Source organism: Nonomuraea sp. NPDC050663 (assembly GCF_044456985.1).
Lineage (GTDB): Bacteria > Actinomycetota > Actinomycetes > Streptosporangiales > Streptosporangiaceae > Nonomuraea.
On record NZ_JBITGL010000004.1, the window covers coordinates 1 to 109951 of the forward strand.

Below are 109951 nucleotides of genomic sequence, written 5' to 3' on the forward strand. Positions count from 1 at the left end.
CAACAAATGCCTAGAAACTTCTAGACGAGGTGTTGCAAGAAATAACTCTTGCACTGGCTTTTAAACACACTGTTGAGTTCTCAAGAAACGGACGCTTACTCTCTCAGAACTTCAGAGAGGCGCACACTTCGCGTTCCGATCCTACCAGACTCGGGCGCTTCTTGTCAAACCGCCCGCCTGGCTGGATTTCAGGCAACCCCGCTAACTTACTCCGAAACCCGGCCGTTGTCCAATCGTGCGGACACGCCCGAGACTCGGGGTTCGATCAGAGGGATGTGCAGAGCTTATCAGCCCCACCGAGGCCCTTCGGCCTCGCGCGGTCGGCCCGTGCCGCCCTGCGAGGAAAACACTAGCAGCCCGCGGACCGTGCCTGTGACCAACTTAGGTAACAACACAGCCTTCCCCGCGAAGATTCCCTCCAAACCAAAGCCGGCCCCCACCCGTGGGTGAGGGCCGGCCGGCAGCAGGAGATTAGCCCGACGGAAGGGCGGCGATCTGCGCCTCCAGGCGCGTGATGTCGGCGGCGGCCTGCTCGGCGCGCGCCCTGATCTTCGCCACGACGTCGTCGGGCGCCTTCGACAGGAACTGCTCGTTGCCCAGCTTGCCCGCGGCCTGGGCGGCCTCCTTCTGCGCGCCGGCCAGGTCCTTCTCCAGGCGCTTGCGCTCGGCAGCCACGTCGATCGCGCCCGCGGTGTCGATCTCGACGCTGACCCCGGCGGCGGTGAAGCTCGCCGTCGCCTTGAAGCTCTCCCCCGGCGCTTCGAGCCGCAGCAGCGACCGGATCGCCGCCTCGTGCCCCGCGACCACCGTGCCGGCGAGGCCCAGCCGGGCCGCCACCTTCTGGCCCGGCTTCAGCCCCTGGTCGGAGCGGAAGCGCCGCACCTCGGTGACGAGCTCCTGCAGGGCAAGGATCTCCTTCTCGGCATCGGGATCGGCCAGGTGTGGGTCAACGACCGGCCACGGCGCGACCACCACGGACTCGCCGCCCGTGACCGCCCGCCACAACTCCTCGGTGACGAACGGCACCAGCGGGTGCAGCAACCGCAACAGCGCGTCGAGCACGTGCCCGAGCACCAGCCGCGTGTGCTCCTGCCCCTCCTGGATCTGGACCTTGGCCAGCTCCAGATACCAGTCGCAGACCTCGTCCCACGCGAAGTGGTAGAGCAGGTCGGAGACCTTGGCGAACTCGAAGTCGTCGAAGGCCGCGTCGACCTGAGCGGTGATGGTCTGCAGCCTGGACAGGATCCACCGGTCGGCCGCGGTCAGCTGCGCCCCTTCGAGCGAGCCGACCGACGCGCCGTTCATGAGCGCGAAGCGGGTGGCGTTCCAGAGCTTGTTGCAGAAGTTGCGGGAACCGGCCGCCCACTCCTCGCTGACCGCCACGTCGGAGCCGGGGTTGGCGCCGCGCAGCAGGGTGTAGCGCGTCGCGTCGGCGCCGAACCTGTCGATCCAGTCGAGCGGGTCGACGACGTTGCCGAACGACTTCGACATCTTCTTGCCGTACTGGTCGCGCACCATGCCGTGCAGCGCCACCACCCGGAAGGGCGGCCGGCCGTCCATGGCGTACAGGCCGAACATCATCATCCGGGCGACCCAGAAGAACAGGATGTCGTAGCCGGTCACCAGGACCGAGGTCGGGTAGAACCGCTCCAGCTCAGGGGTCTTCTCGGGCCAGCCGAGCGTCGAGAACGGCCACAGCCCGGAGGAGAACCAGGTGTCGAGGACGTCGGGGTCCTGGACGTAACCCTCGGGAGCCTCCTCGTCGGGCCCGACGCAGAGGACCTCCCCCTCGGGCCCGTACCAGACCGGGATGCGGTGGCCCCACCACAACTGCCGCGAGATGCACCAGTCGTGCATGTCGTCGACCCAGTCGAAGTAGCGCTTGGCCAGCTCCGGCGGGTGGATCCGGGTGCGCCCGTCGCGCACCGCGTCGCCTGCGGCCGTGGCCAGCGGCTGGACGTTGACGAACCACTGCAGCGACAACCTCGGCTCGACGACCGTCTTGCATCGCGAGCAGTGGCCGACCGCGTGGAGGTAGGGCCGCTTCTCGGCGACGATCCGCCCCTCGGCGCGCAGGGCCGCGACGACCGCGGGACGCGCCTCGAACCGGTCGAGCCCCTCGAAGGGTCCGTGCTCGGTGATCAGGCCGGTCTCGTCCATGATCGTGAGCGACGGCAGGGAGTGCCGCCGGCCGATCTCGAAGTCGTTGGGGTCGTGCGCCGGGGTCACCTTGACCGCGCCGGTGCCGAAGGACGGGTCGACGTGCTCGTCGGCCACGATCGGGATGTGCCGTCCGGTCAGCGGCAGCTCCACCGTCTTGCCGATCAGGTGGGAGTAGCGCTCGTCGGACGGGTGCACGGCCACCGCGGTGTCGCCGAGCATCGTCTCGGCCCGGGTGGTGGCCACCACGATCGACTCGTCGCCGCTGCCGTACCTGATCGAGACGAGCTCGCCCTCGTCCTCGCTGTGCTCCACCTCGATGTCGGACAGGGCCGTGTGGCAGCGCACGCACCAGTTGATGATGCGTTCGGCGCGGTAGATGAGCCCGTCGTCGAAGAGCTTCTTGAAGATGGTCTGGACGGCGCGCGAGAGGCCTTCGTCCATGGTGAAGCGATCGCGTGACCAGTCGACGCCGTCGCCCAGGCGCTTCATCTGCCCCTGGATCTGCCCGCCCGACTCGGCCTTCCACTGCCAGACCCGCTCGACGAACGCCTCGCGCCCGAGGTCGTGGCGGGAGAGCCCCTCGGCGGCGAGCTTGCGCTCGACGACGTTCTGCGTGGCGATGCCGGCGTGGTCCATGCCCGGCAGCCACAGGGTCTCCTTGCCCTGCATCCGCGCTCGACGTGTGAGCGCGTCCATGATCGAGTGGTCGAGGGCGTGGCCCATGTGCAGGACGCCGGTCACGTTCGGCGGCGGCAGGACGATGCTGTACGGCTCGCGAGAGCTGCCCGGGTCGGCGCCGAAGTACCCCTCGGATACCCATCGCTCGTAGCTCGGGGTCTCCACGTCGGCCGGGGTGTACTGGGTAGGCAGCTCTGGCTTCGTCACGGTATTCAAGTTTAGAGCCGCCCGGCGGCCACCAGAGCCCAACCCGGCACCGACCGCTCTCCCAGGTACGGCGAAGCGCCCCGACCTAGGGGTCGAGGCGCTCAGCGGTGGTGCGGTCGGTTCAGGCCGACTTCTCCCGGGGCGTGCGCTGCTGCTTGGCCGCGAGCTGGTCGCGCGGGACCAGCGTCGGGATGGCGTGCTCGAGCACGGCGCCCCGGTTGATGATCACCCGGGCGACGTCCTGGCGCGACGGCACTTCGTACATCACGCTCAGCAGCACCTCTTCGAGGATCGCCCGCAGGCCGCGGGCGCCGGTGCCGCGCAGGATCGCCTGGTCGGCGATGGCCTCGAGCGCGTCGTCGGTGAACTCCAGCTCCACCCCGTCGAGCTCGAAGAGCTTGCGGTACTGCTTCACCAGGGCGTTGCGCGGCTCGGTGAGGATCTGGATGAGCGCCTCACGGTCGAGGTTGTGCACCGAGGTGATGACCGGCAGACGGCCGACGAACTCGGGGATCATGCCGAACTTCAGCAGGTCTTCGGGCATGACGTCGGCGAAGATGTCGGAGGAGTCGATCTCCTCCTTGGAGCGGATGATGGCGTTGAAGCCGATGCCCTTCTTGCCGATGCGCGACTCGATGATCTTCTCGAGTCCGGCGAAGGCCCCTCCGCAGATGAACAGCACGTTGGTGGTGTCGATCTGGATGAACTCCTGGTGAGGGTGCTTGCGCCCGCCCTGCGGGGGCACGCTCGCCGTGGTGCCTTCCAGTATCTTCAGCAGCGCCTGCTGGACGCCCTCGCCCGATACGTCGCGCGTGATCGACGGGTTCTCGCTCTTGCGGGCGATCTTGTCGACCTCGTCGATGTAGATGATGCCCGTCTCGGCCTTCTTGACGTCGTAGTCGGCGGCCTGGATGAGCTTGAGGAGGATGTTCTCGACGTCCTCACCGACATAGCCCGCCTCGGTGAGGGCGGTGGCGTCGGCGATGGCGAAGGGCACGTTGAGCATCTTCGCCAGCGTCTGCGCGAGCAGCGTCTTGCCCGAGCCCGTCGGGCCGAGCAGCAGGATGTTGGACTTGGCCAGCTCAAGGCCGTCGTCACGACCCCGGTCGCCGGACTGCACCCGCTTGTAGTGGTTGTATACCGCCACCGAGAGCGCCTTCTTGGCCTTGTCCTGGCCGATCACGTAGGCGTCGAGGAATTCGTAGATCTCCCTCGGCTTGGGCAGGTTGTCCCACTTGAGCTCGGAGGACTCGGAGAGCTCCTCCTCGATGATCTCGTTGCAGAGATCGATGCACTCATCGCAGATGTATACGCCGGGACCGGCGATGAGCTTCTTGACTTGCTTCTGGCTCTTTCCGCAGAACGAGCACTTCAGCAGGTCTCCCCCGTCGCCGATGCGTGCCACCCCAGATACTCCTTTGCGTGGGACCGCCCTGCTCCCGCGATCCGATTAGCCGGACCCGGTCCGAACCGCTCAGGTATCGACGTTACCGTCTTCTGGGCCCTCAGTGAGCCCCCTGGCGGCGAGTCGCACCGGAACATGCCTTGATGGGCATGTTCCGGTGCGGTCCGCATCCCGTCAGGAAACCGCGGCCTGAGCTCGCTTCTTCCGCGACGGAATGATGTCGTCGATCAGACCATACGCCTTGGCATCGTCAGCGGTGAGAATTTTGTCGCGTTCGATGTCCTTGCGAATCTCGGACTGATCCTTGCCGGTGTGCTTGGCAACGATCTCCTCGAGCAGTCCGCGCATCCGGAGGATCTCGCGGGCCTGGATCTCGATGTCGCTTCCCTGGCCGCCGCCCTCGGTGGAGGGCTGGTGGATGAGGATGCGCGCGTTGGGCAGCGCGTAGCGCTTGCCCGGCGTGCCGCCGGCCAGGAGGACCGCGGCCGCGGAGGCGGCCTGGCCCAGGCAGACGGTCTGGATCTCCGGCCGGACGAACTGCATCGTGTCGTAGATCGCCGTCATGGCGGTGAAGGAGCCGCCGGGCGAGTTGATGTAGATGCTGATGTCACGGTCGGGGTCGAGCGACTCCAGCGTCAGCAGCTGCGACATGACGTCGTTGGCCGAGGCGTCGTCGATCTGCACGCCGAGGAAGATGATGCGGTCCTCGAAGAGCTTGGTGTACGGATCCATGGTCTTGGTTCCGTACGACGTGCGCTCGGTGAACTGCGGGAGCACGTAGCGGCTTTGGATGTTCACGTCAGCTCCCCCTAGGAAACGGCGCCCTGGGAGGGCACCTGCCGTGCGTTGCGCACGACATGATCGATGAAGCCGTAGTCCTTGGCCTCGTCGGCCGTGAACCAGCGGTCGCGGTCGGAGTCCTTCTCGATCTGGTCAAGCTGCTGACCGGTGTGGAAGGCGATCCGCTCGGCGAGCGTCTTCTTCACGTAGAGCATCTGCTCCGCCTGGATGGCGATGTCGGCCGCGGTGCCGCCGATGCCCCCAGAGGGCTGGTGCATCATGACGCGGGCGTGGGGCAGGGCGTAGCGCTTGCCCTTGGCCCCGGCGCACAGCAGGAACTGGCCCATGGAGGCGGCCAGGCCCATGCCGACGGTGGCCACGTCGTTCGGCACGTATTCCATCATGTCGTAGATGGCCATGCCCGCCGTGACGGAACCGCCCGGCGAGTTGATGTACAGGTAGATGTCCCGATCGGGATCATCCGCCGCCAGGAGCAGGAGCTCCGCGGCGATGCGGTTGGCGATGCCGTCGTTCACCTCCGACCCGAGCACGATGATGCGCTCGCGCAGCAGGCGTTGGTACAGCTGGTCCTCAAGCCGGAAGGAGGCGTCTTCCTTACCTCGCGACTCTGGGCTGAAGAAGGTCACAGCGTCACCTTCCGATGCGTGGTTCTCGATTGGCTTTGCTTGTGACCTTAACGCGGGTGGGCCCCAGGTCATGCCCCGTCCCCGCGCTGTTCGCTGTCGGCGCATGTCATCCCCCTTGAGTTCCGGACACGCGGCGCCGCTCCTCGAGATCGAGCTCGTGCGCTAGCTTGCGCCGCGCGTCCGCGCTGATCTTGCGGCGCTCGTACAGGTCGTCCAGTTTCTTGCGCTGCGCGCGGATGAGCTCGCGGCGGATCTTGCCCTTGCCGTGCTCGGGTTCGCGCTCGTCGTCGAGCACCTCGCGGACCTTGTCGAGCCGCAGCTCGAACAGCTGGCGGTAGACCTGGGCCGTGCGCTCGTCGACCTTGTCGTCGGCGGCGAGCTCGTCGATGCGCGCCAGGGCGCTCTCCAGCAGCGCCTCCCTGGCCACGGTCTCCTCCTTCATCTCCGCCTCGCTCTCGCCCATGCCCAGCTTGCGCAGCAGCGGCGCGAGCGTGGGCGCCTGGCCGAGCAGGGTCGCCAGCACGACGCAGGCGGCGATGAAGACGAGCAGGTTGCGTCCCTGGGCCTCGGCGGGGATGGACAGCGCGATCGCCAGGGTGATCGCGCCCCTGATGCCCGCCCAGCCCATCACGAAGCGTTCTTTGAACTCGATGCTGGCGAAGCGGCGGAAGCGCAGCAGCGGCACGACCACGACCGTCCACACCATCCGGACGAGCACGACCACGCCGATCACCAGCAGCACGGTCAGGGGTACGTGGGGCCAGATCCTGTCGCCCTCGATGCCGTGGAAGACGTCGAGGATCTGCAGGCCCAGCAGGACGAAGAGGGTGGATTCCAGAAGGAAGACCAGAACCTCCCAGAACATCTCGCCGGTCAGCCTCGATGCGGGCTGGAGCAGGCCGTCGCGGCGCAGTCCCAGGTAGAACCCGACGACGATAGTGGCCAGCACGCCCGACAGGCCCAGGTGCTCGGCGGGGATGTAGGCCAGGAAGGGCGTGGCCAGCGACAGCACGATCTGGGCGCCGGGGTCGCGGATCAGCGGCCGGAGGCGGCCGATCACCCAGGCCAGCGCCAGGCCGTACGCCAGCCCGCCCACCACGACCTGCAGGAGCTCCAGGGCGGCGAAGCCGGGGGTGACCTCCTGCTGCAGCATGGTCAGCGCCAGGCCGAACATGGTCAGCGCGACGCCGTCGTTGACGAGGCTCTCGCCCTCCAGGATGGTGACCAGCCTGCGCGGCGCGCCGAGGCGCTTGATCACGGAGGTGGCGGCCACCGGATCCGTGGGAGCCACCGCGGCGCCGAGCGCGAGCGCCGCGCCGACCGCCAGCCCGGGCACGGTGGCGCCGACCGCCAGCGCGACGCACAGCGCCGTCACGCAGGTGAGGCTGAAGGCCATGATGACGATGGGCACCGCGTCCTCGCGGGTCTCGCGCGGCGCGCTGAAGAAGGCTGCGTGGTAGACCAGCGGCGGCAGGAAGACCGTGAGGACCAGCTCGGGGGGCACCTCGATGCTGCCGACCCCCGGGATGGCGCTGACCAGCAGCCCCAGGATGACCAGCAGGATCGCCTCTGGGAGGTTGAACCGCCGCGACAGTGTGCGCGCCACGACCAGCGCCACCGCGATCGCCACGCCCAGGATGAACAGCTCGTCGGTCATCTCCACCCGCCCGCTCGGAAGTCCATCGCCCTACCCGGCCAGGGGCAGGTCAAGTCCGCCGAAAAACGAAAAAACCCCCGACCAGGCGGTCGGGGGTCCTTTCTGAGAGCTTACTGCTCGGAGGCCTCGTCGTCGGCGATCTCCTTGGGCTCCTCACCGTTGATCTCAGTGTAGATGGCCTTCAGGTCGACCTCGTTGCCGTCGGTGTCGACGACCTTGGCGGCGTCACCCACGACGGACTTGGCCTTGTCGCGGACGATCTCGACCATCGCCAGCGTGAGCTGGTCGTTGTCGGCCAGGTGCTGGGCCAGCTGGTTCGGCTGCACGCCCATCTGCATGGCGCGGCGCACGACGAAGTTGGTCAGCTCCTGCTCGGAGACGCCGAGCTCCTCGGACTTGACGATCTTGTCGAGGACGAAGCCGGCCTTGATGGCCTTGGCGGAGTTGGTGTCGAACTCGGCGAAACGCTCGTCCTCGGTCGTCTGGTACAGACGGAAGAACGCGTCGCGCGACAGGCCGCTCTCGGCGATCTGGTGGTCGAGGTTGTGCTTGCGGGCGTCGACCTCGGACTTGAGCGCGCTGTCGGGGATCGGGATCTCCATCTTGTCGAGGAGGTTCTCGAGCGCCTTCTCGCGGGCCTGGACGACCTGGTCGACGAGCTTGTTGCGGCGAGCGGTCTCGCGGATGCTGTTCTTCAGCTCCTCGAGCGTGTCGAACTCGCTGGCCAGCTGCGCGAACTCGTCGTCGAGCTCGGGCAGGACCTTCTCCTTGACCTGCTTCAGGCTGATGATGACGTCGGCCTCCTGGCCGGCCTGCTCACCGCCGACGAGCTCGGTCTTGAAGCTCTTGTCGTCGCCCGCGGACATGCCCTCGAGGGCGTCGTCGAGGCCCTGGAGGACCGAGCCGGCGCCGACCTCGTAGGAGACCTCGCTGGCCTGCTGCTCCTCGATGTTCTCGCCGTCGATCTCGGCGCGCAGGTCCATGACGACGTAGTCGCCCTTGGCCGCGGCGCGCTCGACGCCGGCGAGCGTGGCGAAGCGCTGGCGCAGGCCGTCGAGCTGCTGGTCGATGTCTTCGTCGGTGACGGCGGCGGAGTCGACCGTGACCTCGATGCCGGAGAAGTCGGGCACCTCGAAGTTGGGGCGGATGTCGACCTCGGCGGTGAACTCGATCTGCTCGCCGTCCTCGATCTTGGTGACCTCGATGTCGGGCTGGCTCACCGGGAAGACGTCGGCCTCGTCGACGGCCTGGCTGTAGAGCTTCGGCACCGCGTCGTTGAGGGTCTCCTCCAGCACCACGGCGCGGCCGAAGCGCTGCTCGATGATGCGGGCAGGAACCTTACCGGGGCGGAAGCCGGGGACGCGGACCTGCTCCGCGACCCGCTTGTACGCCGCATCCAGACTCGGGCGCAGTTCCTCGAACGGCACCTCGACGGTGAGCTTCACCCGGGTCGGGCTGAGCTCCTCGACAGCGGTCTTCACGGGGTGGTCTCCTTGGATAAAGCTTCGAGATGAACGGCGGCGCGCCTTTGGTCGGCTCACGCGCCGCTCATGTGGGCATGCTGCGCCACGCCGTCTGCCAGTCTAGGGCAGACAATTGTGCACTCAGAACTCTTCGGCGATAGACCTGAGCAGCTCGACGGTCTCGTCCGGAGTGGTGCTCACCGCGCACAGCCGTTCCATGACCTGGCTGTATCGGTCCACCTCGTCCCGCTTGTCCAGGTAGAGCGCGCTGGCCAGCTGCTCCACGTAGACGACGTCGGGAAGGTCGGGATCGGGGAAGCGCAGGATGCTGAACGCACCGCCCTCGGCGCTGTGACCGCCGAAGCTGAACGGCATGACCTGGATCGTGATCCGCGGCTGCCGCATCAGGTCGATCAGGTGCTCCAGCTGGGCCTTCATGACCTCGCCGCCGCCGATGGGCCGCCGCAGGGCGGCCTCGTCGATCACGGCCCAGAAGATCGGGCCGTCAGGCCTGTCGAGCACACGCTGGCGCTCCAGGCGCAGGTCGACGCGACGGGCGATCTCGTCCTGGCTGATGCCGGCCACGCCGGCGGTCACCACCGCCCGTGCGTACTCCTTCGTCTGCAGCAGGCCGGGCACGAACTGGACCTCGTAGGTCCTGATCCGGCTGGCCGCCTCCTCCAGGCCGACGTACGACTGGAACCACGTGGGGAGCAGGTCGTTGAAGCGCTGCCACCAGCCGGGCTCGTTCGCCTGCACGACCAGGTCGAGGACGGCCTGTCGGGCCTTGGTGTCCTCGACGCCGTACAGCGACAGCAGGTCGGAGACGTCACGCTCCTTGAAGGAGACCCTGCCGAGCTCCATGCGGCTGATCTTCGACTCCGAGCCGCGGATGAGGTGGCCTGCCTCCTCCCGCGTCACACCCTTGGCCTCCCGCAGCTTCCGCAGTTGGGAGCCCAGGAGGATGCGCAGGGCCGTGGGCCCCGCGTACGGGTGGTTCCGCTGGTTCGGCGTCACGCCTGCCTCCTTCCCGCACACACAGTGACACCCGATGCGCCGCTATGACAAGGTCTCAACCCCGTGTCCGTTTCGGCTTCTTCGGCCATCCGCGGGTTTTGCAGCTGCACGTGCATCTGGGTCTTGCAGATGCTCGCCTGGTAACCCATGATGGCCTAGTGCATATTGGGGCAAACAGGTAGCAGCAGGATGGATCCCGTGGTCACTGCCGAGTGCCTCCAGATCACTCGCGAGGTCGATTTCTCCCGCGTGTGCTCCTGGCCCCTCCCCTTTCAGGCCGACTCGGTCAAGACCGCACGCGACGTCACCCGCTCGACCCTGTCGGGTTGGGGACTGTCCGAATTGGGGGACGACGCCGCCCTGGTCGTGTCGGAACTGGTCACCAACGCCGTCCGATACACCCGTGGCACGCCCCAGATCACGCTTCTCCTCATGTTGTCGGACCCCCACGTGCTACTCGCCGTGACCGACCCCAGCGACGAGGCGCCGCTTCCCAAGGAGCCCGACTTCTGCTCCGAGAACGGCCGCGGGCTCTACATCGTGGAGACCTACAGCCAGCGGTGGGGCTGGGACTCCCTCACCGGCGGCGGCAAGGCCGTCTGGGCCCTCTTCCGCACCGACGACTGATCCAGGTGCGTCGCTGAGGCTGCGCACGCCCTCCTGTGGCGCGAGCGCTGTCGCCTCCGTGTGGCTACCCGTTAGCCAGGCCCGCCCCCACTACCCTGGCTGATCACGATGGACATGTGGAATGACCTGCTCGTCACCGGCGTCCCCCTCCTCGACAAGGCGATCAGAACCGTCTGCGTCTACCTCGCCCTCGCCGTCCTGCTCCGCCTCGCGGGCAAGCGCGAACTCGCCCAGCTCACCGGATTCGACCTCGTCGTCATGCTGCTGCTGTCGAACGTCGTCCAGAACGCCGTCATCGGGCCCGACAACTCGCTGTGGGGAGGGCTGTTCGGCGCGGTGGTGCTGCTCGCCGCCAACGCGGTGACCGTACGGCTCGCCGAGGCCGTACCGCTGGTGGGTTGGTGGTTCAAGGGCAAGCCCACGGTGCTCGCCGCCGACGGCGCCTACATCGCGTCGGCGCTGCGGCGCCTGGGGCTGCGGCGCAGCGACGTGGACCAGGCGATCCTGCAGCAGGGCGGGTCGTCGGTCGCGGACACGCAGTCGGTGACGCTGGAGCCGGGCGGGGCTCTGCTCGTACGGCTGCGGCCGGAGGAGGAGAACGTGTCCGTCGGCGACCTGGCGGAGATGCGGGAGCGGCTGGACCGCATCGAACGGCTGCTTCTCGAACAGGCATCCCGGCGGGAAAACACGAAAGGCCAGGCACCCTAGCGGGTTGACCTGGCCTTTCGCGACGAGAGCGGACGACGGGAATCGAACCCGCGTAGCCAGTTTGGAAGACTGGGGCTCTACCATTGAGCTACGTCCGCGCGAGCCGGTCGAAGTCTGGTCTAGACTTCATCCGGTCGTCAGGGCGTAAGCGTACCGGAGTCTCCGACAGCTTGCGCACGCGACGACACCGGGGCGTGGCGCAGCTTGGTAGCGCGCTTGCTTTGGGAGCAAGAAGTCGCAGGTTCAAATCCTGTCGCCCCGACTCCCCCCTTTCCGCGATCGCGAAGGGCGCGTGGTGCGCCCTAGCGTGGACGCATGCATGACCAACCTCGACAGAGCCAGCTCGTCGTCGACTGCGGCGAGCCCGCCGTCCTGGCCGCCTTCTGGGGGGCGCTCCTGGGCGGGCTCCCCGTCGACAGGGACCCCGCGTGGTCGTACGTCGATCCCCCTCAGGGGCTCCGGATGGCCTTCCAGAAGGTTCCGGAGCCCAAGAGCCTCAAGAACCGCCTCCACCTCGACCTGGCCGTGCCGGACGTCGACGCGGCCGCGGCGGGCGCCGAGCGGCTCGGCGGGACGCGCGCGGGGGCGCTCCAGAAGGACGACCAGGGCGCGTTCCAGGTGATGCGTGACCCTGGGGGGAACGAGTTCTGTTTCGTGGAGGCTCCCGCGTCAGGGGCGTAGGCCCGCGAATAGGTCGTCCTCCTGCCCCTGGACCTCCACCCGGCTCCGCTGCCGGATGAAGTGCTCCGTGGCGAACACCCGCCGCTGCGCCTCCTCCGGCAGCTGCAGCAGGAAGATGTTCTCCGTCTGCGACGCGTGCGCCTTCAGCGCCGTCACCTTCTGCTCGATGTACGCCGACACGTCCACCGCGCTCGTCACCAGCTCGTCAGGGGTGCCGAACTCCTCCGGCAACTCACCGAAGTCCAGCCCGAGCGAGCGCACGAACTCGAACATCTCCCGGATCCCCGAGCGCGGGATCGCGGTGTAGTACAGCTTGTCGGGGATGCCGGTGGCGGCGAACGCCTCCACGGCGATGCGGTGCGCCTGGATGTGGTCGGGGTGACCGTAGCCGCCGTTCTCGTCGTAGGTGACGATCACCTGCGGCCGGTACTTCTCGATCAACGCCCCGAGCGCGGCCGACGACTCCGTCAGGGGGACGTTCGCGAAGGCCGAGGGATGGGCGTTGCCCTCCCACCCGTCCATCCCCGAGTCGCGGTAGCCGAGCAGCTCCACGTGCTGGATCCCGAGGTGCCCGGCCGACTCCTGGAGCTCGGCGAGGCGCTGGGCGACGACGGCGGCCTCGTCGTGGCCGTCGTCGCCGGGCTTGACGCCTCCGGGGCCGTCGCCCTGCTCTCCGTTGGTGCATGTGACCAGGACGGTGCGGATGCCCTCGGCCGCGTAGCGGGCCAGGATCCCACCGGTGCTGATCACCTCGTCGTCGGGGTGGGCGTGGACAGCCATGAGCGTCAGTTCCGTCATGAGTCGAGGCTAGCCACCATTAGCGTGGAGTCGTGCGTGCGCGGGCGATTTCTCCAGAACACCTGATCGAGGAGCTGGCCGAGCGGATCGTGTCCGGAGGGGCCGCCAGGGTGGCGGTCGACGGCGCGCCGGGGGCGGAGCCGGGGAGGCTCGCGGACGCGCTGGTGGAGCCGCTGAAGGCGGCGGGCAGGGCGCCCGTCCGGGTGTCGGCGGCCGATTTCCTGCGTCCCGCCTCGCTGCGGCTGGAGTACGGCAGGACGGATCCTGACGAGTTCTACGACTCCTGGCTGGACGCCAAGGCGCTCGGCAGGGAGGTGCTCGACCGCCGGGGAAGCGTCCTGACCAAGTTGTGGAACGCCGAGACCGACCGCGCCTACCGCGTGCCGTACACGCCCGTGCCGGAGAGCGGCGTGGTGCTCATGGACGGCACGCTGCTCCTGGGCCGGGGGCTGGCGTTCGACCTGACCGTGCACCTGTGGCTGTCGCGGGCGGCGGTGCGCAGGAAGACCGGGGAGGCGCTCCAGTGGCAGCTCCCGGCGTACGAACGCTACGAAAGGGAGATAAGTCCACTGAAAGCCGCGGATATCGCCGTCAAGGTCGACGACCCCCGCCACCCGGCGATAATCGAGGGATGAGAACTCCCCTCACGCCCGATGAGGAAGCCCGCTTCCACGTCCACATGACCCAACTCGTGGAGCAGAAGCTGCGCGAGCACGGCACCTTCCGCATCACCGCCGACACCGAGGAGGACCGGGCCCGGTGGCAGGAGGTCGCCAGGCGCGTGGGTGAGCGCTCGGGACACTCGATCGTGAGCTACTCCAACGGCAGGACCATCATGATCGCCTCCGCCGACCACGCGCTCGACGCCCCGCGCGTCATCCCCGGGTAACGCACCCCCGGCGGGAAGAGCCGCGCCCGCGAAACGGTTACGCGGGACATGAGCGATTACGGACGTGACCTGCGCTTCGGCTACTTCCTCGTGCCGAACGCCGACGACCCGCTGATCGAGCGCGCCCGGCTCGCCGAGCGCCTGGGCCTGGACCTGATCGGCATCCAGGACCACCCCTACCAGCGGCGCTACGTCGACACCTGGACCCTCCTGACGACGATCGCCGCCAGGACCGAGCGGATCACCCTCTTCCCCGACGTGGCGAACCTGCCGCTCCGGCCGCCCGCCGTGCTCGCCAAGGCCGCGGCCACCCTCGACCTGCTCAGCGGCGGGCGCTTCGAGCTGGGCCTGGGCGCGGGAGGCTTCTGGGACGCGATCGAGGCCTACGGCGGGCCCCGCCGTACCGGCAAGCAGGCTCTCGGGGCGCTCGCCGAGGCGATCGAGGTGATCAGGCGCATCTGGAGCGGCGAGCGCAACCAGCGGTTCGAGGGCGAGCACTACCACCTGCGCGGCGCCCAGTCCGGCCCGGCGCCCACGCACCCGATCGGCATCTGGATCGGCGCGAAGGGTCCCAGGGCCATGGCCCTGACAGGCGCCCTGGCCGACGGTTGGGTGTCGTCGTCACCGTGGGCCACCACCGACAGGCTCCCGGAGCTCCAGGACCGAATCGACGAGGCGGCCCGCCAAGCCGGCCGGGACCCGCGCGACATTCGGCGCGTCCACAACATCAACGGCCTCGTCACCGACCGGAGCACGGGCTTCCTGTACGGCCCGGCGGACCAGTGGGTCGAGGAGCTGACCGACCTGGCGATCTCGCACGGCCAGGACAGCTTCGTCCTGTGGCCGGAGCGCGACGACGAGCGCCAGCTGACGGTCTTCGCCGAGGAGATCGTCCCGGAAGTTCGCAGACAGGTAGCACTCGAGCGCAAGGAGTAGCAAACTCGGGAAATGACTCCCAGTCACTGGTACAACATCGTTCCCGACCTGACCGCCGCCCCGCCCCCGCCGCTGCACCCGGCGACGATGCAGCCCGTGGGCCCCGACGACCTGGCCCCGCTGTTCCCGATGGAGCTGATCGGCCAGGAGGTGAGCACCGAGCGGTTCGTCGAGATCCCGCAGGAGGTGCTCGACGTCTACCGGCTGTGGCGGCCCACGCCCCTCATCAGGGCGCACCGCCTGGAGAAGGCGCTGCAGACCCCGGCGCGCATCTACTACAAGTACGAGGGCGTCTCCCCCGCCGGGTCGCACAAGCCGAACACCGCCGTGCCGCAGGCCTACTACAACGCCCGCGAGGGCGTGCGCCGGCTGACCACCGAGACCGGCGCCGGGCAGTGGGGCTCCTCCCTGGCCTTCGCCTGCGCGCAGTTCGGCCTCGAGTGCCAGATCTGGATGGTGCGCGCCTCCTACGACCAGAAGCCGTATCGCCGGAGCCTCATGCAGGTCTACGGCGCGACCGTGCACGCCAGCCCGTCACCGGTGACGGGCGCGGGCAGCAAGATCCTCGCCGAGCACCCCGACTCCACCGGCAGCCTGGGCATCGCCATCAGCGAGGCGGTGGAGGTGGCCGGCCAGGATCCCGACACCCGATACGCGCTGGGCAGCGTGCTCAACCACGTGCTCATGCATCAGACGGTGATCGGTGAGGAGGCGCTCAAGCAGCTGCCCGAGCGTCCCGACCTGGTGATCGGGTGCACCGGCGGCGGCTCCAACTTCGCCGGGCTGGCCTTCCCGTTCATGCGCGAGCATCCCGACATCACCTTCAGGGCCGTGGAGCCCGAGGCGTGCCCGTCGTTCACCCGGGGCCGATACGCCTACGACTTCGGCGACACGGCGGGCTTCACACCGCTGCTGAAGATGCACACGCTGGGCCACTCGTTCGTGCCCGACCCGATCCACGCCGGCGGGCTCAGGTACCACGGCATGTCGCCGCTGCTGTCGCACATGTACGAGCTGGGCATGTTCGAGGCGGTCACCCGGTCGCAGACCGAGTGTTTCGAGGCGGGCGTGCGCTTCGCCAGGACCGAGGGCATCGTGCCTGCGCCCGAGCCCACCCACGCGCTCGCCGAGACCATCGCCGAGGCGCTGCGCTGCAAGGAGACCGGCGAGCCCAAGGTCATCCTCACCGCCTTGTGCGGTCATGGGCACTTCGACATGGCCGCCTACGACCGTTACCTGTCGGGCGAGATGCGCGACTTCGCGCTGCCCCAGGAGCGGATCGACGAGGCGCTCAGCACCCTGCCGGTAACCCGTTAGCGGGCTCAGGCGAACGCCTTCTCCTTGAGTCCGGGCAGGCGTGCCGCGGTCCGCAGGAAGGCCTTGAAGCCCATCCTGGCCAGGCGGTTCTCCGAGACGAACGACTGGGCGGCCTTCAGCGAGTCGCGTACGGCCGCGAAGCCGTACTGGCGCATCTCCTGCTCGTAGCGGCCGATCGCCTCGACCGTGCCGTCGCCGAGCGCGGCGCACAGCAGCGCGGCGTCGCGCAGCGCGACGTTGGCGCCGATGCCGCGCATCGGCGTCATGCTGTGGATCGCGTCGCCGAGCAGGGTGATCGTGCTGGGCTCCCAGGCCTCGACCGGGACGGAGGTGCGGATCGGCAGCAGGCTCACGGTGTCGGGGTCGCTCAGCTCGACCAGGCGGCGCAGGTCGGGGTGCCAGGTCGCGACGAGCGCCGAGACCGTGGCGCGCAGCTCCTGGCCCGACATCCGGGCGAGCCCGCCGGGGAAGCGTTCCACCGAGGCCCCGACCGCCCACAGGATGTAGCTGGCGTTGTTGTCCATGAGCGCGCCCGCCTGCTCGGTGCGCCCGATCTCGCCCACCGCCCGCGCGACGTCGTGGGGGGCGCAGAACATGCCGAAGCCGGGCGGCGGCAGGATCATGTTGGGCCCGTCGGCCAGGCGCGGGGCGATGAGCGCGCGGGTGCGCGGGGTCAGCGGGAACTTGCCCGCCACGGTCGTGATCCCGGTGTCGATGCGCTCGGCGTGCGGGAGGTACTGCCGCCGGACCCGCGAGGTGCCGCCGTCGGCGCCGACCACGATGTCGGCCACGCAGGTGCTGCCGTCGGCGAAGTGCAGCGTCGTGGTGCCGTCGGGGTTGCGCTCGTAGCGCTCGTACATCTTGCCGAAGTGCACGATCTCCTCCAGGCCCGACAGGAGGACCTGCCGGAGCGTGATGCGACTGACGGAGTAGTGCTCGGCGTCGGGGGGCGTCTCGACGACCAGCAACTCGCCGAGTCGCTCGGTGAGGAATCCGAAGTCCTGCCCGCCCTGGCCGGTCGTGGCCAGGAACGTCCGCCACAGCGGCTCGGGCAGGCACTCGCGCAGCGCCCGCGCGCCCTGCGGGTCGATGTGCACCCGGTAGCCCTGGAGCCGGTCGGACGGTGTGCGGTCCCGCTCGAAGACCGCGACGTCGACGCCCTTGCCGTGCAGCCCCTGCGCCAGGCAGAGCCCGCCGATTCCGCCGCCGATCACGGCGATGTGAGTTCTCATGCCACCGACTATCATCCATTCGGATAATTCTGTCAACCATCCGGATGGTTGATAAGCTGCGGCGCATGAGAAGAGCGCCCCAGGACAAGCAGCGCGACGCCGAGCGCACCAAGGCCCGCATCCTCGAAGCCGCCGTCGAGGAGTTCGGAGCCAAGGGCTACGCCGGGGCACGGGTCAGCGAGATCGCCGCCCGCGCGGGCATCAACAAGCAGCTGATCTCCTACTACTTCGGCGGCAAGGAGGGCCTCTACCAGCACGTCGTGGCCCAGTGGCGTGGGCACGAGAGCGCCTTCGCCGAGCCGGACCAGGACCTCGGCACGCTCATCGCCTCCTACGTGCGGGCCAACGCGGCCAACCCCGACTTCGGCCGCCTGATGGTCTGGGAGGGCCTGGGAGAGGCGCCGCCCGACCCGGCGTTCGTCGAGGAGATGCGGCGCAACGTGGCCGAGCTGCGGCAGCGGCAGGAGGCGGGCGAGCTGCCGGGCGACGTGGATCCGGGTGCGGCGATGATCGCGATGTTCGCCATGTCGGCGGCGGGGGTCGTCTTCCCCCAGCTCGCGCAGGCGGTCACCGGAATGGGGCGCGAGGAGTTCGGCGAGTTCTACGCCGAGCAGATGGCGCGGCTCGTGGGTGCCTGGCGCACCCCCTGACACCCGCGAGCCGTACGGCTAGCGCGAGGCTGGGCGCTTGCCGTGGTTCGCCTTCTTCTTCTTGCGTGCCCTGCTCTTGCGTGCTCGCTTGGCCATGGCACCTCCAGGAGGATGTGGTGTAGGTCACAACGTCTCGCGGGATCCCGGCCCGGTCAACCGCTCACACTTCAACACAGGCGTGTCATAATTTGGTGGAATGTGTTGGAAGGAGGCCCGATGCTCGCACAGCAGCGCCAGCAGACGATCCTGGAGCGGGTCCGGCGGCACGGCGCGGTCAGGGTCTCCGAGCTGGTTCGCGACCTGGGCGTCTCCGACATGACCATCCGCCGCGACCTGGAGGTGCTCGCCGAACGCGGGCTCCTGGAGAAGGTCCACGGCGGAGCCACGATCAGCGGCCCGGGCTCCACCGAGGAGCCGGGCTTCGCCGCCAAGACCAGCCGCCAGCAGGCCGAGAAGGAGGCGATCGCCCGCCGCGCGGCCCAGCTCGTCCGCCCCGGCACCGCGATCGCCCTGTCGGCGGGCACCACCATCTGGGCGCTGGCCCACCACCTGGTCGACGTGCCGGAGCTCACCGTGATCACGAACTCGATCCCCGTGGCCGAGGTCTTCCACCGCAACCAGCGCGACGACCGCACGGTGGTGCTGACCGGCGGCGTGCGCACGCCCTCCGACGCGCTCGTCGGCCCCGTGGCCGTGGCCGCGATCAGCAGCCTGCACGTCGACACGGTCTTCCTGGGCGTGCACGGCATGAGCCTGCGCGCCGGATTCACCACCCCCAACCTGCTGGAGGCCGAGACCGACCGGGCACTGGTGGCGTGCGCCGCCCGCCTGGTGGTGCCCGCCGACCACACCAAGTGGCAGACGGTCGGCATCAGCACGATCGCCGAGCTGTCTCGCGCCGACGTCGTCATCACCGACGCCGGCCTGGACGAACAGGCGCGCATGGAACTGGCGGAGCGCGCCGGGGAACTACTGATCGCGGAGGACACGAAGTGAAGCGCACCATCACGCACCTGGCCGACGGCAGGGAGCTGATCTACTTCGACCGTCGCGACGACGCCGACAGAAGCGCCGTGGACCACCGTCCGCTCGACCCGCGGCCTCTCGCCTCGGAGCTGCGCTTCGACCCGCTGACCGAGGAATGGGTGGCCATCGCGAGCCACCGGCAGACCCGCACGTTCCTGCCTCCCGCCGACGAGTGCCCCCTGTGCCCGTCGACCGAGGGCCGCGCGTCGGAGATCCCCGCCTCCGACTACGACGTCGTCGTGTTCGAGAACCGCTTCCCGTCGTTCTCCACCAATCTGGGCACTTATCCCGAGGGCTCCAGGGCCGGCGTGGGCCGCTGCGAGGTCGTCTGCTTCACCTCCGACCACGACTCCAGCTTCTCCCAGCTCTCCGACGAGCAGGTGGGGCTGGTCATGGAGGCCTGGGCCGACCGTACGGCGGAGCTGTCCGGCATCGAGGGCGTGGAGCAGGTCTTCTGCTTCGAGAACCGGGGCGAGGAGATCGGCATCACGCTCCCCCACCCCCACGGGCAGATCTACGGCTACCCGTACGTGACCCCGCGCACCCGGCGCCACCTGGCGGCGGCCGCCAAGACCCCCACGCTCTTCGCCGACGTCCTGCGCGCCGAGCGTGCAGGACCGCGGGTCGTGGCGGCCAACGAGCTGTGGACGGCGTTCGTGCCGCACGCCGCGCGCTGGCCGTTCGAGGTGCACATCTACCCGCACCGCCAGGTGCCCGACCTGCCCGCGCTCACGCAGGAGGAGCGTGCCGCCTTCGCGCCGCTCTACACCAGCGTGCTGCGCGCCTTCGACGGGCTCTTCGACGTGCGCATGCCGTACATCTCCGCCTGGCACCAGGCGCCGGTCCGTCAGGGCCGTGACCTGGCCTATCTTCATCTGGAGCTGTTCAGCATCCGGCGCGCGCCCGGCAAGCTGAAGTACCTGGCCGGATCGGAGTCGGCGATGGGCGCCTTCGTCAACGACGTGCCCCCGGAGATGGCCGCCGATCTTCTGAGGTCTCAGGTAGATCTCTAAGCGGTCTCGGCTTGGAGTCGCGTTACCTCCGTTTTACCGTTAGTATCCCTCTCGCACCGGCTGTCACAGCCGTCGCACGCCTAATCCCGGGCGCGTCGCCCGGGAACCGGGGACCCATCGCACCTGGGGTGAATCCACTTCGGTGGTAGGGCAGCTCTCCGCGCCCGAACCCGTCAGCTAACCCGGTCGGCAGGAGGAGAGGAAGGCTCTTGGCGGCCAAGTCCGCAATGCTGACCGCGGTGGTTTGCACCGCGGTGGCGCTCACCGTCGGCGGCTCCCCCGCCGCGGCCGATCCCAAGCCGAGCGAGTCCAAGCTCCGGGCCGAGCTGACGAGCCTCGACAAGAAGATCGACAAGCTCCTCGAGGCCTACAACGCCAAGCGGGTCTCCCTGGCCAAGGCGCAGAAGGACGAGAAGGCCGCCAGAGACCGGCTCGTCCAGGCCGAGGCCCAGCTCGCCGACGCGCACAAGCTCATCAGCCAGATCGCCCAGCTCCACTACCAGGGCAACCCCGGCGTGACCCCCTTCCTCACCCCCGACTCCAGCGCCGGCGCCGCCGTGCTCAACGAGATCACCGAGGAGCAGAAGGCCGCCATCGCCGGCGTCAAGGCCGGCCGCGACGCCAAGCAGCAGGCCGCCGAGCAGGCGACCGCCCTTGCCGCGCAGATCAAGACCGAGACCTCCGAGCTGGCGAGCCAGCGCAAGGAGGCCGAGAAGCTGATCGGCGAGATCAAGGACAAGCTCGAAGACCTCGTGCCGTACGGCACCGGCCGCCGCTCCGACGGCAGCTTCGCCCCCGAACTGCCGAGCGGCTCCGACAACATCACCCCGCGCACCCGCCTGATGCGCGCGGAGGTCCAGAAGAACTTCGCCCTGCAGTTCTCCGTCGGCTGCTACCGCGTCGACAACAGCGGCGAACACCCGCTCGGCAGGGCGTGCGACTTCATGATGAGCTCCGGCGGCGCCATGCCGAGCGCGGCGGGCAACACGCTCGGCGACCAGGTGGCCGCCTGGGCCGTGAAGAACATGGACAAGCTCGGCGTGAAATACGTGATCTGGAAGCAGCGGATCAACCAGGGCAGCGGGTGGCGTGCCATGTCCGACCGGGGCGGCATCACCGCCAACCACTACGACCACGTGCACATCTCGATGCTCTGAACAGCCGTGCCCCACCCAGGTATCTGGCGCGGACGCCTGGGTGGGGTGCTCCTTGTCCCGTTCCGTGGGTGAAGCTGGTCCCATGAAGGCTCGTTATGACGGCTTGGCCGACTGGTACGACACCTGGAACTCCTCCTTCTACCGCATGAACTACGCGCCGCTCGCCGAGATCCTGGGCCCGGGAGAAGGGCTCTGCCTCGACCTGGGATGCGGCACGGGGCAGTACTTCGAGGTCATCCGCGACACCGAACGCATCCCGCTCGGCCTCGACCGGTCGGCCGACCAGTTGCGCCTGGCCAGGACCAGGACCGGGGGCCCGCTGCTCCAGGCCGACGCGGGGCGCCTGCCGCTGCGCGATTCGAGCCTGCCCGCCGTGGTGTCGTTGTGGACCTCCACCGACCTGCCCGACTTCCCCGCCATGCTGCGCGAGGCCGCCAGGGTGCTCAGCCCCGGTGGGGTCTTCGTCTTCTACGGCGTGCATCCCTGCTTCAACGGGCCGCACGTGCAGGTGATGGAGGACGGGGTGGTCGTCCACCACACCTACCGGCAGCGGGGCTGGCACGAGCGAGCTCCGTGGTGGAACGCCCAGGGTGTGCGCGACCGCGTCGGGATGAACCACCTGCCGCTGTCGGACTTCCTCAACGCCTTCATCGCCTCGGGACTGACGATCGAGAGCGTCCACGAGCCGCGCGAGCACGCCGTGCCCAACATCCTGGCCGTGCGCGCCCGCGCCTGACTCACGCCTCCGGGCGGTCGGCGTTCATCCTCGCCACGAGCGTCTTGGGCGCCACGCAGCGGTAGGCGTCGGCGACGATCTCGCCGACCTCCTTCCAGTCGACCTCCACATCGAGGTAGACGCCCAGCCAGCCGCGGTGCCCGACGTACGGCGGGCGGAAGTAGTGCTCGGGATCCTCGGCGATCAGTTCCTCCTGCACTCCCGGCGGTGCCGCGCACCAGAAGGCCAGCCGGTCGTCGTGGTGGTGGTCGGCGTACATGACGAACGTCTTCTTGCCGCGCACGAACCAGGTCGGCTCGCCGTGGCTGACGCGTTCCGTGGCCTCCGGCATCGCCATGCACCGGCGGCGGAGCTCCTCCAGCGGGTCCATAATCAAACGCTATGACACGCGCTGAGACCCCACACATCGCTCCCGAGTACGAGACGCTGAAGGCCTTCCTCGACCACCAGCGCGACACGCTGGCCTGGAAGTGCGAAGGGCTCGGCGACGAGGAACTGCGGCAGCAGAACATCGAGCCGTCGCCGCTGTCGCTCATGGGGCTCCTGCGCCACATGGCCGACGTGGAGCGCGGCTGGTTCCGCCGCGTGATCGCCGGCGAGAACGCGCCGCCCCACTTCTGGCACGCCGACGGGAGCGAGACCGACTTCACGAAGGCCGCCGACGACACTCGCGAGTCGGCCTTCGCCCTGTGGCGGGAGGAGGTCGCCGCCTCCCGCGCCATCGGCGAGAAGGTCACGCTCGACGACGTGGTCGTCCACCCGCGTTCGGGAGGGGAGTACTCCGTGCGGTGGATCTACGTGCACATGATCGAGGAGTACGCCCGCCACAACGGCCACGCCGACCTGCTGCGCGAGCGGATCGACGGGGCCACGGGCGAGTAGGTCAGCCGGTCAGCTTCACCGGGTTGACCAGGTCGGCGTAGACGAGCAGGCCGGCCATGAACATGAAGACGAAGGCCAGGGCGTAGGTCAGCGGGAGCACCTTGGCCACGTCGACGGGAGCGGGCTCGGGGCGCCGGGCGATCCGGGCGAAGCCGCGCTTGAGCCCCTCCCACAGGCCGCCCGCGATGTGGCCGCCGTCGAGCGGCAGCAGCGGGATCAGGTTGAACAGGCCCACGGCCAGGTTGAAGCCTGCCAGCAGGTTGACGAACACCATCAGCTTGTTCTCGACGGCGATGTCCATCGTGGCGATCTCGCCGCCGATGCGGCCGATGCCGACGACGCCGATCGGGCCGTTCGCGTCGCGCTCGTCGCCCGAGAAGGCGGCGTTCCACACGCCCACCATGCGCTGCGGCAGGTTGATCAGCGACTCGCCGACGTGCCCCACGGTCTCGCCGAACTCGGTGACCAGGTAGGGGAAGTCCTTCTGCTCGATCACGACCTGCGGGACGACGCCGAGGTAGCCCACGCCCTTGTCGATCTTCTTCGGGTCTTCGACGTTGGGCATGTCCTGCGCGATCAGCGCGACCTTCAGGTCCTGGAGCTTTCCGTCGCGCTCGATGCCGAGGGTGACCTGGGAGGCGCCCGCGGCGCGGATGCCGTCCCTGACCTGCTCCCAGCGGGCGATCGGAGTGCCGTTGAAGGAGACGACCTTGTCGCCCGGCTTCAGCCCCGCCTGCGCCGACGGCGTCTTGGGGTCGGCCGCCGTGCACGCCCTGTTGGGGTCCTTCTGCTGGACCTCCGCCGAGACCACGCACTGCTGCACCTGGGCGAGGACCGGCTTGAGCGTCTGCACGCCCATGACCATGTAGACGACGCCGAACAGCACGAACGCCAGCAGGATGTTCATGAACGGGCCGCCGGACATGATGATGACCTTCTGCCACCACTTCTTCCGGTAGAAGACCCGGTTCTCGTCGCCCGGCCGCACCTCCTCCTGGGCCAGGTCACGAGCCTGCTCGATCAGGCCTTGGAAGGGTCCGGTGGAGGTCTGGCGCACCATGTTCGGGTCGTCGCCCGGACGCGGAGGGAGCATGCCGATCATGCGGATGTAGCCGCCGAACGGCAGCCACTTGACGCCGTACTCGGTCTCGCCCTTCCGCTTGGACCACATCGTCGGCCCGAACCCCACCATGTACTGCGTCACCTTGACGCCGAAGAGCTTGGCGGGGACCAGGTGCCCGATCTCGTGCAACCCGATCGACACCATGAGCCCGACGAGAATGATGAGAATCCCCGCCAGGAAGATCAACCAGTCCATCCACACCCTCCCGTTGGCCACAGACTAGTCGAAGTCTCCACGCCTGAACCGCTTGCGCACGCTTTGCCAAGTCGAGAGACTTCGTTGACAGTGCGCAGTCACTCGATCACCCTGGGATATGTGGGGAGTGCTTTGATCCGGATCCTCGTCGCCGAGCACGTGCCGCTGGTGCGGCGTGGCCTGGTCGCCTCGCTCGAGGCCGAACTCGACCTCGTGGTCGTCGCCGACGTAGGCAGCGGGGAGGACGTGGTGCCCGCCGCCCTGACACTGCGCCCCGACGCAGCGGTCATCGACCTGGAATTGCCCGGAGACGGCCTGGCCGTCACCGAACGGCTGCACGAGAAGGCGCCGGCATGCCGGGCGTTGATCCTCGCCGCCCAGCCCAACCCCGGAATCGTACGGCGGGCGTTCGCCGCCCACGCGCTCGGCTTCCTCAGCCTGGACGTGGCGCCCGAGCAACTGGCGGAAGGGCTGCGGCAGGTCGCCGCAGGCCGCCGGGCCGTCGAACCCGACCTGGCGATCGCCGCGCTGGAGTCGGCGTCCAACCCCCTCACCCGGCGCGAACTCGAGGTGCTGCGCATCGCGGCGCGGGGTGCGCGCTCGGCCGAGATCGCGGCCGCGCTGTTCCTGTCGGTGGGGACGGTGCGCAACCACTTCTCGCGCATCATGTGCAAGACGGGCGCGCGCAACCGCCTCGACGCGGTGCGGATCGCCAGCAACTCGGGCTGGCTCTAACCTGCGCCATCGCACGATGGTGACCGAGCCCCGGGGGAACCGCGCCGCTCCCCCGGGACCCGGAGTCGATGGGGCCGAGTCAGCAGAGCAACAGGCTCAGCCAGCTCGCGCCTCCGCCACAACACCGGCTGTGGCAGCTGTCGAAGCCGCCGCCGGGGGTCTCGGGCTCGAGCCCTTGAAGATCGAGGAGCGTCATTCCCTATCCCTCCGTCTCGGGGCCGGAAACCGTCATCAGGGGCAGCGTCACGGGCGCATCGTGCAACGCCGCGCCGACCGCTAGCAGCACGCCCGCCGTGCCCGTGGCCAGATCCATCGACAGGCGCAACAGGCGCTCGCCGGGGAAGGCCAGGTGGGCCTGGTATCGGAGCGCGTGCCACCCGAGCGCCTGCAACTGCGCCTCGACATCGGGATCGTCATCGCGCCCTCCGGCGAGGCCACGAGCGAGGCGGCCAGGCACGCCGGCGGACAGGCCGCCGGTGACGCCGCCAGCGACACCGCCGGGAACGCCGCCGGGAACGCCGCCGGGAACGCCGCCGGTGATGCCGCCGGTGATGCCGCCGGTGATGCCGCCGGGGACGCCGCCGGTGACCCCGTCTCCAGGGTCGCCGCCGGGGTCGCCACCATAAGCTGCGCCGGGATCGCCATCAGGAGCCGCATCGGAGACCGCACCGAAAGCCCCGCCAAGCCCCCCACCGGGAGTCCGGTCGAGACCTCCGCCAGCAGCCCCGCCGGCAGCCTCGCCGGTGGGCCCGCCCAGAGCTCGTCCAGGACCCCCGCCGACATCGCCACCAGGCGCCCCGGCGAGGCGGTGGCGGGCGAGGTAGGCCAGCACGCCGGCCCGGCCGCTGAACAGCCCCGACTGGACGTAGAAGGGCGAGCGCGCGGCCAGGTCGAGCGCCTGGTAGGCCGACGACAGCTCCGGCGACGGGTGGCGGGCCAGGTGTTCACCCAGCACCCAGGCCAGCCCGACGCTGCCCTTGTCGAGGTAGGGCATGGTGCGCCAGCCCTCGTCGACCTGGAGGGAGCCGTCGTTCCGGGTGCGGCAGCGGGCCAGGTCGAGCCGGAGCGCGCGCTCGGCCAGCGCCGGCTCCCCCGCGCGCAGGAACAGCAGCGCCGGGCCAACGGCGCCGTGCATGAGCCCCGCGTAGGGGAAGCGCTCGGTCTCGAGCCGCGAGGCGACCAGGTCGACGACCTTCAGCGCCTGGGTGTGCAGGTCGGGCAGCCCCAGCAGGCCCGACAGCTCCAGGAGGCCGAGCCCGATCCCCGACAGTCCGCCGTACAGCCCGAGGCCGAGCGACTGCCAGGGTTCGCGCGCGACGATCTCGACGAGCTCCAGCGCGCGCTCGTGGTGGCCGAACCTGGCCAGCACGTGGGCGATGCCGTGCAGCCCGTCGTAGAAGCCGAGCCTGCTGCCCGGCCTGACGGCACGATCGGATAGCCATGATTCATACTCCGGAAAGCGTCCTGCTCCGACGATGTCGAGAGCGTAGAGAACGCCTGCCGCGCCGTGGGCGAGGTTGAGCCCGCCTGTGGAAAACTGCTCGATGTCGCCGGGGAAGAGCCGGTCGTCGCGCTCGGGAGTGGCCGAGTCGAGGATCGCCCTGGCCATCGAGCGCCGCAGCACCGGCCAGCGGGCGGGGTCGGGCAGCGTGGCGGAGTGCCAGGCGGGGATGTGCCTGATGGCCCGGTCGCCGGTGATCGTGCGCACGGCGTCGTCGAGGAACTCGTCGCTCACCGGGAAGCCGTTCCTGATCACCTCGGCGAGTTCCACGGCCTTGACGCGGTCGATCAGGAACAGCTCGGTGACGGGCAGGAACAGCGCCAGCCGCAGGCACGCCAGGGCGTAGCGGTCGATGTCGGCGCCGGTGACCCCGGCGGGGGCGGCGAAGCCGGGGCTGGCCAGCGCTGCCCTGTCGGTGTCGTCCAGCGGCATCGCCAGCTCGTAGTCGACGAGGGCGATGCGTCCGTCCTGCCGTACGAGCACGTTGCTCAGGTGCAGGTCGCCGAAGACCAGCCCGCGCGCGTGGATCCCGGCGACGGCTTCCTCGACCTGGGCGCAGATCCCCATCGCCCACGCCGCGTAGGCGGCGCGGTCGCCGCCGGCCTGCCCGGCGAGCGGGTATCGGTCGCCGAAGACCTGGTTGAGCGGCCGGCCGTCGATGTGCTCCATGACCATGAAGCGGTGGTCGCCGACGGTGAACTCGTCGATCAGCTCGGGCACGGCGTCGAGGCCCGCCAGGCAGGACAGCGCGTCGCGCTCGCGACTCAGCCGGGCCATCGCGTCGTGCCCGGCGAAGTCCAGCCCGGCATGCGGCCGGGCCTCCTTCAGCACCACGTCGCGCCCCGTGCGCCGGTCCTTGCCCTGGTAGACGCCGCCGCCGTTGGAGAAGTGCAGGACCTTGTCGATGCTGTACGGCACGCCGTCGAAGGTGGTGGCGCGCCGCGCGATCAGGTGGGGTTCGAGGAAGTGCGGCAGGTGCACCCAGGGCGGCGGCGCGAAGACGGGGCCGCGCCGGTCGGGCACCAGGGTCCCGTCGGGGGCGGCGATGGCGGGCTCGATCCTGCCCTCGGGGGTGACGCAGTGGCGTTCGGCGATGCCGCCGTAGCGCACGTAGAGCGGCCCTTCGCCGATGCGAAGGTCGCTGAGGATGTAGGGCCCGCGCCGCCCGGCCAGCAGCGTGCCCAGTTCCTCGGTGGCGCGCTCCAGCTGCGCCTCGTCACGCGGGTAGATCGCGGCCAGTTTCCCGCTGGCGCCGCGGTCGGCGTACTTGGCGTTGCGCAGGTGCAGCAGGTGGCGGGCGCGCAGGAACTTGAAGGGCAGCTCGTGCTCGAAGCAGTACAGCCACACCTGTTCGAGGACTTCTTCCGCCTCGTCGAGGGTGGACGACACGTGGATCTTCCAGCCCTGGTCGGGCAGGGCGGCGGCGATCGGCCGGTAGATCACCCAGTCGTCGCGCTCGGTGCGCTCCCACGCCGCGGGGGCGGTGCGGGAGGTCTGGGAGAAGGCGGAGGGGCCGGTGGGGGCGTCGTAGAAGACCGGGTCGGACAGGCAGTAGAGCTCGTATCGCTTATCCACGGATATTCCACCCCCTTCCGGCTGTTGTCATCATGAGGATTTCAGGCAGCCCTCACCCCAGCCAGTGACCATGCGCACAATCTGCGCATGGTCCATTACATGGAGTGACCCGTGTGATTTGTCACGGACGCCAGATGAGCACCAGCGCGCAGTCGTCGTTGTGCCCGGACGACATGGCGTTGACCAGCGCTCGCGCGCCGTCGCGGAAACCGGAGGGCAGCAGCCGCTCCGCCTCGCCCAGCAGCTTGTCGAGGCCCGCGTCGATGTCGCGGCCCGGCTGCTCGATCAGCCCGTCGGTGTAGAGCAGCAGCGCGTCGCCCTTGCGCAGCACGCCGCTGTCGGGCTCGCAGTGCAGGTCGGGCACGACGCCCAGGACCACGCCCTTGGCCGAGGCGATCTGCCAGCTGCCGGTGCCCGCGTCGAACTTGACGACCGGAGGGTGGCCGGCGGAGGTGATCGTGTATTCGCCCGTGGACAGGTTCACCCGCACGTGCACGGCGGTGACGAACCCCTCGTCGCCCTTCTGCCGGTGAAGGTAGGCGTTGCACGCCTGCAGGAAGTCGCCGACGGAGCCGAGCAGCCCGCCGAACGTGCCCGACAGCAGCAACGCCCTGGTGCCGGCGTCGACGCCCTTGCCCGAGACGTCGACCAGCGCGATCTCGACCTGGTCGCCGTCTCGCATCGAGACGACGAAGTCGCCGCCGAACGACGACCCGCCCGCCTGCTTGAGCACGACCTTGCCGCCCCAGCTCTTGGGCAGGGCGGGCAGCTCGCTCTGCCGCTTCAGCCGGTCGCGCAGCTCCAGCAGCATCGCGTCGCCGCGCAGGCCCTGCACGCCGAGCTTGCCGCGGGTGCGCGCCATCAGCGCCGCCAGCACGGCCGTGAAGCCGATCGCGGCCACGAGTCCCACGCCGATCAGGCTCGCGCCCTTGGCGAAGGCGATGTAGCCGAGCGCCACCAGCACGACCACCAGCAGCTTGGCCAGGCTGCGCAGGCGCAGCTGCAGGCCGCCGATGAGGATCACGGGGATGAGCAGGGCCGGCGAGAACAGCTCAAGGCTGACCCGCGCTCCGAGCCCGCCGACCAGCAGGGTGACCACGCACAGGGTGATCAGGAGGTTCCGGTCGCGCGCGAGCGGTCCCCGCCGCAGGAAGCGCACGACGGGCACCAGACCTGGCACCCGCACGAGGAACGCGCGGAGCCGTGGCGGGATCAGCGGCGCCGGACGGGAACTCATGATGCGCTCGACTGTATCGGTCTGGCCCCTCCTTGGGCAGCCCACTTGACCAACGCCTTGATCATTAAGCACGGATATTGGGTGGCCGTCCGTCTTTGTCCAGTCCTACGGTGGTTGGATGACGTACCCGATTCGCCCGATCACCGAGGCGGAGTACCCGGCCTACAGCTCGGTGCTGACGGAGGCCTTCGGCTGGACACCCCATCCCGACCAGCGGGCGCGCTGGCAGTCCGGCACCGAGTTCGACCGCACGCTGGCCGCCTTCGACGGTGACCTCATCGTCGGCGTCACCGGCATCTACACCTTCTCCATGTCCGTGCCCGGCGGCACGGACCTGCCCGTGGCCGGTGTCACCGCGGTCAGCGTGCTGCCCTCGCACCGCCGCCGCGGCATCCTGTCGTCGCTGATGCGCAGGCAGCTGGCCGACGTGCACGAGCGCGGCGAGCCCCTGGCGGCGCTGTACGCCTCGGAATCGGTGATCTACGGCAGATACGGGTACGGCAGGGCGGCCGACGAGCTGTACCTCTCGATCCCCACGCACAGGGCCGACTTCGTCCGGCACGCGCCCGTCGACCCGGCGCTCCGGATCAAGGTGATCGCTCCGGCCGACCACCGGGCCGACTTCGAGGCGCTCTACGACCGTGTTCGCGCCCAGCGCCCGGGACAGTACGCCAGGAACGACCACTTCTGGAGCGCGGTCCTGTCCGACGAGGAGTACAGCCGCCACGGCTCCAGCGACCTGCGCGGCGTCCTGGCCGTCGACGACTCGGGAGTCAGGGGCTACGCCCTGTTCCGCGTCAAGAGCAACTGGACCGACGGCGTCGCCGCCAACGAGGTCCAGGTCAACGAGGTCTACGCCGCCGACCCCGCCGCGTACGCCCTGCTGTGGCGCAACCTGCTCGACCGCGACCTCACCGTCACCGTCAGCGCCTGGGGCCGCCCCGTCGACGACCCGCTCACGCAGTTGCTCGCCGACACCCGCCAGCTGCGCGCCCGCTGGGGCGACGAGCTGTACGTCCGCGTCGTCGACGTCGAGAAGGCCCTCGCCGCCCGCGCCTACGCCGCGCCGGTGGACGTGGTCATCGAGGTCACCGACGACCTGTGCCCCTGGAACGCCCGCCGCTGGCGCCTGACCGCCGACGCCTCGGGCGCCGAGTGCAAGCCCACGGAGGAGGAGGCCGACCTCACCCTTCCGGTCGTCTCGCTGGGCGCCGCCTACATGGGCAAGGACGCGCTCCAGGCGCAGCTCGGGGCGGGGTTGCTCGCCGAGCACACCGCGGGAGCCGTACGGCAGCTGGCCACGGCCATGACGTGGAGCCCGAAGCCCTGGGCGGGGTTCGTGTTCTAATCGGGGTATGGCTTTGCAGAGTTTGCAGATCACGCCGGTGATCGCCATGCGCGCCCGCGACGTGTCACGGCCCACCTCGGAGCAGCAGGAGGGCGCCGACAGGCGTCCTTTGCGTGATGAGATGCCGAAGGCGGCTCATCGTAAGAAGTGAACGGCCGGTCTCTGAGGGAGCCGGGCTCCCTCAGAGACCGCCGGCGATGAAGTTGATGACCTCGGCCATCTCCCATTCCTCCAGCCCGGTCCCGGCCTGGGAGGGGAAGAAGCCGACGTTGTTCCATTCGTCCGCGATCCTGTTCCACGGCTCCTGGTCGGGCGCGAAGATCAGCATGCGTTTGGCCGCGTACTCCATGACCGCGTCCTGGCCGGTGGTGGCGCCCCAGTCTGCGGCCAGTTCCTCCAGGCTGGAGGCGATCCCGGCGGGGTAGGTGGAGGCCGTGCGCCCGGTGCCCAGGGGGTGGGCGGGGGCGTCGGTGAACATCACGACGACGTGGCGCCGCTCCTCCAGGCCGCGTTCCCACGGCGACCTGATGGCCATGGCCAGGGCCTCCAGGCCTGACTCTGGCGCGTCGCCGCCGTCCTCGGCGCGAAGCCCGCGCACGAACGTCTCGAACGTCTCCGACTGCTCCGGGATCGTCAGGAAGCCGGTCTGCTCGATCGCGTTGTCGGCCTTGTCGGCGAAGTCGCGGAAGGCGATCACCCGGACGCGGAGGCGGCCGATGGCCTTGTTCTTGCGGGCCATGGCGTCGCCGAGCTGGTCGTGGAAGGACAGCGCTCCCTCACGCACGGTGTCGATGACCGGCGCCATGCTGCCGGTGACGTCGACGCATAAGACGATGTCGACGGCGTACTGCGGGTTGCTCGACACGGCGTGCTCCTGTCTCCGGGTGCCCGGGAGGACCCGGGCTGGTCAAGGATGCGACGAACGGGGGGAGCCGGCTGTCAGCTCTCCGGCAGCGGCGGCAGCTGGCCGATCGTCTCGTACGCGGCCAGCTGGGCGATGCGCCTGCTGTGACGCTCGGCCCCGGAGTACTGCGTCGACAGGAACACCTCGACGAACCGCGTGGAGTCCTCCAGTGAGTGCATCCGCGCGCCGACGCTCACCACGTTGGCGTCGTTGTGTTCGCGCGCCAGGCGGGCCGTCTCCTCGCTCCAGGCGAGGGCGGCGCGGATGCCGCGCACCTTGTTCGCGGCGATCTGCTCGCCGTTGCCCGAGCCGCCGATGACGACGCCGAGGCTGCCCGGGTCGTCGGAGACGCCCTCGGCGGCGCGCAGCACGAACGCCGGGTAGTCGTCCTCGGCGTCGTAGACGAACGGACCGCAGTCGGTCACCTCGTGGCCGTGCTCCTTCAACCAGGAGACGAGGTGGTTCTTCAGCTCATAGCCGGCATGGTCGGCACCGATGTACACACGCACGCGGCAAGTCTTTCACAGTCGCTAGAGTAAGAGGCAGCAACCCTGGACGACCCTTACGGGAGCGACACATGCGTGAGATCCGCGTCATCGGCGACCCTGTCCTGCGGACCCCGGCCGAGCCCGTGACGGTCTTCGACAAGGAGCTGCGCCGCCTGATCGACGAGATGTTCGAGGCGATGTACGCCGCCGACGGCGTCGGGCTGGCCGGTCCGCAGATCGGCGTGTCGCGGAGATTGTTCGTCTACGACTGCAGCGGGCGCAAGGGGCACCTGATCAACCCGGAGCTGACGATCGACGACACCGACGAGGTGCTCGACCACGAGGGCTGCCTGTCGGTGCCGGGACGTGACACGGGCAAGCCGCTGTACGCCTCCACGCCGCGTGCGGCCGGGGTGCGCATCAGCGGGGTCGACCGGCTCGGCAAGACCGTGCAGCTGCGCGCTCGCGGCCTGCTGGCGCGATGCTTCCAGCACGAGACCGACCACCTCGACGGCAAGCTGTACATCGACCACCTGCCGAAGGACGAAGCACGGAAGATCATGCTCAAGGCGTAGGTTCTTCCGCATGGGCACTCTCTCGGGCAAGCACGCAGTGGTCACCGGCGGTTCCAGGGGCATCGGCAGGGCGATCGTCGAGCGCCTGTGCGCCGAGGGAGCCGAGGTGGTCTTCACCTACCTGCGCAACGAGGAGGCCGCCGCCGAGGTGGCCGGGCGCACCGGCGCGCGAGCCGTCCGGATCGACCTGGGGCGCAGGGCCGACGTCGACCTGATGTTCGCCGAGGCGCGCAAGCGGCTGGGCCACCTCGACATCCTGGTCAACAACGCGGCCATGAACGACACCGGCGTGGTGAGCGAGTACGCCGAGGAGCTGTACGACCAGATGATGGCGACCAACACCAAGGCGGTGTTCCTGGCGATGCAGTGGGCGGCCAGGAACATGCGCGAGGGCGGCAGGATCGTCAACATCTCGACGCTGAACACCGATCTGCCCGCGCCGGGCACGGCCGTCTACGCCGCAGGCAAGGCGGCCATCGAGCAGTTCGCCCGCGTGCTGGCCCGCGAGGTCGGGCCGCGCGGCATCACGGTGAACTCGGTGTCGCCCGGTGCGGTCGACACCGAGTTGCTGCACTCGACGAACACTCCCGAGGCGCTGGCGCAGGTGGAGGCCTTCACCGCGCTGCGACGGATCGGGCAGCCCGACGACATCGCGGGCGTGGTGGCCTTCCTGGCGGGCCCGGACGGCCGGTGGATCACCGGGCAGACCATCCGGGCCACAGGAGGAATGCTGATCTAGAGCTGCAGCGCCTTGGTCTCGAAGTACTCCTCCAGGCCTTCCTCGCCCAGTTCCCTGCCGATGCCCGACTGCTTGTAGCCGCCGAAGGGCGCCTGCGGGTTGAACGCCCCGCCGTTGATCGACACCTGGCCGGTGCGCAGGCGGCGGGCGACGGCGATGGCGGCCTGCTCCGTCTCGCCCCACACCGCCCCCGCCAGGCCGTACGGCGTGCCGTCGGCGATGGTGACGGCCTGGTCGACGCTCATGAAGGGGATGATCGACAGCACCGGGCCGAAGATCTCCTCCTGCTCGATGACCATGCCGGGCTCGACCCCGGCGAACACGGTGGGCTCGATGTAGAAGCCGCGCTCGTGGTCGGTCTCGGTGCCGCCGGCGACCAGGCGGGCGCCCTCCTCCTGGCCGCGGTTGATGTAGCGCACGACGCGGTCGCGCTGGCGGGCCGAGACGAGCGGGCCGAGGCGGGTGCCCTCGTCGAAGGGGTCGCCCACGGTGTACTTGCGCGCGGCCTCGACGGCGAGCCGTACGGCCTGGTCGTAGTCGTCGCGGTGGACGATCATGCGCGACAGGGCCGAGCAGGTCTGGCCGGAGTTGACGAACGCGTTGGCCACGCCCACCTTGACCGCGGCGGCCAGGTCGGCGCCGGGCAGGATGAGGTTGGCCGACTTGCCGCCGAGCTCCAGGGCGACCTTCTTGACCGACTCGGAGGCCAGCGCGGCGACGCGGCGTCCCGCGAGGGTGGAGCCGGTGAAGGAGACCATGTCGACGGCCGGGTGGGAGGCGATCGCCTCGCCCACGACCGGGCCCGCGCCGCTGACCAGGTTGAACACGCCGGGCGGCAGGCCGATCTCGTGGAAGATCTCGGCCAGCGCGTAGGCGGCCAGCGGGGCCACCTCGCTGGGCTTGAGCACCACCGTGCACCCGGCGGCCAGGGCCGGGGCGACCTTGCAGACGATCTGGTGGAGCGGGTAGTTCCAGGGCGTGATCGCGCCGACCACGCCGACGGGCTCCTTGAGGATGAGCGAGTTGCCCACGCGCCGCTCCCGCGGGTGGGACTCGGCCAGGTGCGCGTATCCGGCCAAAACGGTGGCGGGCAGCAGGGTCTGGACCTTCAGCGCGAAGCCGTACGGCGCGCCCATGTCGGTGGCGATCACCCGGGCGATGTCGTCGGCCCGCTGCCGCAGCAGGTCGGACGCGGTGGCCAGCAGCTTCCCGCGTTCCTCTGCGGCCGTTCCCGACCAGGAGCGGAAGGCGGCGCGGGCTGCTGATGCGGCCGCGTCCACGTCTCCTGGGGCGCCTGCCGGCACCCGGTCGATGATCTCCTCGGTCGCGGGATTGACGACGTCTATCCCCTCACCCGAGACCGAGGCGGTCCATGTCCCGTTGATGTAGAGCTGCCGCATAGCCCCCATCCTGGCGTGCTGCCGGCGAAAAGACGAGCGTCAGTCGAAGGCCGGGTCGGTGGTCCTGCTGCGCTTCAGCTCGTAGAAGAACTCGTAGCCGGTGACGGCCAGCACGCCGTCCCAGAGCTTGCCCGCGTCCTCGCCGCGCGGGATGCGGCTGAGCACCGGGCCGAAGAAGGCGTTGCCCTCGACGGCGACGACGGGGGTGCCCACCTCCTGGCCGACCAGCTCGATGCCGGAGTGGTGGGACTTGCGCAGCAGCTCGTCGTAGTCGGTGACGTGCGCGGCCTCGGCGAGCGAGGCGTCGAGCCCGGCGGCCTCCAGCGCCTCCACCAGCACGTCGCCCAGCTTCGAGCGGTCCTTGTTGCGTCCCTCGTTGTGCCAGCGGGTGCCGAAGGCGGTGTAGAAATCGGCCATGGCCTGCTGGCCGTGGCGCTGGTCGACGGCGGTGGCCACGCGCACCGGCTCGATGGCGCGCCTGATCATGCCGCGGTAGCTCTCTGGCACGTCCTTGTCCTCGTTGAGAACGTTGAGGCTCATGATGTGCCACTGGATCTCGATGGGGCGCACCTTCTCAACTTCGAGAAGCCATCGTGACGTGATCCATGCGAAGGGACAGAAAGGATCGAACCACAGGTCCACCGGAGTCTTGACAGTCATGTCAGGCCATAACCTTTGATGTGAACAGCGATATTCCATGAACGACACCAGGAGCGGAACTTGGCAGGCAACCTGACCCGGGCGGAGGCGCGAGAGCGCGCCCGGCAGCTGACGGTCGAGTCTTATGCGGTCGAGCTGGACCTCAGGGTCGGGGAGGAGCGTTTCGACAGCGTCACGACGGTCCGCTTCACCGGGCTGCAGCCCGGCGCGCCGACCTTCATCGACCTCCACGGGGCCACCGTCCACAAGGCCACCCTCAACGGCGAGGAGCTCGACGTCGCGTCCTACGACGCCGAGAAGGGCCGCCTCCCCCTGCCGGCGATCGCCGAGCAGAACGAGCTGCGCATCGAGGCCGACTGCGCCTACATGCGCACCGGGGAGGGCCTGCACCGCTTCGTCGACCCGGTCGACAAGAAGGTCTACCTCCACAGCCAGTTCGAGACGGCCGACGCCCACCGCATGTACGCCTGCTTCGACCAGCCCGACCTCAAGGCGACGTTCGAGCTGACCGTGCACGCGCCCGACGAGTGGAAGTGCATCTCCAACGCCCCCGCCGTCCAGAACGGCAACACGTGGAGCTTCGAGAAGACCCCGCGCATCTCGACGTACATCACCGCACTGTGCGCCGGGCCCTACCACGAGGTGCGCAGCGAGCACGACGGCATCCCGCTGGGCCTCTACTGCCGCGAGTCGCTGGCGCAGTTCCTCGACGCCGACAACATCCTCGAGGTCACCCGCCAGGGCTTCGACTTCTTCCACCAGGTCTTCGGCGTGCGCTACCCGTTCGCCAAGTACGACCAGCTCTTCGTGCCGGAGTTCAACGCGGGCGCGATGGAGAACGCCGGCTGCGTGACCTTCCTGGAGGACTACGTCTTCCGCTCCCGCGTGACCGACGCCGTCGTCGAGCGCCGCGCCGAGACGATCCTGCACGAGATGGCGCACATGTGGTTCGGCGACCTGGTCACCATGCGCTGGTGGGACGACCTGTGGCTGAACGAGTCGTTCGCCACCTACGCCTCCGTCCTGTGCCAGGCCGAGGCCACCCGCTGGGGCCAGGGCGCGTGGACCACCTTCGCCAACGTGGAGAAGACCTGGGCCTACCGCCAGGACCAGATGCCCAGCACCCACCCGATCGCCGCCGACATCGTCGACATGCAGGCGGTCGAGGTCAACTTCGACGGCATCACCTACGCCAAGGGCGCCAGCGTCCTCAAGCAGCTGGTGGCCTACGTCGGGCTCGACAACTTCCTGGCCGGCGTGCGCGACTACTTCACCGAGCACGCGTGGGGCAACACCGAGCTCAAGGACCTGCTGGCGGCGCTGGAGCGCACCTCGGGCCGCGACCTGTCGAGCTGGTCGAAGGAGTGGCTGGAGACCTCGTGGGTCAACACCCTGCGGCCCTCCTTCGAGGTGGCCGACGGGAAGTTCACCAGCTTCGAGGTGATCCAGGAGGCCCCGGCCGACTACCCGACGCTGCGCTCGCACCGCGTCGCCATCGGCCTCTACAACGGCGGCAAGCGGGTCAAACGGGTCGAGCTCGACGTCGTGGGCGCCCGCACCCAGGTCGCCGAGCTGATCGGCGTCGAGCAGCCCGACCTGGTGCTGCTCAACGACGACGACCTGACCTACGCCAAGATCCGTCTCGACGAGCGTTCGCTGAACACCCTGGTCGAGGGCGGCATCAGCAGCTTCGAGTCGTCGCTGCCCGCCGCGCTGTGCTGGTCGGCCGCCTGGGACATGACCCGCGACGGCGAGATGCGCGCCCGCGACTACGTCCAGCTGGTCTGCAAGGGCATCGGCGCGGTCAAGGACATCACCGTCCTTCAGGCCCTGCTCAACCAGGCCCGCATGGCCACCCAGCAGTACGCCGACCCCGCCTGGGTGGGCGAGGGCCTGGCGCTGCAGGCCGCGACGCTGCGCTCGCTGCTGGAGGATGCCGAGCCCGGCTCCGACCACCAGCTGGCCTACGTCAACGCGCTGTCGCAGGTGGCCGTATCCGACGGGGAGCTCGACCTCCTGGCCGCCATCCTCGACGGCTCGGCCGTGCCGCAGGGCCTGTCGGTCGACGCGGACCTGCGCTGGACCCTGATCCGCGCACTGGTCGTGGGCGGGCGCCTGGGCGAGCCCGACATCGCCGCCGAGCTCAAGCGCGACGCCACCGCCTCGGGCGAGCGTTCCGCCACCACGTGCCGGGCGAGCATCCCGACGGCCGAGGCGAAGGCGGCCGCCTGGGAGACCATCCTGGAGTCCGACGCCGCCAGCACCACCTTGCGCGCCACGGTCGCCGGGTTCCAGGAGCCTCACCACATCGAGCTGCTGGTGCCCTACCGGGAGCGCTACTTCGCCGAGGTGGGGCGCGTCTACAAGGAGTGGACCTTCGACTCCGCCTCGCGCTTCGCCAACGGCTGCTTCCCGGTCTTCCTGATCGAGCAGGCGACCGTCGACGCGGCCGAGGCGTTCCTGGCCGGCGACGAGGTGCCCGCGGCGCTGCGACGCATGATCGTCGAGGGCGTCGACGGCGTACGGCGGGCGATCCGCAACCGCGCCACCGACCAGGCGTGATCGAGGGGCCCGTCCGCGAGGGCGGGCCCCGCTACAGCCAGGCCTGCTGCCAGGCGTAGCCGCAGCGGGCCAGGCGGGGCGCGACGCCGTTGCCCCACTCTCCGGGCGTGACCTCCAGGCACCGGCCCGCCGCGAGATTGCGCAGCGACAACCAGCCGTCCTCCCGCGGCGCCAGCACCCAGCGCTGCGTGGAGGCCGCGGAGCAGGCGTTGATCACCACGGCGCCGTCGGCCGCGTCGAGGCACTTGCCCGCGGCCAGGACGTTCTCCAGGGAGACCGTGGAGCCCTCCGCCTGCCGTACCTTCCAGCGCTGGTTCTCCACGCCGCTGGGATGGTCCATCCCGCCGGGCACGCGGAACGACCACAGGTGCACGCGCGAGCCGTCGTCGGTGCCCCACTCGGCCACGTCGAGCACCCGGTCACGGGCGTCGAGGCCGCCGGGGCCCTTGCTGAAGACGCCGCCCGCCGCGAACTCGCCCTGGAGGTAGCCGCTGAGCACGGCGCCCGCGCGGCGCACCGGCTCGCCCTCGCGCAGGTCGAGCTGCCAGTAGGCGAGCGCGGCCAGCAGCACGACGACGCCGGCGACCCTTGGGAGCATGGGGCCCATCATCGGGCAAAGCACCAGTCCCGCGAAAGTCACGCGGAGTTCTCACATGACAGCGGAGCGCAGTGCTAGCCTCTTCGGGTGCTCGGGGACGGGACCTTGCTCAACAACCGGTATCTGCTGACAGGCCGCATCGGCGGTGGCGGCATGGGCGAAGTCTGGCGGGCCGACGACACCTTGCTCGGCCGCACCGTGGCGGTGAAGGTCCTCACCCACAATCCCGCCTCCACCCAACGCTTCCTCAACGAGGCGCGGGCGATGGCCACGCTCAACCATCCGGGCGTCGTCGACGTCTACGACTACGGCACCGACCGGGTCAGCTTCCTGGTGATGGAACTGGTCGACGGCGAGTCGCTGGACCGGCTGCTGGAGCGCACGACGCTGACCACCGAGGCGACGATGCGCCTGGTCGTCGAGGTGGCCGAGGCGCTGGCCGCCGCGCACGAACGCGGCATCGTGCACCGCGACGTCAAGCCCGGCAACCTGATGATCCGCACCGACGGCGGCGTGGTGCTCACCGACTTCGGCATCGCCCACTCGGCGTCGGCGGGGCAGCTCACGGCCACCGGCCAGATGCTCTGCTCGGCCGGATACTGCGCGCCCGAGCAGGCCACCGCCAACCGGATCACCCCGGCGGTCGACCTCTACGCGCTGGGCGTCGTCGCCTACGAGTGCCTCACCGGGAACCTGCCCTACGACGGCGAGACGCCGGTCCAGATCATCTTCAAGCACCTCAACGCGCCCGTGCCCGAGCTGCCCGCCGAGATCCCGCCAGGGCCGCGCCGCGTGGTGGCCAGGGCGCTGGCCAAGCGGCCGGAGGAACGCTGGGGCTCGGCCACCGAGATGGCCGCCGCCGCCCGCGCAGCGCTCGACGATCCCCGCTGGGTGCCGCCGCGCCCGCCGCGGCGCCGCGCCGTGACGGCGATCGCGACCATCGGAGCGGCGCTGCTGGCCTCGGGGGCCATCGCCGCCTCGCTGCACCTGTGGCCGCCGCTGTCGGCGATCCAGCTGCCGATCATGCCGGGCGGCGCCACGGAACCGGCGGGCGAGGCCGGCAACCCGCCCGCGACCGGCGAGCAGATCCAGCCGGCCAAGCAGCGGCTGACCCCCGGCCCCCGTCGGCCCTCGCCCACGCCCGGCACCACCGCCGAGCCGAGCGGCACGCCCACGGCGCAGCCCACCACGCCGAACCAGCCGACGCAGCAGCCCACGCCCCCCGCCGAGCCGACGCCCACCCCCACCCAGGAGCCGCCGACCGAGGAGCCGACGGCCGAGCCGCCCACGCAGGAGCCGACCGTCGAGCCGAGCCACCAGAGCCTGCCGGTCGAGACCCCCGAGCCGTCGCAGACCGCTGGATGAACCACGCGCGATGAGATCATCGGCGCGCGCTTCTTTTAGAGTGTTCGCGTGAAGACCACGCGCGATCTGCTGATCGCTCTCGCCCGGCGTTACGCCTTCTCCGATCTCGGTGCGCTCGCGCCCACCCAGGAGATCGCCGACGTGTGCGAGTTCGGGCAGCGCCTGCTGACGCTCGACGCGGAGGACTTCAACGCCGAGGCGCGTGCCGTACCCTCCGACCTTCGCCGTCGCGCGCGGGCGCGCAGCATGCCGCAGACGCCGCGCGAGCAGCCGCGCGGCGCCCTGGAGTCGCTGCGGCCCGCCTACTCCCTGCTGCTGGAGGTCATCGCGATCAGGTGGCACCGGCGCGAGCTGAGCCCGATGATCGCCACGGTGCACATCGCCAGCGAATACCTCCCGCTGCTGGCCTTCGAGCCCGACCTGGGCCACGCGGGCGACCCCGCGCGCTGGCCCGAGGGGCTGAGCGCGCCCGGCAGCAGGTTCGGGGTGATCGGCGACCGCGAGTGCGACCACACCAAGGCCGAGCAGTCGGCCACCAACCGCACGCTGCGCGTGGCGGGCGAGCCCGCCGAGGGCTGGCGTGCCTACTTCGACCGCCAGCACAGCCAGGTCGCCGGGGCCATCGGCGTCTGCGTGGCCACCTGCCGCAATCCGTGCGCGGCGATGGACTGGATCCCCAAGGAGGCCCGCGCGCTGCTCGCCGTGCGCTCACGCACCGCGCTGGCCTTCGCCGAGACCCCTCTCGTACGGCTGCGCCACGCCGCCCCCGTCGGTCACGGGTTCGGCGTGCCCTCGCCCGAGGAGGTGCTCGACGCCTGGGAGCGCAGCCGTTCCGCGCTCGACAAGAACGAGGTCGGCTCGGCGGCCAGGAAGGACGACGGCTTCCCGCTGGCCGGGCTGCCGTCGGTCTTCTCCGCGATCGCCGACGCGCCCATCGTGCCCTCGACGCTCCTGGCCGACCTCAGCGAATACGTGGTGACGCTGCTCCAGCGCGACGCCTAACGCCTGGCGACCGCGTGGTCGGCCAGGGCGGTCACGCCGTACAGCAGGCCGCCGATGAGGTCGCCCGCGCTGAAGGCGGTCGCCATCGACATGCCCACCAGGCGGCACGATCCGTCGGGAAGCCTGCGCCGCGCCGTCTCGCCGGTCACGATCTCCAGGGCGCGGCCGTGCACGTCGACGAAGACGACGACCGAGTCGGCTGCCTCCTCGCCGAGCGCGGCGTGCAGCTTCTCGGCGAAGTGGCGCCTGCTGCCCACCGGAGGACCCAGGTAGACGCCGAACCGCAGCCTGCTGCGGCGCTCGGCCGTCGCGATCGCCTGCCGCAGGTCGTCGGCCTGGGCCGTGGTCAGAGTCGTTGGCATCGTAGTCACCATCCCGCCGACGCGCCGCCGATGTGCCTGCCCGGCTCGGCGACCTGCGCCACCTCCGGCCAGTCGGACCGTGGAGGCGGCGCCCAGTGCGCGGGACGGTCGGCCAGCACCAGGCCCGAGGTGCTGACGCCGTACTCGCTGCGCTCGGGACCGCCCAGCCAGACGACGCCCGACGCCGCCTTCTTGTCGGTGCTGCGCCCGGGGATCAGCACGATCAGGCTGATGAGCAGGAACAACCCCACGGACGTGCCGATGAGGAAACCGAGGATCTCCAGCGCGCTGTCCACCTTTTGACGTTAATCCCGGGCGGCGCGCCGTACCAGACCCAGGATCTACGCCTCCCAAACCTCCGGGCGCCGGTCGCCCCAGAAGCCGCCGCGTGCCGCCTCGACCTGGGCCGACAGGGAGATGAGGGTGTTCTCGCCGCCGATGCGGCCGGCGAGCATGACGCCGATCGGCAGGCCCCGCTCGTCCCAGTACAGCGGCAGGTTGACGGCCGGCTGGCCGGTGACGTTGTAGATCGCGGGGAAGGCGGCGAAGCGCTTCATGCGCTCGAAGCCCTCCTCCGGCGTGATGCCCTCCTCGAACCAGCCGACCGGCCTGGGCGGCTGGGTGACGGTGGGGGTCAGGACGGCGTCGTAGGCGTCGGTGACGATCAGCGCGGTCCGCGTCGCGAGCTGGAGCGCCGCCTGGGCCTGCAGGAAGGACGGGGCGGGTACGGCGAAGCCGCGCTCGCGCAGCCAGGCGGTCATGGGACGCAGCAGGTCCTGCCTGTCCAGGGCGACCGGGTGCATGCACGCGAAGGTGAACCACAACGTGGTGAACGGCTCGACCACCGCCGCGGCGAAGGGCGGGTCGATGTCGACGATCTCGTGGCCGAGCGAGGCGAGGGTCTTGGCCGCCTCCTCGTAGGCGGCCAGCACGGCCGGGTCGAGCTCGGTGCCAGGGACGACGGGCTGGGCGTAGCGGGCGATGCGCAGGCGGCCGGGCTCGCGGCGGGCGGCCTCGAGGAAGGCGCCCTCGCGCGGCGGCGCCAGGAACAGGTCGCCGGGCGAGTTGTGCGTCATGACGTCGAGCAGCGCGGCGGCGTCGGCGACGGTCCTGGCGATGGGGCCGTTGGTGGACATGCCGGCCAGGTCGGGGATGATCGGCGCCCAGCTGATGCGCCCGCGGGTGGGCTTGATGCCGAACAGCCCGCAGACGGACGAGGGGATGCGGATCGATCCGGCGCCGTCGCTGCCCTGGGCGGCGGGTGCGAGCCCCGCCGCGACGGCCGCGGCGGCGCCGCCGCTGGAGCCGCCCGCCGAGCGGGTCAGGTCCCACGGGGTGCGGGTGGGTGGCGAGACGGCGGTCTCGGTGTAGCAGGGCAGGCCGAACTCGGGGGTGGCGGTCTTGCCGAGCATCACGGTGCCGGCGCCGCGCAGGCGCTCCACGACGGTGTCGTCGACGGGGGCGACGAAATCGGCATAGGTCGCCGAGCCGAAGTGGATCGGCACGTCCTTGACGAGGTTGAGGTCCTTGATCGGGATGGGCACGCCGTACAGCTCGCCCTCGGGGGTGCCCTGCTCCAGCGCGCGGGCCTGCTCGATGGCACGGTCCCGTGCGACCGTGACGTAGGCGCCCACCTGCGGGTCGAGGCGTTCGATGCGGTCCAGGTAGTGCTCGGCGATCTCGACTGGTGAGATTTCCCTGCGCCTGACGGCTTCCGCCTGCTCGATGGCGGTGAGATCGTGTATGTACGCCACGTACCGGACAGTAGTTGTCTAGAGAGGAAAAGGGTAGATACCCGGAAATCCGGCAACCTATCCGTTGACCTGGGCCATAAAACTATGGACGGGTCATGACTAGGCACTCGTCGAGCTTCCGAGCTACCGTGAGTTACGTGGATTCCGCCAAGCAGCGAGACGACGGTCACACTGCGTCACCGATCTGGGTGAGCGAACGGCCCGAGGCCGCCCGCCCCGAGCCCGAGGCCCTTGAGCCTGCCTTCGCTCCCATCGAGCGGGCAAACGTCCGCGGACTCCTCCAGCAACCCCGCTTCAAGCGCCTGCGCAACCGCCTTCTGGTGGCGCTGGCCGTGGGGCTGGCGGTCGGTTTCCTGACCGGCAACTGGCAGGTCGGAGTGACGGCGGCAGTGGTGGCCGCGATCGTCGACACCGTGTACCGCGCACGCAAGTCCTCGTCCGTGCCCGCCTGGCGCCGATCATCGGTGGCCGAGCGCAGGACCGAGGCACAGCTGCGCAAACTGGAGCGCAACGGCTATCGCACCCTGCACGCCAGGGCGATCCCGGGCAGCGAGGCGCAGATCGACCACCTGGTCATCGGACCGACCGGCGTCTACGCCGTCGACTCCGAGAAGTGGGACAAGCGCCTGTCGGTGCGTGTGCAGATGGGCAAGAAGCTCTTCCACGGACCCTTCGACATGAAGGCCCGCCTCGCCGAGGCCCACTTCGAGGCGGCGGAGGCGAGCAAGTACATCTCCGAGGTCTACGGGCGACAGGTCTCCGTGGTGCCCTCGCTGGCGATCTACGGCCCGGCGGTGCCCTGGAAGATCATGACGATCAAGGGCGTCGACGTCTACGAGGGCGGCCGGGCGCGCAAGTGGATCACCAAGCGGGAGAAGGCGCTCACCGAGACGGAGATCGACCGCCTCTACGAGATCGCCGCCGAGGTGCTCCCGCCGCGCTACGGCAACGGCTAGCAGCTATTCGTCAAGGGCGCCCGGCGCGACTTCCCGTCGCGCCGGGCGCCCTTCGTCGTCGGGGCGATCTTCACGCCCCTGTCCATCGCGTGGACGGGCGTCTCATCTGGCGGTCGCGGGCCGTACGATGTGAGGACTCGTAAGTGATGGGAGATAGCTCATGCCCGCCCTCAGGTCTCGCACAGTCACCCACGGCAGGAACATGGCCGGCGCCCGGGCCCTCCTCCGGGCGACTGGTGTAGCCGGGAGCGACTTGGGCAAACCGATCATCGCCGTGGCCAACAGCTTCACGCAGTTCGTGCCCGGCCACGTGCATCTCGCCGAGGTGGGCAAGGTGGTGGCCGACGCGGTGCGCGAGGCCGGCGCCATTCCGCGCGAGTTCAACACGATCGCCGTCGACGACGGCATCGCCATGGGCCACGGAGGCATGCTCTACTCCCTGCCCTCGCGCGAACTCATCGCCGACGCGGTCGAGTACATGGTCAACGCCCACTGCGCCGACGCGATGATCTGCGTCTCCAACTGCGACAAGATCACCCCGGGCATGCTGCTGGCCGCGATGCGGCTCAACATCCCGACCATCTTCGTCTCGGGCGGCCCGATGGAGGCCGGCAAGACGCCGGGCAAGAAGCTCGACCTGATCGACCCGATGATCGCCGCCGCCGACGAGAACGTCTCCGACGAAGAGCTCCTGCAGTTGGAGGAGAACGCCTGCCCCACCTGCGGCTCCTGCTCGGGCATGTTCACCGCCAACTCGATGAACTGCCTGGCCGAGGCCATCGGCCTGGCGCTGCCCGGCAACGGCACGATCCTGGCCACCCACAGCGCGCGCAAGGAGCTCTTCCAGCGCGCCGGGCGCCGCATCGTGGAGCTGACCCGGAGCTACTACGACGACGATGACGCCTCGGTCCTGCCGCTCAACATCGCCACCAAGGACGCCTTCGAGAACGCCATGGCGCTCGACGTGGCCATGGGCGGCTCGACCAACACGATCCTGCACATCCTGGCCGCGGCCCGCGAGGCCGGCGTCGACTTCGGGCTCAAGGAGATCAACGAGATCTCCCTGCGGGTGCCGTGCCTGTGCAAGGTGGCCCCGGCGACCGACAAATACCACGTCGAGGACGTCCACCGGGCCGGCGGCATCCCCGCCATCCTGGGCGAGCTCGACCGCGCCGGATTGCTCCACTCCTCCAGCCCCACCGTCAGCGGCGGCACCCTCGGCGAGGTCATCGCCGCCTGGGACCCGGTCTCCGCGACCGTGCTGCCCGAGGCCGTGGAGCTGTGGCACGCCGCGCCCGGCAACGTGCGCACGGTCAAGCCCTACTCCCAGTCGAACCGCTGGGACTCCCTCGACGTCGACCGCGCCGCCGGATGCATCCGCGAGCTCGAGCACGCCTACACCAAGGACGGCGGCCTGGCGGTGCTCTACGGCAACCTCGCCCGCGACGGCGCGGTGGTCAAGACGGCCGGCGTCGACGAGTCGATCTGGCGCTTCTCCGGGCCCGCCGTGGTCTTCGAGTCGCAGGAGGACGCCGTCGAGGGCATCCTCAACGGGCGCGTCAAGGCCGGCGACGTCGTCGTGGTGCGCTACGAGGGGCCCAAGGGCGGCCCCGGCATGCAGGAGATGCTCTACCCGACCTCCTTCCTCAAGGGGAAGGGGCTCGGCAAGGCGTGCGCGCTCATCACCGACGGGCGCTTCTCCGGCGGCACCTCGGGACTGTCGATCGGCCACGCCTCCCCCGAGGCGGGCGAGGGCGGCATCATCGCCCTCGTCGAGGACGGCGACACGATCGAGATCGACATCCCGGCGCGCTCGATGGAGCTGCGGGTCTCCGACGACGAACTGGCGGCGCGGCGCGAGCGGCTGCTGTCGGAGCTGGGCCGCTACCGGCCGCGCGACCGTCACCGCCCGGTGACCGCCGCGCTGCAGGCGTACGCGGCGATGACCACGTCGGCGTCGACGGGAGCCTCGCGCGACCTGTCGCAGCTGGCGCACTGATCCGCCCCGGGTCAGCCGCCGTTCCCGGCGGCTGACCCTCTTCTCGGGCGATCCCTCGTTTCTCTTGGCTCACCTGGGCTTCATCCCGTACAGGCTTTCGAAAAATGTCGGTGGCGACGTCTATTCTTTGGGTATGACGACAGTCGTGAAGCCCTCCACCCGCTCACTGACGACCGCCGAGATCGCCGCCCTCGCCCTGTCCCTGGCCCACCTCGGAGCCGGGCCCCAGGCCGTCACCGCACGGCGCGGCCTGCGCCTGGCCTTCGAGCACCTGGAAGTCGACGACGACGCCATCGCCACCACCCTGGCGACCCTCACCGAGCCCCTGCCCGCCGACGTGGCCTCACGCGCGCGGGTCATCGCCGACGCCATCACCAGCCGCCTGATGATCCGCCTGCACTACCGCGACGCGTCGGGCACCATCACCACCCGCGACGTCGAACCGGTCACGTGCCTGGTCCACAAGGACTTCTGGTACCTGGTCGGGGTCTGCCGGATGCGGCGCGGCATCCGCGCCTTCCGGTTCGACCGGATCATCGCCGTCGAACCGACGCTCACCCCCGCCCGCCCGCACATGGCGGAGCGGTTCCTGCCGTTCCAGCGGCGGCGGGTGGCGTGATGTGATCATGGTCGGGGCTTGACCGTCCGCGACCCCGGTTGTTGGGGTCGCGGGTGACAAGCTCCGGTTCATGCGCATTCGTGCCTTCTGCCTGCTCGCCTCGCTCACCCTGGCGACCGGCTGCGAGCAGGCCCCCGCCACCCGCGCGTCCATCCCGCCCCTGCCCCCTGCGGCGGGGCGTGGGGTGGACGCCTCGCCGGGGTCGCCTGGCGCGGGGGGCGTGGAAGGATCGACCGGCGGTGACGGTGCCCGAGTGGTGCGAGGTCGGGTGCCTGCCGCCCATGCGCCCTCGTCCGTGGCCGGGAGCCGGGTGGCGACCGAAGGCGGCATCAAGCCGGGCGACGCCTGGCGGCAGCTCGACCGCTCGCTCTCCCGCTACCTGCGCCAGCGCCCCGGCCGGGCGGCCGCCGCCGTTTACGACCGCACCTCCGGCGCCCGATACGACTACGGCGAGGACGAGCACTTCCTGCTGGCGAGCGTGGCCAAGGTCGACATCCTCCTGGCCCTGCTGCTGAAGGCCCAGCGTGAGCACCGGCAGGTGGCGGGCTGGGAGCGGTCGCTGGCCACCAGCATGATCCGCCGCAGCGACAACTCCAGCGCCCACCGCCTCTACGAACGCGTCGGCGGGCAGGGCGGGCTGAAGCGCACCCTGCGCGGGCTCGGCATCCGCGACACCTGGCCGGGTTCCGGCTACTACTGGGGCTCGACCCGCAGCTTCCCATCCGAGCAGGTGGAGGTGCTCGACCGGCTCACCGATGCGGGTGGGCCGCTCACCGCCGTCAACAGGAAGCTGGCCATACGGCTGATGTCGACGGTGGTGAGGGAACAGCGCTGGGGTGTGGGGGCGCTCGACCGGCACGCGCAGGTGAAGAACGGCTGGCTGCCCGCGCGTGTGCACGGCGGGTTGTGGACGGTCAACAGCGTGGGGCGGCTGACCGTCGGGGGGCACGAGCTGCTCGTGGCCGTGTTGTCGGATCACAGCCCTTCGATGGGGGCCGGGATCTCCACGGTGGAGCAGGTCGCGCGCATGGTCGTGCGAGGGGCGCGCGCCGCGGCCCGCTGACCAGCGGCGACCAGCGGCGACCAGCGGCGGCCAACGGCGGCCAACGGCGGCCAACGGCGGCCAACGGCGGCCAGCGGCGGCCAGCGGTCCCGACCGGTGCGGGCTCAGCCGCAGCATCCTCCGCCGCAGCAGCCGCCCCCACCGCCGCCACCGCCGCCCGCCGGGGTGCCGGCGTTGCCTGTCATGGCGACCGTCGACAGCAGCTTGACCGTGTCGTCGTGCCCGTCGGGGCAGGTCGCGGGGTCGCCGGAGGCGGACATGGGGCGGGAGACCTCGAAGGTGGAACCGCAGGCGCGGCAGCGGAAGTCGTATCGCGGCATGCCGCCAGTTTAGAAGGTGATGTGGGCGTAGTCGGAGACGGGAAGGTATCCGATCTCCTGGTAGATCTTGTTGCTCGTCGCGTTGCCCAGGTCGGTGAAGAGCACGACGTGCTCGGAGCGCGTGTCGAGGGCGTGGCGGCTGCCGAAGGCGGTGACGGCGCTGCCGTACCCCTTGCCTCTGGCCTCGGGGGGTGTGTAGACGGGTCCGATGCGGGAGACCCCGCCGGCGGGGGTGGAGACGCCCGCGAAGGCGACGGGGGCTCCGCCGTCCTCCCAGATCACGAGGTCGCCGCGGGCGGTGCGGCGTTCGACGATCTGCCGTACGTCGTGGACGGGGTCGGAGGTGGCTTCGGCGAGGAAGGCCGCGGACCAGGCGGCGAGCAGTCCGGTGTCGGCGGCGGTGGCGATGCGGCCGGTGCCGGGCACGCCGGCGGGGGCGGTCAGTTCGCCCAGGCGGTAGAGGCGTTCGGCGCGGTGGTGGGTGATCCGGCGTCCGGCGGCGAGGGCGTCGGCGAGCGGGAGCGGCCCCTGGACGGCGGGGATCTGGCGCGTGTCGAGCGCCTTGACCAGCGCGGGGACGGCCTCGACCGGCATCGCGGCCAGGCCCAGCGGGAACGGCGGGGTGCGGAAGATCGCGCCACGCACCTCGCCGTCGCCGGTGTACCAGCCGAAGAAGGCGCCGTCGTGCGGCATCCCCGCCCGCAGGTTGGCCAACACGGTCAGCGGGACCGTGTTGGCCACCGGGTCGGTCAGAAGGTACGGCTCGGCATGCTTGGCGTATTCACCGAGGTCTTCGCTGATCGTCCACATGCCGAAATGGTGTCATCCCCGGTCAGGCGGCCGCCTCCAAATATTGTGCCCACTGCGGGTCGCCCAGCAGTTGCGCGCCGATGAGCCGCCAGTGCGCCCCTCGGGGGACGGCGGGCGCGACCCGCAGGGACCAGCCGAGCTCCTCCAGGAACTTGTCGGCCTTGCGGTGGTTGCACGTCATGCACGAAGCGACGCAGTTCTCCCACGTGTGGGGCCCGCCCTTGGAGCGCGGGATCACGTGGTCGATGGTCTCCGCCCGCTGGCCGCAGTAGGCGCAGCGGTAGTCGTCGCGGCGCATGAGCGCGGCTCTGGTGAGAGGGATCCGCGACCGGTAGGGGATGCGGACGTATCTTCGCAGCCGGATGACCGAGGGAACGTCGAGCGTGCAGGTCGCGGAGCGGAGGACCGCTCCTCTTCCGTCGCGGTGCACGACGTCGGCCTTCTCGCGCAGAACCAGAATGACCGCCCGGTGCAGTGACAGGGTGGTCAGTGGCTCGTAGGTGGCGTTGAGCAGCAGGACTTGGCGCATCAGAGGTCACCCCTCTGATGCCCGCGTATCAGAAACACGGGGGACATGCCGCGGCATGTCCCGAATTGCGGCCCCTCCTGGGACCCGGACGACTCCATCACGTGGACCTCCGCCGGACGGCCCGACGGATGGGTACCACGGCACCGTCCTTCCCCAAGTCTGTCGTTACACAAGGGGTGCCCGCCACCATTTATGCCACTGGAGACAGGTGCCCTGGGGTTTTATGCCCTGCCGACCGCACATTTACGCGCGCCCGACCGAGGAGGTTCTGGTAGCGTCTTGAGCCCTTTACAACCAGTTTACGGGGGTTTACGATCATGCGTCGTTCATTGGCGGTCGCCGCACTAGGCCTGGCCGTTCTGACGGGATGCGGGTCACAGACGGGTGGGGGCCCGCAGATCAGCGCCACATCGGCGCCCACCTCCCAGGCTCCGGCGGCCGCCGCCGAGCTGAAGAGCGCCGCCGAGGTCTCCGGCGTCATGGCCAAGAAGCTCGAGGAGCTCAAGAGCTTCCGCGCGACCATGAGCGGCACCAACGCGGGCCAGCCGACCAGCGCCACCATGGCCCTGGAGCTCGTGAGCCCCGGCACGTTCAACATCGAGACGACCACCGAGGTCCAGCCCGGCAAGAAGATGCGCATCCTGATCCTGCAGGAGGCCATCTTCATCGAGACCCCGGCCGGCGAGCCGGAGCCCGAGCCCGGCAAGCCGTGGGTCAAGCTGCCCGGCGACAACCCGATGAGCAAGCTGTTCGCGCAGATCGGCAAGATGGCCGACCCGAGCCAGAGCGCCAGGATGGCGGGCATGGGCGAGCTCACCGCCGCGGCGCCCGACGGCGACAACACGCGCTACACCATCAAGATCGACATGTCGAAGGCGATGGCGACGCCCGAGATGGAGAAGATCCTCGAGGAGATGGTCAGCGGCATCGCGGGCGGCACCTCCGGCGCCGACCCCAAGGCGGCGCTGGAGGCGATGAAGAAGTCGCTCGCCGGCGTCGTCATGACCTACGACGTGTGGATCGACGGCCAGGGGCTGCCGACCAAGGTCGCCACCAAGATGCCGGCGGCCGGGGCGGAGCAGAACATCGAGATGACCTTCTCCGACTGGGGCAAGGTCCCGCCGATCACGGCTCCCCCGGCGGACAAGGTCTCCTCGGTCAATCCGTTCCAGCAGTAGTGTCGCAACCGGGCAGTAGGGTGCTGGCATGTACCCAACTGCCCGCCGCGACGAGATCGTCGACACCCTGCACGGCACCCCTGTCCCCGACCCCTACCGCTGGCTGGAGGACCCCGACGACCCCGAGGTCAAGGGGTGGCTCATGGCGCAGGAGGCGCTCTACCGGCAGGAGTTGGGTCCGCAGCGCTTCAAGGAGCGCATCGCGGAGTTGCTGAAGTCGGGTTCCGTGGGCGTGCCGGCCTGGCGGGGGGAGCGCCACTTCTTCTCCCGGCGCACCCCTGAGCAGGAGCACGCGGTCTACTACGTCGTGGAGGCCGACGGCACCGAGCGGGCGCTCATCGACCCGATGGCGCTCGACTCCTCCGGGCTGACCACGCTCGACGCGGTGCAGCCCGACAAGGAGGGGCGCCTGCTGGCCTACCAGATCTCGGTGGGCGGCAACGAGGAGTCGGTGCTCTACATCATCGACGTCGCCACCGGCGCCCAGATCGAGGGCCCGATCGACCGCTGCCGCTACTCCCCCGTGGCGTGGCTGCCGGGCGGCGAGGCGTTCTACTACGTGCGCCGCCTGCCCGCGACCGAGGTGCCCGAGGGCGAGTCGCAGTTCCACCGTCGCGTCTACCTCCACCGGGTGGGCACCTCGACGGAGGACGACGTGATGATCTTCGGCGAGGGCCTGAAGATGACGAACTACTACGGCGTCTCGGTGTCGATGGACGGCCGCTGGCTGCTCATCCAGTCCCACGAGGGCACCGCGCCGCGCAACGACGTGTGGGTGGCCGACCTGACGGCCTCCTCGCTCGACCGGCCCGAGCTCGTCGTGGTGCAGGAGGGCGTCGACGCCCAGACCGGCATTCACTTCGGGCGCGACGGCAGGTTCTACGTCTACACCGACCGCGACGCGCCGCGCGGCCGGGTCTGCGTCGCCGATCCGGCCTCGCCCACCGAGTGGACCGACCTCATCGCCGAAGACTCCGAGGCGGTGCTGACCGACTTCGCGATCCTCGACGACCTCGACCGGCCGGTCATGCTCGTCGGGTGGACCCGTCATGCCCTCTCCGAGATCTCGGTCCACGACCTGGCGACCGGCGAGCGCGTCGGCGAGGTGGCGACCCCCGGCCTCGGCACGATCGGCGGCGTCTCCGAGCGTCCCGAGGGCGGCCACGAGGCGTGGTTCGGCTACACCGACAACACCACCCCGCCCACCATCCAGCGCTACGACGCCCGCACCGGCGAGACGAGCCTCTGGGCCGCCTCCCCCGGAGCGGTCGAGGTGCCCGAGGTCCGCACCGAGCAGGTGACCTTCCGCTCGAAGGACGGCACCGAGGTGCGCATGCTGGTGATCTCGCCGGTCGACGGCCAGGGGCCGCGCCCGACGATCCTCGACGGCTACGGCGGCTTCGGCATCTCGATGACGCCCGGATACTCCGCCGGCATCCTGACCTGGGTCGAGGCCGGCGGCGTCTACGTCATCTCCCAGCTGCGCGGAGGCGGCGAGGAGGGCGAGGAGTGGCACCGCGCGGGCATGCTCGGCAACAAGCAGAACGTCTTCGACGACTTCCACGCCGCCGCCGAGCACCTGATCGCCACCGGCGTCACCACGAGCGACCAGCTCGCCATCAACGGCGGCTCCAACGGCGGCCTGCTCGTCGGCGCCGCCCTCACCCAGCGTCCCGACCTGTACAAGGCGGTGGCCTGCTCGGCGCCGCTGCTCGACATGGTGCGCTACGAGCTGTTCGGCCTGGGTGCCACGTGGAACGTGGAGTACGGCTCGGCGGAGGACCCCCTGGGGTTCGGGTGGCTGCACGCCTACTCGCCCTACCACCACGTGCGCGAGGGCGTGGCCTACCCCGCGGTGCTCTTCACGGTCTTCCAGTCCGACACCCGGGTGCACCCGCTGCACGCGTGGAAGATGTGCGCGGCGCTGCAGCACGCCACCTCGGGCCAGGGGCCGATCCTGCTGCGTAACGAGACCGAGGTGGGTCACGGCGCCCGCTCGGTCAGCCGTACGGTCGACCTGTCCGCCGACCGGCTCACCTTCCTCGCCCGGCACACGGGCCTGTGACCGGGCGCAAGCGCAGGATGGCGGCCTACGCCGTCGTCCTGCGCGGCCAGGAGATCCTGCTGACCCGTTACGTCGGCATCGACGAGAAGCACTGGACCATGCCGGGCGGCGGGGTGGAGTTCGGCGAGCACCCACACGACACGGTGGTGCGCGAGCTCGCCGAGGAGACCGGCTACCTGATCGAGGTCGACGGGCTTTTGGGCGTCGACTCGATCGAGTGGGAGATGCCCAGCGGCGACGGCAGGCTCCACAGCCTGCGCCTCTACTACGCCGCCCACATCGTGGGCGGCGAGTTGCGCAACGAGGTGGGCGGCAGCAGCGACCTGGCCGCCTGGTTCCCGCTCGACCAGATCACCGGCCTCGACCGGTCGTCGGCGGTGGAGAGCGCCCTGCGTTTCCACGCCGAGCGTCCTCCGACCGGGCATCTGGCTTTCGACAGGCCGCAGGAAAGAGTCATCCTGGGAGCATGAGCGAGTTGCGTATGGTCGCACGCACGCCGGGTCCGGCGCTGCGGCCGTACGTGACGGACCTCGTGGCCTATCGCGAGGAGTATCTCGAGCCGCGGGCGCGCACCGAATACCCCTTCCCGGGGGCGGTGCTGATCATCGGGCTGGCGGCGCCGATGCACGTCGGCGGCGTGCCGTACACCTCGTTCACCGGGGGGCTGAGCGACCGCGCGTCCGGCACGCTGATCAGCGGCGCGGCCGAGGGCGTGGAGGTGCGGCTCAGCCCGCTGGGCGCGCGCCGGCTGTTCGGCGTGCCGATGGGTGAGCTGACCAACGTGATCCTTCCCGCCGAGGACCTGCTCGGGCCCTGGTTCCGTACGGCTGCCGCGAGGCTGGCCGAGACCGGCTCGTGGGAGCTGCGGCTGGAGCTGGCCGAGCGCATGCTCACCGCGCACCTGCACGAGCGGCCGGAGCTGGGGCCGCAGGTTCCGTGGGCGTGGGCGCAGCTGCTCGGGTCGGCGGGCGGGGTCTCCATCGCCTCGCTCGCCGAGTCGCTGGGGTGGAGCCACCGGCATCTGGTGGCGCGCTTCCACGACGAGATCGGGCTGACGCCGAAGACCGCGGCCCGGATGATCAGGTTCAGCAGTGCTCTGCGGTTGCTGCGTGCCGGGCTGCCGCCCGCGCTGGTGGCGGCAGAGGCGGGCTTCTACGACCAGGCGCACCTCAACCGCGATTTCCGCGCCTTCGCGGGTGCGCCGCCCGGCGTGGTCGCGGCGAGCTTCACCGCGGTGCCTCAGCCGGTCTGAGGGCACGCGGGCTCCAGGCGAAGGCGAAGGTCGTCTCCGGCGGGATCAGCCCGTGGAGCCGGATCTCGTTGCTGTACAACCCGACCGCCTCGTCCCCGCGGCCGAGCTCCCGCTGGTGCAGCCGGGCGACCTGCTGGCGGTGCTCGACACCGGGGCCCACGGGATGGTCATGGCCTCCGACTACAACACCCAGCCCCGGCCTCCGGAGATCGTGGTGGAGGGCGGGCAGGCACGCGTGGCCCGGCGCAGGGAGACCTGGCAGGACCAGCCGGTCTTCGAGGAATAGGGCCGGGCTCAGCCGAGGAGTTCGCAGCCGTGGCGCCGGAACAGCTCGCCGAGCTCGTCCGGCGAGCCCGCCTCGTGCAGCCGCTCGATGAGCCTGACCGTGTCGGGCGACATCACCAGCAGATACCTGGCGGGCTCGTCGGAGGGGTTCCAGTAGGTGTGAGGCACACCGGCGGGCCCGAGGACGGCGGCCCCCGGGCCGGCCTCCACGGTCTCCTCCCCGATGCTGAACGCCAGCCGCCCAGACAGGACGTACCAGATCTCGTCGTCCTTGAGATGCCGGTGCAGCGGGGCGATGGGCGTGCCGGGCATGGAGCCGTCGTCGATCCAGTCGGCCAGGAAGAAGGAGTCCTGGCCGATCACCCGTCCGGCGAGGGATTCGGCTCTGATCAAGCTCATATCTTGGCGTCCTAATGGCTAATGTCCTGCTATGACCGACATCGTGGCGTTCAATCGCCGCTCCGTTCAGGCCACCGTGGCCGTCGTCGAGCAGATCACCACGGCCGACCTGGACCTGCCCACCCCCTGCTCCGAGTGGACCGTGCGCGACCTGCTCGAACACCACATCGTCCAGAACCACGGCTTCGCCTTCGCCGCCACGGGCGAGCAGTCGGAGCTGTCACTGTGGCACCCGAAGCCCCTCGGCGGCGACCACGTCGCCGAGTACGCCGCTTCCGCCGAGGCCGTGAACCAGGCGTTCGCCGTCCCCGGCGTGACCGAGGTCGGGTTCTGGCTGCCCGAATTCAGCACGCGGGTGAGCTTCAAGGGGCAGCAGGCGATCGGCTTCCACTTCATCGACTGCGTCGTGCACGCCTGGGACCTGGCCAGGGCCGTGGGCGCCGATCCCCGCATCGACGAGGACCTGGCCGAGGCCTGCCTGCCGATCGCGCGGGCCGTACCCGACGCTCCCGAGACGCGAGGGCCCGGCAAGGCCTTCCACGCGGGCCTCGCGGCGGACGACGACGCGCCGGCGCTCGACCGGGTGCTGGCCATGCTCGGGCGTTCGCCCTCGTGGAGCCCCGGCCGATAGAGGAGACCGTCAGGGCCGGTAGGTGCCGAACCACCACTGGTTGCCCTCGGGATCGGTGCAGCCGTAATCACGGGAGCCGTACGGCTGGTCCACCGGTTCCATCGTGATGTGCGCGCCGGCGGCCTTGGCGTGGTCGTGGTGGGCGTCGACGTCCTCCACCGCGACGTAGACGCCGGGGCCGCCCGGTTTGCCGATGCCGAGCATGAGCTTGTCGTCGCCCGCGACGAGCTCGACGTGGTTGACCACGCCCTCGTCGTTCTTGGACACCTCGTGCACCGCGAACCCGAAGGCCGAGGTCAGGAAGTCGACGGCGGCTGCGCAGTCCTGGTAGCGGACCAGCGCGTATACGGTCTGTGTCATACCGTGATCCTCCCCGGTGCGGCCCAGGTCGTCTTGGAAGAATCTGACTTGTCGGTGGCGCATGACATCGTCAGAGGTATGCGCTACGGAATCAATGTCGCCGTCCTCGGTGGTCTGGCGGAGCCCGGACGCGTGATCGAGTTCGCGCGGGAGGCCGAGGCCGCCGGCTGGGAGGCCCTGATGGTCTGGGACCATCTCGCCTTCGCCTGGGGCGTGCCGTCCGCCGACCCGTTCGTGGTGCTGGCCGGCGCCGCCCAGGCCACCTCCACCATCAGGCTGGGCACCTCCGTCACCCCGCTGGTCCACCACCGGCCCGAGCTGCTCGCCAGGAGCATCGCCGCGCTCGACCGGCTCAGCGGCGGCCGGTTCGTCCTGGGCGCCGGGCTGGGCGGCATGAAGGACGAATACACCAGGTTCGGCCTGCCGTACCCCTCGGGAGCCCAGTTCGACGAGGCCCTCGACGTGCTGTCCGCGCTGCTGGCCGGTGAGGAGGTGCACCACCGGGGCGACCACTACACCGTCGACGGCGTACGGCTCGCGCCCGCGCCCGAGCGGCGCGTGCCCTTCTGGATCGGCGGCACCAGCCCGGCCGCCGCCCGGCGGGCCTCGCGCTGGGACGCCTGGATCATCCCCGGCGACGAGGAAGACGGCTCCATGTCCATGACACCCGGCCAGGTGCCCGGCCACGACGGGCCGCTGGCCCTCATCGGCACGTCGGCGGCCGGGGATTCGGTGGCCGCCTACGGCGAGGCCGGGGTCGACTGGTGGCTGGAGCATCTCCACGAGCGGCGCGCCGACCACGACACGCTGCTGGCGCGCATCCGTTCCGGCCCGCCGCGCTGAGCCGTCACAGGTCGAGACCCGCCAGCTCCCCGCGCGACGACACGCCCAGCTTGGGATAGGCCTTGTAGAGGTGGAAGCCGACGGTCCTGGGGCTGAGGAAGAGCTGGGCGCCGATCTGGCGGTTGGTGGCTCCCGACGCCGCCAGCCGTACCACCTGGAGCTCCTGCGGGGTGAGCGCCGCTGCCGTACGAGTCTCGCCCTCGGCGGCGCCGCCGCCGGCCGCCGCCAGTTCCGCGCGCGCCCGCTCGGCCCACGGGGCGGCGCCCAGGGCCGCGAACCCCTCGGCCGCCGCGCGCAACTGCGCCCCCGCGTCGGCGCGGCGGCGCGCACGCCGCAACCACTCGCCGTACACCAGCTGGGTCCTGGCCCGCTCGAACGGCCGTCCGCCGCGCTCGTGCAGCGCCAGGGCGCTCGCGTAGAGCTCCTCGGCGGCGTCGCGCGGGGCCATGAGAGCGCGGCAACGAAACACGACCGCCCGCGCCCACGCCTGACCGCTGGCCCCCGACCAGGCCTCGAACCTGGCGAATGTGGCCGCCGCCCGGCCGGGATCGTCGAGCCGCGCGCAGGCCTCGACGTGGTCGGCGATGGCGTACAAGGCGATCACGGTGTGCCCGAGCGGGCCGTCGAGCATGCGCGCCACACGATCGGCCGCCGTGGCGTAGCGGGCCCTGACCAGGTCGAGCAGGACCAGCGCCGAGCCTCCCCAGCCCGAGCCGAACCGTTCCTGCGCGGCGCCCTCGGCCAGGCGGGCTAGCTCGGCGCACCGCTCGTCCTCGCCGCGGATCGCCGCGAGCCTGGCCAGGACGCCGTGCAGGTGGCGCAGCCGTACGGCCTGGCCGGTGTCGTGGGCGATGCTCCACGCCTCCGCGCCCGACTCGGCGGCCTTGTCGTGCTCGCCGCTGAGGATCTGGGCCTGGGCGAGGAGCTGGAGGGCGTGAGGCAGGACGGTGACGAGGCCCTGGGAACGGCAATCCGCGACCTGGGCGGCGGCCGTCGCGCAGGCGGCCTCGTCGTCGCCGGTCATGAGGGCGCTGAAGACGGCGTAGGTGCTGACGACCTGGTCACCCGCCAGGCCACCGGGGCTCGCCGGGCTCCGGGAGCCGATTTCAGGGAGGTGGCCGGGCCTGGGTGGGATCGCCGCCTTGAGCAGGGGCAGGCCCGTGGCCGGGTCGTGGGCGGCGACGCGTTCCATGCCGCGGACGGCCGATGCCACGGGCCGCAGGTCCGGTGCGATGGCGGCGTCGCCGAGGGCGGTCACGAGCTCGGCGGCACGGCCGAGCACCGCGTGGTCACCGGCGAACCAGGCCTCCCCCGCGGCCATCGCCACCAGCGACACGGCGTCGTCGGGCGAGAGCGCGGCGATGGCCGCGGCGGCGTCGGCGAACCTGCGCGCAGCCTGCTCCGGATCGCCCTCGTCGGCGTCCACCGCGGCGCGGACCGCCGCCAGCCTGGCCGACATCAGCGGGTCGGAGGTCAGCCGCTCCCCCCGTCCGGCCGCCGCGGCGGCCCTGGAGAGCTGCCCTGCCGCGAGCGCCGCCTCCGCCGCGGCGGCCAGCCATCGGGCCCGCTGCTCCCGGTCGACGGTCAGCTGCGCCGCACGCTCGTAGGCCGTCGCCGCCGCGGTGGTGCTGCCACGGGCCCTGGCCCGTTCGCCGGTCGCCGCGAGGACGACGGAGATCTCCTCATCAGGTTCGAGGGTGGCCGCCGACAGGTGCCAGGCCCGGCGGTCGGCCTGGCCTTCGCTGCCCAGGACCCCGGCCAGGGCGCGGTGCGCGGCGGCGCGCTGGGCGACCGGCGCCTCCTGATAGGCCGCCGCCTTGATCAGGGGGTGGCGGAAGCGGAGCCGTCCGTCGGCGACCTCCACCAGGGCGGCGTGCTCGCCGGGCGTCAGGTCGTCGGGAGCGGCGCCGAGGGTGCGGGCCGCGCGGAGGACCAGGGGCAGACTGCCCGAGCCGTCGGCCGCGGCGACCAGGAGCAGCAGGCGGGTGCGGTCGGGCAGGCGCCGGATCGCGGCGCGCAGCGACCGCTCCAGCCGTCCGGCCAGGGGCGAGCCGGGCTCGGTCAGGGGCAGGGGCGCGAGATGGCCGGCGCGCTGATCGTCGGTCAGGCCCGAGGCGAAGTGGAGGAGCGCCAGCGGGTTGCCCTCGGCCTCGGCGATCACCCGGGCCCGCGCCTCCGGGGACAGCGACGCCGCCTCGGTGGCGAGCAGCCGGTCGCACTCGTCTCGGCCCAGGGCGCGCAGCCGGAGCTCGGGCAGGCCCTGCACGACCTGTTCCGTGCCGTCGCGGTCGGCGAAGATCATCGTGATGCGTTCGGCGGCGAGCCTGCGGGCGGCGAACAGCAGGGCGTCGGTGGAGGCGCGGTCGAGCCACTGCACGTCGTCGATCAGGCAGAGCAGGGGGCGCTCCTCGGCCAGGTCGGCGAGGAGGGTGAGAACGGCCAGGCCGACGAGGAAACGGTCGGGCGCTCCCGGGCCGGGGAGGACGTGGTCGGGCGCAGCGGTTTGCGCTGCGCCGTCGGGGAGGACGCGGTCGCCGGTTCGCGCTGCTCCACTGGGGAGGGCCTCGCCGAAGGCGGCTCGCAGGGCGTGGCGCTGGGCGGGCGGGAGGCGGGTGACGAGGTGGGCCGCCGGGCGCAGCAGCAGGTGCAGGGCGGCGAACGGCAGCTCGGCCTCCGCCTCCACCCCGGTCGCCCTCAGCACCGCCAGGTCCTCAGGCGCTCCGGCCGCGATGTGCGCGAGCAGGGCGGTCTTCCCGATCCCCGCCTCGCCGTACACGATGATCGCGTTGCCCTGGCCGGAGCGTGAGCCGGACAGCAGTGAGTTCAGGAGGGCCGCTTCCTCATCCCTGCCGATCATGATGGCCCGACCCTACCTAACCGGCGTGACGGAGACTCGCGAGGGTCCGGTAGGGGTGACTGATGTGCGGGCACGGCCGCGCCCGTACGGTCGTGACGAGAGCTGTTCCTGGGCTTGGGAGGAAAATCATGATAAGCATCACCTTGGATCCCGTCGGCACGGTCGTCGGCGGGAGGACCGAGGCGTTCGACGACGACTGGAACACCGAGCAGGCGGTGATCCGGATCGACGGCTCCCGCTTCGGCCCGGACGCCGTCGCCGGACTTGACGCGTTCTCCCACCTGGAAGTGCTGTTCCAGTTCCACCTGGTGGATCCCTCGACGATCCACGTCGCCGCCCGCAGGCCCCGGGGCAACCCGGAGTGGCCGGAGGTCGGCATCTTCGCCCAACGTGGCAAGAACCGCCCGAACCGCCTTGGTGTATCCCGCTGCCGCCTCATCGCGGTGGACGGGCTCGACTTGCACGTGCGCGGCCTGGACGCCATCGACGGCAGCCCGGTGCTGGACGTCAAGCCCTACATGGCCGAGTTCGGCCCGCAGGGCGAGACCGTGCAGCCGGAGTGGGCGACCGAGCTGATGCGTGCCTACTACTGAGGAGTGAGAGTATGTCCGACGTCATCGTCGTGGGAGCCGGTCCGACCGGGTTGCTGCTCGCGGGGGATCTGGCGGAGGCGGGTGTCCAGGTCACGATCCTGGAGCGCCGCGAGGCGGGGATCTCCAACCTGTCGCGCGCGTTCGGCGTGCACGCCAGGACTCTGGAGCAGCTCGACGCGCGCGGCCTGGCCGACGACCTCGTCCCGACCGGGGCGGCGTTGTCGAGACTGCGGTTGTTCGGGAACGTCGAGGTCGACCTGGGACTGTTGCCGAGCCGCTTCCCCTATCTGCTGGTCACGCCGCAGTTCAACGTCGAGAAGCTGCTCCTGGAGCGGGCGCTCGCGGCGGGCGTGAAGATCGTCCACGGGACCGAGGTGACGGGGCTCGACCAGGACGCCACCGGGGTCACGCTGACCACCGGTGACGGCGGCACCCATCGCGCCGCGTACGTCGTGGGCGCGGACGGCTTCCACAGCGCGGTGCGCAAGGCCATCGGCCAGCCGTTCCCGGGCAAGTCCGTGCTGAAGTCGATCATGCTCGCGGACGTGCTGCTGACCCGGCCGCCCGCCGACCTGCTGACCGTCAACGGAGTGGGCGACTCCTTCGCCTTCATCGCGCCCTTCGGCGACGGGTACTACCGGGTCTTCGCCTGGGACCGGCGCCGCGCCGTCTCCGACGACGAGCCGCTCACGCTCGAGGAGATCAGCTCCGTGGCCACCCGCGCGCTCGGCACCGACTTCGGGATGCACGACGTGCGCTGGATGTCGCGCTTCCACAGCGACGAGCGGCAGGCGCCCGACTATCGCGTGGGGCGGGTGTTCCTGGCCGGGGACGCGGCGCACGTGCACTCTCCTGCGGGTGGTCAGGGCATGAACACCGGGCTGCAGGATGCCGCCAACCTGGGCTGGAAGCTCGCCGCGGTGCTGCGGGGGGCTCCCGAGGAGCTGCTCGACAGCTACCAGGCCGAGCGTCATCCGGTCGGCAAGGCGGTGCTCCGGAGCAGCGGGGCCATCATCAGGGCGGCGATGATCAAGTCGCGGGTGGGGCGGGTGATGCGCGGGCTGGTCGTGCGGACGGTGCTGGCCATCCCACCGGCTCGCAAGAGGATCACCGGGCAGATCAGCGGGGTGGGGTACGCCTACGACGCGCCGCCGGGGTCGCACTCGCTCGTCGGCAAGCGGGCCGCCGACGTGCCGCTCGACGGGACGCGGCTGTACGAGGCGTTGCGGGGGCAGCGGTTCGTGCTCGCCGGGGCGGCCGACGTGAGCGGGTGGGAGGACCGGGTGCGCGTGGTCGCGCCCGCGACGGCCGGCGGGCCGATGGTGCTGGTACGGCCCGACGGGTACGTGGGGTGGGCGGGCACGGACCCGGCCGAGGTGCCGCACGCGCTCGCCCGGCTCGCGGGACCACCGTCAACGAACTGACCCGCCGTACGGCAGAGCACATGGCACCTGGCACCCGCCTGTGTACGGCCAGGCGGTGCTGAGGCGAGGCGGCGCGGGAAGGCGAGGCGGCGCGGGAAGGCGGGGAGGCGCGGTGAGGCGGGAAGGCGGTGAGGCGCGGTCAGCCTGCTGGGCGGCGGGGTGCGACGAGGCCCAGGTCGTAGGCCAGGGCCACGGCGTGCGCGCGGCTGGCCAGCCCGAGCTTGCCCATCGCCCGGTTGAGGTGTGTCTTGACGGTCGCCGGGCTGAGGTGCAGCATCCGCGCGATCTCGTCGTTCGACAACGTCTGCCCCACCATCGTGAGGATCTCCCTCTCCCGCGCCGTGAGCATCGACAGCTCCTCCTCGGCCGCGCGCGGCGCCGGGGTGAACGCCTCGACGAGGCGGCGGGTGCTGGTGGGTGACAGCAGCACGTCTCCGGCGGCGACGGTGTGGACCGCGGCGAGCAGCCGGCTCGCGGGCGTCTGCTTGAGCAGGAACCCCGACGCCCCCGCGCGCAACGCCTGGTAGACGTACTCGTCGATGTCGAAGGTGGTCAGGATGAGGATGCTCGGCAGGTGCGGCGCGGTTGTGTCGGCGAGGATCTGCTGCGTGGCGCGGATGCCGTCGAGCCCTGGCATGCGCACGTCCATGAGGATGACGTCGGGCCGGGTGCCGGCGGCCAGGCGGACGGCCTCGTGTCCGTCGGCCGCCTCTCCGGCCAGTGTCAGGTCGGGGGCAGCGCGCAACAGGGCGGTCAGCCCCGCGCGGATGAGTTCCTGGTCATCGGCCACCAACACTGAGATCATCGTCGCCCATCGCCCGTGTGTGCGGGGCCGCCTGCCGGGGCGGGCAGCGGGACGTTCGCCGTGACGTGGAAGCCGCCGGAGGGCCGCGGACCCGCGGAGATCGTGCCGTGGTACAGCTTGATACGTTCGCCCATGCCGAGCAGTCCGTACCCCGGTGTGGCTTGTGCCGCATCGGCGGGCAGGGCTGGGCCGTGGTCCTCGACCTCGACGGTCACCGCGTCGGCGGTGTACTCCAGCGTGAGCACCGCCTGGGTGGGCCCGGCGTGTTTGAGCACGTTGGTCAGGCTTTCCTGGACGATCCGGTAGAGGCACAGTTCGAGCCCCGGTGGCAGAGGCTGAGGCCGTCCGGTCACGGTCATGGTGACGTCGACCCCGGCGGCGCGTACGCGTTCGACCAGCGGGTCGAGGCCGCTGACGCCGGGGGTGGCGTCGTAGCGCACGTCGTCGTCGGCGCCGATGCGCAGCACGGACAGCAGCCGCTGCATCTCGGCCAGGGCCTCGCGGGTGGTGTCGGCGATCGTGGTCAGCGCTGTGGCCGTGGTGTCCCGGTCGCTGTCGAGCACGTAGTGCCCGAGTTCTGCCTGGACGGCGACGACCGACAGGTGGTGGGCGACGACGTCGTGCAGCTCGCGGGCGATCCTGACCCGTTCGGCGGCGACGGCCAGCCGGGCGGTGCTGTCGCGTTCCTGCCGCAGCCGTCTGGTCAGGTCGCGCAGGCGTTCGGTCAGGTCGGCCAGCCGCCGGGTGCGCTGGGCGAGCAGGCGCACGACCAGGCCGAAGCCGACGATGAAGGCGCACACCACGACCGCCCTGGCGACGTCGGCCCACAGGGGCGCGTCGGGGGTCTGCACGGCGGAGGCGTAGGCCCACGAGCCGACCGCGACGGCGCCGCCGATCAGGCAGGCCGGCGGCGGCCGGTGCACGGCGACGGAGTAGAGCGCCAGGAGCGATCCGAGGGTGTTCTGGCTGGGCTGGTAGCCGAGCTGGTGGTAGACGAGCCCGGCCGCACAGATGATCATGAGGACCGTCAGCGGTCGTCGCCTGCGCAGGCCGAGCGGCAGGTTGGCCAGGACGGTCAGCGCGACGGAGCCGCCGTCGGGCGGCCGGGCGGCCTGTTCGGGTCCGGTCCGGTCCCAGGCCAGGTTGATCAGCGTGAATCCGACGCCGAGCGTCCAGTCGACGATGCGAGGGTCGAGCCCGCCCAGGCGCCAGGTGGTCCGCATTTCGGGAAGCGTAGCCACGACGACTCCCGATTTCGTCAAGGAACTACCGCGGCAGGTGGAGCACGTTCAACCACCTGCGGTAGGGCCTTCTGGGACGGCCTTGGATAGCTTTCTGTCGGGCCTTCGGGCGGCCCCGAATTTCTCGCCCCACGCGGCCGGGCCCTGCACCCGGCCGCTCTTCGAGAGAGCGTGAGGTGACCGGTATCAGAGATCCTTGGCGATGCCGGCCGCCACCTCGGCTGCCGGCGTCCGCGTGGTGTCGATCACCTCGGCGCTGTCGCGCAACCACGGCAGGGCCTCCTGGTAGGACCGCAGGTGATCCAGCCGCCACTGCCTGGCCCCCGCCTCCTCGGCGTCGGCTTCGATCCGGCGCACCAGCTCCTCCTCGTCGGCGTGGAGCAGGATGTGGCGGACGGGAGCACGCAGGGCGGAGAAGATCTCCTCCAGGTACGGCCGGCGCATCAGGCTCATGGGCACGATCAGCGGCCCGGCCCAGTGCCGGCAGAGCTGGTTGATCGTCTCAGCGGTCAGCGCCCGCCACGCGGGCCAGTGCTGGAAGTCGTCGACCGGCTCGTTGATCACGACCCTCAGGTAGAAGCCGACCGTCTCGGGGTCGAACAGGTGGGAGCCGGGCAGCAGGGCGTGGAGCTCCTTCGCGGTCGTCGTCTTGCCCGCCCCGAAGGTGCCGTTCAGCCAGACGATCATCGGGGGAAGACGATCGTCTTGTGCCCGTCGAGGACGACGCGCTGCTCGGCGTGCCACTTGACCGCCCGGGCCAGCGCGACGCACTCGACGTCACGGCCGATGGCGACCAGGTCGGCCGCCGAGTGGCTGTGGTTCACCCTGGCCACCTCCTGCTCGATGATCGGCCCCTCGTCGAGGTCGGAGGTCACGTAGTGGGCGGTGGCGCCGATGAGCTTGACGCCGCGGGCGTGGGCCTGGTGGTAGGGCTTGGCGCCCTTGAACGACGGCAGGAACGAGTGGTGGATGTTGATCGCCCGCCCGGAGAGCTTCTCGCACAGGTCGGCGGAGAGCACCTGCATGTAGCGGGCCAGCACGACCAGGTCGACCCGGTACGACTCGACCAGCGAGAGGATCTCGGCCTCCTGGCGCGGCTTGGTCTCTGGCGTGACCGGCAGGTGGTGGTAGTCGATGCCGTAGGACTGGGTCAGGGGGCGCAGGTCGGGGTGGTTGGAGGCCACGGCGACGATCTCGATGTCGAGCAGCTTCGAGCGCACCCGGAACAGCAGGTCGTGCAGGCAGTGGTCGAACTTGCTGACCAGCACGAGCACACGGGGCTTGGCGGCCAGGTCGCGCAGCTGGAAGTCCATGACGAACTCGGGGGCCAGAGCGGCGAAGGCCGGGGACAGGACGTCGAGACCGACCGGCGATGTGAACTGGACGCGCATGTGGAACCGTTCGTCACCGAACTGCTGGCTCTCGGTGATGTTGCATCCCTGCTCGGCCAGGAGGCCGGAAACAGCGGCGACGACGCCGGGCCGGTCGGGGCACGACAAAGTCAGGACGTATTCGGCGCTCATTTCCCTCACCCTTGTGACTCATCCAAAAGACACACTGATCAGGGCAGAGTACAACCCTCGCTTTGGCTACCTGATCCCGATCCGCAATTCGACCTGGGTGCCCTGGCAGGCCTTCGCGCCGGCGGCGGGAGTGAGGGCGGCGACCTTGCCCACCCAGTCGGGGCCGCTCTGGTAGCCGACCTTGACGGTGAAGCCCGCCTTCTCGACGGCGGCCTGGCCGTCCTTGAGCGGCCAGCCGCGGGCGTCGGGGACGCGGGCGGTCCTGGCTCCCACGACCAGGTCGACGTCGCCGGAGCGCAGGGTGGCCTTGACCACGCGGCCGGGGGTGACGCCCTCGGCGCAGGAGGGGGTGACGGTGCCCAGGCGCAGCCCGGCGGCCTCGATCCTGGCCAGCGCCGCCGTACGGTCGAGACCGTCGACGGCGGGCAGTACGGGGGCCGTCGACGCCGTCGGCGTGATGGAGGCGCCTGCGGCCTGCGCCCGCGCGGCTCCCGTGGGCGGCACCTGCCCGGGCTGGGTTCGCGAGGCTCCCGTGGACGGCCCCTCCCCGGGCTGGGTCCGCACCGCTCCGGTGGCCGACACCTGGCCGCTCGTGGCGAGCGTGGTGGTGCCCGTCCACGACTGCGCGGCCGCCAGGGCGCCGACGCCGCCGCCCACCAGGAGCGCCACGGCCGCCGTGGCTGCGGAGCGGCCCAGCCGCCCGCCGCGCCCGCCCGGCCGCGTCATCGAGGCGGCGCCCGCCAGGTCCGACGGCCGGCCGCCCAGCAGCGTCAGCAGCACCTCCTGCGCCGTCGGCCGCCGCCCGGGATCCTTGTCCATGCACCGCTCGACCAGCTCGCGCAGCGGTGGTTGCACCCCGGCGGTCTCGGGCCGCTCGTGCAGCACCCGGTTGATCACCGCCGGGATCGAGTCGTCGCCGAACGGCGGGGTTCCGGTCGCGGCGACGGCCATCGTCACGCCCCACGCGAAGACGTCGGACGCGGCGCTGGCCGGGGTGCCGGTGAGCTGCTCGGGCGCGATGAAGGCGGGGGTGCCGACGATCTGGCTGGTGACCGTGGCGGTCGTGGTGGCGTCACGCGCGATCCCGAAGTCGATCACCCGGGGGCCGTCGGGGCCGAGCAGCACGTTGCCCGGCTTGAAGTCGCGGTGCACGATGCCCGCCTGGTGGATCGCGGTGAGCGCGGTGGCGGTCCCGATGGCCAGCCGTTCCAGCGCGCCGTCGCGCAGCGGCCCGCCGGTGGCCACCCGCTCGGCCAGCGAGGGCCCGTCGATGTACTCACTGATCAGGTACGGCTGAGCCTCCAGCATGCCCGCGTCGAGCACCTGGGCCGTGCAGAAGCGCGCCACCTGCTTGGCCAGCGACACCTCGCGCATGAACAGCCGTTGCGCGCGCTCGTCCGCCCACGAGTCGGCGTTGAGCAGCTTGGCGGCGACCCGCTCGCCCGACGGGGTCTCGGCGAGGTAGACCTCTCCCTGCCCGCCGCGGCCGATGCGGCCGAGCAGCCGGTAGGCGCCCAGCTGGGACGGATCACCAGGGCGCAAGGGGGAAACTGCACGCATCTCGACCTCCGTAGCGGGTTCCTCCCTATTCGCCACAGTCGTGCCGTTGGATCAAGATTGCCGACCTGACTTTCGGGGATGAGTCCCAGATGCCCTTAGAGCTCCTCGTCGTGCTGGTCGCATGCCTGTTCGCGGTCGTGTCGGGGATGAACGACGGCGGCGCGCTGCTGGCGACGGGGCTGAAGCTGCCGTCGGTGCGCCCGGCCACCGGCATCGTCACGATCGTGCTGCTCATCGCCGTCGTGCCGCTGTTGTCGCACCGGGTGGCGGAGACGTTCGTGACGAAGCTGGCGGGCTTCGACGGCGAGGGCGGACGCCAGGCGATGGTGCTGGCGGTGTTGTCGGCGCTGACCGTGGTGACGGTGCTCAGCCGCCAGGGCCGGCCGACCAGCCTGACGCTCGCCATCGTGGGCGCGCTGACCGGCGCGGGGCTCGGCTGGGGGCTGCCGGTCTCGGTGGGCTGGGTGGTGCTGGTGCTGGCCGTCGGCTTCGCCTCGCCGTTCGCCGGGGCCGTCGCCTCCTGGGCGGCGCTGCGGCTGCTGACCGTCGGCACCGCCCGGGGTCTGCACCGCTGGCACCGGGCGGCGTTCCTTCTGGAGTCCGTGGCGTACGCGGCCAACGACGGCCAGAAGATGCTCGCCATCTTCATGATCGCCTTGGGCTTCTCCGGCGCGCCCCCGTGGGTGACGGTGCTGACCGCCGCGCTGTTCGCGGCCGGAGCGTTGTACGGCATGCCGCGTGCCGGCCGTACCCTCTCGCGCGAGATCCTCGCCTCGCGCCCCCTTCACGGCGTGGCCGCGGAGCTGGGCGCCGGGATCACGGTGATCGTGTGCGCCGCCGCCGGCATGCCGGTGTCGATGACGCAGGCCATCGCGGGCGGGCTCATCGGCGCGGGCGTGGCGCAGGGCAGCGGGCGGGTGCGCTGGCACGCCGCCCTGAAGATCGTCTCGGCCTGGACGCTCACCCTGCCGGTGAGCCTGCTGATCGCCTTCGCCGGGGCGTCGTTCGTGAAAGAGGTACTGGTGTGAAGCGACTTCGCCGCATTCGCGACCTGCTGCGCGGGCGCATGGACAGCGCGCTGACCGAGGCCTTGCTCGGCCAGCTGGAGGCGACCAAGGAGGGCGCCTGGCTGGCCATGGCCATGATCGGCGGCGAGGTCGGCAGGACGGGCGCGCACGAGCAGATGCGCAGCATCGAGCACCTCGGCGACGAGGAGCGCCGCCGCCTGGTCGACGAGCTGCGCGACGCGCTGGTCACCCCGATCGACCGCGAGGACCTGTTCCGCCTGTCGCGCTCGATCGACGACGTGCTCGACTCGCTGCGCGACTTCGTGCGCGAATCGCATCTGTACCGGGTGCCCGACCAGATCCGCTTCTCTCCCCTGCTCGACCAGGTCATCGTGGGCATCGACGCCCTGGAGAACGCCGTGCGCGACCTGGCCTCCCGGCCGTCGGCGGTGGTGCACGACGCGCTGGAGGCCAAGAAGGCGGGCGGGGTGATCAGGCGCATGTACCAGTACGAGATCTCGCGGATCTTCTCCGGCGAGCTCACCGCCGACGCCATGAAGGAACGGGAGCTGGTGCGCCGCCTGGAGATCGTCGGCATGGCGATCGGCGAGGCCGCCGACGCGATCGCCGACGGCGCGATGAAACGCTAGCCTTCCGCGGTGCGCAGAATCTCCGTGGTGGGCAACTCGGGTTCGGGCAAGTCGACCGCCTCCAGGAACCTGGCCGGCCACCTCGGCGTGCCGTGGCTCGAGCTTGATTCGATCTTCCATCAGGCCGGCTGGCAGCCTCGCGCCGCCGAGGAGTTCCGCGCGGAGGTGGAGGAGTTCGCCGCGAGCGACGCGTGGGTGATCGACGGCAACTACTCGGCGGTGCGCGATCTGGTCTGGGCGCGGGCGGACACGGTGATCTGGATCGACCTGCCCCGTCGCACGGTGATGTGGCAGCTGTTGCGGCGCACCCTCCGGCGCATGGCGACCGGGGCCGAGTTGTGGAACGGCAATCGCGAGCAGTGGCGCTACCTGTTCAGCCGGGACGAGTCGATCCTGTGGTGGGCCTGGACCAACCACAGGAGGTATCGCGACGGTTTTCAGCGGGCGGCCGCCGATCCGGCCCACGCGCACCTGAGGTTCGTCCGCGTGACCTCGCGTGCTCAGCTCTCGAGGGTCCACCTGGCGTAGTCGGCCGGGATCGGCAGGCCGAACCGCTCGCACAGCGCCCTGACGTCGGCCCAGTCGTCGGCGTCGGCCTCGTAGCCGGTGTGGAAGCGCACCAGCCACTCGGCCGTCACGCAGTCGACCGCCCTGCCGCCGATCTCGCCGCGCCCGGTGAGGGAGCCCGCAGGGTAGACGTCGCCGTTCTCGGCGGGGCCGAGCACGCCGTTGCCGTCGGCGTCGAAGGTGATGACGTGGAAGTCGATCGCCCTGCCGTGCTCGTCGCCCAGGACGAAGTTCCACGGGCTGGTGTCTGGCCTCGGCACCGGACGATAGCCGAGCGCGGCGAGCGCGCCGGTCACGGCGTCGAGGTGGCGGCGCTCGATGGCGATGTCGAGGTCGGCGTGCGGCCGGGTCTGGGCGCCCAGGCAGGCGTCGACGCCCCATCCGCCGTCGACCCACACCCGGGCGCCGGCGCCCGCTACCAGGTCGAGAAAGCCGAGGACGTCGGCGGCCGTCATCATGGCCTAGGAGTTCCAGTCGGGAGGGGTGACGACGCCTCTCTCCCAGTCGGAGCGCAGGATGCCGTAGCCGACGGAGTCGTAGACCTTGCCGTCGAGCCCCGGCCAGCCCTCGCGGTAGTGGGCCTCCTTGGCGAATCCCGCGCGCAGGAAGACGGCCCGCATCGCGAGGTTGTCGTGGCGGGTGGTGCCCTCGATGCGCCGGATCTCGGGCCGCGACTCGAACAGGTGGCGCACCAGCCATCTCACGGCCTGCGACCCCAGCCCCTTGCCCCGGTGGGCCGCCCGGATCCGCAGGTCGAACAGCGGCGTGTCATCGCTGAAATCCTGCAGCCTGACCAGCCCGGCACGCTCACCGCCCGCCACGATCCAGAAGGTGCGCTCGTCATCGTCGTCGTAGTGGCCGGCCACGATCCGCGAGCGGACCGCGGCCTCCTGCGGCACGCCGGTGTGGAAGGGCCACTCCTCGCCGGTCAGGAAGGCCACGAGGTCGTCGGCGTCGTCGGGCACGAAGCGGATGAAGTCGGCAGTCATGCTCGCCGTTCTATCGGATCGGCCGCCCGGGCGCCTCCGATTATCGGGGCAGGTGGGGAGCCAGGGTGCGCAGCTGGGCGAGGGCGTCGTCGAGGTCGGGGCCCTCGGGCGACAGCGGCTGCAGCGCCACGTGGTCGGCTCCGGCTTCGAGGTGGGCGGCGACCCGCCTGGCGACGATGGCGGGATCGCCCCAGGCGACGATGGCGTCGATCAGCCGGTCGCTGCCGCCGTCGGCCAGATCGTCGTCGGAGAAGCCGAGGTGGCGCAGGCTGTTGGCGTAGTTGGGCAGGGCCAGGTAGCCGGTGGTGTGGCGGCGGGCCACCGCCCGCGCGGCCGCCGGGTCGCTCTCGAGGACGAAGGCCTGCTCGGGGGCCAGGAGCCGGTCGGGTCCGAGGGTCTTGCGCGCGAGCGCGGTGTGCTCGGGCGGCACGAAGTAGGGGTGCGCGCCGTCGGCCTTGTCGCGGGCGAGCTCCAGCATGCGCGGGCGCAGCGCCGCCAGCAGCGTGGGCGGCGGCGGGTCGGCGGCGGGCAGGTTGACCGCGGCCACCTCCATGCCGTCGAGGTAGGCGCTCATCGCGGCGACCGGGCGGGAGTAGTCGTGGCCCCGGCTGGCGACCAGCGGCGCGTGGCTGACGCCCACGCCGAGCAAGAAGCGACCGGGGTAGGCCTCGCCGAGGGCCGCGGCCCCGGCGGCCATGGCGGTCGCGTCGCGGCCCCAGATGTTGGCGATGCCGCTGCCGACGACGATGCGGGAGGTGGCGGCGAGCAGGATGCCGGCGGTGGAGAAGGCCTCCTTGCCGCCCGGCGCCTCGCCGAACCACAACGTGCCGAAGCCGAGGGACTCGATCTCCTGGGCCGCGGCGCGCAGCCGTCGTGCGGGCGCTCGGCTGAACAGCGGGTGCCACACTCCGAACCGTCCGATGTCCACGGCGCCTCCTCGGGTAGGATGTTCGATCGAGATGGAACACTACCCTAATGTTCGACCGCCGTCGAACAGAGCACGCTCGCTGAACCACACCTCTCCCGTCGAGGTGTCGCTTCAGGCCGCCCTCGACGCCCTCGGCGATCCCGTGCGCCGTCGCATCGTGCGCGAGCTGGCCTCCCAGCCCGACTGGACCCGGCCGTGCGGCACCTTCACGCACCTGCCGGTCGCCAAGTCGACCCTGAGCCACCACTTCTCCGTGCTGCGCAACGTCGGCCTGCTGGAGCAGCGCGATGAGGGCGCCAGGCGGCTCAATCGCCTGCGCGCGGCGGAGTTCGACGAACGTTTCCCCGGACTGCTGGCACTGGTGCTGCAGGAGCCGTGAGGCGAAGCCGAACTCGGGCCGTGCTCGTCATGACCTGACGGCCAACGAGCTGATGTAGCCGGCCGCCTCGTCGGCGTCGAAGAAGTCCGCCGACCGCCCGTGGCCGTCGTCCACCTGGAACACCGTCCCCGCCGTGACCTGGGCCTGCCCGACGATGAGCGTCGGGCCGCCGTGCTGCGGCGGGTCGTACCTGTTCGGGAACAACGCCAGCCGCAGATGCCGCACCAGGATGGCGCGCACCCCGCGATCGGCCAGCAGGTCCTGGAGCAGGGTCAGTCGCAGGAGCTGTTCGCCCTCCACCCGTTCGGTGAGGTCGGCGCGCATGGGCACCACCTGCCCTTCTGTTGGTCGGGATTCCCTCCGCTGACACCAGAATGCACTTGAGTGGCTACTCTAGGTACCGAAACCGCGGACACACTCCGGATGTGCGTGTGCCGCCACCGTTTGTAGAACCGTGTAGAACCGGAGCCGCCGATGCCCCCTGCACGCGAACTCGACCCGAGCTCCAGCCCGCTGGCGTTCTTCGGGGCGGAGCTTCGTGAGCATCGGCTGCGCGCCGGGCTCTCGCAGGAGCAGCTGGCCGACCGGCTGAGCTATTCGCTGTCGCTGGTGTGCGCGGTCGAACTGGCCAGGCGGACCCCGTCGCGCGACTTCGCCGAGCGGGCCGACCAGGTGCTCGAGACCGGCGGCGAGCTGTCGCGGCTGTGGCCGCTGGTGCGCCAGGCGGTCTACCCCGCCTGGTTCCGCCCGTGGCTGGAGATCGAGCAGACGGCGCGCACGTTGCAGACCTGGCAGCCCCTGCTGATCCCCGGCCTGCTGCAGACGGAGGACTACGCGCGCGAGGTTCTGCAGCGCGAGCCCGGCGCCACCGCCGAGCAGGCGGAGGAGGCGGTCGCGGCGCGGATGACCCGCCAGTCGGTCCTGCACAAGCCCGATCCGCCCATGTTCTGGGCGGTTCTCGACGAGTGGATGTTGTATCGGCCCGTCGGTTCGGCGGAGACGATGCGCGGGCAGATGCGCGCGCTGCAGGACAGCACGCAACTGCCCAACGTGACGATCCAGGTGGTGCCCAGAGACAGCCCCGCCGTTCCCGGCCTCACCGGCGCCTTCGTCATCGCCAAGGTGCACGGCGAGCCGGACCTGGTCTATCTGGAGTCGGCGGGGGAGGGGTACGTCACCGATCGGCCGGCGGACGTGGAGTCCATTGTTCGTCGTTACGACGTGATCCGGTCCCTCGCATTACCGGTCAACGCGAGTTTACATTTGCTAGCAAAAGCGGAGGAGAATATATGAAGGAGCTCAACTGGCGCAAAGCCCGTCGTAGCGGAAGCAACGGCGGAGACTGCGTCGAAGTGGCCGTCCTCGACGCGCCCGAGGACCACGCCACGACCAAGGCGGACCACGAGCGACTGTTCGTGGTGCGCGACTCCAAGGACCCCGAGGGTCCGAGGCTGTACTTCACGCCGGCCGAGTGGGAGGCCTTCCTCCTCGGCATGAAAGACGGCGAGTTCGACAACCTGAGCTAATTCAGTCGGGTTTGTCCCCTTTGAGAAGGGGACGCCACTTTCTTCACGCTTTGTACCGTTCCAACGGCGGGGGCGCGCCACCCCGCCGGAGCTAACCGCCCAGCTCCGCGATCGTCGCCCCGACCAGCGCGCGCACGACTTCCCCGCAGATCCGCTCGTGCTCGCCGTCCACCGACCCGCCGCCGTCGAGCGCCGCGCGGTATCCCGCGCGCTCCTGCGCCCCCAGGTACGGCAGGGCGGTCAGCACGCAGATCACCCGGCTCGTCCCGTCGGGCAGCCGGTCGACCGTGACCGCGTGGGTGCGCAACCAGGTCTCGTCGGCTCCGCCGTACCAGCCGCACTTGACCGCGATCTGGCCGGGGAACAGTTTCCGCACCCCGAAGTCCTGGCCGGCCTCGGCCATCCACGTGACGATCGCCTGCGCGTCGCGGTCGCCGAACCACCCCGCCGCCGCCAGCGCGCAGTAGGCGGTCACCACCTCGTCGGCGGTCACCTCCACCGAGCCGAAACGTTCCTCCGCCGGCGGCGCCCAGCGCACCCCCGTGCGATCGGCGATGCGGTCGAGCACGACCCTCGGTCCGGTGCCCAGCCACAGGGTCCTGGTGTGGTCGTTGCAGGAGTCGACGACCGCGGGCTCGGCCGCCGCGGCCCAGCCGCCGCCGCGCTCCGCGGTCCAGGCGTAGAGCGGCTTGAGCAGCGACGCGCAGCGCAACCTCGGCGATCCCAGCCGGACCGCCACCGACCTCGGGTCGGTGCCGCCGTGGGCCAGCCGCCCGGCGGCCTGCACGCTCGAACCCGGCGGCAGCGCGCGCAGAATCGCGTCGAAACTCATGGATGACCACGGTAGCGAAAGGCCGGAGCACCCCGGTGCATTGAGGAACGAAGTCTGCCGCATTGTTGACTACCGTGCAGCTATGAAGCTCACCTGGAACGAAGTCTGCGCCCGGCGGCTGGCGCGCCACCACCTGACCGACCCCTGCGACCTGCCGGTGGCCGACGTCGTGCGAAACCTGGCGAGCACCCATGCCCAGGTGATGTCGGCCGCCGAGCTCGGCCTCGGGCTGCGCGTGCGCGGGGCGACCCGCCAGACCGTCCGCGACGCCCTGTGGCGCGACCGCACCCTGGTCAAGACCTACGGGCCCCGCGGCACCGTGCACCTGCTGCCCGCCGAGGACCTGCCGGTCTGGCTGGGCGCGCTGGAGGCGGTGCCGAACACGGTCTCATGGCCGCCGATCCTCCGCATGACCCCCGAGCAGGAGGACGCGATCATCGAGGCGATCCGCGACGCCCTCGAGGACGCCGAGCTGACCATCGACGAGCTCGACGACGAGGTGGTCGGCCGCACCGGTCCCTACGCGGGCGAGCGGGTCATGGACGCCTTCCAGACCAAGTGGCCCCGCTGGCGGCGCCTCATGCACACCGCCGCGCACCGGGGCGCGCTCAGCTTCGGCGCCGGACGCGGGCGCAAGGTCACCTACACCAGCCCCCGCGCCCAGGCGGCACCGGCCAGGGAGTCGCTGGAACAGGTGGCGTTGTGGTACCTCAACGCCTACGGCCCCGCCACGCCCGAGCGGTTCGCCCACTTCATGAGCGGGCCCAGGCCGTGGGCGCGAGAGATCTTCTCCCGGCTCGACCTCACCGAGGTCGAGGTGGAGGGCGAGCGCGCCTTCGTGGCCGCGGGCGACACCGGCGTCCCCGTGGAGCCCGCGCGGGGCGTGCGGCTGCTGCCGTACTTCGACCACTACTCCTACGTGGTCGGCAACTTCCCGCGCGAGCTGCTCTACCCCGGGCCGGCGTTCGAGCGGGTGCGCGGCAACTTCCAGACTCTCGTCGTCGACGGCGTGGTGGCCGGGTTGTGGCACCACAAACGGTCGGGCAAGCGCCTCGACGTCACCGTAGAGGCGCTGACGCCGCTGGACCGGCGGCAGCTGGCCGAGCTGGAGGAGCAGGTGCTGCGGGTCGGCGAGATCCTCGAGGCCGCGCCCAGCCTGACCCTGGGCAAGGTCACCTCGGGCAGTCACGCCTAGACGCGCGGGTCCGTCACCCCTGGAGGCTCGCGGCCGTCGCGAACACCATCGGGGGCATGGCGACCACCGCCAGCATCGCCAGGACCCGCCAGATCGGCCTGACCTGCCTCGCGGTGACGAACGCGCCCACCGCCCCGGCCCCCGCGAAGGCCACGCTCGTGCCGATCAGCTCCATCAGCGGCCGCGGCGTTCCCGGCAGGACCACGCCGGCCGCCCGCACGAGCAGCAGGGCGATGGCCGCCACCACCGCGCTCCAGCCGCCGGGGCGCACGGCGAGCGCGTCCAGGGCGACCGCCGCCGCGGCGACGAGCGTCACGCCCAGCACCACCTGGGCGCCCAGGCTGTACGGCAGGCAGCCGTAGGTCTCGCACCCGATGGCGCTCCAGGTCAACCGGCTGGCCAGCCACCACAACACGCCGAAGAGCGCCAGGATGCCCGCCGCCCGCGCCAGCCGTACTCTCATCCCCCCATCATGGCGCGCAGCGCGACGTCGCGGTTCTGGCGGAAGTCGGCCCGTGGGTCGATCTCGATCGCCCGGTCGAGGTCGGCCACCGCTCCGGCGTGGTCTCCCTGCTCGTAGCGCAGGATCGCCCGGTTCGCCCAGGCCTCCGCGAGCCGCGGCGCGGCCTCGATCGCCTGGTCGAAGGCGGCCTGGGCGGCGGCGAAGTCGCCCGCGGCGGTCTCCACCTGCCCCAGGACCGCCAGCAGGTGCGGGTCGCCCGGCGCCGCCGCCAGCCCGGCGACCACGGTCTCGCGGGCCTCCTCGTCGCGTTCGAGCCCGGCCAGCAGGCCGGCCAGGTTGACGTAGGCGTCGGTGTAACCCGGGTCGAGCTCGATGACGTGGGCCAGGTCGTCGAGGGCCGCGTCGAGGTCGTCGAGCGCGATCCGCGCCTCGGCGCGGTTGTAGTACGCCTCGGGAAGCGGCGGGCTCGTCCGCAGCGCGCTCTCGTAGTCGGCCAGCGCCTCCTCGGGGCGGCCGAGCTTGAGCCACAGGTTGCCGCGGTCGACGTAGTGGTCGGGGAAGGCGGGGTCAACGGCGATGGCGGCGCCGTAGTCGTCGAGCGCCTCCTTGGTGTGCCCCTGCGCCGCCAGGAGCTGGGCGCGGTTGGCCAGCAGCACCATGCGGTGCACGGGGTGGCGCCCGGCGAGCGTGGCCGCCAGGTCGAGGGCGGAGTTGACCAGGTCGAGCGCCCTGTCGAGGCGTCCTTCGCGGAATTCGACCAGCGCCAGGCCGTTGCGGTCGAAGCCGAGCTTGAAGGCCCGCTCGGCGGGGTCGGGCAGCAGGGTGGAGACGGCGATCGCCTCGTTCAGCCAGCCCCTGGCCCTGCCCAGGTCTCTGCGCCGCGGATCGGGGTCGCGGGCGTCGAGCATCGCCAGGCCGTACGCGCTCGCGGCGTGCATCGCCGGGTCCTGGCTGGTGCGGCGCACCCGCTCCCACAACTCGGCGGCCTGCTCGCGGCGCCCGAGCCCGCCGAGCGCGGTCGCGGTGCGCTGGGCCAGGTTCCACCACAGCCGGCCGCCGGGCTCGGACCTGGCCAGCCCTCGCTCGCCCAGCTCGGCCACGGCGTGCAGGAAACCCTCCCTGGTGCAGTGGTCGACCGCCTGCCAGAGCTCGGCGGCGGTCCGCGAGTCCCGTGGCGCGGGCGGGCCCTGCGTCCAGACCTGTACGGCCAGCGTCTCGGGCGGGATGCGCCGTGCCAGGACGGCGAGCAGTTCGGTGTCGGTGGGGTCGGCCCCGGCGGCGTTGTGGACGGCCAGCACGGATCCGGGCGTGACGGCCGCGCGGACGAATTCGGCCAGGCCGTTGGCGAGCCGGAGGGTGCGACGGGGGGCCGGCACGAGGATGCGCTCGTCGTCGGGCAGATCGGCATCGATGGTCTGCCGGATCGCGGGTACCCGGTCACGCAGGCCGGGTGCTGCCGCCCGGATCTCGATGTCGTGGCGCGCCACCAGCTCCGGGGAACGTTCCAATGCCCGCGGGACCAGGTGGTCCAGCAACGCCGACGCGACGGTGTAGGGGCCGCGCAGAGCCCGGTGCCCGTCGATCGGCGGGAGGAGCAGGGGAAGCGGTTCCCAACGAGCAGGTGGCGCGCCCTCGACCCACCGATGCTGTTCGATCACCCCTTGTGGATGACGCTGGCGGTTCCGGTGAGTTTCGCGGTTCCGGGTTTGCGGACGAGGATTCTCTTCATCCCGCACCTCTCGCACTCGTGGCTGAGACCTCCATTATTCGGACATTTCTACGAATATCAAGATCCATGCGAAATAAGTCCGATAGAGGTAGCGAAAAACCCGGGAGTTCTGGAAGCCGATATCCGTGACTCAGGAGACGGGAGGCCACACGAAGGACAGCGACCTGTTCGCCGGGGACTGCCGCGAGACCTGGCACAGACAGGTGCCGACCAGCGTTACGGACCGGCAGCAATCAGGCGTGTCGGGATGCTGGCTACGCACCACGGACGAGGCACGGGCGATCAGCCGGTCGAGGCTGGGCTCCTGGCCGCTCACGCTGTTGACCGCCTGCCACGGGCAGCCCTCGACGTTGGCGCAGGCCACCAGCGTGTGGGAGTGCACCGGCTCGGGCTCGCCCAGGCGGATCGGGTCTTCACGCCGGCGCCGCAGCTCGGCCAGGACGGCACGGGCGCGCAGCGCCGAGGCCAGCAGGTTGGGGTCGAGCCCCTTGCCCTGCGTCGGCGGCGGTTGCGGCCCGATGGGACGGCGGTATCCGGGTGGACGTGGCGGTTCCTGCCTGGCGGAGACGGCCAGCACCATCGCGGCGGCGGTGAGACCGCCCCCGAGGACCAGCGGGCCGTCGATGTGCTCGCCGAACCAGAGCACCGAGATGGCCGCCACCCACAGCGGCTGCGACGACATCAGTATCGCGGCGGGCACCGCGGGAACGTGGCGCTGGCCGTACGACCTGGCCAGGAAGCCGAGCGCGCACGAGACGACGGACAGGTGGGCCAGGATCAGCCAGTCGCCGGGCCGATCGGGCGTCTGGATGCCGTCGGGCAGGGCCAGGGCGCCGCTGAGCAGGCCGATGACGGCGAGCTGGATGACGCTGACGGCGTAGGCGTTGAAGCCCTGCCGCTTCTTGACCGACATACGCCCCAGGAGCAGGGTGTGGGCGGCGTAGAGGATCGCGGCCGCGATCGTCGCGCCCAGGGCGACCGGGTAGAGCTTGCCGCTCTCGGCACCGATGAGGGTGAAGCTGGTCAGTCCCGCGAGGGCCAGCGCGACGGCCAGCCAGATGCGGCGCGAGACGTGCACCTTGAACAGGATCATGCCGAGCAGCGGCGTGAAGATCACGTTGCACCCGACGGCGAAACCGGACACCGAGGAGGACAGTCCGTGCAGGCCCCAGGCCTGGGCGTTCTGTCCCACCCCGAACATGAGCCCCAGCAGCGCCCCCTGGATCCAGGTGCTCCGCGAAAGCCCCCGCAGACTGCTCGGCCGGATCAGGAAGAGCGTGAGCGCCGCCAGAAGGTAACGCTCGGCCAGCAGATCCTGAAAAGGTAAGCGGTTGATGAGATCGTCCATCAGCGGGAAGGCCGACCCCCAGGCGGCGCTGACGAACAACAGAAGGACAGCTCCCGTGGAGGGTCTGGGAGCGGGCACGACTGCCATGGGGAAAGCATTGCACTCACAATTCGCAGCCGACGCTTCACTACCTGCAGTGCGGAAGGATCCTCTACCACTCAGAGTGAAGGGCCTCACTCAGAGGAAACGCTTAGCCATCCCACCGCCTCCGCGCGCGTGCCGATTTTGGTCACGCCCCCACAGTTCCATCCACTCTTTCACGCAAAAGGTCAGCATGTCCGTTATGGCGTGCATATTCACCGATCAGGTGAATGTAAATGAACCTCAGTGAGGAAACGTTCTCCCCCACCTGGAACGTGTCGTCCAGATCGGCGCCGGCGACCGCCGCGTCGCAGACCCGCCACTCCTCGAGCAACCCTGCGTAGTCGGCCTCGGCCTGGTCCGGGTCGGTCTCCTGGTAGTCGGCGTCCCAGTTGTCGTCCTTCTTGTGGGCGAACGGGATGTCCTCGCCCAGGAAGCGGCGCCTGAACCAGATCCGTTCCACATCGGTCAGGTGGCGCAGCAGCCCGAGGAGCGACATGCCCGACGGCGGCACCGAGCGCTCGGCCAGTTGCTTGCCCGTCAGCCCCGAACACTTGTGGAGCAGGGTGGTGCGGTGCCAGTTCAGCAGCCCCTGCAGCAGCTCACGCTCGGGCGCGGCCAGGGAGCCTTGGGGACGGGTGACTTCGGGTGCGGTCCAGGTCATCCTAAGATTTTCCCCCATGGTGACAAACGTGGGCATCGTGGGCATCGGCAACTGCGCTTCCTCCCTGGTGCAGGGCGTCCTCCACCACGAGATCGGCGACGTGCGCTTCACCTCGGCCTTCGACGTGCACGCGGGCAAGGTCGGGCGCGACCTGGCCGAGGCGATCTGGGTGCCGCCGAACAACGCGCGGCGCTTCCGCGAGGTGCCCGCGCTCGGCGTCGAGGTGAGCGCCGGGCCGCTGGCCGACGGCCTGGGCGACGGATCGGCCACCCACGTGCCCGTGCGCGAGGACACGCTGGAGGCCGTCGTGGAGCGGCTGCGCGACACCGGCACCGGGGTCCTGGTCAACTTCCTGCCCTCGGGCAGCCAGCGCGGCGCGGAGCTCTACGCGGAGGCCGCCCTGCGGGCCGGGTGCGCCTACGTCAACTGCATGCCCGCCGTCATCGCTCGCTCGCCCTTTTGGGCGCGGCGTTTCACCGAAGCGGGCCTGCCGCTCATCGGCGACGACCTGAAAAGCTCCTTCGGCGCCACGCTCGTCCAGCGGGCGCTGGTCGACGCGCTGACCGCCAACGGGGTACGGCTCGGCGACAGCTACCAGCTGCTGGCCGGCGGCAACATGGACTTCCTCAACCTGGAGGACCCGTCACGCATGGCGGGCAAGAAGGCCTCCAAGGCGGCGGGAGCGGGCGCCAAGACCCACGTGGGCGCCTCCTACGTGCCGTTCCTGGAGGACAGGAAGGTGGCGTTCATCCGGCTGGAGGGCGAGGCCTTCGGGGGCAGCCCGGTGGAGATCGAGCTGAAGATGGTCGTCGAGGACTCGCCGAGCGCGGCGGGCAACGTGCTGGAAGCCGTACGGCTCGCCGGAGCGGCCATGGCGGAGGGACGGGGAGGGCCGATGGGCGCTCACCTCATGAAGGCACCGGCGCCCTGAGCCGCTTCTCGCCATAGATAACGACCAGCTCGCCCACCTGGCGCCGCTCGATCTCCCGCCACCCGCTGCGCTCGTACAGCGTGAGCGCGGCATGCTGGTTGAGCGTGGTGTCGCCTCGCACGCTGTGGAAGCCGAGCTCGACCGCCCTGCTCTCCAGCGCCAGCAACATCGCCGAGCCCAGGCCGCGGCGCTGGAACTCCGGATGCACCCGTAGCCTGCACAACTCGGCCACGCCCTCGTCGACCGGCTTCAGGCCGCCCATGGCGACCACCCGCCGGTCGAGCTCACCGACCAGGAAGTCACCGCCCGCGGCGATGTAGATCCGGTGGATGAGCGGGAAGTCGTCGTCGTAGTAGACGCCGTCACCGGGGAAGAGCCCGACCTCAGCCAGGCAGACCTGATGCAGAGCGAGAACCGTGTCGAGATCGGACCAGCGATAACGCCGGATCTTCATTCATCACCCCCTGACCGCAGCTGCTGCCGGTAGGCCGCCATCTCCGGACGGTCGCCGTGCCCGGCCTTGACCAGGGCGCGCTCCAGCTCGGTGGCCGGACGGATGATGAAGTCGGTCTTGTATTCCGGGGTCAGCTGCTCCAGTGCGGCGATACCGAGCTTGAGAGCCTCTTCGGGATCGCCGTCGATGAGCCGGCAGTGGGCGCGGTCGAGCCGGATGAGCGTCTGGTCGAGAATGTGGTCGGAGTACTTGTCGAGCGCCTGCTCCAGCACGACGTCGGCCTCCAGGGTCTGGCCCAGCTTGGTGAGCACGTCGCCCTGGTAGAAGTACAGCTGCTTCTCGGTGTAGCCGAAGGCCACGTCGTGCTGTTCCTGCGTCTTCATGTGGGAGAAGGCCGACCGCGCGCGGGCCAGCGCCCGCTTGGCCTGGTCGACCACTTCCTTCTTGCTGTCGCTGCCCGACAGCATGGCCAGCGCCCTGGCCTCGACGACCGGCGCCATCGCCTGCGCGGCGCAGGGAGTCTGGCCGGCCAGGTCGCGGCTCTTCTTGGCCAGGTTGAGCGCCTCGCGGGCGTCGCCGTAGTAGAGCGGGACCAGAGCCTCGCGGGCGGTCACCCACGCGCGAAGCGCCCGGTCGCCGGTCTCGTCGGCGGCCAGGCGGCCGGTGCGGAAGAACGAGCGTGCCTGGCGGTGGTCGCCCAGGTTGATCATGATCATGCCGCTCAGCCCCGACAGCTGGGCGGCCATCCGGCACAACCGCTCCTGCAGGTCGACCGGCTGGCGCTTGGTCATGGCGTTGCGCACCGCGCTCAGCTCCAGCAGCACGTCGCAGAGCAGGCGCAGCGGAGGCGTGCTGGTGTACTGCCGGCCGAAGCTCAGCGTCGCCTCCTCCCACTGGTCGAGCATCGCCGGCGAGACCGTGGCGGTCACCAGCGTCTCGTCCATGCGCCGCCGGACGCCCTCGGCGGCACCCAGGACCGGCCCGTCGAGCTGGGTCTTGGGATTGTTGGCCAGAAGCTGTAACAACGTCCGCCGAAGGATGTTCTCGTCCTCGTCGGACTCCTCGTTCGGCATCGAGTTGGCGTTCGGCGGGATCAGCAGATCGCCCCGCATGCTCATGCTGAGCGACGAGGCGCGGTGATCAGCAGGCGGCAGCTCGCCGCGCACCACCCCCGGCATGCGGTGGCCGTGACCGCAGATGCAGGGCCCGTCGTAGCCGAGCGCGCCGGGCTCGACCCGGTAGACGGTGCACAGGTAGTGGAGGTATTCGGGCCCGGGGCGCTTCAGGCCGCTCTCGTAGGCCGACAACAACGTCTCGCCGATGCCGGGGACGGGCTTCTCGTCACGCTCGAAGAGCGCGCGAACCTGCTCGATGACATCGGCCAGCGCGATGCCGTACGAGAGACGGTGAGCCTTGATCTTGGTCGTGCCGAACTGCGGGTTGCACGTCTCGTAGATCTCGTCAGCGGTCTGGGCCGACGAGCGACCGGCGGCCAGACCCTTGGCTCGGATCCGCCGGGCGATCTCGGTCTCCCTGTGCTGCCTGCCGGACATTCACCGGCCCCTTCCACACGTTGACGCAACGTAGCGATTGTGTTGCGGTGCGCCTATAGAAGCACTATGGACCATTGAGGACAGGTTGAAAACGCCTACGCCCAGCCTACGGTTAAGGATCGTCCTCCCGCGGACTGTTTCTTACAACCCACGAGGGAGAAGGGGACTCCTCGTGTGCAGGTTGTACTCGTTGCGTCACTCAGATTCTTCAGTCACATTGAGCCCACCAGCAAGGATTCAAGCAGTGGGGAGGAAACGAGGTGGGTGACGACAACCTCGGGCACCTGGAGCGCTTGGTGTCAGAACTCGGTGCTCGGGGATTGCTCGCACGAGTGGTCAGGTCCCAATCCGGCCGGGCGTTCGTACGGGTGATCAATCCAAACGCGACAAGCCTGACCGAGAGTGTCACCTGCCGGCAGGCTTCCAAGCCAGAGCTGTCCGACTGGTGGTACTGCTGGTCCTGGGGCGAGCGGATGCACCAGGCCGATGATCCAGCAGGAGCAGCGACGAAAGTCGCCCGAGTGCTAGCCGCCGTGGGCGAGTGACGTGGCGGTGAACCTGGTGGAGCGCAGCCACCACGGCTCACCGCACCCACAGCGGCCTCACGGAGCCGGCGAGCTGACCGGTGCGGAGAATCCCCCCTTGGATTCTGGTCGGCTCGCCGGCTCCCCGCCAACTTCGCAAGCGGGGATCCGCAGAGGATCCCGAACGGAAACGGCACGGGACACGCTTCCGGGTGCGTGTCGCGGCCGAGCCGTACGTCACCGGAGCGTGACGGGCCCTCCCTCCGCGGCCCAGGGCCCTCGCGACCCCGTCTTCCCCGGCGTGATGTGACGGCGGCCGGTTCGGTCGGCAGAGTCTGTATGGTCGTAATTCCGTACATCTGCCGACCGAACCGCTTCCGGAAGGATCTTGCCCGTGCTCGTCCTGGCGACTCCCACGCCAACGCCCTCTCCGACGCCCACGGGCGGCTTGGTCGATCCCGACAAGGTCGTCAACGAGATGACTGTGGCCTGCACCGGCGATCCCATCTGCTCGGCCTTCACCGATCTGCTCCCCCGCGCGGGGTGGGCGCCCCTGGTGGCCACGACCATCACGATCGCCGTGATCGTGATCATCGCGCTGCTGATCCGCAACGTGGTGCACCGGCTCATCAACCGGGTGATCACCCGTGCGGCGGCCAGCCCCCTGACTGGGCGGTGGCGCAAGACCGCGGCGGTCACCGACGGCATCGACGCCCTGATGCACGAGCGGCGCAAGCAGCGCGCGGAGACCATCGGCTCCGTCCTGCGGCACGTGGGCACGATCGTCATCTTCGGCACCGCGGTCCTGACCGTGCTGGAGAAGCTGACCATCCCCATCGCTCCCCTGCTCACCAGCGTCGGCATCGTCGGCGTAGCGCTCGGCTTCGGCGCGCAGGAACTGGTCAAGGACTTCATCGCCGGCATGTTCATGCTGCTGGAGGACCAGTACGGCGTGGGCGACGTGGTCGACGTGGGCGCGGCGATCGGCACGGTCGAGGCGGTCACCCTCCGGGTCACCCGGCTGCGTGACGCGGACGGACGGGTCTGGTACGTGCGCAACGGCACGATCACGCGCGTGGGCAACGAGTCCCAGGGCTGGTCCCGCGCCTATTTGGACGTTCCGGTGGCCTACGACACCGACCTCGCGGCGGTCAGGACGCTGCTCGCGCGGGTGGCTGACGAGCTGTGGGACGACGGCGACTACCGGGAGAAGGTCATCGTCGACAAGCCCGATGTCTTCGGCGTCGAGCAGATGTCCGACAGTTCCCTCGTCTTCCGCATCTCGGTGAAGACCCTCCCCGCCCAGCAGGCGGCGGTCGCCCGGGAGTTGCGCCTGCGGGTAAAGTCCGCCCTGGACGAGGCGGGAATAGCCCTGGCCGCCTAGGCATTGGAATTCAACGTGAGTGAGCCCACCTTCTACGACGCCGTCGGCGGTGAGGAGACGTTCAAGCGTCTCGTCCACCGCTTCTACGAGGGCGTCGCCGAAGACCCCCTGCTGCGCCCCATGTATCCCGAGGCGGATCTGACCGGAGCCGAGGAGCGGCTGCGGCTGTTCCTGATGCAGTACTGGGGTGGTCCTGGCACCTACAGCCAGGAGCGCGGGCATCCGCGGTTGCGCATGCGCCACGCGCCCTTCGTCGTCGACGACGCGGCGCGCGATGCGTGGTTGCGGCACATGCACGACGCGGTGCAGTCCTTGGAGCTTCCCCAGGAGCTCGAAACCCGGCTTTGGGACTATTTGGTTTATGCCGCCCACAGCCTGGTCAATTCACATGGATGAGCATCCCCTGGTGGCGTGACGCCGTCGTTTATGAGATCTATGTTCGGAGTTTCGCCGACGCTTCCGGCGACGGCGTCGGCGACCTTCCGGGCATCCGCCGCCGCCTGCCGTACCTGGCCGAGCTGGGCGTCGACGCCATCTGGCTGACGCCCTTCTATCCCTCGCCCATGAACGACGGCGGCTACGACGTGGCCGACTACCGTGACGTGGACCCGCTCTTCGGCTCCCTCGACGACTTCTCGGCGCTGGTCGCCGACGCGCACGCGCACGGGCTGCGGGTCATCGTCGACATCGTGCCCAACCACTCCTCCTCCGACCACGCGTGGTTCCAGGAGGCGCTGCGCGGCGTCGGCCGCGACCGCTACGTCTTCCGCGACGAGCCGAACAACTGGCAGTCGACCTTCAGCGGTCCCGCCTGGACCCAGCTCGACGACGGGCAGTGGTACCTCCACCTGTTCGCCCCATCGCAGCCGGACTTCAACTGGCGCAACCCGGTCGTGCACGAGGAGTTCCTGTCGATCCTGAAGTTCTGGCTCGACCTCGGCGTCGACGGCTTCCGCATCGACGTGGCGATGGGCCTGTACAAGGCCGAGGGCTTCCCCGACGTCGAGGACCAGTCGTTCATGTCGGTCTCGCCCATCTGGGGGCAGGCGGAGGTGCACGAGGTCTACCGCGAGTGGCGCAAGGTCCTCGACGGCTATCCCGGCGAGCGGATGGCCGTGGGCGAGGTCTGGACGGACGATCCCGCCGACCTGGCCCGCTACGTGCGCCCCGACGAGCTGCACCAGAGCTTCAACTTCGCCTGGCTGCAGGCGCCCTGGTCGCCGACGGCCTTCCGCACGGTCATCGACGACACCCTGGCCACGGTGCCGTTCGCCACGTGGGTGCTGTCGAACCACGATGTCGTACGGCACCGCACGCGTTACGGCACCGAGGACCCGGGCGCCGGCCTGCCGCGCGCCAAGGCGGCCCTGCTGACCATGCTCGCCCTGCCCGGTTCCGCCTACCTCTACCAGGGGGAGGAACTGGGCCTTCCCGAGGTCACCGACATTCCCGACGAGGATCGCCAGGATCCCATCTTCTTCCAGTCGAAGGGGACCCTCCCGGGGCGCGACGGGTGCCGGGTGCCCATCCCGTGGTCCGCCACGGGCGCCTCCCACGGCTTCTCCCCCGAGGGGGTCAAGCCCTGGCTTCCGCAACCCTCCGTGTTCGCCGACCTCAGCGTCGAGGCGCAGGAGGGCGACGAGGAGTCGACACTGGCCTTCTACCGGCGGGCGCTCGCCCGCCGCCGTGACCTGCTGAAAGAGATCCCTTACAACCTGGAGTGGCTGGATTCTCCCGAGGGTGCGCTTTTCTTCACCCGTGGGTCGCTGATCTGCGCGATCAACTGCGGTCTGGAGCCGGTACGGCTGCCGCCGCACACGTCGGTGACCCTGGCGAGCGGACCCTTGAAGGGTGACCTGCTTCCTCCCGACACGGCGGTCTGGTTGCACGCTGAGTAGTCATCGTCAGGCTTAGGGTGAAGGCGTGCTGCCACTCGTCACCCTGCTGCTGTCCCTGGCCGGTCCCTGCGCGTGCACTCCTGGCGAGTTGTGCACCTGGGCGGGGGCCGGCTACACCGGATCCCACATCGAGGCGCCGCAGCCCGGGGACGTCGCCCGCTCGATCATGAACAAGAGCCTGACCCCCACCGACTTCTCCGGAAAAATCATCCTTCCCGATGGGACGACCCGATCCCGCACCTTCTGCCTGAACCCCGGTGAAGGCCAGTCCAACACCGGCGAGTTCATGATCACTGGCGTCGCCGTACGCTCCGCTCCGTGCCCACTGGTATGACCGGCACCGAGACCAGCGTGCACAACAACCCCGCCGCGAAGCCCGCCTCGAACCCCCACGCCGCGATCGCCACCCCCGCCACGGGCACGGTCACCAGGGCCACCACGTTCTGGATGGTGTTGTGCAGGCCCAGCACCCTGCCGCCCCACCCGGCGCCGGCCAGCTCCCCCGCGGCCAGGTAGGCCAGCCCGTTGCCCGCCACGGTGATCACCGAGGCCACCGCCACCGCGGGCGGGCCCCCGCCCACCACGAGCACCGCCAGCACCGCCGCCGAGGTCCAGGTCAGGATCCGCAAGGGGGACATCCGCAGGCTCGTGCGATCCGACCAGCGGCCGACCACGATCCTGATCGCCACTCCCCCGATCGCGGCCACGCCGAACAGCTGCCCGGCGCTCACGCCGCTCCAGCCGTACTCCCCTGCCAGGAACGCCACGCCGTACGTGCCGACGATCACCTGCGGCACCACCTGCAGGGCGCTGGTCGCGTGCACCCGCCACAACGCCTGCTGACCGTACGGCGAGGCGGCCACCGGCTGCCTGGCCTGCGTGACGGCGGCCGGGGGTTCGCGCATGAGGACCGCCGCGAGCACGGCGGCGAGCAGACTGGCGGCGGCGCAGGTCATCAGGACGCCCGCGATGCCGTGGCGCTCGCTGATCGGGGGCAGGACGAACGCGGCCAGCGCCATGCCCAGGGTGTAGGAGATCTGGCGCAAGCCCATCGCGACGCCGCGTTCGCGCGGCTCGAACCAGCGCAGCACGATGCGCCCGCCGCTGACCATCGCCGCCGCCCCGGCCGCCCCGGCGAGGGCCAGCAGAAAGATCACCCAGCCGACGTCCCCCGGCCCGCCGGCCCCCGACCCGCCGGTCGCGGTCACCAGGCCGGTTCCCACGTCTCCGAGTGCGGTCACCGGACCGGCTCCCACGCCTCCGGTCGCGGCCACGAGACCGGTTCCCACGCCTCCGGTCGCGGTCACCAGGCCGGTCACCGCGAAGAGCACGGCCGCCAGCCCCACGCCCAGGCCGAGGATCAGCCGCTCCCCGCGCCGGTCCGCCAGCGCGCCCCACGGCACCAGCGCCACTAGGATCCCGAACCCTGGAGCGTTCCCGATCAGCCCCGCGACCGGGAGCGACACCTCGAAGTGCCGCTGCAGATCCGGCATCACCAGAGGTAACCCGAACAGCCCGAGGGTGACGCTCGTATGCGCGTTCACCCCGATAGCGAGCATCAGCCAGCGTTTCATCCCACGTGGTAGCGCTTCAGATAGGCCAGCTCCGCCGCACTCAGCCGCCGCGGCGCCTGCCGTTCCACGTCATAGGACACCAGCACCGAGGTCGCCCGGACGAAAACCTCGGAGTCGTCCCTCACCTCGTACTCCAGGGCGAACCGCACCGCCCTGAGCTCGCTCACCCACGACTCCACCCGCACCGGGTACGGGCGGAAGGTGAGCGGCCTGAGGTAGTCGATCTCGTGCCTGGCCACGACCAGGCCCTTGAACGGCGCCTCGCCCTCGTGGTGGGGGTCGATGTGGAACATCGCCATCCTGGCGTCTTCGAGATAGTCGAAGAAGCGCACGTTGTTCACGTGCCCCAGGGAGTCGATGTCGGCGAATCGCACCATCCGGGGGAAGACGTGCCGCTGTTTCATAGATCCTTCAACCACCCGGACACGCTACCGGCTACGGGCGCCCGACCCCCAGAGTGGTTCTCACCGACACAGTGAGAGACTGAACCGTCACGTAATGCGCTCAACCGGCAGGTGAGGGGAACATCATGAAAGTCTTCCTGATCGGCTCCGCGGGAGGCGTCGGCCGGCGGCTGGCCAAGCTGCTTACCGACCGCGGCGACCAGGTGACCGGCATGACCCGCAACCCCGCCCAGGCCGACACGGTGGCCGCCACCGGCGCCACCCCGCTCGCGGGCGACCTCATCGACGACTCGACCGACGAACTGGCCGCCAAGCTCACCGGCCACGACGCCGTCGTCTTCTCCGCCGGCGCCCACGGGACCGGCCAGGACAGGACCACCCTGATCGACGGCAAGGGCCTGGAGAAGGCCGCCGACGCCGCCGCCCTGGCCGGGGTGTCGCGCTTCGTCCTGGTGTCGGTGTTCCCCGACGCCGGCCGAGGCCGGGCCGTCAACGAGGGGTTCGAGCACTACATGCGGGTGAAGAAGACCGCTGACGTGTACCTGGTAGGGACCGGCCTCGACTGGGTCATCGTCCGACCCGGGACGCTGCTGGACCAGCCCGGCACGGGGCGGGTGACGGCGGGGGTCGCGATCGAGTACGGCGACGTGCCTCGTGACGACGTGGCGGGCTTCATCGCAGAGGCTCTGCACGAGGGGTCGCTCAGCCGGGTCATCGTCGAACTCACCGCAGGCGACACGCCCATCGTGGAGGCCGTCAACCGGCTCCGCCCATAGGCCTTGTGCCTTTCGGACGCCTTCACACGCTCGCGCCCGACACCAGCCCTTGGCGCCCCGCCTTACTTACCAACGAACGGGCGCCTCCGAACCCAGGAGACGCCCGTCCACAAATCACGCCCCGCGACCTTCTCAGCCGCGCGGCCGCTTAGGTCGCTGTTCACTCAGCCGCTTAGGTGACTCAGCCACTTAGGCCACTTGGCCAGCTCAGCCGCTTAGTCGCGGGTCAGCTTCCGGTACGTGACCGCGTGCGGGCGAGCAGCCTCAGCGCCCAGCCGCTCGATCTTGTTCTTCTCGTAGTCGGCGAAGTTGCCCTCGAACCAGAACCAGTTCGACCCTTCCTCCCAAGCCAGGATGTGGGTCGCGATGCGGTCGAGGAACCACCGGTCGTGGGAGGTGATGACCGCGCAGCCCGGGAAGTCGAGCAGCGCGTTCTCCAGCGACGACAGCGTCTCGGTGTCGAGGTCGTTGGTCGGCTCGTCGAGCAGCAGCACGTTGCCGCCCTGCTTGAGCGTCAGCGCCAGGTTCAGGCGGTTGCGCTCTCCACCGGACAGCACCCCGGCCTTCTTCTGCTGGTCGGGCCCCTTGAAGCCGAACGCCGCGATGTAGGCCCGCGAAGGCATCTCGACGTGGCCGACCTTGATGTGGTCGAGCCCGTCGGAGACGACCTCCCACACGTTCTTGTTCGGGTCGATGCCGGCACGCGACTGGTCGACGTAGGAGATCTGCACCGTCTCGCCGACGGTGATCGCGCCGCTGTCGGGCGCCTCGTTGCCGGTGATCATGCGGAACAGCGTCGTCTTACCGACACCGTTGGGGCCGATGATGCCGACGATGCCGTTGCGGGGCAGGTCGAAGCTGAGGTTCTCGATCAGGAGCCGGTCGGCGAAGCCCTTGGTGAGGTTCTCCGACCTGATCACGGTCGTGCCCAGGCGCGGGCCCGGCGGGATCTGGATCTCCTCGAAGTCGAGCTTGCGGAACTTGTCCGCCTCGGCGGCCATCTCCTCGTAGCGCTGCAGACGGGCCTTGCTCTTGGTCTGCCTGGCCTTCGGGTTGGACCTGACCCACTCGAGCTCGTCTTCCAGACGCTTCTTGCGCTTGACGTCCTTCTGGCCCTCGACCTTCAGACGGGCGGCCTTCTTCTCCAGGTAGGTGGAGTAGTTGCCCTCGTAGGGGTAGCAGCGACCGCGGTCGAGCTCCAGGATCCAGGTGGCGACGTTGTCGAGGAAGTACCGGTCGTGGGTGACGGCCAGGACCGTCCCCGGGTACTTCTCGAGGTGCTGCTCCAGCCAGTTGACACTCTCGGCGTCGAGGTGGTTGGTGGGCTCGTCGAGCAGCAGCAGGTCGGGCTGCTCCAGCAGCAGCTTGCACAGCGCGACGCGGCGGCGCTCACCACCGGACAGCTTCGTCACCGGCTCGTCGGGCGCCGGGCAACGCAGGGCGTCCATCGCCTGCTCCAGCTGGCTGTCGAGGTCCCACGCGTTGCGGTGGTCCAGGACGTCCTGGAGCCGGCCCATCTCCGCCAGCAGCTCGTCGCTGTAGTCGGTGGCCATGAGCTCGGCGATCTCGTTGAAGCGCGCCAGCTTCTCCATCGTGTCGGCCACGCCCTCCTGGACGTTGCCGAGGACGGTCTTCTCCTCGTTGAGAGGCGGCTCCTGCTGCAGCATGCCCACCGTGAAGCCCGGCATCAGCCGCGCGTCACCATTGGAAGGCTGCTCCAGACCGGCCATCATCCGGAGCAGCGTCGACTTGCCCGTGCCATTCGGACCCAGCACGCCGATCTTGGCGCCCGGCAGGAACGACAGCGTGACATCGTCAAGGACAACCTTGTCGCCGTGCGCCTTGCGCACGCGCTGCAACGTGTAGATGTACTCCGGCATGACATCTAGCTTAGGGCCTTCCGGGGACCCGCCCGTGCGCACCGGCCCTTACCACCGCGGCCCATCCCGCTTCCTGCCGTACGGCACCCGCCGTACGGCTCGAGCGCGCCCCCTTGCCCGCCGCCGCCCCGAATCACAGGGAGACGCAGGTCACATCGCCCCCTTGTCACACTTCGTCAGGCCGTCCCGTCCTATGCGTGTATCCGCGAAACACCAAGCAAGGAGCGCATCATGGAAGCCCGCCTGAACCTCTTCGAGAACGTCGTCTCCGCCAAGGTTCTCAAGCACGTCGTCGCGGCGACCAAGGCGGTCGCGGACTCGACGTTGCCGCACTCGACGGCGGAACTGGTGAAGATCCGCGCCAGCCAGATCAACGGCTGCGGCTTCTGCACCGACATGCACACCAAGGACGCCGCCGAGGCCGGTGAAACCTCCACGCGCATCAACCTGGTCGCCGCCTGGCGTGAGGCCACCGTCTTCACCGACGCGGAGCGCGCCGCCCTCGAACTGGCCGAGCAGGGCACCCGCATCGCCGACGCGGCCGGCGGCGTCACCGACGAGGCCTGGGAGAACGCCGCCAAGCACTTCGACCAGGAGCAGCTCGCGGCGCTGGTGTCGATCATCTCGCTGATCAACGCCTTCAACCGCGCCAACGTCCTCGTCCAGCAGCCCGCCGGCAACTACCAGCCGGGCATGTTCGGCTGATGCCACGAGGCGGGAGATGCGGGCCCGTGACACCACGCGCGGAGCGGTGGGCATGGAAGCCACGGGCCGAGGTGTGGGCCCACAAAGTCACGGGCCGCAGGTGTGGGCCCATGAAGCCACGGGTCCACACCTCCGCCTCCTCTTCGGACCCACGCCGGGCCGTGCCTTCCGCCTCACTTCGGGTCCACGCACACCTGAGAGGACCATTCACCACCCCTGGCGCACCATCCCACCATCTCGGTCCACGGCCGCCCGCCATCCTGGCCCGCAGCCATCCCAGCACCTCGACCCATGGCCGCCCGCCAGCCCGGCCCTGCGGCCATCCCATCCACCACCCCAGCGGACCGCCTCCAGCGCAGGGAGGCGGTTGCCTAGGCCTGGGGCTCTGGCGTCGGTTCCGTTCGGGGCGGGCGCTGGACCGGGGCGGGCAGGCAGATGCGGTCGCGGCCCAGTTCCTTGGCCCGGTAGAGGGCCAGGTCCGCAGCCGCGAGCAATTCGATCAAATCGTCACCGTGCAGGCTCATCACCGCCACACCAGCCGAGATCGTCACCGTGATCAACGCGTCGTCGGCGGCGATCGCCATCCGCCCGACCCTGCTGCGCAGCCGCTCCGCCACCCGTCGCGCCTCGGCCACGTCGGCGCGCGGCAGCAGGACGACGAACTCCTCGCCGCCGAACCGCCCCACCACGTCGTAGTCGCGCAACTGGGTGCGCAACGTGGCCGCGACCCCGGCCAGCACCTGGTCGCCGACCAGGTGACCGTACGAGTCGTTGACCCGCTTGAAGTGGTCGATGTCGATGATCAGCAGCGCCAGCGTCTCCCCCGTACGGCGGGCACGCACGATCTCCGTGTCGGCCTCCCGCTGCCAGGCGGCCGCGTTCAGCAGGCCGGTCTTGGCATCGGTGCGTGCCGCCGCCTGGAGCTGGGCGTGCAACAGGCTCCGCTGCAGCAGCACCACCGGGGGGAGAGTCAGGAGCAGCAGCGCCAGGTTGATCCCGCACGCGATGGCGACGATGACCCCCAGGCAGAGCTCCACCACGTCGAGCAGGAGACTCTCCCGGTCCCACAGGACATCGCGCCACCGAGTGTCGGGGTCGGCGGTGTGCGCCGCGACCGCGATCAGTGCGGTGTTCAGCACCGCGAACAGCGCCGCGCACCCCACCGCCAGCAGGATCGGACCACCCAAACCCAGCCACAGCACCGACACATCGGGCACCAGCGAGTGGAAGACCACCGACGCCGTGCACCCGGCCAGACCGATGGCCGCCGAGCTGAACACCCGCCGGTACAACACCGTGGCCCGCACCCGCCACTGCAGGAGGATCTGCAGCAGGATCGGCGCGAACAGCGCATAGACCGGCGGCAGCAGCAACGCCACCGGCAACCACCAAGCGGACAACAGATCTCGCGACACACCCGCCGGCATGCCCAGGCGACGCGTCGCCTCGATGCACACCGCCCCGCAGCCCATCAGGGCGGCGAAAGTCAAAAGTTGTGGCAACAGAAACTCGGTTTGAGCCACAAACGCCACGATGGCCACGAGATCGAGGGTTACGATCCCACACAGGTAGACGACGAGGGCCTGGCGCTGTCCCAGCAACGGCCAGCGGCCGGCAAGGGCTGACACACCGTCACGAGGCTTGACCGAGGTGTGACTGGACGCCGCCATCTCGCCTCCTCTCTGCCTAACGATGTGTAACACAATAGTTGCGGAGTGTGCGTCGCGCGACGGGAACCGCTACCTTTGGCAACGTGGCCGCACTCTTCGTGTCGCCACCTTGGGGTACCGCTCACTCCGCGAGCGGGCCGTGCAGGAAAGGAGCCAGCCATGGTGCGGGGCGTGACCTGGACCTGACAGGTGCTCTAGCCATCAGGCATGGACCATGCCATCGGCCGAACGCTCGCTGACATCGAGGTTGTTTTCCACTCGCTGACATCGGGATCCATCGACCGGTGCCCCCTCCTCTCATCCCACCGAACCGCCCCTCGGTTGAGGATTCCCTCCCTCCTCCCGCGTTGGACTTCGCCGTGTCTTTGAACGGTTGGTTGGTTCTTTGGTTGCTAGAGCTGGCTGAATTTCCTCGTGCCTTATGGGACGGCCTGGCATTTCGCTGGTCTTGTCTTCGCGCTTGCCTGGCTGTTTCGCGGGTCTTGCCTTCTCGCCTTGCCGTCTCGCTTTGCCTTCTCGCCTTGCTGACGGTTCGCAAGCCTTGCTTTGTCGTCTCGCCGACTTCCTGGTAGCCGCCTCGTCGAACAGGCTCTCGCACGGAGCTGTGTTGGCCGGCTCCTCAGGCAGCCCCGCCGCCCCCCGCTGCCCTACCGCGTCACCCCGCCACCCCGCCGCCGCGCCGCGCCGGATCGCCGGACACCCGCAGCCTCGGACCTCGCTGCTTCGCCAACCCTGTGCTGAGGGTTGGGGGAGGGTGACGTGGCAACCAGGGCGGGTCGGGCCCCCGAACGTGCCCGCCCGGGGCCGAGGAGTGAGCAATGACGTGCCCACCCCCGGCGCCGAGGGTTGGCCAGGACGTGTCGCCTCCGGTGCCGAGGGGTGGCTATGACGTGCCCTCTGCGGCCGCAGGCCACGGGCATGGCGCGACGATCCTGCGGCCGTGGGGTTCGGGCAACCTGGCCAAGCCGTGGGAGCTTGACCAGGCGCGAGGGCTAGCGCGTGCGTTAGACGGCGCATGCGTTAGACGGCGCATGCGTTAGGCAGCGCGGGAATCCGTGGTCCACGATGAGGTGTCCGCGTCGGCGTCGGCCGACTCCTCGGCCTCGGCGGCGGTGAGGACGTGGACGGTGGCTTCCTCGGCCAGTTCGCCGAGGACGCGGATGGCGGCGTCGGGGTCGGGGAGGCCGGGGCGGCTGTAGCGGCCCGCACCCATGGCCCAGTCCTGGGTGTCGTGGTCGAGTTGCTCGCGGGCCTCGCGGCTGAGGGAGGAGCCGGTGCCGACTCGCTCGGGTTTGGAGAAGGCGCCGAGGCCGTAGCGGAGGTCGTGGCCGATGGAGGAGGCTTCGATCTCCGGCATGAAGCGGCGCTCGCCCTCGGGGCCGAACTCTCTGATGCGGAGTTTGCCGGAGACCATGAGGGGGTGGCCGACCTTGACCGACTGGGCGACGTTGTCGGCGAGGGTGCGCCAGCAGCGGATGGCGAAGTAGACGGTTTCGCCGTCGGTCCAGGTCTGGTTGCGGCGGTCGAACTGGCGAGGGGTGACGGCCAGGCGCAGGGATGTGACCCGTGAGCCGTCGTCGAAGACGTGTTGCCGCGGCTCGGCGGCGACGTTTCCGTGCAGCGTGATGTAGATGTCGTTCATCGATCGTGCCTCCCACGTGGCGGGCCGGCTGCCCGCGAACCGGGGGTAGGTTCTCGCGGCGGGTGGGGGTGGGAGGGGACCGAACGGGGCTCTGTGGACAACGGGGCAGTGAAACCACCGGGTTCGGCGGATCACGGGGCGGAGAGGGGGCGTGGGGCCTCGGTGATGTCGCGTCTTGGATGTGGTCCCGATACGGGCCCAGGGACGCCGACTAGCGCCGCAGCGTGCGCATGGCCTGCGCGAACTCGTGGTGCCTGGCGAGCTCCCGCTCCACCGGCTCCACGACCATCCCTTCGGCCACCATCCCAACGCGACGGCGCATTTCCAGCTCCAGCCGCTCCCTCTCCTTCGACGCCCCGAGGACGACGAAGTTGCGGGCGGCCACCGACGACAGTGCTCCCAGGCCGAGGACGCTGGCCATGGCGATGGCGACCCACGGTAGGGAGGCGGGGTCCTCGACCACGGCCATCCCGGTCGGGATGCCCGTCAGGGAGGCGATGATCCAGGCGAGTCCCAGCAGGAAGGCCGCCACCAGCACGTACTGCCACACCTGGACGGCCCGCCACCATCCCGGCACGAAGCCGAGACGCGGGGCCACTTCTTCCAGTTCCTCCGAGAGCGCCTGCGGCAGCTGGCCCGACCGGGATCGCGCCGCGTGCTGCACGGCGGCCTTCCACGACGGCTGCATGTCGACCGACAGGCCGTCCGCCAGCGCCTGCACGGCGTTCTCGACCTCGGCCGGCTGGGCCGTGACAGCGCCGTCGGCCAGGCCTTGGATCTCCTCGCGCAGGTCGTCGAGGCGCAGAGCCTTGAGGGGGTCGGGCCGCAGCGCCGACACGAGGCGGGTGACCGGCCAGCCGACGTACGCGGCCGAGCGCTCGGCGTGGACGTTCTCCAGCGCCTCCCCCACGGCCGGGACGCCCACGGCGTCGCACAGCGCGTCGGTGAGCCCGACGCGGCGGGCCGCGTCGACGGAGGCGGGCGCCTCGCCGGGCGGGTCGAGGCGGCGCACGAGGCGGTCGAGGTCGGATTCGAGGCGCTGTACGGCGGCGCGGCGACGGGTGACGGCGTCGGCCAGGACGCTCTTGAGCGAGTCGATGCCGCGCCCGGTCACCGCGGAGGTGGTGACCACGGTCGGCTGCGAGACGCCTTCGCGGCGCAGCAGGTCGTTGAGGTCGATGACCAGCTCGGCCAGCTCTTCTGGGGCGAGCTTGTCGACCTGGTTGAGGGCGAAGACGGTGCCCGAGTCGTGACCGGCGAGCTCGGCGACGTAGCGGCGGTGGGTGGCCGCGTCGGCGTACTTCTGCGGGTCGAGCACCCACACCACCAGGTCGGCCAGCCCGATGAGCCGGTCGGCCTCCGGGTCGGTCAGCGCCCTGATGGAGTCGTGGTCGGGCAGGTCGAGCAGGATCAGCCCGTGCAGCTGGGATTCGCCCTTGTCGAGGGCCGAGGAGCGGGAGAAGCGGTGGCGCCACTGGATCTGCAGCCAGTCGAGCAGCGGCGCGGCCCCTTCCAGCCCCCACACGCAGGCGTGGGTGCGGGCGGTGGTGGGACGGCGTACGCCGGTGGGCGACAGCTCCAGCCCCGACACCGCGTTGAACAGGGACGACTTGCCCGACCCCGTGCCGCCCGCGAGCGCGACCACGGTGTGGTCGGAGGAGAGCTTCAGCCGGTCACCGGCGCGCAGCAGCAGCGTGCCCGCGTCGGCGAGGATCTTCTTGTCGAGCCGTCCAGGACCCAGCTCGACCACCTTGGACAGGGCCGCGAGGCGGGGCACCAGGGCCCCGCGGGTCGCCAAAGGGGTCGTCATCGCGCCACCTCGAGGTTGTACGTGGCCTGGTAGAGGCGCGCGGCGGCGGACTCGTCGGGGATCCCGGCGGAGTCGAGCACCTTCACGTACCTCATGGCCTCCTCGTCGAACAACATGCTGATGCGCGCGCGCAGGTCGCTGAGGGACTTCAGCGAGATGCCGCGCAGCGACTCGGCGCCGAGCAGGGCCTTGACCAGGCGCTGCGGCACTCCGTCGGTCTGGCCGCCGAACAGCCCCACCATGAAGATCAGCGACAGGGCGTCGGCGTCGAAGGAGACGACCTTGGAGACCGAGCGCTTGGCCACGCCCTCGGTCCTGATCAGCTCCATCACGTGCTCCTGCCAGGCGCTGACCGCCCGGTTGGTCCGCCGGACCAGGTCTTCCGAGGGGCGCTCCAGCCCGGTCACGAGCGTCGAGCCGAGCTCTGAGCGCCGCCGCCATCTGGCCGCGACCTCTTCCGACGCCTTCGACGCGGCCGAGACGATGAGCGACTCCAGCCCGATGCGCAGCGCCGCCTTGAACGCCATCAGGCGCTCGGGCAGTTGCTTGGGCGGGCGTCCGCGCAACTGCACGGTACGCAGCAGGTCGCCGGAGCCCGCGAAGTCCTGCCAGCGGGCCAGGACCTCGCCGCGCAGCAGGGAGCCGTTGCGCGCGGACTCCTCGATGCGGGTGACGGCCCCCATGTAGGCGGCCTCGACGTCGGTGCGCAGCTCCCCGCGGAAGGCCACGTGCCCTTCCATGTGCCGGGCCAGCTCGGGGATGCGGGTGCGGAAGCTGTCGAGCACGCCGTTGAGCGTCTGCCGTACGGCCTGCGCGCGCCGTTCGCCGTCGACCGACAGCTCGGCCAGCCACAGCCGCAGGTCGGTCATCTCGCTGTCGGGCAGGCGCCCGTCGGAGACCTTCGACTCCTCCACGACGAACCGCTCCACGTCGCCCAGGCCGTACTCGGTGAGCATGCGCACGAAGTGCTTGAGCACCGTGTCGCGCGAGCGGGGCTGCACGCGCGAGAGCACGATCGCCAGCCGTACGCCTCGCTCGCGGGCCAGCCGCAGCAGCTGCCAAGCGGGCGCGTCGGCGTAGCGGGTGGCGGTGGTGACGAAGATCCACAGGTCGGCCGCGTCCATCATGCGGTGCGCGATCTCGTGGTGCTCCTCGACGACCGAGTCGATGTCGGGGGTGTCGAGCAGGGCGACTCCCTGCGGGAGCTTCTCCGTCGCGGTGAGCACGATGCTGTCGGGACCCGCCTCGACCGACGGCTTGTCGAGGCGCTTGAGCCCGCCGAGCAGGTCGCCCTCGGCGAACCACGGCAGGTCGCCGGGGTGGCAGGCGAGGACCGGGGTGCCGGTCGTCGGGCGTCGCACGCCGGTGCGGCTGACGTTCTTCTCGGCGAGGGTGTTGACGAGGGTGGACTTGCCCGCGCCGGTGGAGCCGGCGACCACGATCATGGCGGGGGCGGTGCTCACCTTCACGCGAGGGAGCACGTAGTCCTCGAGCTGGGCCAGCAGCTCGGCCCGCGCCTTCCTGGCCTCCTCGGCACCGGGGAGGTCGAGGCCGAAGCGCAGGTCGCTGACGCTCTCGCGCAGCTGGCCCAGGGCAGCGGTCAGCTGCTGGACGGCCTCGTCGGGCAACTCGGCCTCGGGCGAGGGTACGGCATCAGCGGCATCGGCGCCGTTGGAGCCGTTGGGGGTTTTGGCGGCATTTACGGAATCGGCCGCCTTGGCTGCATCGGTGGCCTCAGCGGCAGTGGCGGCGTCGGCGGCACTTGCGGCGTCGGCGTTGGCGGCAGGCTCGTCGGAGGGCGTGGCTTCGTGCGACGCCTCGGGCTCGCTGGACGGCTCGGCGTCGCCCGACGCCTCGGGCTCGTCGGTGGGCTCGGGCCCGTCCGTGGGCTCGGCGTCGGTCGAGGGAGCACGCTCGTCCGAGGCCTCCGCGGGCTCGCGGGAGTCCTCCGGCACACCAGCCCCTTCCGCCACGGCAGCCTCGTCCCCCGGTTCGGCACGTTCCGAACCGGTCTCCTCGCCCTCGCCGTCGTCCGCCCCGTCGACGACGGCGCGGATGTTGAGGGTCTGCTCCCCGGGCGACTCCGGGTGCTCGTTGTCCATGGCGGCGCCACCCGTCCTGTCGGCAGCGGTGTTCACGTCACCCGCTCCGCTCGAACCATTCCGACCTCCTGGCCGACCCTGACGACATCGCCGACGACGATGATCGCCGGCGGCCGAATGCCAGCAGCTGACACGCGGTCGGCCACGGTGGATAGCGAGGCGATTAGCTCCCGCTGGGTGGGAAGAGTACCGTCCTGTACCACCATTACGGGAGTTTCCGGCGAACGTCCTTCTCGAATTAGCGCCTCAGCGATCTTTCCGATGCGTTCGACGGCCATCATGAGCACCAGGGTGCCCTCGGTTCGCCCGAGTGCGGGCCAGTCGACGGTGGAGCGCGGGTCGCCGGGCGGGACGTGCACGGAGATCACGTGGAACTCCTGGGAGACCCCGCGATGGGTGACGGGAACGCCCGCCGACGCGGGGGCGGCCACGGCGCTGGTGATGCCCGGCACGACCACGACGGGCACGCCCGCTTCGGCGCAGGCGATGGCCTCTTCGCCGCCGCGTCCGAAGACGAACGGGTCGCCGCCCTTGAGCCGGACGACGAACTTCCCGGCCAGGGCCCGGTCGACGAGGATGGCGTTGATCTCCTCCTGCGGCAGCGAGCGGCCGTAGGGGACCTTGGCGGCGTCGATGAGCTCGACGTCGGGCGCGAGTTCGTCGAGGAGTGCCCGGGGCGCGAGCCGGTCGGCCACGACGACGTCGGCCTGGGCCAGGAGCTGTCGCCCGCGCACGGTGATGAGGCCGGGGTCGCCGGGTCCGCCGCCGACGAGGGCGACGCCGACAGGCTTGGTGCGGCTGCGCCTGGCGTCGACGGTGCCGTCGCGGAGCGCTCCCACGATCGCGTCGCGGATGCCGGCGGCCCTGCGGGGGTCGCCGCCTGCGGTGACCGCGACGCTGATCTCGTCGACCCGGCCGGAGGCGGGGGTCCAGGCGGCGGCGGCGTCCTTGTCGTCGGCGCGCACGCACCAGACGCGTTCGGCCTCGGCCTCGGCGGCGACGGCCGCGTTGACGTCGCGGACGTCGGTGCAGGCCTGGACGAGCCAGGCGCCCGCGCAGTCTCCGTGCTGGTAGGGCCGGGCGTGCCAGGTGATGCGCCCGGCCTCGATGAGATCGTCGAGCGCGGGGGTGACCTCTGGGGACACGAGCGTCACCTGGGCGCCGGCCTCGATCAGGGCGGGCACGCGCCGCTGGGCCACGCGGCCGCCGCCCACGACGAGCACCTTGCGGCCGGAAAGCCGCAGGCCGAGGAGGTAGGGGCCCATGTCGGCGGATCTCCCGTTCACGAAGAATGGTGTGTTAAGAGGCAAACTTACCGGGTCATTTGCCTCAAATGTGTTAACGGTCGTCAAGGAGAGGCTGGCGCGGATCCCACCGGGTGCCACCAGCAAGATCCTTACGCCGCCGGGCCATCGCCGACAGCGCCTCGAGAACCACTCGATTGCCGAGCATGGCGGTGATGTCGGCATGGTCGTACGGCGGAGCCACCTCCACCACCTCCATCCCCGCCAGCGGAAGTTCGTAACAAATTCGCCGGACCGAATCCAGCAATTGGCGCGCCGTCAGCCCGCCCGGTTCCGGGGTGCCGGTGCCGGGTGCGTGGCCGGGGTCGCAGACGTCGATGTCGACGGAAAGGAAAATCTGGTCGCATTCGTCCAGCGCGATCGCGAACGCCTCCGTCAGGCATTCCTCCAGGCCCCGGTGGACGATCTCGGTCATCTCGTAGGAGCGCATGCGCTGCCCGGCCATCCACTCCAGTGTCTCGGGCTCGGGCCAGTAGCCGCGCAGGCCGATCTGCAGGAACCTGTCTCCCCTGATGGCGCCCGACTCGATCAGGCGGCGCATCGGCTGGCCGTGGCCGTGCAGGTGGCCGAAGGCGATGTCGCCGGTGTCGGCGTGGGCGTCGAAGTGGATCATCGAGGTGCGTCCCGGCTCGTGGGCGCGTGCCGTACCCCTGGCGTCGGGCAGCGCGACGGTGTGGTCGCCGCCCAGGATCAGGGGCACGGCGCCGGTGACCGCGATGCGGTGCACGGCGTCCTCGATCGCGGCCAGCGAGCCGTCGACGTCGCCGGAGTAGCACTCCACGTCGCCCGCGTCGAGGACGCGCAGGTCCTTGAGGCCGTCGACGCGCAGGGCCAGGCTCGGGCGGGAGCCGTCGTGCGGCAGGTAGCAGGCCTGGCGCAGCGCCATGGGACCGAACCTGGCGCCGGGGCGGTGGGAGGTGCCGCCGTCGAAGGGCGCCCCGATGATCACCACGTCGGCGCCGGCGAAGCTCGCCGGGTCGTTGACGTCGCACCGCTCGACGCCCAGGAAGGTGAGGTCGGGGCCGTACATGGGCCCGTACCTGGTCACTTCGTCACCAGCTTCACGAACGGGAGCTCCATGCCCGCCCGCCGGAAGCCCTCGGGGGTGCCGTCGGCCTCGATGCCGAGCATCCTCATCAGCCAGCGCGCGACCACCGGGTGCCTGGCCGCGTAGGCGCGCATGACCTCGGCGCCCTCCTCCGGCGGCAGCGGCACGGCCAGCGCGGGCATCACCTTCCAGCCCACCTGGAGGGCCACCTCAGGGTTCGTGGCGATGTTCCGGTACCACTGCGACCCGGCGCCGAGGCCGGAGCAGACCGTGTAGGAGCCGAGGTCGCGGTCCCTCTCGACGACCTCGATCACCGCGTGCCTGGTCAGCCCCGACACCCGGCCGATGTGTCCGAGCATCAGGAACCGGTGGCCGAACAGCGGACCGAGGCCGATCTTGTAGAGATGGATCGGCAGGCGGAACAGAACCCTGCTGAGGATCTTCACCCGCCCATCATCACATGGGCTTTTCCGACACTCCCGCCGAGTCGAACGTGGCGACCTCGTGCATCACGCGTACGGCCGCGCAGACCAGCGGGTGGGCCAGCAGCGCGCCGGTGCCCTCGCCCAGTCGCAGCTCCAGATCGACCAGCGGGCGCAGGCCCAGGTGGCGCAGGGCGGCGGCGTGGCCGGGCTCGGCGGAGCGGTGGCCGGCGACGCAGTGGTCGATCGACGCGGGCGATAGTGCCTGGGCCGCCAGGGCCGCGGCTCCGGCGATCACGCCGTCGAGGATCACCGGCACCCGGGCCTGTGCCGCGGCCAGGACGAAGCCCGCGATCGCCGCGTGCTCGAAGCCGCCGACCGCGGCCAGCACGCGAAGGGGTCCGGTGGCCGGCTCGATGCCGTTGACCGACAGCGCCCGCCGGACGACGGCGACCTTGCGCGCGTGGGTCTCGTCGTCGATGCCGGTGCCGCGCCCGGTCACCTCGGCGGGGTCGAGCCCGGTGAAGGCCGAGATGAGGGCGGCGGAGGCGGTGGTGTTGGCGATGCCCATGTCGCCGGTGATCAGGCAGCGGGCGCCGGAGTCGATGAGCGAGCGGGCGACGGAGATGCCCGCTTCGAGGGCGGCCACGGCGTCGCCGTCGCTCATGGCGGGGCCGGCGGACAGGTCCGCGGTGCCGTACCCGATCTTGCGAACGACGAGTCCGGGACCGGCGGGCAGGTCGGCGGCGACCCCCACGTCGACGACCGTGACGGAGGCGCCCACCTGGGCGGCGAAGGCGTTGGCCACCGCGCCACCGGCGAGGAAGTTGGCCACCATCTGGACGGTGACCTCCTGCGGCCAGGGCGAGACGCCCTGGGCGTGCACGCCGTGGTCGGCGGCGAAGATCGCCAGTGCGGCCGGGGAGGGCATCACGGGCGGGCAGACCCCGCCGGAGCCCGCGAGCCGGACCGCGACCTCCTCCAGGGCGCCGAGCGAGCCCGCCGGCTTGGTCAGCCGGGCCTGGTAGGCGAGCGCGTCGGCGACGGCGGACGCCGACGCGGGCTCGACGCCGGCCAGGACCCGCTCAAGCTCCGAAGACAAGGGCTTCCTCGTAACGCTCGATCACCACGTCGGCCAGGGCCTCGCAGTCGCCGATGACCTCGGCGCAGCGGATGTCGAGCTCGGGGTGGCCGGCGCCGTACGCCAGGGCCTGCGCCCAGACCCGCTCCAGCATGCCGCCCGCGAACAACAGGTACGGCAGGACGATCACGCGACGGGCGCCCAGGCGGCGGCAGCGCTCCAGGCCGCCGGGCACGCCGGGAGGGGTCAGGGAGACGAAAGCCGTCTCGACGGTCATGTAGTCGTAGCCGTGGGTCTCCCAGAACAGCCGCGAGACGCGGTGCACCTCGGCGTTGGCCGCCGGGTCGGTGGAGCCCTCGCCGACCAGCACGATCGCGGTCTCGGCGGTGGAGATGGGCTCGTCCTCGTCGTCGGTGACGAGCCTCAGCGGCCCGGTGGGTGCCAGGTCGGCCACGGCCTCGTCGAGCCGTTCTGCCAGCAGAGCGAGCACGCGGGGGTCGGGACCCAGGGGGCGTCCGGTGTCGTACATGAGCGTGGGGTGCCTCTCCTGCTCGAGCGCCATCGCCGCGGGGAACTCATCGGGGGCCCTGTTGAGACTCAACGGCAGCGCCACCAGCCGGTGGTGGCCGCGCGCGACCAGGTTGGCGACGGAGTCGCTCAGCCGGGGATCGGCCTGCTTGAGGTAGCCGCCGGAGACCTCGGCGGCGGTCTGGTCGAGTCGGCAACGGAGGCGGTGGACGAAGCGGCCGAATTCCGCGGAACCGGCATCGTCGTGCGAGCCCTGCCCGATGAGCAGCAGCGGCGGCTTCATGTCGCGGGTTCACCTCGGGGGAAGAAAGCGGGACACGCGACAATAACAGGTCACGCCGGGTGAGCGGGCACCCCGTGGATGACGAAGACGGCCCGCGACGGGGCCAGACCATGGCGCCCATCAGGCAGAACACTCACCATGGAGGCCTGGATGCAGACGCCCTCCGCGCGGTAGCCGTACTCACGCATCCGGGCGTAGACCGCAGGCACCTGCTCGAGGGCCTTGACCGTGCACACCAGCGAGCGCGGCCGGCGCTCGGCGCAGACGGCGACCACGTCGGGGCCTCCTCCGCCGACGAAGACCGCGTCGGGATCGGGCAGCGGTTCCAGCGCGGGCGGCGCCTGGCCCCTGGTCAGCGCCACCTTCACGCCGTGCTCCAGCACGCGGCGGCGCAGCCTGGCGCACGACTGCTCGTCGCGCTCGACCGCGATGACCGCCGCCCCGAGCCTGGCGCAGTCGACGGCGACCTCGCCGGTGCCGGCGCCGACGTCCCAGACCAGGTCGCCGAGGCGGGGCCCGAGCTTGGCGACCACGAAGGCGCGCACCTCGGCGGGCAGGTCGTCGCCGGCGAGCGCCCACTCCTGCGGCCCGGGACGCAGGCCGCCGACCCAGCTGCGCTCGTGCGGCCGGTGCAGCGGGTCGAGCACCAGCACCACGTCGGGGTCCTTCCACGGCCGGGTGGTCGCCTCGCCCATGCGGCTGTGGCTGACCCGCTCGTCAGGGCCGCCCAGGTCCTCGCAGACGATCAGCGCGCGCGGTGTCGTCGGCGCCAGCTCGCGGGCGATCTCGCCGGGGCCGACGCCGGGCGTGCACAGCACGCCGACCTTGTGGTGGGCGCGGCAGGCGTTGACGACGCGGTTGAGCTCGTGCGGGCCTGACGGCGCGACGACCAGGGCGTCCTCCCAGCTCAGCCCGGCGCAGGCGAACGCGCGGGCGGGCAGCGACACCGCGGGCACGACCTGCGGCGTGATGCCGTGGCCGCGCAGCTCCCGCACCACGCCGAAGAAGCCGGGGTCACCCTCGGCCAGCACCACCGCGTCGCCCTCGCCGTTCTCCAGATGCTCGTCGAGGGCCCGCAGCAGGTCGTCGTACGGCACGGCGTCCTTGTACGGCACCCGCCGGGTGAGCGCCTCGGGCGCCACGACCAGCGCGGCCCGCCTCAGCAGATCGTGCGCCTTGGGTGACAGTTCGGACCCGTCCCAGCCGACAACCGCGATAGTCACGTCTCCAGAGTGACATCCGCCGCCGTCAGGCTGTAGACCACAGCGTCGTATCCCGCCAGGACCTTGCGCGCCACGCCCTCGCGCACGTATCCGGCCTTCTCCGCGACCCGCTGGGAGCCGGAGTTGTGCACCACGGCGCGCAGGGTGATCCGGTGGAAGCCCTGCTCCAGCAGCAGCCACCGGCTGACGGCGACGAGCGCCTCCAGGGCGTAGCCCCGGCCGCGGTGGCCTGGCACGGTGTTGTAGGCCACCTCGGCGACGCGGTGGAACCAGTCGACCTCGTTGAAGGAGACGGTGCCGACGAGCTCGTCGGTGGCGACGGCCCAGTCGATGCCGCCCCCGCGCAGGCGCTTGCGCTCGACGGTCTCCAGCGCCAGCGCCCTGGCGGCATCCTCGTCCTCTAGCCGCAGCCCGGTATTGGCCAGGGTCAGCTCGTCCTGCGCGAGGGCCAGGAGCGCGGGCACGTCGGCCTCGGTGTAGCGGCGCAGCACCAGCCGCTCGGTGCGCATCTCGGTGAAGGGCAGCACCGGCGAGGGGTCGAAGCCCTCGCCCCTGACGAGGCTGAACAGCACCCTGTCGCCCTCGTGGTCGTAGCGGCGGAGCATGCCCTCCCAGGTGAAGCCCGCCTTCTGCGCCACCCAGAGCGAGGCGAGGTTGCCGGGCGCCGCGGTCAGCTCGATCCGGTTGATCGCGGTGTGCTCGAACACCCACGCGCACAGGGCGCGCACCGCCTCGGTCATGTAGCCGCGCCCGCGGTGCCCGGGGTGCGTGCCGTACCCGATCTCGGTCCTGCCCGCGTCGAGGTCGGTCTTGAACAGGCTCGTGGCGCCGACGATCCGGCCGTCGAGGTCGGTGATGGCCACGTCGGTCGACTCCTGGATCCAGGGGCCGACGGCGTCCGGGTCGGCGGGGAGCGAGGGCGGCAGGAACGGCAGGCCCTCGGCCAGGATCGCCCGGATCTGCTGCTCGTCGTCCGCCAGGAAGCGGCGCAGGACCAGGCGCTCCGTAGTGATCTTGAAGTCATGTCCGAACATCTACGCATCCTCCTATATCGGACGGGTAGGGGCGAACCCATGGAACGTGGAAGCGACAGGCCCATCCCTCATCCGAACACCCCCGAGTGCCGGGGGTGGTGAGCCGTGCGGCTGGACTTCATCCGCCCCCTCTACGAAAGGCAGGAACCGTACGCCTCGGTCTACCTGGCCGGGCTGAGCGGCCCTGAGCGGCTGCGGCGCTGGCGCTCGCTCAGCGGCGAGCTGGCCGACGCCGACCCGCGCGCCGTGGAGGTGCTGGAGAAGGCCGTCACCGACACCGGCAGGGCGCGGGCGATGTTCGCCAGCGGCGACGAACTCGTCATGGCCGAGACCCTGCCCAAGGCCGCCGAGCAGGCGTTGTGGGCCCCGCTGCCGCACGTGACGCCGATGCTGCGTGAGCGCGGCGAGAACGTGCCCCACCTGCGGGTGATCGTGGATCACGCCGGCGCCGAGCTGACCGTCTTCGGCGGCGGCTCGCCACGGCGCAGCACGGTCGAGGCCACGTCGTGGCCCCTGCAGAAGACCGCTCAGGGCGGCTGGTCCCAGCGCCACTACGAGCGCGGCGTGGAGGAGGCGTGGGAACGCAACGCCACCTCGGCCGCGCGCGGCGTCGACGAGCAGGTGCGCAGGATCGGCGCCGAGCTGGTGATCGTGGCCGGTGAGCCGCGCTCCCGCTCGATGCTCTGCGATCACCTCGGCACGAAGGCCTCCGACCGGGTGCTCATGGTCGAGCACGGCAGCCGGCGCGACCACGGCGGCTTCGAGCGCGACGCCGAGACCGCGCTCGACTCCTGGCTGGAGCGGCGGCGCTCCGAGCTGATCGGCAGGTACCACCAGAGCGCCGGGCCGACCGGCTTCGAGGAGGTCGCCCACGTGCTGCGCGAGGGGCGCGCCGAGGCCGTCCTGCTGCCCGGCGAGCTGTCTCACAGCGTGTGGATCGGGCCCGGCGGCACCCAGCTCGCGCGCACCCCCGACGAGCTGCGGCGCTGGGGCGTGGAGTCGTCGACGACCGACCGCGCCGACTCCGCGCTGGCGCGCGCGGCGGCGATGACCGACGCCGAGTTCTGGTTCTGCGACGAGCTGGACCAGGTCGCCGCCCTGCTCAGGTACTGATCACGACTTCGAGGGTCCGCGGACCGTGGACTCCCTCGACCCGGTTCAGCTCGATGTCGCTGGTGGCCGACGGCCCGCTGATCCACGTGGTCGGCCCCGACGGATCGAGCCTGGACAGGGCCTCGGGGACCGAGGCGGCGATCTGACCGGCCCGCACCACGCACAGGTGGTAGTCGGGCACCAGGGTGAGCGCCCTGCGCCCCTGGCCCGCGTCGAGCACGATCGTGCCGGTCTCGGCGACGGCGACCGCGCACCCGGTCACCACGCCGTCGAGCGCGTCGAGCTCGCGCACCCCGAGCCGCTCCTCGCCGCTCTCGACGGTCAGGGCGAGCGCCCCCCGTCCGAGAGCGGCGCGCCAGCCCGCGGGCAGGCTGCCGGACGCGACCAGCCGCCTGCCCGCGGCCAGCCCGGCCAGCGTGGCCTCCAGCTCCGCCTCGGGCACGACGTGCACGACGGCCCGGTAGTCGGCCACACGCTCGGCGAACAGCTCGACGATGCCCTCGCCGGGCGCGCTCCTGCGGTAGGAGCGCACGATCTCCACCTCGGGGGCGCCCGCGACGGCCTTCCTGATGCGGGCGAGGATCTCCTGCTTGGCGTTCACTGGCTCTCCCACCAGTCTCGGAAGGACTGCTCGGGGATCTCCGGCAGGTCCCTGGTGTCGGTCCAGGCGCTCATGGGTCCGGGCAGGCGCCTGGGCGCCAGCCGGCGGAAGCGGATGGCCAGCCGTTGCGCCTTGGCCAGCCGTACCGGCTTGTCGAGCACCCAGCCGGCGACCTTCATGCCCGCGCGCTCCGCCGCCTTGTGCGGGACCTTGGCCCGCAGGTCGACCAGGACCTCCGGGATGTCGATCGCCACCGGGCAGACGTCGTAGCAGGCGCCGCAGAGCGACGAGGCGTATGGCAGGGAGGCGTCGAGCTCGGTGCCGACCCCGCGCAGCTGGGGGGTGAGGATGGCGCCGATCGGTCCGGGATAGACCGAGCCGTAGGCGTGGCCGCCCGCCCGCTCGTAGACGGGGCAGACGTTCAGGCAGGCCGAGCAGCGGATGCAGCGCAGCGCCTGGCGGCCCACCTCGTCGGCGAGCACGCGGGTGCGGCCGTTGTCGAGCAGCACCAGGTGGAAGGCCTGGCCGTCGGTGGAGCCCGTCCAGGTGGAGGTGTAGGGGTTCATGCGCTCGCCCGTCGAGCTCCTGGGCAGCAGCTGGAGGAAGACCTCCAGGTCCTGCCAGGTGGGCAGCAGCTTCTCGATGCCGACCACGCTGATCAGGGTCTCGGGGAGGGTCAGGCACATGCGCCCGTTGCCCTCCGATTCGAGCACGACGAGCGTGCCCGTCTCGGCGATCATGAAGTTGGCGCCCGACACGGCGACCTTGGCCCGCAGGAACCGCTCGCGCAGGTGCCGCCTGGCCGCCTCGGCCAGAGCCTTCGGCTCGTCGGTCAGATCCTTCGGCGCGTCGGGCATCTCGCGCAGGAAGATCTCGCGGATCTCCGCGCGGTTGCGGTGGATCGCCGGGACCAGGATGTGGCTGGGCAAGTCGTCGCCGAGCTGGACGATCAGCTCGGCCAGGTCCGTCTCGTAGGCCGTGATGCCTTGCTCGGCCAGGTGCTCGTTGAGCCCGATCTCCTGGGTGGCCATCGACTTGACCTTGACCACCTCGCTCTCGCCGGTGGCCTGGACCAGCTCGGTGACGATGCGGTTGGCCTCGGCGGCGTCCCTGGCCCAGTGCACGGTGCCGCCCGCGGCGGTGACGGCCTCCTCCAGCTGGAGCAGGTAGGTGTCGAGGCGGGCGAGGGTGTGGTCCTTGATGGCCTTGCCCGCCGCGCGCAGCTCCTGCCAGTCGGGCAGCTCGGCGACGACGGCGCCGCGTTTGCCCCTGATGGTGTGGGTGGCCTTCCTGAGGTTGAACCGCAACTGCGAGTCCTGTACGGCTTTCGCGGCATTTTTCGGGAAGTTGCCGGGCATTCCGATGAACGTACTCATCTGGCCGCCTCCGTCGAGGCGAGGATCTCGGCGAGATGCATGACCCTGACTCCTGACCTCTGTCTCTTGAGCGTGCCGCCGATGTGCATCAGGCAGGAGTTGTCGGCGGCGCACAGCACCTCGGCGCCGGTGCCGAGCACGTTGCGCACCTTGTCGGAGCACATGGCCGCCGAGATCGCCGGGTTCTTCACGCTGAAGGTGCCGCCGAAGCCGCAGCACTCCTCCGCGCCGCCCAGCGGGACCAGCTCCAGGCCGCGCACCTTCGACAGGAGCCTGGCCGGCTTGTCGCCGAGCCTGAGCCCCCTGAGCGAGTGGCAGGTCGGGTGGTAGGTCACCCGGTGCGGGAAGTAGGCGCCCACGTCCTCGACCTCCAGGACGTCGAGCAGGAACTCCGACAGGTCGTACACCCTGGGGACCTGCTGGTCGATCAGCCTGGGGTACTGCTCGCGCACCATGGCCGCGCACGATCCGCTGGGCGCCACGACCGCCTCGTAGTCGGCGAAGACCTCGGTGAAGTGCCGCGCGAGCCGTACGCCCTGCTCCTTGTAGCCGGTGTTGACGTGCATCTGGCCGCAGCACGTCTGGGCCTTGGGGAACTCCACCTCGCAGCCCAGCCTGCGCAGCAGCGACACCACCGCCCTGCCGGTGTCCGGGAACAGCGTGTCGTTCACGCATGTGATGAAGAGGGCGACCCGCACGACTTCCCCTTATGGTCTGACCACAGTATGGTCTGACCATATGGCAGGCAACTGGGCACCCGTCAAGCGCACCCGCACCTTCGAGGAGGTGCTCGCCAGGATCGAGCAACGCATCGCCGAGGACGGCCTGCGCGTCGGCGACCGGCTGCCGGGCGAACGCCAGCTCGCCGAGCAGCTGCAGGTCGGGCGCTCCTCGGTGCGCGAGGCCCTGCGCGTGCTGGAGACGCTCGGGGTTGTCTCCTCCTCGGCCGGTCGCGGGCCCGACGCCGGCGCGGTGCTCACCTCACGCCCGGGCACCGCCCTGACCGACCTGCTCCGCCTCCACCTCGGGCTGGCCGGGCTGGAGCTGTCGGAGATCATCGAGACTCGGCTGATGATCGAGCAGTTCGCCGCCTCGCGCGCCGCCGCCCTGCGCGCCGACACCACCGCGCTCGACCTGGCCCTGGCTGCCATGGACGCCGCCCGCGACGCCGCGGAGTTCGTCGAGCACGACATCGCCTTCCACTGCGCCATCGCCGACGCCTCGGGCAACCGGCTCATCGGCGTGATCATGCGCTCGATCCGCGACTCCGTCAGGCCGCACGCCGTGGCCGCCGTGGAGCGGCTCGGGGTCGGCTCGGCCAGGCTGCGCGCCGAACACCAGCTCATCCGCGACGCGATCGCCTCAGGAGACGCCGCCGCCGCGGCGAACGCGGTGAGCGAGCACCTGGCCCACACCTACGACCTGGAGCTCTAGCGCCTGGCGTCGGCCACCCGGCAGCTCGCGCCCGAGCAGGTGCGCATGCCCTCCAGGAGGTACTCCAGCCGGAACAACAACGTCGGGTTGGCCGTCGCGGCCAGGTTGCGCAGCTGGTGCGGGTCGGCCACCAGGTCGTAGAGCTGCGACTCCCCCGTGGCGTAGCGCACGTAGGTGTAGCGGTCGGTGCGCAGCGCGTTGTAGGGGGGCACCGGCGTCTGCTTGGCCGAGACCTTGCTGGTCGGCCGGTTGAACTCCACCAGCACGTTGCGGCGCCACCGGTCGGGCCGCTGCCCGCGCAGGAACGGCACCAGCGAGCGCCCCTCCGCGAAGGACGGCGTCCGCGCGCCGCCGAGCTCGGCGATGGTCGGGCCCAGGTCGATGGTGCCGCACAGGTCGGTGTTGACCGCCCCGGCCCGCACCCCGGGACCGCGCACCACCATGGGCACCCGGATGGCCTCCTCGAAGGGGGTGGTCTTGCCCTGCTTGATCCGGTGGGTGCCGAGATGGAAGCCGTTGTCGGAGGCGAAGATCACGTAGGTGTCGTCGAGCTTGCCCGCCTTGTCGAGGGCGTCGATCACCGAGCCGACCAGGTCGTCGACGCCGAGCATGGAGCGCAGCCTGGCCCGGTAGCGGTCGTCGATGCGGTCGATCCCGACATCCTTGATCTTCGGCAGGGAGCGCAGCCAGCGCGGTTCCGCCTTGACGTCGTCCTGGTTGAACGACTTGGTGCGC

At 70.6% G+C, this 109951-nt stretch carries 112 protein-coding genes, 2 tRNA genes and 1 riboswitch (1 of these 115 cut by a window edge); of the genes, 50 read left to right on the forward strand and 64 right to left on the reverse strand.

What is annotated here, in order from left to right; all coding sequences use genetic code 11:
* Positions 1 to 471 precede the first annotated feature (471 nt).
* From ACIBH1_RS13185 to ACIBH1_RS13215, 7 genes are all read right to left on the reverse strand, one after another.
* Positions 472 to 3057 (reverse strand): valine--tRNA ligase, encoded by a 2586-nt coding sequence (locus tag ACIBH1_RS13185; protein ID WP_397313944.1) that lies wholly within the window; start codon positions 3055 to 3057, stop codon positions 472 to 474.
* 112 nt (positions 3058 to 3169) lie between these two features.
* Positions 3170 to 4453: an ATP-dependent Clp protease ATP-binding subunit ClpX gene (clpX, locus tag ACIBH1_RS13190; protein WP_397313945.1), complete on the reverse strand. Its 1284-nt coding sequence runs from the start codon at positions 4451 to 4453 to the stop codon at positions 3170 to 3172.
* A 174-nt stretch (positions 4454 to 4627) separates the two neighbouring features.
* On the reverse strand, positions 4628 to 5251 hold the full coding sequence (locus ACIBH1_RS13195) for an ATP-dependent Clp protease proteolytic subunit (RefSeq protein WP_181612208.1): 624 nt from the start codon (positions 5249 to 5251) through the stop codon (positions 4628 to 4630).
* Positions 5252 to 5262: 11 nt separating this feature from the next.
* Positions 5263 to 5880, reverse strand: coding sequence for an ATP-dependent Clp protease proteolytic subunit (locus tag ACIBH1_RS13200; RefSeq protein ID WP_397313946.1), 618 nt, complete (start codon positions 5878 to 5880; stop codon positions 5263 to 5265).
* A 106-nt stretch (positions 5881 to 5986) separates the two neighbouring features.
* Positions 5987 to 7537: a Na+/H+ antiporter gene (locus tag ACIBH1_RS13205; protein WP_397313947.1), complete on the reverse strand. Its 1551-nt coding sequence runs from the start codon at positions 7535 to 7537 to the stop codon at positions 5987 to 5989.
* Positions 7538 to 7647: 110 nt separating this feature from the next.
* Positions 7648 to 9018, reverse strand: coding sequence for a trigger factor (gene tig / locus ACIBH1_RS13210; protein WP_397313948.1), 1371 nt, complete (start codon positions 9016 to 9018; stop codon positions 7648 to 7650).
* Positions 9019 to 9141: 123 nt separating this feature from the next.
* On the reverse strand, positions 9142 to 10017 hold the full coding sequence (locus tag ACIBH1_RS13215; protein ID WP_397313949.1) for a helix-turn-helix domain-containing protein: 876 nt from the start codon (positions 10015 to 10017) through the stop codon (positions 9142 to 9144).
* Between the two features lie 189 nt (positions 10018 to 10206).
* Here ACIBH1_RS13215 and ACIBH1_RS13220 point away from each other — a divergent pair, with 189 nt between their 5' ends.
* Together ACIBH1_RS13220 and ACIBH1_RS13225 are read left to right on the forward strand one after the other, a co-directional pair.
* Complete coding sequence (locus ACIBH1_RS13220; RefSeq protein WP_397313950.1) at positions 10207 to 10644, forward strand: ATP-binding protein; 438 nt, start codon at positions 10207 to 10209, stop codon at positions 10642 to 10644.
* Between the two features lie 108 nt (positions 10645 to 10752).
* Positions 10753 to 11352, forward strand: a complete 600-nt coding sequence (locus tag ACIBH1_RS13225; protein ID WP_397313951.1) for a DUF421 domain-containing protein — start codon at positions 10753 to 10755, stop codon at positions 11350 to 11352.
* Between the two features lie 27 nt (positions 11353 to 11379).
* On the opposite strand, the gene ACIBH1_RS13230 is transcribed toward ACIBH1_RS13225, so the two are convergent.
* Positions 11380 to 11450 (reverse strand) — tRNA-Gly (locus ACIBH1_RS13230).
* A gap of 90 nt (positions 11451 to 11540) precedes the next feature.
* On the opposite strand from ACIBH1_RS13230, the gene ACIBH1_RS13235 reads away from it, so the two are divergent.
* Positions 11541 to 11614, forward strand: a tRNA-Pro gene (locus ACIBH1_RS13235).
* A 53-nt stretch (positions 11615 to 11667) separates the two neighbouring features.
* Entirely contained in the window at positions 11668 to 12033 is a 366-nt protein-coding gene (locus ACIBH1_RS13240) for a VOC family protein (protein ID WP_397313952.1), read from the forward strand.
* On the opposite strand, the gene ACIBH1_RS13245 is transcribed toward ACIBH1_RS13240, so the two are convergent.
* Positions 12022 to 12831, reverse strand: coding sequence for a PIG-L family deacetylase (locus ACIBH1_RS13245; protein ID WP_397313953.1), 810 nt, complete (start codon positions 12829 to 12831; stop codon positions 12022 to 12024). The two genes, ACIBH1_RS13240 and ACIBH1_RS13245, sit on opposite strands and share 12 nt — an antisense overlap.
* Positions 12832 to 12863: 32 nt before the next feature.
* Here ACIBH1_RS13245 and ACIBH1_RS13250 point away from each other — a divergent pair, with 32 nt between their 5' ends.
* The 4 genes from ACIBH1_RS13250 to ACIBH1_RS13265 are packed head-to-tail and all read left to right on the forward strand — an operon-like array spanning position 12864 to position 15973.
* The gene (locus tag ACIBH1_RS13250) at positions 12864 to 13466 is read left to right on the forward strand and encodes a uridine kinase (RefSeq protein ID WP_397313954.1); all 603 of its coding nucleotides are present in this window, start codon (positions 12864 to 12866) and stop codon (positions 13464 to 13466) included.
* Entirely contained in the window at positions 13463 to 13720 is a 258-nt protein-coding gene (locus ACIBH1_RS13255) for a hypothetical protein (RefSeq protein ID WP_397313955.1), read from the forward strand. The genes ACIBH1_RS13250 and ACIBH1_RS13255 overlap by 4 nt, the downstream gene beginning before the upstream one ends.
* A gap of 48 nt (positions 13721 to 13768) precedes the next feature.
* On the forward strand, positions 13769 to 14656 hold the full coding sequence (locus tag ACIBH1_RS13260) for an LLM class flavin-dependent oxidoreductase (RefSeq protein ID WP_397313956.1): 888 nt from the start codon (positions 13769 to 13771) through the stop codon (positions 14654 to 14656).
* Between the two features lie 12 nt (positions 14657 to 14668).
* On the forward strand, positions 14669 to 15973 hold the full coding sequence (locus ACIBH1_RS13265; protein WP_397313957.1) for a TrpB-like pyridoxal phosphate-dependent enzyme: 1305 nt from the start codon (positions 14669 to 14671) through the stop codon (positions 15971 to 15973).
* Positions 15974 to 15978: 5 nt separating this feature from the next.
* Here ACIBH1_RS13265 and ACIBH1_RS13270 read toward each other — a convergent pair whose 3' ends face one another.
* Complete coding sequence (locus tag ACIBH1_RS13270) at positions 15979 to 17205, reverse strand: FAD-dependent oxidoreductase (protein ID WP_397313958.1); 1227 nt, start codon at positions 17203 to 17205, stop codon at positions 15979 to 15981.
* A 65-nt stretch (positions 17206 to 17270) separates the two neighbouring features.
* Between ACIBH1_RS13270 and ACIBH1_RS13275 the strand changes: the two genes are divergently transcribed.
* The gene (locus ACIBH1_RS13275) at positions 17271 to 17855 is read left to right on the forward strand and encodes a TetR/AcrR family transcriptional regulator (RefSeq protein WP_397313959.1); all 585 of its coding nucleotides are present in this window, start codon (positions 17271 to 17273) and stop codon (positions 17853 to 17855) included.
* A gap of 18 nt (positions 17856 to 17873) precedes the next feature.
* Here the strand turns inward: ACIBH1_RS13275 and ACIBH1_RS13280 are convergent, their stop codons facing one another.
* Positions 17874 to 17951: a 50S ribosomal protein bL37 gene (locus tag ACIBH1_RS13280; protein WP_376771764.1), complete on the reverse strand. Its 78-nt coding sequence runs from the start codon at positions 17949 to 17951 to the stop codon at positions 17874 to 17876.
* A 120-nt stretch (positions 17952 to 18071) separates the two neighbouring features.
* Between ACIBH1_RS13280 and ACIBH1_RS13285 the strand changes: the two genes are divergently transcribed.
* The 4 genes from ACIBH1_RS13285 (at position 18072) to ACIBH1_RS13300 (ending at position 21787) form a co-directional block, all read left to right on the forward strand.
* Positions 18072 to 18851, forward strand: a complete 780-nt coding sequence (locus ACIBH1_RS13285; protein WP_397313960.1) for a DeoR/GlpR family DNA-binding transcription regulator — start codon at positions 18072 to 18074, stop codon at positions 18849 to 18851.
* Entirely contained in the window at positions 18848 to 19894 is a 1047-nt protein-coding gene (galT, locus tag ACIBH1_RS13290; RefSeq protein ID WP_397313961.1) for a galactose-1-phosphate uridylyltransferase, read from the forward strand. The genes ACIBH1_RS13285 and galT overlap by 4 nt, the downstream gene beginning before the upstream one ends.
* A 67-nt stretch (positions 19895 to 19961) precedes the next feature.
* Positions 19962 to 20100, forward strand: a riboswitch (cyclic di-AMP (ydaO/yuaA leader).
* Between the two features lie 3 nt (positions 20101 to 20103).
* Positions 20104 to 21051 carry a coiled-coil domain-containing protein gene (locus ACIBH1_RS13295; protein WP_397313962.1) on the forward strand — a complete coding sequence of 316 codons (948 nt, stop codon included), beginning with the start codon at positions 20104 to 20106 and terminating at the stop codon, positions 21049 to 21051.
* 82 nt (positions 21052 to 21133) lie between these two features.
* Positions 21134 to 21787: a class I SAM-dependent methyltransferase gene (locus ACIBH1_RS13300; RefSeq protein ID WP_397313963.1), complete on the forward strand. Its 654-nt coding sequence runs from the start codon at positions 21134 to 21136 to the stop codon at positions 21785 to 21787.
* A gap of 1 nt (position 21788) precedes the next feature.
* On the opposite strand, the gene ACIBH1_RS13305 is transcribed toward ACIBH1_RS13300, so the two are convergent.
* Complete coding sequence (locus tag ACIBH1_RS13305) at positions 21789 to 22157, reverse strand: MmcQ/YjbR family DNA-binding protein (RefSeq protein ID WP_397313964.1); 369 nt, start codon at positions 22155 to 22157, stop codon at positions 21789 to 21791.
* 11 nt (positions 22158 to 22168) lie between these two features.
* On the opposite strand from ACIBH1_RS13305, the gene ACIBH1_RS13310 reads away from it, so the two are divergent.
* A complete protein-coding gene (locus ACIBH1_RS13310) occupies positions 22169 to 22669 on the forward strand; it encodes a DinB family protein (protein ID WP_397313965.1) in 501 nt (166 codons plus the stop codon).
* Position 22670: 1 nt separating this feature from the next.
* Here the strand turns inward: ACIBH1_RS13310 and ACIBH1_RS13315 are convergent, their stop codons facing one another.
* A complete protein-coding gene (locus ACIBH1_RS13315; RefSeq protein ID WP_397313966.1) occupies positions 22671 to 23987 on the reverse strand; it encodes a M50 family metallopeptidase in 1317 nt (438 codons plus the stop codon).
* Between the two features lie 132 nt (positions 23988 to 24119).
* Here ACIBH1_RS13315 and ACIBH1_RS13320 point away from each other — a divergent pair, with 132 nt between their 5' ends.
* A complete protein-coding gene (locus ACIBH1_RS13320; protein ID WP_397313967.1) occupies positions 24120 to 24722 on the forward strand; it encodes a LuxR C-terminal-related transcriptional regulator in 603 nt (200 codons plus the stop codon).
* Between the two features lie 79 nt (positions 24723 to 24801).
* On the opposite strand, the gene ACIBH1_RS13325 is transcribed toward ACIBH1_RS13320, so the two are convergent.
* The 3 genes from ACIBH1_RS13325 to ACIBH1_RS13335 form a co-directional block, all read right to left on the reverse strand.
* Positions 24802 to 24918 carry a SapB/AmfS family lanthipeptide gene (locus ACIBH1_RS13325; RefSeq protein WP_397313968.1) on the reverse strand — a complete coding sequence of 39 codons (117 nt, stop codon included), beginning with the start codon at positions 24916 to 24918 and terminating at the stop codon, positions 24802 to 24804.
* A gap of 3 nt (positions 24919 to 24921) precedes the next feature.
* On the reverse strand, positions 24922 to 27798 hold the full coding sequence (gene lanKC / locus ACIBH1_RS13330; protein ID WP_397313969.1) for a class III lanthionine synthetase LanKC: 2877 nt from the start codon (positions 27796 to 27798) through the stop codon (positions 24922 to 24924).
* A gap of 121 nt (positions 27799 to 27919) precedes the next feature.
* Positions 27920 to 29035 carry a PP2C family protein-serine/threonine phosphatase gene (locus tag ACIBH1_RS13335; RefSeq protein WP_397313970.1) on the reverse strand — a complete coding sequence of 372 codons (1116 nt, stop codon included), beginning with the start codon at positions 29033 to 29035 and terminating at the stop codon, positions 27920 to 27922.
* A gap of 118 nt (positions 29036 to 29153) precedes the next feature.
* On the opposite strand from ACIBH1_RS13335, the gene ACIBH1_RS13340 reads away from it, so the two are divergent.
* The gene (locus ACIBH1_RS13340; protein WP_397313971.1) at positions 29154 to 30383 is read left to right on the forward strand and encodes a GNAT family N-acetyltransferase; all 1230 of its coding nucleotides are present in this window, start codon (positions 29154 to 29156) and stop codon (positions 30381 to 30383) included.
* Positions 30384 to 30564: 181 nt separating this feature from the next.
* Here ACIBH1_RS13340 and ACIBH1_RS13345 read toward each other — a convergent pair whose 3' ends face one another.
* Positions 30565 to 31248, reverse strand: coding sequence for a vWA domain-containing protein (locus ACIBH1_RS13345; protein WP_397313972.1), 684 nt, complete (start codon positions 31246 to 31248; stop codon positions 30565 to 30567).
* Between the two features lie 74 nt (positions 31249 to 31322).
* On the reverse strand, positions 31323 to 31796 hold the full coding sequence (locus tag ACIBH1_RS13350; protein ID WP_397313973.1) for a ribose-5-phosphate isomerase: 474 nt from the start codon (positions 31794 to 31796) through the stop codon (positions 31323 to 31325).
* 68 nt (positions 31797 to 31864) lie between these two features.
* Between ACIBH1_RS13350 and def the strand changes: the two genes are divergently transcribed.
* Positions 31865 to 32350: a peptide deformylase gene (gene def / locus ACIBH1_RS13355; protein WP_181612237.1), complete on the forward strand. Its 486-nt coding sequence runs from the start codon at positions 31865 to 31867 to the stop codon at positions 32348 to 32350.
* Positions 32351 to 32360: 10 nt separating this feature from the next.
* Complete coding sequence (locus tag ACIBH1_RS13360; RefSeq protein ID WP_397313974.1) at positions 32361 to 33089, forward strand: SDR family oxidoreductase; 729 nt, start codon at positions 32361 to 32363, stop codon at positions 33087 to 33089.
* Here ACIBH1_RS13360 and ACIBH1_RS13365 read toward each other — a convergent pair.
* Both ACIBH1_RS13365 and ACIBH1_RS13370 read right to left on the reverse strand, forming a co-directional pair.
* Positions 33086 to 34489 carry an aldehyde dehydrogenase family protein gene (locus ACIBH1_RS13365; RefSeq protein WP_397313975.1) on the reverse strand — a complete coding sequence of 468 codons (1404 nt, stop codon included), beginning with the start codon at positions 34487 to 34489 and terminating at the stop codon, positions 33086 to 33088. The genes ACIBH1_RS13360 and ACIBH1_RS13365 overlap by 4 nt on opposite strands.
* Before the next feature lie 39 nt (positions 34490 to 34528).
* Complete coding sequence (locus tag ACIBH1_RS13370; protein WP_397313976.1) at positions 34529 to 35149, reverse strand: DsbA family protein; 621 nt, start codon at positions 35147 to 35149, stop codon at positions 34529 to 34531.
* Positions 35150 to 35209: 60 nt separating this feature from the next.
* On the opposite strand from ACIBH1_RS13370, the gene pepN reads away from it, so the two are divergent.
* A complete protein-coding gene (gene pepN, locus ACIBH1_RS13375; protein ID WP_397313977.1) occupies positions 35210 to 37711 on the forward strand; it encodes an aminopeptidase N in 2502 nt (833 codons plus the stop codon).
* A 31-nt stretch (positions 37712 to 37742) separates the two neighbouring features.
* Here pepN and ACIBH1_RS13380 read toward each other — a convergent pair whose 3' ends face one another.
* Positions 37743 to 38309: an RICIN domain-containing protein gene (locus ACIBH1_RS13380; RefSeq protein WP_397313978.1), complete on the reverse strand. Its 567-nt coding sequence runs from the start codon at positions 38307 to 38309 to the stop codon at positions 37743 to 37745.
* 87 nt (positions 38310 to 38396) lie between these two features.
* Between ACIBH1_RS13380 and ACIBH1_RS13385 the strand changes: the two genes are divergently transcribed.
* Positions 38397 to 39674: a protein kinase gene (locus tag ACIBH1_RS13385; RefSeq protein WP_397313979.1), complete on the forward strand. Its 1278-nt coding sequence runs from the start codon at positions 38397 to 38399 to the stop codon at positions 39672 to 39674.
* Positions 39675 to 39722: 48 nt separating this feature from the next.
* Complete coding sequence (locus tag ACIBH1_RS13390; protein ID WP_397313980.1) at positions 39723 to 40676, forward strand: hypothetical protein; 954 nt, start codon at positions 39723 to 39725, stop codon at positions 40674 to 40676.
* Here the strand turns inward: ACIBH1_RS13390 and ACIBH1_RS13395 are convergent.
* The 3 genes from ACIBH1_RS13395 to ACIBH1_RS13405 are packed head-to-tail and all read right to left on the reverse strand — an operon-like array spanning position 40673 to position 42792.
* Positions 40673 to 41038 carry a DUF5130 family protein gene (locus ACIBH1_RS13395; protein ID WP_397313981.1) on the reverse strand — a complete coding sequence of 122 codons (366 nt, stop codon included), beginning with the start codon at positions 41036 to 41038 and terminating at the stop codon, positions 40673 to 40675. The genes ACIBH1_RS13390 and ACIBH1_RS13395 overlap by 4 nt on opposite strands.
* A gap of 5 nt (positions 41039 to 41043) precedes the next feature.
* Positions 41044 to 41334: a hypothetical protein gene (locus tag ACIBH1_RS13400; RefSeq protein ID WP_397313982.1), complete on the reverse strand. Its 291-nt coding sequence runs from the start codon at positions 41332 to 41334 to the stop codon at positions 41044 to 41046.
* 45 nt (positions 41335 to 41379) lie between these two features.
* Positions 41380 to 42792, reverse strand: a complete 1413-nt coding sequence (locus ACIBH1_RS13405) for an amidase (RefSeq protein WP_397313983.1) — start codon at positions 42790 to 42792, stop codon at positions 41380 to 41382.
* A 137-nt stretch (positions 42793 to 42929) separates the two neighbouring features.
* Between ACIBH1_RS13405 and ACIBH1_RS13410 the strand changes: the two genes are divergently transcribed.
* From ACIBH1_RS13410 to ACIBH1_RS13425, 4 genes are all read left to right on the forward strand, one after another.
* Positions 42930 to 43748 (forward strand): nuclease-related domain-containing protein, encoded by an 819-nt coding sequence (locus tag ACIBH1_RS13410; RefSeq protein ID WP_397313984.1) that lies wholly within the window; start codon positions 42930 to 42932, stop codon positions 43746 to 43748.
* Between the two features lie 160 nt (positions 43749 to 43908).
* Positions 43909 to 45747 (forward strand): dihydroxy-acid dehydratase, encoded by a 1839-nt coding sequence (gene ilvD / locus ACIBH1_RS13415; protein WP_397313985.1) that lies wholly within the window; start codon positions 43909 to 43911, stop codon positions 45745 to 45747.
* A 133-nt stretch (positions 45748 to 45880) separates the two neighbouring features.
* A complete protein-coding gene (locus ACIBH1_RS13420) occupies positions 45881 to 46366 on the forward strand; it encodes a helix-turn-helix transcriptional regulator (RefSeq protein WP_397313986.1) in 486 nt (161 codons plus the stop codon).
* 70 nt (positions 46367 to 46436) lie between these two features.
* Complete coding sequence (locus ACIBH1_RS13425; RefSeq protein ID WP_397313987.1) at positions 46437 to 47429, forward strand: hypothetical protein; 993 nt, start codon at positions 46437 to 46439, stop codon at positions 47427 to 47429.
* A gap of 104 nt (positions 47430 to 47533) precedes the next feature.
* On the opposite strand, the gene ACIBH1_RS13430 is transcribed toward ACIBH1_RS13425, so the two are convergent.
* The 3 genes from ACIBH1_RS13430 to ACIBH1_RS13440 are packed head-to-tail and all read right to left on the reverse strand — an operon-like array spanning position 47534 to position 49088.
* Complete coding sequence (locus tag ACIBH1_RS13430; protein ID WP_397313988.1) at positions 47534 to 47749, reverse strand: zinc ribbon domain-containing protein; 216 nt, start codon at positions 47747 to 47749, stop codon at positions 47534 to 47536.
* 9 nt (positions 47750 to 47758) lie between these two features.
* Positions 47759 to 48559, reverse strand: coding sequence for a GNAT family N-acetyltransferase (locus ACIBH1_RS13435; RefSeq protein WP_397313989.1), 801 nt, complete (start codon positions 48557 to 48559; stop codon positions 47759 to 47761).
* A 22-nt stretch (positions 48560 to 48581) separates the two neighbouring features.
* Positions 48582 to 49088: an HNH endonuclease gene (locus ACIBH1_RS13440; protein WP_181612254.1), complete on the reverse strand. Its 507-nt coding sequence runs from the start codon at positions 49086 to 49088 to the stop codon at positions 48582 to 48584.
* Positions 49089 to 49405: 317 nt separating this feature from the next.
* On the opposite strand from ACIBH1_RS13440, the gene ACIBH1_RS13445 reads away from it, so the two are divergent.
* Genes ACIBH1_RS13445 through ACIBH1_RS13465 form a run of 5 tightly spaced genes read left to right on the forward strand, consistent with a single transcriptional unit; the run spans position 49406 to position 53869 of the window.
* Entirely contained in the window at positions 49406 to 50266 is an 861-nt protein-coding gene (locus ACIBH1_RS13445; RefSeq protein ID WP_397313990.1) for a hypothetical protein, read from the forward strand.
* Between the two features lie 28 nt (positions 50267 to 50294).
* Positions 50295 to 52331 carry a prolyl oligopeptidase family protein gene (locus ACIBH1_RS13450; protein WP_397313991.1) on the forward strand — a complete coding sequence of 679 codons (2037 nt, stop codon included), beginning with the start codon at positions 50295 to 50297 and terminating at the stop codon, positions 52329 to 52331.
* Positions 52328 to 52801, forward strand: coding sequence for an NUDIX hydrolase (locus ACIBH1_RS13455; protein WP_397313992.1), 474 nt, complete (start codon positions 52328 to 52330; stop codon positions 52799 to 52801). Before ACIBH1_RS13450 ends, ACIBH1_RS13455 begins: the two co-directional genes overlap by 4 nt.
* Positions 52798 to 53583, forward strand: coding sequence for a helix-turn-helix domain-containing protein (locus ACIBH1_RS13460; RefSeq protein WP_397313993.1), 786 nt, complete (start codon positions 52798 to 52800; stop codon positions 53581 to 53583). Before ACIBH1_RS13455 ends, ACIBH1_RS13460 begins: the two co-directional genes overlap by 4 nt.
* A 52-nt stretch (positions 53584 to 53635) precedes the next feature.
* The gene (locus tag ACIBH1_RS13465) at positions 53636 to 53869 is read left to right on the forward strand and encodes a hypothetical protein (RefSeq protein WP_397313994.1); all 234 of its coding nucleotides are present in this window, start codon (positions 53636 to 53638) and stop codon (positions 53867 to 53869) included.
* 8 nt (positions 53870 to 53877) lie between these two features.
* On the opposite strand, the gene ACIBH1_RS13470 is transcribed toward ACIBH1_RS13465, so the two are convergent.
* Complete coding sequence (locus tag ACIBH1_RS13470) at positions 53878 to 54267, reverse strand: cupin domain-containing protein (RefSeq protein WP_397313995.1); 390 nt, start codon at positions 54265 to 54267, stop codon at positions 53878 to 53880.
* A 31-nt stretch (positions 54268 to 54298) separates the two neighbouring features.
* Between ACIBH1_RS13470 and ACIBH1_RS13475 the strand changes: the two genes are divergently transcribed.
* Positions 54299 to 54898, forward strand: coding sequence for a TIGR03086 family metal-binding protein (locus tag ACIBH1_RS13475; RefSeq protein WP_397313996.1), 600 nt, complete (start codon positions 54299 to 54301; stop codon positions 54896 to 54898).
* A gap of 9 nt (positions 54899 to 54907) precedes the next feature.
* Here ACIBH1_RS13475 and ACIBH1_RS13480 read toward each other — a convergent pair whose 3' ends face one another.
* Positions 54908 to 55258, reverse strand: coding sequence for a VOC family protein (locus ACIBH1_RS13480; RefSeq protein ID WP_397313997.1), 351 nt, complete (start codon positions 55256 to 55258; stop codon positions 54908 to 54910).
* A 78-nt stretch (positions 55259 to 55336) separates the two neighbouring features.
* Between ACIBH1_RS13480 and ACIBH1_RS13485 the strand changes: the two genes are divergently transcribed.
* Complete coding sequence (locus ACIBH1_RS13485; protein WP_397313998.1) at positions 55337 to 56101, forward strand: LLM class flavin-dependent oxidoreductase; 765 nt, start codon at positions 55337 to 55339, stop codon at positions 56099 to 56101.
* A gap of 4 nt (positions 56102 to 56105) precedes the next feature.
* On the opposite strand, the gene ACIBH1_RS13490 is transcribed toward ACIBH1_RS13485, so the two are convergent.
* Positions 56106 to 58958, reverse strand: a complete 2853-nt coding sequence (locus tag ACIBH1_RS13490) for an AAA family ATPase (RefSeq protein ID WP_397313999.1) — start codon at positions 58956 to 58958, stop codon at positions 56106 to 56108.
* Positions 58959 to 59086: 128 nt separating this feature from the next.
* On the opposite strand from ACIBH1_RS13490, the gene ACIBH1_RS13495 reads away from it, so the two are divergent.
* Positions 59087 to 59551, forward strand: coding sequence for an SAM-dependent methyltransferase (locus tag ACIBH1_RS13495; RefSeq protein ID WP_397314000.1), 465 nt, complete (start codon positions 59087 to 59089; stop codon positions 59549 to 59551).
* A gap of 11 nt (positions 59552 to 59562) precedes the next feature.
* A complete protein-coding gene (locus ACIBH1_RS13500; protein WP_397314001.1) occupies positions 59563 to 60975 on the forward strand; it encodes an FAD-dependent oxidoreductase in 1413 nt (470 codons plus the stop codon).
* 139 nt (positions 60976 to 61114) lie between these two features.
* Here the strand turns inward: ACIBH1_RS13500 and ACIBH1_RS13505 are convergent, their stop codons facing one another.
* From ACIBH1_RS13505 to ACIBH1_RS13525, 5 genes are all read right to left on the reverse strand, one after another.
* Positions 61115 to 61780, reverse strand: a complete 666-nt coding sequence (locus tag ACIBH1_RS13505) for a response regulator (RefSeq protein ID WP_397314002.1) — start codon at positions 61778 to 61780, stop codon at positions 61115 to 61117.
* Positions 61777 to 63003, reverse strand: a complete 1227-nt coding sequence (locus ACIBH1_RS13510) for a sensor histidine kinase (RefSeq protein WP_397314003.1) — start codon at positions 63001 to 63003, stop codon at positions 61777 to 61779. The genes ACIBH1_RS13505 and ACIBH1_RS13510 overlap by 4 nt, the downstream gene beginning before the upstream one ends.
* A 204-nt stretch (positions 63004 to 63207) precedes the next feature.
* The gene (locus ACIBH1_RS13515; RefSeq protein ID WP_397314004.1) at positions 63208 to 63708 is read right to left on the reverse strand and encodes an AAA family ATPase; all 501 of its coding nucleotides are present in this window, start codon (positions 63706 to 63708) and stop codon (positions 63208 to 63210) included.
* Positions 63705 to 64544, reverse strand: a complete 840-nt coding sequence (gene purU / locus ACIBH1_RS13520) for a formyltetrahydrofolate deformylase (RefSeq protein WP_397314005.1) — start codon at positions 64542 to 64544, stop codon at positions 63705 to 63707. Before purU ends, ACIBH1_RS13515 begins: the two co-directional genes overlap by 4 nt.
* 66 nt (positions 64545 to 64610) lie before the next feature.
* Positions 64611 to 66104, reverse strand: coding sequence for a serine/threonine protein kinase (locus ACIBH1_RS13525; protein WP_397314006.1), 1494 nt, complete (start codon positions 66102 to 66104; stop codon positions 64611 to 64613).
* Positions 66105 to 66193: 89 nt separating this feature from the next.
* On the opposite strand from ACIBH1_RS13525, the gene ACIBH1_RS13530 reads away from it, so the two are divergent.
* The 3 genes from ACIBH1_RS13530 to ACIBH1_RS13540 are packed head-to-tail and all read left to right on the forward strand — an operon-like array spanning position 66194 to position 68289.
* The gene (locus ACIBH1_RS13530; RefSeq protein ID WP_397314007.1) at positions 66194 to 67132 is read left to right on the forward strand and encodes an anion permease; all 939 of its coding nucleotides are present in this window, start codon (positions 66194 to 66196) and stop codon (positions 67130 to 67132) included.
* Positions 67129 to 67761 (forward strand): DUF47 family protein, encoded by a 633-nt coding sequence (locus ACIBH1_RS13535; RefSeq protein ID WP_181612272.1) that lies wholly within the window; start codon positions 67129 to 67131, stop codon positions 67759 to 67761. The genes ACIBH1_RS13530 and ACIBH1_RS13535 overlap by 4 nt, the downstream gene beginning before the upstream one ends.
* A gap of 9 nt (positions 67762 to 67770) precedes the next feature.
* Complete coding sequence (locus ACIBH1_RS13540) at positions 67771 to 68289, forward strand: hypothetical protein (protein ID WP_397314008.1); 519 nt, start codon at positions 67771 to 67773, stop codon at positions 68287 to 68289.
* Here the strand turns inward: ACIBH1_RS13540 and ACIBH1_RS13545 are convergent.
* From ACIBH1_RS13545 to ACIBH1_RS13555, 3 genes are read right to left on the reverse strand one after another with little or no spacing between them, the layout of a single operon-like run.
* A complete protein-coding gene (locus ACIBH1_RS13545; protein ID WP_397314009.1) occupies positions 68262 to 68786 on the reverse strand; it encodes a nucleotidyltransferase domain-containing protein in 525 nt (174 codons plus the stop codon). The genes ACIBH1_RS13540 and ACIBH1_RS13545 overlap by 28 nt on opposite strands.
* 3 nt (positions 68787 to 68789) lie before the next feature.
* Positions 68790 to 69317, reverse strand: a complete 528-nt coding sequence (locus ACIBH1_RS13550) for a GNAT family N-acetyltransferase (RefSeq protein WP_397314010.1) — start codon at positions 69315 to 69317, stop codon at positions 68790 to 68792.
* A gap of 40 nt (positions 69318 to 69357) precedes the next feature.
* Positions 69358 to 70245 (reverse strand): TIGR03620 family F420-dependent LLM class oxidoreductase, encoded by an 888-nt coding sequence (locus ACIBH1_RS13555; RefSeq protein ID WP_397314011.1) that lies wholly within the window; start codon positions 70243 to 70245, stop codon positions 69358 to 69360.
* A 31-nt stretch (positions 70246 to 70276) separates the two neighbouring features.
* On the opposite strand from ACIBH1_RS13555, the gene ACIBH1_RS13560 reads away from it, so the two are divergent.
* The gene (locus ACIBH1_RS13560; RefSeq protein ID WP_397314012.1) at positions 70277 to 70624 is read left to right on the forward strand and encodes an ArsR/SmtB family transcription factor; all 348 of its coding nucleotides are present in this window, start codon (positions 70277 to 70279) and stop codon (positions 70622 to 70624) included.
* Between the two features lie 27 nt (positions 70625 to 70651).
* Here ACIBH1_RS13560 and ACIBH1_RS13565 read toward each other — a convergent pair whose 3' ends face one another.
* The gene (locus ACIBH1_RS13565; protein WP_397314013.1) at positions 70652 to 70948 is read right to left on the reverse strand and encodes a hypothetical protein; all 297 of its coding nucleotides are present in this window, start codon (positions 70946 to 70948) and stop codon (positions 70652 to 70654) included.
* A 150-nt stretch (positions 70949 to 71098) separates the two neighbouring features.
* On the opposite strand from ACIBH1_RS13565, the gene ACIBH1_RS13570 reads away from it, so the two are divergent.
* A complete protein-coding gene (locus ACIBH1_RS13570; RefSeq protein WP_397314014.1) occupies positions 71099 to 71917 on the forward strand; it encodes a Scr1 family TA system antitoxin-like transcriptional regulator in 819 nt (272 codons plus the stop codon).
* Positions 71914 to 72150, forward strand: a complete 237-nt coding sequence (locus tag ACIBH1_RS13575; protein WP_397314015.1) for a DUF397 domain-containing protein — start codon at positions 71914 to 71916, stop codon at positions 72148 to 72150. Before ACIBH1_RS13570 ends, ACIBH1_RS13575 begins: the two co-directional genes overlap by 4 nt.
* Before the next feature lie 91 nt (positions 72151 to 72241).
* Here the strand turns inward: ACIBH1_RS13575 and ACIBH1_RS13580 are convergent, their stop codons facing one another.
* Complete coding sequence (locus ACIBH1_RS13580; protein WP_397314016.1) at positions 72242 to 72982, reverse strand: hypothetical protein; 741 nt, start codon at positions 72980 to 72982, stop codon at positions 72242 to 72244.
* Positions 72983 to 73064: 82 nt separating this feature from the next.
* On the opposite strand from ACIBH1_RS13580, the gene ACIBH1_RS13585 reads away from it, so the two are divergent.
* On the forward strand, positions 73065 to 74177 hold the full coding sequence (locus ACIBH1_RS13585; RefSeq protein ID WP_397314017.1) for a winged helix DNA-binding domain-containing protein: 1113 nt from the start codon (positions 73065 to 73067) through the stop codon (positions 74175 to 74177).
* A gap of 13 nt (positions 74178 to 74190) precedes the next feature.
* Here the strand turns inward: ACIBH1_RS13585 and ACIBH1_RS13590 are convergent, their stop codons facing one another.
* From ACIBH1_RS13590 to ACIBH1_RS13605, 4 genes are all read right to left on the reverse strand, one after another.
* Entirely contained in the window at positions 74191 to 74640 is a 450-nt protein-coding gene (locus ACIBH1_RS13590) for a hypothetical protein (protein WP_397314018.1), read from the reverse strand.
* Positions 74637 to 76298 (reverse strand): tetratricopeptide repeat protein, encoded by a 1662-nt coding sequence (locus ACIBH1_RS13595; RefSeq protein WP_397314019.1) that lies wholly within the window; start codon positions 76296 to 76298, stop codon positions 74637 to 74639. The genes ACIBH1_RS13590 and ACIBH1_RS13595 overlap by 4 nt, the downstream gene beginning before the upstream one ends.
* 201 nt (positions 76299 to 76499) lie before the next feature.
* Entirely contained in the window at positions 76500 to 77804 is a 1305-nt protein-coding gene (locus ACIBH1_RS13600; RefSeq protein WP_397314020.1) for a DMT family transporter, read from the reverse strand.
* Positions 77805 to 77946: 142 nt separating this feature from the next.
* Entirely contained in the window at positions 77947 to 78462 is a 516-nt protein-coding gene (locus tag ACIBH1_RS13605; protein ID WP_397314021.1) for a DinB family protein, read from the reverse strand.
* A 16-nt stretch (positions 78463 to 78478) separates the two neighbouring features.
* On the opposite strand from ACIBH1_RS13605, the gene ACIBH1_RS13610 reads away from it, so the two are divergent.
* Positions 78479 to 79393, forward strand: coding sequence for an inositol-3-phosphate synthase (locus ACIBH1_RS13610; RefSeq protein ID WP_397314022.1), 915 nt, complete (start codon positions 78479 to 78481; stop codon positions 79391 to 79393).
* On the opposite strand, the gene ACIBH1_RS13615 is transcribed toward ACIBH1_RS13610, so the two are convergent.
* Both ACIBH1_RS13615 and ACIBH1_RS13620 read right to left on the reverse strand, forming a co-directional pair.
* Complete coding sequence (locus ACIBH1_RS13615) at positions 79371 to 79847, reverse strand: GNAT family N-acetyltransferase (protein WP_397314023.1); 477 nt, start codon at positions 79845 to 79847, stop codon at positions 79371 to 79373. The genes ACIBH1_RS13610 and ACIBH1_RS13615 overlap by 23 nt on opposite strands.
* Positions 79844 to 81400 carry an XRE family transcriptional regulator gene (locus ACIBH1_RS13620; RefSeq protein ID WP_397314024.1) on the reverse strand — a complete coding sequence of 519 codons (1557 nt, stop codon included), beginning with the start codon at positions 81398 to 81400 and terminating at the stop codon, positions 79844 to 79846. Before ACIBH1_RS13620 ends, ACIBH1_RS13615 begins: the two co-directional genes overlap by 4 nt.
* A gap of 918 nt (positions 81401 to 82318) precedes the next feature.
* Between ACIBH1_RS13620 and ACIBH1_RS13625 the strand changes: the two genes are divergently transcribed.
* The 4 genes from ACIBH1_RS13625 to ACIBH1_RS13640 are packed head-to-tail and all read left to right on the forward strand — an operon-like array spanning position 82319 to position 85540.
* Entirely contained in the window at positions 82319 to 83308 is a 990-nt protein-coding gene (locus ACIBH1_RS13625) for a mechanosensitive ion channel family protein (protein ID WP_397314025.1), read from the forward strand.
* Between the two features lie 15 nt (positions 83309 to 83323).
* A complete protein-coding gene (locus tag ACIBH1_RS13630) occupies positions 83324 to 83704 on the forward strand; it encodes a globin (RefSeq protein WP_181612290.1) in 381 nt (126 codons plus the stop codon).
* Positions 83701 to 85206, forward strand: a complete 1506-nt coding sequence (locus ACIBH1_RS13635) for a glycoside hydrolase family 13 protein (RefSeq protein WP_397314026.1) — start codon at positions 83701 to 83703, stop codon at positions 85204 to 85206. The genes ACIBH1_RS13630 and ACIBH1_RS13635 overlap by 4 nt, the downstream gene beginning before the upstream one ends.
* 25 nt (positions 85207 to 85231) lie before the next feature.
* Entirely contained in the window at positions 85232 to 85540 is a 309-nt protein-coding gene (locus tag ACIBH1_RS13640) for a peptidase inhibitor family I36 protein (RefSeq protein ID WP_397314027.1), read from the forward strand.
* Here the strand turns inward: ACIBH1_RS13640 and ACIBH1_RS13645 are convergent.
* Both ACIBH1_RS13645 and ACIBH1_RS13650 read right to left on the reverse strand, forming a co-directional pair.
* The gene (locus ACIBH1_RS13645) at positions 85497 to 86780 is read right to left on the reverse strand and encodes an MFS transporter (protein ID WP_397314028.1); all 1284 of its coding nucleotides are present in this window, start codon (positions 86778 to 86780) and stop codon (positions 85497 to 85499) included. The genes ACIBH1_RS13640 and ACIBH1_RS13645 overlap by 44 nt on opposite strands.
* Positions 86777 to 87184 carry an acyl-CoA thioesterase gene (locus ACIBH1_RS13650; protein ID WP_397314029.1) on the reverse strand — a complete coding sequence of 136 codons (408 nt, stop codon included), beginning with the start codon at positions 87182 to 87184 and terminating at the stop codon, positions 86777 to 86779. The genes ACIBH1_RS13645 and ACIBH1_RS13650 overlap by 4 nt, the downstream gene beginning before the upstream one ends.
* Before the next feature lie 125 nt (positions 87185 to 87309).
* Between ACIBH1_RS13650 and ACIBH1_RS13655 the strand changes: the two genes are divergently transcribed.
* On the forward strand, positions 87310 to 87960 hold the full coding sequence (locus ACIBH1_RS13655; protein WP_397314030.1) for an NAD(P)H-binding protein: 651 nt from the start codon (positions 87310 to 87312) through the stop codon (positions 87958 to 87960).
* A 215-nt stretch (positions 87961 to 88175) separates the two neighbouring features.
* Here ACIBH1_RS13655 and ettA read toward each other — a convergent pair whose 3' ends face one another.
* Complete coding sequence (gene ettA / locus ACIBH1_RS13660; protein ID WP_397314031.1) at positions 88176 to 89840, reverse strand: energy-dependent translational throttle protein EttA; 1665 nt, start codon at positions 89838 to 89840, stop codon at positions 88176 to 88178.
* A gap of 231 nt (positions 89841 to 90071) precedes the next feature.
* On the opposite strand from ettA, the gene ACIBH1_RS13665 reads away from it, so the two are divergent.
* Positions 90072 to 90545 (forward strand): carboxymuconolactone decarboxylase family protein, encoded by a 474-nt coding sequence (locus ACIBH1_RS13665; protein WP_397314032.1) that lies wholly within the window; start codon positions 90072 to 90074, stop codon positions 90543 to 90545.
* 371 nt (positions 90546 to 90916) lie between these two features.
* On the opposite strand, the gene ACIBH1_RS13670 is transcribed toward ACIBH1_RS13665, so the two are convergent.
* The 11 genes from ACIBH1_RS13670 to ACIBH1_RS13720 form a co-directional block, all read right to left on the reverse strand.
* A complete protein-coding gene (locus ACIBH1_RS13670; RefSeq protein WP_397314033.1) occupies positions 90917 to 92215 on the reverse strand; it encodes a GGDEF domain-containing protein in 1299 nt (432 codons plus the stop codon).
* Between the two features lie 1036 nt (positions 92216 to 93251).
* Positions 93252 to 93857, reverse strand: coding sequence for a single-stranded DNA-binding protein (locus ACIBH1_RS13675; protein WP_397314034.1), 606 nt, complete (start codon positions 93855 to 93857; stop codon positions 93252 to 93254).
* Between the two features lie 211 nt (positions 93858 to 94068).
* The gene (locus ACIBH1_RS13680; RefSeq protein ID WP_397314035.1) at positions 94069 to 95667 is read right to left on the reverse strand and encodes an ABC transporter; all 1599 of its coding nucleotides are present in this window, start codon (positions 95665 to 95667) and stop codon (positions 94069 to 94071) included.
* Positions 95664 to 97805 carry an AAA family ATPase gene (locus ACIBH1_RS13685; protein ID WP_397314036.1) on the reverse strand — a complete coding sequence of 714 codons (2142 nt, stop codon included), beginning with the start codon at positions 97803 to 97805 and terminating at the stop codon, positions 95664 to 95666. Before ACIBH1_RS13685 ends, ACIBH1_RS13680 begins: the two co-directional genes overlap by 4 nt.
* On the reverse strand, positions 97802 to 99034 hold the full coding sequence (cobA, locus tag ACIBH1_RS13690) for a uroporphyrinogen-III C-methyltransferase (protein WP_181613016.1): 1233 nt from the start codon (positions 99032 to 99034) through the stop codon (positions 97802 to 97804). Before cobA ends, ACIBH1_RS13685 begins: the two co-directional genes overlap by 4 nt.
* Before the next feature lie 73 nt (positions 99035 to 99107).
* On the reverse strand, positions 99108 to 100121 hold the full coding sequence (speB, locus tag ACIBH1_RS13695) for an agmatinase (protein WP_181612301.1): 1014 nt from the start codon (positions 100119 to 100121) through the stop codon (positions 99108 to 99110).
* Positions 100118 to 100567, reverse strand: coding sequence for a nitroreductase family deazaflavin-dependent oxidoreductase (locus tag ACIBH1_RS13700; protein WP_397314037.1), 450 nt, complete (start codon positions 100565 to 100567; stop codon positions 100118 to 100120). Before ACIBH1_RS13700 ends, speB begins: the two co-directional genes overlap by 4 nt.
* 10 nt (positions 100568 to 100577) lie before the next feature.
* Positions 100578 to 101645: a nicotinate-nucleotide--dimethylbenzimidazole phosphoribosyltransferase gene (gene cobT, locus ACIBH1_RS13705; RefSeq protein WP_397314038.1), complete on the reverse strand. Its 1068-nt coding sequence runs from the start codon at positions 101643 to 101645 to the stop codon at positions 100578 to 100580.
* Entirely contained in the window at positions 101629 to 102435 is an 807-nt protein-coding gene (locus ACIBH1_RS13710; protein ID WP_397314039.1) for a sirohydrochlorin chelatase, read from the reverse strand. Before ACIBH1_RS13710 ends, cobT begins: the two co-directional genes overlap by 17 nt.
* 50 nt (positions 102436 to 102485) lie before the next feature.
* Positions 102486 to 103658, reverse strand: a complete 1173-nt coding sequence (locus ACIBH1_RS13715; RefSeq protein WP_397314040.1) for a precorrin-6Y C5,15-methyltransferase (decarboxylating) subunit CbiT — start codon at positions 103656 to 103658, stop codon at positions 102486 to 102488.
* The gene (locus ACIBH1_RS13720; RefSeq protein WP_397314041.1) at positions 103655 to 104692 is read right to left on the reverse strand and encodes a GNAT family N-acetyltransferase; all 1038 of its coding nucleotides are present in this window, start codon (positions 104690 to 104692) and stop codon (positions 103655 to 103657) included. The genes ACIBH1_RS13715 and ACIBH1_RS13720 overlap by 4 nt, the downstream gene beginning before the upstream one ends.
* 105 nt (positions 104693 to 104797) lie before the next feature.
* Here ACIBH1_RS13720 and ACIBH1_RS13725 point away from each other — a divergent pair, with 105 nt between their 5' ends.
* Positions 104798 to 105805 (forward strand): Vms1/Ankzf1 family peptidyl-tRNA hydrolase, encoded by a 1008-nt coding sequence (locus ACIBH1_RS13725; RefSeq protein ID WP_397314042.1) that lies wholly within the window; start codon positions 104798 to 104800, stop codon positions 105803 to 105805.
* Here ACIBH1_RS13725 and ACIBH1_RS13730 read toward each other — a convergent pair.
* The 3 genes from ACIBH1_RS13730 to ACIBH1_RS13740 are packed head-to-tail and all read right to left on the reverse strand — an operon-like array spanning position 105795 to position 108480.
* Positions 105795 to 106406: a lactate utilization protein C gene (locus tag ACIBH1_RS13730; RefSeq protein ID WP_397314043.1), complete on the reverse strand. Its 612-nt coding sequence runs from the start codon at positions 106404 to 106406 to the stop codon at positions 105795 to 105797. The two genes, ACIBH1_RS13725 and ACIBH1_RS13730, sit on opposite strands and share 11 nt — an antisense overlap.
* On the reverse strand, positions 106403 to 107782 hold the full coding sequence (locus ACIBH1_RS13735) for a lactate utilization protein B (RefSeq protein WP_397314044.1): 1380 nt from the start codon (positions 107780 to 107782) through the stop codon (positions 106403 to 106405). Before ACIBH1_RS13735 ends, ACIBH1_RS13730 begins: the two co-directional genes overlap by 4 nt.
* Complete coding sequence (locus ACIBH1_RS13740; RefSeq protein ID WP_397314045.1) at positions 107779 to 108480, reverse strand: (Fe-S)-binding protein; 702 nt, start codon at positions 108478 to 108480, stop codon at positions 107779 to 107781. Before ACIBH1_RS13740 ends, ACIBH1_RS13735 begins: the two co-directional genes overlap by 4 nt.
* A gap of 40 nt (positions 108481 to 108520) precedes the next feature.
* On the opposite strand from ACIBH1_RS13740, the gene ACIBH1_RS13745 reads away from it, so the two are divergent.
* Entirely contained in the window at positions 108521 to 109216 is a 696-nt protein-coding gene (locus ACIBH1_RS13745; protein ID WP_397314046.1) for a FadR/GntR family transcriptional regulator, read from the forward strand.
* Here the strand turns inward: ACIBH1_RS13745 and ACIBH1_RS13750 are convergent.
* Positions 109213 to 109951, reverse strand: the 3' portion of a protein-coding gene (locus ACIBH1_RS13750; RefSeq protein WP_397314047.1) for a sulfatase. 701 nt of this gene lie beyond the right edge of the window; 739 of the gene's 1440 nt are visible here — the last part of the coding sequence; its start codon lies off the right edge, out of view — the gene reads right to left on this strand; the stop codon is at positions 109213 to 109215. The two genes, ACIBH1_RS13745 and ACIBH1_RS13750, sit on opposite strands and share 4 nt — an antisense overlap.

Coding starts and splice junctions, on each gene's coding strand:
- ACIBH1_RS13205 (WP_397313947.1), bottom strand. CDS start 7,537: ATGACCGACGAGCTGTTCATCCTGGGCGTGGCGATCGCGGTGGCGCTG.
- ACIBH1_RS13220 (WP_397313950.1), top strand. CDS start 10,207: ATGGATCCCGTGGTCACTGCCGAGTGCCTCCAGATCACTCGCGAGGTC.
- ACIBH1_RS13225 (WP_397313951.1), top strand. CDS start 10,753: ATGGACATGTGGAATGACCTGCTCGTCACCGGCGTCCCCCTCCTCGAC.
- ACIBH1_RS13240 (WP_397313952.1), top strand. CDS start 11,668: ATGCATGACCAACCTCGACAGAGCCAGCTCGTCGTCGACTGCGGCGAG.
- ACIBH1_RS13245 (WP_397313953.1), bottom strand. CDS start 12,831: ATGACGGAACTGACGCTCATGGCTGTCCACGCCCACCCCGACGACGAG.
- ACIBH1_RS13255 (WP_397313955.1), top strand. CDS start 13,463: ATGAGAACTCCCCTCACGCCCGATGAGGAAGCCCGCTTCCACGTCCAC.
- ACIBH1_RS13260 (WP_397313956.1), top strand. CDS start 13,769: ATGAGCGATTACGGACGTGACCTGCGCTTCGGCTACTTCCTCGTGCCG.
- ACIBH1_RS13265 (WP_397313957.1), top strand. CDS start 14,669: ATGACTCCCAGTCACTGGTACAACATCGTTCCCGACCTGACCGCCGCC.
- ACIBH1_RS13270 (WP_397313958.1), bottom strand. CDS start 17,205: ATGAGAACTCACATCGCCGTGATCGGCGGCGGAATCGGCGGGCTCTGC.
- ACIBH1_RS13275 (WP_397313959.1), top strand. CDS start 17,271: ATGAGAAGAGCGCCCCAGGACAAGCAGCGCGACGCCGAGCGCACCAAG.
- ACIBH1_RS13280 (WP_376771764.1), bottom strand. CDS start 17,951: ATGGCCAAGCGAGCACGCAAGAGCAGGGCACGCAAGAAGAAGAAGGCG.
- ACIBH1_RS13285 (WP_397313960.1), top strand. CDS start 18,072: ATGCTCGCACAGCAGCGCCAGCAGACGATCCTGGAGCGGGTCCGGCGG.
- ACIBH1_RS13300 (WP_397313963.1), top strand. CDS start 21,134: ATGAAGGCTCGTTATGACGGCTTGGCCGACTGGTACGACACCTGGAAC.
- ACIBH1_RS13305 (WP_397313964.1), bottom strand. CDS start 22,157: ATGGACCCGCTGGAGGAGCTCCGCCGCCGGTGCATGGCGATGCCGGAG.
- ACIBH1_RS13310 (WP_397313965.1), top strand. CDS start 22,169: ATGACACGCGCTGAGACCCCACACATCGCTCCCGAGTACGAGACGCTG.
- ACIBH1_RS13315 (WP_397313966.1), bottom strand. CDS start 23,987: ATGGACTGGTTGATCTTCCTGGCGGGGATTCTCATCATTCTCGTCGGG.
- ACIBH1_RS13325 (WP_397313968.1), bottom strand. CDS start 24,918: ATGACGCTCCTCGATCTTCAAGGGCTCGAGCCCGAGACCCCCGGCGGC.
- ACIBH1_RS13335 (WP_397313970.1), bottom strand. CDS start 29,035: ATGAGTTCCCGTCCGGCGCCGCTGATCCCGCCACGGCTCCGCGCGTTC.
- ACIBH1_RS13340 (WP_397313971.1), top strand. CDS start 29,154: ATGACGTACCCGATTCGCCCGATCACCGAGGCGGAGTACCCGGCCTAC.
- def (WP_181612237.1), top strand. CDS start 31,865: ATGCGTGAGATCCGCGTCATCGGCGACCCTGTCCTGCGGACCCCGGCC.
- ACIBH1_RS13360 (WP_397313974.1), top strand. CDS start 32,361: ATGGGCACTCTCTCGGGCAAGCACGCAGTGGTCACCGGCGGTTCCAGG.
- ACIBH1_RS13365 (WP_397313975.1), bottom strand. CDS start 34,489: ATGCGGCAGCTCTACATCAACGGGACATGGACCGCCTCGGTCTCGGGT.
- ACIBH1_RS13370 (WP_397313976.1), bottom strand. CDS start 35,149: ATGACTGTCAAGACTCCGGTGGACCTGTGGTTCGATCCTTTCTGTCCC.
- ACIBH1_RS13380 (WP_397313978.1), bottom strand. CDS start 38,309: ATGCTCCCAAGGGTCGCCGGCGTCGTCGTGCTGCTGGCCGCGCTCGCC.
- ACIBH1_RS13395 (WP_397313981.1), bottom strand. CDS start 41,038: ATGCCAACGACTCTGACCACGGCCCAGGCCGACGACCTGCGGCAGGCG.
- ilvD (WP_397313985.1), top strand. CDS start 43,909: ATGCCCGCCCTCAGGTCTCGCACAGTCACCCACGGCAGGAACATGGCC.
- ACIBH1_RS13420 (WP_397313986.1), top strand. CDS start 45,881: ATGACGACAGTCGTGAAGCCCTCCACCCGCTCACTGACGACCGCCGAG.
- ACIBH1_RS13425 (WP_397313987.1), top strand. CDS start 46,437: ATGCGCATTCGTGCCTTCTGCCTGCTCGCCTCGCTCACCCTGGCGACC.
- ACIBH1_RS13430 (WP_397313988.1), bottom strand. CDS start 47,749: ATGCCGCGATACGACTTCCGCTGCCGCGCCTGCGGTTCCACCTTCGAG.
- ACIBH1_RS13435 (WP_397313989.1), bottom strand. CDS start 48,559: ATGTGGACGATCAGCGAAGACCTCGGTGAATACGCCAAGCATGCCGAG.
- ACIBH1_RS13440 (WP_181612254.1), bottom strand. CDS start 49,088: ATGCGCCAAGTCCTGCTGCTCAACGCCACCTACGAGCCACTGACCACC.
- ACIBH1_RS13445 (WP_397313990.1), top strand. CDS start 49,406: ATGCGTCGTTCATTGGCGGTCGCCGCACTAGGCCTGGCCGTTCTGACG.
- ACIBH1_RS13450 (WP_397313991.1), top strand. CDS start 50,295: ATGTACCCAACTGCCCGCCGCGACGAGATCGTCGACACCCTGCACGGC.
- ACIBH1_RS13460 (WP_397313993.1), top strand. CDS start 52,798: ATGAGCGAGTTGCGTATGGTCGCACGCACGCCGGGTCCGGCGCTGCGG.
- ACIBH1_RS13470 (WP_397313995.1), bottom strand. CDS start 54,267: ATGAGCTTGATCAGAGCCGAATCCCTCGCCGGACGGGTGATCGGCCAG.
- ACIBH1_RS13475 (WP_397313996.1), top strand. CDS start 54,299: ATGACCGACATCGTGGCGTTCAATCGCCGCTCCGTTCAGGCCACCGTG.
- ACIBH1_RS13480 (WP_397313997.1), bottom strand. CDS start 55,258: ATGACACAGACCGTATACGCGCTGGTCCGCTACCAGGACTGCGCAGCC.
- ACIBH1_RS13485 (WP_397313998.1), top strand. CDS start 55,337: ATGCGCTACGGAATCAATGTCGCCGTCCTCGGTGGTCTGGCGGAGCCC.
- ACIBH1_RS13490 (WP_397313999.1), bottom strand. CDS start 58,958: ATGATCGGCAGGGATGAGGAAGCGGCCCTCCTGAACTCACTGCTGTCC.
- ACIBH1_RS13495 (WP_397314000.1), top strand. CDS start 59,087: ATGATAAGCATCACCTTGGATCCCGTCGGCACGGTCGTCGGCGGGAGG.
- ACIBH1_RS13500 (WP_397314001.1), top strand. CDS start 59,563: ATGTCCGACGTCATCGTCGTGGGAGCCGGTCCGACCGGGTTGCTGCTC.
- ACIBH1_RS13505 (WP_397314002.1), bottom strand. CDS start 61,780: ATGATCTCAGTGTTGGTGGCCGATGACCAGGAACTCATCCGCGCGGGG.
- ACIBH1_RS13510 (WP_397314003.1), bottom strand. CDS start 63,003: ATGCGGACCACCTGGCGCCTGGGCGGGCTCGACCCTCGCATCGTCGAC.
- ACIBH1_RS13515 (WP_397314004.1), bottom strand. CDS start 63,708: ATGATCGTCTGGCTGAACGGCACCTTCGGGGCGGGCAAGACGACGACC.
- purU (WP_397314005.1), bottom strand. CDS start 64,544: ATGAGCGCCGAATACGTCCTGACTTTGTCGTGCCCCGACCGGCCCGGC.
- ACIBH1_RS13525 (WP_397314006.1), bottom strand. CDS start 66,104: ATGCGTGCAGTTTCCCCCTTGCGCCCTGGTGATCCGTCCCAGCTGGGC.
- ACIBH1_RS13530 (WP_397314007.1), top strand. CDS start 66,194: ATGCCCTTAGAGCTCCTCGTCGTGCTGGTCGCATGCCTGTTCGCGGTC.
- ACIBH1_RS13545 (WP_397314009.1), bottom strand. CDS start 68,786: ATGATGACGGCCGCCGACGTCCTCGGCTTTCTCGACCTGGTAGCGGGC.
- ACIBH1_RS13550 (WP_397314010.1), bottom strand. CDS start 69,317: ATGACTGCCGACTTCATCCGCTTCGTGCCCGACGACGCCGACGACCTC.
- ACIBH1_RS13560 (WP_397314012.1), top strand. CDS start 70,277: ATGGAACACTACCCTAATGTTCGACCGCCGTCGAACAGAGCACGCTCG.
- ACIBH1_RS13565 (WP_397314013.1), bottom strand. CDS start 70,948: ATGCGCGCCGACCTCACCGAACGGGTGGAGGGCGAACAGCTCCTGCGA.
- ACIBH1_RS13570 (WP_397314014.1), top strand. CDS start 71,099: ATGCCCCCTGCACGCGAACTCGACCCGAGCTCCAGCCCGCTGGCGTTC.
- ACIBH1_RS13575 (WP_397314015.1), top strand. CDS start 71,914: ATGAAGGAGCTCAACTGGCGCAAAGCCCGTCGTAGCGGAAGCAACGGC.
- ACIBH1_RS13580 (WP_397314016.1), bottom strand. CDS start 72,982: ATGAGTTTCGACGCGATTCTGCGCGCGCTGCCGCCGGGTTCGAGCGTG.
- ACIBH1_RS13585 (WP_397314017.1), top strand. CDS start 73,065: ATGAAGCTCACCTGGAACGAAGTCTGCGCCCGGCGGCTGGCGCGCCAC.
- ACIBH1_RS13590 (WP_397314018.1), bottom strand. CDS start 74,640: ATGAGAGTACGGCTGGCGCGGGCGGCGGGCATCCTGGCGCTCTTCGGC.
- ACIBH1_RS13600 (WP_397314020.1), bottom strand. CDS start 77,804: ATGGCAGTCGTGCCCGCTCCCAGACCCTCCACGGGAGCTGTCCTTCTG.
- ACIBH1_RS13605 (WP_397314021.1), bottom strand. CDS start 78,462: ATGACCTGGACCGCACCCGAAGTCACCCGTCCCCAAGGCTCCCTGGCC.
- ACIBH1_RS13610 (WP_397314022.1), top strand. CDS start 78,479: ATGGTGACAAACGTGGGCATCGTGGGCATCGGCAACTGCGCTTCCTCC.
- ACIBH1_RS13615 (WP_397314023.1), bottom strand. CDS start 79,847: ATGAAGATCCGGCGTTATCGCTGGTCCGATCTCGACACGGTTCTCGCT.
- ACIBH1_RS13620 (WP_397314024.1), bottom strand. CDS start 81,400: ATGTCCGGCAGGCAGCACAGGGAGACCGAGATCGCCCGGCGGATCCGA.
- ACIBH1_RS13635 (WP_397314026.1), top strand. CDS start 83,701: ATGAGCATCCCCTGGTGGCGTGACGCCGTCGTTTATGAGATCTATGTT.
- ACIBH1_RS13645 (WP_397314028.1), bottom strand. CDS start 86,780: ATGAAACGCTGGCTGATGCTCGCTATCGGGGTGAACGCGCATACGAGC.
- ACIBH1_RS13650 (WP_397314029.1), bottom strand. CDS start 87,184: ATGAAACAGCGGCACGTCTTCCCCCGGATGGTGCGATTCGCCGACATC.
- ACIBH1_RS13655 (WP_397314030.1), top strand. CDS start 87,310: ATGAAAGTCTTCCTGATCGGCTCCGCGGGAGGCGTCGGCCGGCGGCTG.
- ettA (WP_397314031.1), bottom strand. CDS start 89,840: ATGCCGGAGTACATCTACACGTTGCAGCGCGTGCGCAAGGCGCACGGC.
- ACIBH1_RS13665 (WP_397314032.1), top strand. CDS start 90,072: ATGGAAGCCCGCCTGAACCTCTTCGAGAACGTCGTCTCCGCCAAGGTT.
- ACIBH1_RS13670 (WP_397314033.1), bottom strand. CDS start 92,215: ATGGCGGCGTCCAGTCACACCTCGGTCAAGCCTCGTGACGGTGTGTCA.
- ACIBH1_RS13675 (WP_397314034.1), bottom strand. CDS start 93,857: ATGAACGACATCTACATCACGCTGCACGGAAACGTCGCCGCCGAGCCG.
- ACIBH1_RS13680 (WP_397314035.1), bottom strand. CDS start 95,667: ATGACGACCCCTTTGGCGACCCGCGGGGCCCTGGTGCCCCGCCTCGCG.
- cobA (WP_181613016.1), bottom strand. CDS start 99,034: ATGGGCCCCTACCTCCTCGGCCTGCGGCTTTCCGGCCGCAAGGTGCTC.
- ACIBH1_RS13710 (WP_397314039.1), bottom strand. CDS start 102,435: ATGAAGCCGCCGCTGCTGCTCATCGGGCAGGGCTCGCACGACGATGCC.
- ACIBH1_RS13720 (WP_397314041.1), bottom strand. CDS start 104,692: ATGTTCGGACATGACTTCAAGATCACTACGGAGCGCCTGGTCCTGCGC.
- ACIBH1_RS13735 (WP_397314044.1), bottom strand. CDS start 107,782: ATGAGTACGTTCATCGGAATGCCCGGCAACTTCCCGAAAAATGCCGCG.
- ACIBH1_RS13745 (WP_397314046.1), top strand. CDS start 108,521: ATGGCAGGCAACTGGGCACCCGTCAAGCGCACCCGCACCTTCGAGGAG.